The sequence below is a fragment of the Pseudomonas corrugata genome, assembly GCF_001269905.1.
GTDB lineage: Bacteria > Pseudomonadota > Gammaproteobacteria > Pseudomonadales > Pseudomonadaceae > Aquipseudomonas > Aquipseudomonas corrugata.
In genome coordinates this window covers 569,622-684,964 of the sequence record NZ_LHVK01000003.1, presented here as the reverse complement: position 1 = coordinate 684,964, position 115,343 = coordinate 569,622, and the positions used below count along the sequence as shown (strand labels likewise).

At 61.0% G+C, this 115,343-nt stretch carries 101 protein-coding genes and 2 pseudogenes (2 of these 103 cut by a window edge); 62 read left to right on the top strand and 41 right to left on the bottom strand.

Going from position 1 to position 115,343, the window contains the following annotated elements; translation table 11 throughout:
- Both AD665_RS03435 and AD665_RS03430 read right to left on the bottom strand, forming a co-directional pair.
- On the bottom strand, window positions 1-615 hold the 5' portion of the coding sequence (locus AD665_RS03435; protein WP_024779244.1) for a haloacid dehalogenase type II. The gene continues 54 nt to the left of window position 1, outside the view; only the first 615 of its 669 coding nucleotides appear in the window; its start codon is at window positions 613-615; its stop codon lies beyond the left edge, outside the window.
- Between the two features lie 472 nt (window positions 616-1,087).
- Complete coding sequence (locus AD665_RS03430; RefSeq protein ID WP_053190919.1) at window positions 1,088-1,972, bottom strand: LysR family transcriptional regulator; 885 nt, start codon at window positions 1,970-1,972, stop codon at window positions 1,088-1,090.
- A 94-nt stretch (window positions 1,973-2,066) separates the two neighbouring features.
- On the opposite strand from AD665_RS03430, the gene AD665_RS03425 reads away from it, so the two are divergent.
- From AD665_RS03425 to AD665_RS03415, 3 genes are all read left to right on the top strand, one after another.
- Window positions 2,067-3,203, top strand: coding sequence for a DSD1 family PLP-dependent enzyme (locus AD665_RS03425; protein WP_053190915.1), 1,137 nt, complete (start codon window positions 2,067-2,069; stop codon window positions 3,201-3,203).
- Window positions 3,193-3,579 (top strand): RidA family protein, encoded by a 387-nt coding sequence (locus AD665_RS03420; protein WP_053190912.1) that lies wholly within the window; start codon window positions 3,193-3,195, stop codon window positions 3,577-3,579. The genes AD665_RS03425 and AD665_RS03420 overlap by 11 nt, the downstream gene beginning before the upstream one ends.
- Before the next feature lie 190 nt (window positions 3,580-3,769).
- Entirely contained in the window at window positions 3,770-5,227 is a 1,458-nt protein-coding gene (locus tag AD665_RS03415; RefSeq protein WP_053190909.1) for an aldehyde dehydrogenase family protein, read from the top strand.
- A gap of 5 nt (window positions 5,228-5,232) precedes the next feature.
- Here the strand turns inward: AD665_RS03415 and AD665_RS03410 are convergent, their stop codons facing one another.
- From AD665_RS03410 to AD665_RS03375, 9 genes are all read right to left on the bottom strand, one after another.
- Entirely contained in the window at window positions 5,233-5,622 is a 390-nt protein-coding gene (locus tag AD665_RS03410; protein ID WP_053190906.1) for a GFA family protein, read from the bottom strand.
- A 158-nt stretch (window positions 5,623-5,780) separates the two neighbouring features.
- The gene (locus tag AD665_RS27985) at window positions 5,781-12,776 is read right to left on the bottom strand and encodes a S8 family serine peptidase (protein WP_080996553.1); all 6,996 of its coding nucleotides are present in this window, start codon (window positions 12,774-12,776) and stop codon (window positions 5,781-5,783) included.
- A 2-nt stretch (window positions 12,777-12,778) separates the two neighbouring features.
- On the bottom strand, window positions 12,779-13,549 hold the full coding sequence (locus tag AD665_RS27295; RefSeq protein WP_155514777.1) for a hypothetical protein: 771 nt from the start codon (window positions 13,547-13,549) through the stop codon (window positions 12,779-12,781).
- A gap of 37 nt (window positions 13,550-13,586) precedes the next feature.
- A complete protein-coding gene (locus tag AD665_RS26680) occupies window positions 13,587-13,979 on the bottom strand; it encodes a hypothetical protein (RefSeq protein ID WP_055136291.1) in 393 nt (130 codons plus the stop codon).
- Window positions 13,980-14,057: 78 nt separating this feature from the next.
- Window positions 14,058-15,482 (bottom strand): HlyD family type I secretion periplasmic adaptor subunit, encoded by a 1,425-nt coding sequence (locus AD665_RS03395; protein WP_053190898.1) that lies wholly within the window; start codon window positions 15,480-15,482, stop codon window positions 14,058-14,060.
- Window positions 15,483-15,487: 5 nt separating this feature from the next.
- Complete coding sequence (locus AD665_RS03390) at window positions 15,488-17,632, bottom strand: type I secretion system permease/ATPase (protein ID WP_053191301.1); 2,145 nt, start codon at window positions 17,630-17,632, stop codon at window positions 15,488-15,490.
- Between the two features lie 165 nt (window positions 17,633-17,797).
- Window positions 17,798-19,192 carry a TolC family outer membrane protein gene (locus AD665_RS03385; RefSeq protein WP_080996552.1) on the bottom strand — a complete coding sequence of 465 codons (1,395 nt, stop codon included), beginning with the start codon at window positions 19,190-19,192 and terminating at the stop codon, window positions 17,798-17,800.
- A gap of 118 nt (window positions 19,193-19,310) precedes the next feature.
- Window positions 19,311-20,051 carry a CPBP family intramembrane glutamic endopeptidase gene (locus AD665_RS03380; RefSeq protein WP_053190894.1) on the bottom strand — a complete coding sequence of 247 codons (741 nt, stop codon included), beginning with the start codon at window positions 20,049-20,051 and terminating at the stop codon, window positions 19,311-19,313.
- 57 nt (window positions 20,052-20,108) lie between these two features.
- Window positions 20,109-21,035, bottom strand: coding sequence for a LysR family transcriptional regulator (locus AD665_RS03375; protein WP_053190892.1), 927 nt, complete (start codon window positions 21,033-21,035; stop codon window positions 20,109-20,111).
- Window positions 21,036-21,169: 134 nt separating this feature from the next.
- Here AD665_RS03375 and AD665_RS03370 point away from each other — a divergent pair, with 134 nt between their 5' ends.
- Window positions 21,170-21,568 (top strand): RidA family protein, encoded by a 399-nt coding sequence (locus AD665_RS03370; RefSeq protein ID WP_024779257.1) that lies wholly within the window; start codon window positions 21,170-21,172, stop codon window positions 21,566-21,568.
- A 132-nt stretch (window positions 21,569-21,700) separates the two neighbouring features.
- Here AD665_RS03370 and AD665_RS03365 read toward each other — a convergent pair whose 3' ends face one another.
- Entirely contained in the window at window positions 21,701-22,180 is a 480-nt protein-coding gene (locus AD665_RS03365; protein ID WP_024779258.1) for a VOC family protein, read from the bottom strand.
- A 334-nt stretch (window positions 22,181-22,514) separates the two neighbouring features.
- On the opposite strand from AD665_RS03365, the gene kefF reads away from it, so the two are divergent.
- A complete protein-coding gene (kefF, locus tag AD665_RS03360; RefSeq protein ID WP_024779259.1) occupies window positions 22,515-23,036 on the top strand; it encodes a glutathione-regulated potassium-efflux system oxidoreductase KefF in 522 nt (173 codons plus the stop codon).
- A 1-nt stretch (window position 23,037) separates the two neighbouring features.
- Window positions 23,038-24,864: a glutathione-regulated potassium-efflux system protein KefC gene (kefC, locus tag AD665_RS03355; protein WP_053190889.1), complete on the top strand. Its 1,827-nt coding sequence runs from the start codon at window positions 23,038-23,040 to the stop codon at window positions 24,862-24,864.
- 33 nt (window positions 24,865-24,897) lie between these two features.
- Here kefC and AD665_RS03350 read toward each other — a convergent pair whose 3' ends face one another.
- Window positions 24,898-25,761: an aldo/keto reductase family oxidoreductase gene (locus AD665_RS03350; protein ID WP_053190886.1), complete on the bottom strand. Its 864-nt coding sequence runs from the start codon at window positions 25,759-25,761 to the stop codon at window positions 24,898-24,900.
- Window positions 25,762-25,861: 100 nt separating this feature from the next.
- On the opposite strand from AD665_RS03350, the gene AD665_RS03345 reads away from it, so the two are divergent.
- The 6 genes from AD665_RS03345 to AD665_RS03320 all read left to right on the top strand — a co-directional run bounded on the left by AD665_RS03345 (window position 25,862) and on the right by AD665_RS03320 (window position 31,758).
- Window positions 25,862-26,764: a LysR family transcriptional regulator gene (locus AD665_RS03345; RefSeq protein ID WP_053190883.1), complete on the top strand. Its 903-nt coding sequence runs from the start codon at window positions 25,862-25,864 to the stop codon at window positions 26,762-26,764.
- A 205-nt stretch (window positions 26,765-26,969) separates the two neighbouring features.
- Window positions 26,970-27,647, top strand: a complete 678-nt coding sequence (locus AD665_RS03340; protein WP_053190880.1) for an SOS response-associated peptidase family protein — start codon at window positions 26,970-26,972, stop codon at window positions 27,645-27,647.
- 25 nt (window positions 27,648-27,672) lie between these two features.
- Window positions 27,673-28,539 (top strand): NmrA family NAD(P)-binding protein, encoded by an 867-nt coding sequence (locus tag AD665_RS03335; protein ID WP_024779264.1) that lies wholly within the window; start codon window positions 27,673-27,675, stop codon window positions 28,537-28,539.
- A gap of 73 nt (window positions 28,540-28,612) precedes the next feature.
- Window positions 28,613-28,993, top strand: a complete 381-nt coding sequence (locus tag AD665_RS03330; RefSeq protein WP_053190878.1) for a RidA family protein — start codon at window positions 28,613-28,615, stop codon at window positions 28,991-28,993.
- A gap of 276 nt (window positions 28,994-29,269) precedes the next feature.
- On the top strand, window positions 29,270-29,827 hold the full coding sequence (locus tag AD665_RS03325; protein WP_024779266.1) for a thioesterase family protein: 558 nt from the start codon (window positions 29,270-29,272) through the stop codon (window positions 29,825-29,827).
- A 167-nt stretch (window positions 29,828-29,994) separates the two neighbouring features.
- On the top strand, window positions 29,995-31,758 hold the full coding sequence (locus AD665_RS03320; RefSeq protein ID WP_024779267.1) for an L-lactate permease: 1,764 nt from the start codon (window positions 29,995-29,997) through the stop codon (window positions 31,756-31,758).
- 137 nt (window positions 31,759-31,895) lie between these two features.
- Here the strand turns inward: AD665_RS03320 and AD665_RS03315 are convergent, their stop codons facing one another.
- A complete protein-coding gene (locus tag AD665_RS03315; protein WP_024779268.1) occupies window positions 31,896-32,231 on the bottom strand; it encodes a hypothetical protein in 336 nt (111 codons plus the stop codon).
- 262 nt (window positions 32,232-32,493) lie between these two features.
- Between AD665_RS03315 and AD665_RS03310 the strand changes: the two genes are divergently transcribed.
- Window positions 32,494-33,150 (top strand): polysaccharide lyase family 7 protein, encoded by a 657-nt coding sequence (locus tag AD665_RS03310; RefSeq protein ID WP_024779269.1) that lies wholly within the window; start codon window positions 32,494-32,496, stop codon window positions 33,148-33,150.
- A 25-nt stretch (window positions 33,151-33,175) separates the two neighbouring features.
- On the opposite strand, the gene AD665_RS03305 is transcribed toward AD665_RS03310, so the two are convergent.
- From AD665_RS03305 to AD665_RS03295, 3 genes are all read right to left on the bottom strand, one after another.
- On the bottom strand, window positions 33,176-34,405 hold the full coding sequence (locus AD665_RS03305) for a nucleoside permease (RefSeq protein ID WP_024779270.1): 1,230 nt from the start codon (window positions 34,403-34,405) through the stop codon (window positions 33,176-33,178).
- Between the two features lie 195 nt (window positions 34,406-34,600).
- Window positions 34,601-35,680, bottom strand: a complete 1,080-nt coding sequence (locus AD665_RS03300; protein WP_024779271.1) for a sugar phosphate isomerase/epimerase family protein — start codon at window positions 35,678-35,680, stop codon at window positions 34,601-34,603.
- A complete protein-coding gene (locus tag AD665_RS03295; protein WP_053190875.1) occupies window positions 35,677-36,852 on the bottom strand; it encodes a Gfo/Idh/MocA family protein in 1,176 nt (391 codons plus the stop codon). Before AD665_RS03295 ends, AD665_RS03300 begins: the two co-directional genes overlap by 4 nt.
- Window positions 36,853-37,031: 179 nt before the next feature.
- Between AD665_RS03295 and AD665_RS03290 the strand changes: the two genes are divergently transcribed.
- The 4 genes from AD665_RS03290 to AD665_RS03275 all read left to right on the top strand — a co-directional run bounded on the left by AD665_RS03290 (window position 37,032) and on the right by AD665_RS03275 (window position 41,602).
- Window positions 37,032-38,057 carry a LacI family DNA-binding transcriptional regulator gene (locus AD665_RS03290; RefSeq protein WP_024779273.1) on the top strand — a complete coding sequence of 342 codons (1,026 nt, stop codon included), beginning with the start codon at window positions 37,032-37,034 and terminating at the stop codon, window positions 38,055-38,057.
- Between the two features lie 103 nt (window positions 38,058-38,160).
- On the top strand, window positions 38,161-39,111 hold the full coding sequence (locus AD665_RS03285) for a TAXI family TRAP transporter solute-binding subunit (protein WP_024779274.1): 951 nt from the start codon (window positions 38,161-38,163) through the stop codon (window positions 39,109-39,111).
- A gap of 80 nt (window positions 39,112-39,191) precedes the next feature.
- Window positions 39,192-41,219, top strand: coding sequence for a TRAP transporter permease (locus tag AD665_RS03280; protein ID WP_024779275.1), 2,028 nt, complete (start codon window positions 39,192-39,194; stop codon window positions 41,217-41,219).
- Window positions 41,216-41,602, top strand: coding sequence for a DUF1850 domain-containing protein (locus tag AD665_RS03275; RefSeq protein ID WP_024779276.1), 387 nt, complete (start codon window positions 41,216-41,218; stop codon window positions 41,600-41,602). Before AD665_RS03280 ends, AD665_RS03275 begins: the two co-directional genes overlap by 4 nt.
- A 74-nt stretch (window positions 41,603-41,676) precedes the next feature.
- On the opposite strand, the gene AD665_RS03270 is transcribed toward AD665_RS03275, so the two are convergent.
- The gene (locus tag AD665_RS03270; RefSeq protein WP_024779277.1) at window positions 41,677-42,768 is read right to left on the bottom strand and encodes an SMP-30/gluconolactonase/LRE family protein; all 1,092 of its coding nucleotides are present in this window, start codon (window positions 42,766-42,768) and stop codon (window positions 41,677-41,679) included.
- Between the two features lie 278 nt (window positions 42,769-43,046).
- Here AD665_RS03270 and AD665_RS03265 point away from each other — a divergent pair, with 278 nt between their 5' ends.
- Together AD665_RS03265 and AD665_RS03260 are read left to right on the top strand one after the other, a co-directional pair.
- Window positions 43,047-44,018 (top strand): EamA family transporter, encoded by a 972-nt coding sequence (locus tag AD665_RS03265; RefSeq protein ID WP_053190871.1) that lies wholly within the window; start codon window positions 43,047-43,049, stop codon window positions 44,016-44,018.
- A gap of 157 nt (window positions 44,019-44,175) precedes the next feature.
- The gene (locus AD665_RS03260) at window positions 44,176-45,036 is read left to right on the top strand and encodes a CAP domain-containing protein (protein ID WP_024779279.1); all 861 of its coding nucleotides are present in this window, start codon (window positions 44,176-44,178) and stop codon (window positions 45,034-45,036) included.
- Between the two features lie 101 nt (window positions 45,037-45,137).
- On the opposite strand, the gene AD665_RS03255 is transcribed toward AD665_RS03260, so the two are convergent.
- The 3 genes from AD665_RS03255 to ggt all read right to left on the bottom strand — a co-directional run bounded on the left by AD665_RS03255 (window position 45,138) and on the right by ggt (window position 48,241).
- On the bottom strand, window positions 45,138-45,473 hold the full coding sequence (locus tag AD665_RS03255) for a DUF6124 family protein (protein ID WP_024779280.1): 336 nt from the start codon (window positions 45,471-45,473) through the stop codon (window positions 45,138-45,140).
- 444 nt (window positions 45,474-45,917) lie between these two features.
- A complete protein-coding gene (locus tag AD665_RS03250) occupies window positions 45,918-46,451 on the bottom strand; it encodes a cysteine hydrolase family protein (RefSeq protein WP_024779281.1) in 534 nt (177 codons plus the stop codon).
- A 62-nt stretch (window positions 46,452-46,513) separates the two neighbouring features.
- A complete protein-coding gene (ggt, locus tag AD665_RS03245) occupies window positions 46,514-48,241 on the bottom strand; it encodes a gamma-glutamyltransferase (protein WP_053190867.1) in 1,728 nt (575 codons plus the stop codon).
- A gap of 130 nt (window positions 48,242-48,371) precedes the next feature.
- Between ggt and AD665_RS03240 the strand changes: the two genes are divergently transcribed.
- Complete coding sequence (locus AD665_RS03240) at window positions 48,372-48,797, top strand: GNAT family N-acetyltransferase (protein WP_024779283.1); 426 nt, start codon at window positions 48,372-48,374, stop codon at window positions 48,795-48,797.
- Between the two features lie 180 nt (window positions 48,798-48,977).
- On the opposite strand, the gene AD665_RS03235 is transcribed toward AD665_RS03240, so the two are convergent.
- Window positions 48,978-49,328, bottom strand: a complete 351-nt coding sequence (locus tag AD665_RS03235) for a hypothetical protein (RefSeq protein WP_024779284.1) — start codon at window positions 49,326-49,328, stop codon at window positions 48,978-48,980.
- A 139-nt stretch (window positions 49,329-49,467) separates the two neighbouring features.
- Here AD665_RS03235 and AD665_RS03230 point away from each other — a divergent pair, with 139 nt between their 5' ends.
- From AD665_RS03230 to AD665_RS03200, 7 genes are all read left to right on the top strand, one after another.
- A complete protein-coding gene (locus AD665_RS03230; RefSeq protein WP_053190865.1) occupies window positions 49,468-49,803 on the top strand; it encodes a DUF6388 family protein in 336 nt (111 codons plus the stop codon).
- A 225-nt stretch (window positions 49,804-50,028) separates the two neighbouring features.
- Window positions 50,029-50,421: a sulfurtransferase complex subunit TusD gene (tusD, locus tag AD665_RS03225; protein ID WP_024779286.1), complete on the top strand. Its 393-nt coding sequence runs from the start codon at window positions 50,029-50,031 to the stop codon at window positions 50,419-50,421.
- A complete protein-coding gene (tusC, locus tag AD665_RS03220) occupies window positions 50,421-50,783 on the top strand; it encodes a sulfurtransferase complex subunit TusC (RefSeq protein WP_024779287.1) in 363 nt (120 codons plus the stop codon). Before tusD ends, tusC begins: the two co-directional genes overlap by 1 nt.
- Window positions 50,783-51,076, top strand: a complete 294-nt coding sequence (gene tusB / locus AD665_RS03215) for a sulfurtransferase complex subunit TusB (RefSeq protein ID WP_024779288.1) — start codon at window positions 50,783-50,785, stop codon at window positions 51,074-51,076. The genes tusC and tusB overlap by 1 nt, the downstream gene beginning before the upstream one ends.
- The gene (locus tag AD665_RS03210) at window positions 51,073-51,408 is read left to right on the top strand and encodes a TusE/DsrC/DsvC family sulfur relay protein (protein ID WP_024779289.1); all 336 of its coding nucleotides are present in this window, start codon (window positions 51,073-51,075) and stop codon (window positions 51,406-51,408) included. The genes tusB and AD665_RS03210 overlap by 4 nt, the downstream gene beginning before the upstream one ends.
- Complete coding sequence (locus AD665_RS03205; RefSeq protein ID WP_053190859.1) at window positions 51,405-52,406, top strand: glycosyl transferase family protein; 1,002 nt, start codon at window positions 51,405-51,407, stop codon at window positions 52,404-52,406. The genes AD665_RS03210 and AD665_RS03205 overlap by 4 nt, the downstream gene beginning before the upstream one ends.
- Before the next feature lie 88 nt (window positions 52,407-52,494).
- Window positions 52,495-53,493, top strand: coding sequence for a glutathione S-transferase family protein (locus tag AD665_RS03200; RefSeq protein ID WP_053190858.1), 999 nt, complete (start codon window positions 52,495-52,497; stop codon window positions 53,491-53,493).
- 254 nt (window positions 53,494-53,747) lie between these two features.
- Here the strand turns inward: AD665_RS03200 and cysG are convergent, their stop codons facing one another.
- The 6 genes from cysG to ftsK all read right to left on the bottom strand — a co-directional run bounded on the left by cysG (window position 53,748) and on the right by ftsK (window position 61,347).
- Entirely contained in the window at window positions 53,748-55,142 is a 1,395-nt protein-coding gene (gene cysG, locus AD665_RS03195; protein ID WP_024779292.1) for a siroheme synthase CysG, read from the bottom strand.
- Window positions 55,143-56,423: a serine--tRNA ligase gene (gene serS, locus AD665_RS03190; RefSeq protein WP_024779293.1), complete on the bottom strand. Its 1,281-nt coding sequence runs from the start codon at window positions 56,421-56,423 to the stop codon at window positions 55,143-55,145. It abuts the gene before it with no gap.
- Window positions 56,424-56,436: 13 nt separating this feature from the next.
- A complete protein-coding gene (crcB, locus tag AD665_RS03185; protein WP_024779294.1) occupies window positions 56,437-56,814 on the bottom strand; it encodes a fluoride efflux transporter CrcB in 378 nt (125 codons plus the stop codon).
- Window positions 56,811-58,136, bottom strand: a complete 1,326-nt coding sequence (locus AD665_RS03180) for a replication-associated recombination protein A (protein WP_024779295.1) — start codon at window positions 58,134-58,136, stop codon at window positions 56,811-56,813. Before AD665_RS03180 ends, crcB begins: the two co-directional genes overlap by 4 nt.
- 125 nt (window positions 58,137-58,261) lie before the next feature.
- Entirely contained in the window at window positions 58,262-58,885 is a 624-nt protein-coding gene (lolA, locus tag AD665_RS03175) for an outer membrane lipoprotein periplasmic chaperone LolA (RefSeq protein ID WP_024779296.1), read from the bottom strand.
- A 56-nt stretch (window positions 58,886-58,941) separates the two neighbouring features.
- On the bottom strand, window positions 58,942-61,347 hold the full coding sequence (gene ftsK, locus AD665_RS03170; protein WP_080996551.1) for a DNA translocase FtsK: 2,406 nt from the start codon (window positions 61,345-61,347) through the stop codon (window positions 58,942-58,944).
- 318 nt (window positions 61,348-61,665) lie between these two features.
- Here ftsK and trxB point away from each other — a divergent pair, with 318 nt between their 5' ends.
- The 4 genes from trxB (at window position 61,666) to infA (ending at window position 64,600) form a co-directional block, all read left to right on the top strand.
- On the top strand, window positions 61,666-62,625 hold the full coding sequence (trxB, locus tag AD665_RS03165) for a thioredoxin-disulfide reductase (RefSeq protein ID WP_053190854.1): 960 nt from the start codon (window positions 61,666-61,668) through the stop codon (window positions 62,623-62,625).
- A gap of 83 nt (window positions 62,626-62,708) precedes the next feature.
- A complete protein-coding gene (aat, locus tag AD665_RS03160) occupies window positions 62,709-63,389 on the top strand; it encodes a leucyl/phenylalanyl-tRNA--protein transferase (RefSeq protein WP_053190853.1) in 681 nt (226 codons plus the stop codon).
- Between the two features lie 56 nt (window positions 63,390-63,445).
- The gene (locus AD665_RS03155; protein WP_024779300.1) at window positions 63,446-64,153 is read left to right on the top strand and encodes an arginyltransferase; all 708 of its coding nucleotides are present in this window, start codon (window positions 63,446-63,448) and stop codon (window positions 64,151-64,153) included.
- Window positions 64,154-64,381: 228 nt separating this feature from the next.
- Entirely contained in the window at window positions 64,382-64,600 is a 219-nt protein-coding gene (infA, locus tag AD665_RS03150; protein WP_002553999.1) for a translation initiation factor IF-1, read from the top strand.
- A 241-nt stretch (window positions 64,601-64,841) separates the two neighbouring features.
- On the opposite strand, the gene clpA is transcribed toward infA, so the two are convergent.
- Window positions 64,842-67,112: an ATP-dependent Clp protease ATP-binding subunit ClpA gene (gene clpA, locus AD665_RS03145; RefSeq protein WP_024779301.1), complete on the bottom strand. Its 2,271-nt coding sequence runs from the start codon at window positions 67,110-67,112 to the stop codon at window positions 64,842-64,844.
- A 29-nt stretch (window positions 67,113-67,141) separates the two neighbouring features.
- Window positions 67,142-67,504, bottom strand: coding sequence for an ATP-dependent Clp protease adapter ClpS (gene clpS / locus AD665_RS03140; protein ID WP_015094394.1), 363 nt, complete (start codon window positions 67,502-67,504; stop codon window positions 67,142-67,144).
- 241 nt (window positions 67,505-67,745) lie between these two features.
- On the opposite strand from clpS, the gene cspD reads away from it, so the two are divergent.
- Window positions 67,746-68,009, top strand: a complete 264-nt coding sequence (cspD, locus tag AD665_RS03135; RefSeq protein WP_024779302.1) for a cold shock domain-containing protein CspD — start codon at window positions 67,746-67,748, stop codon at window positions 68,007-68,009.
- A gap of 77 nt (window positions 68,010-68,086) precedes the next feature.
- Here the strand turns inward: cspD and icd are convergent, their stop codons facing one another.
- Window positions 68,087-69,343: an NADP-dependent isocitrate dehydrogenase gene (gene icd / locus AD665_RS03130; protein WP_024779303.1), complete on the bottom strand. Its 1,257-nt coding sequence runs from the start codon at window positions 69,341-69,343 to the stop codon at window positions 68,087-68,089.
- Window positions 69,344-69,825: 482 nt separating this feature from the next.
- On the opposite strand from icd, the gene AD665_RS03125 reads away from it, so the two are divergent.
- The 24 genes and pseudogenes from AD665_RS03125 to AD665_RS28045 all read left to right on the top strand — a co-directional run.
- Window positions 69,826-72,051 (top strand): NADP-dependent isocitrate dehydrogenase, encoded by a 2,226-nt coding sequence (locus AD665_RS03125; RefSeq protein WP_024779304.1) that lies wholly within the window; start codon window positions 69,826-69,828, stop codon window positions 72,049-72,051.
- 233 nt (window positions 72,052-72,284) lie between these two features.
- Window positions 72,285-72,731 carry an NUDIX hydrolase gene (locus AD665_RS03120; protein WP_053190851.1) on the top strand — a complete coding sequence of 149 codons (447 nt, stop codon included), beginning with the start codon at window positions 72,285-72,287 and terminating at the stop codon, window positions 72,729-72,731.
- A gap of 59 nt (window positions 72,732-72,790) precedes the next feature.
- On the top strand, window positions 72,791-73,915 hold the full coding sequence (gene mnmA / locus AD665_RS03115; protein WP_024779306.1) for a tRNA 2-thiouridine(34) synthase MnmA: 1,125 nt from the start codon (window positions 72,791-72,793) through the stop codon (window positions 73,913-73,915).
- On the top strand, window positions 73,912-74,535 hold the full coding sequence (gene hflD / locus AD665_RS03110; RefSeq protein WP_024779307.1) for a high frequency lysogenization protein HflD: 624 nt from the start codon (window positions 73,912-73,914) through the stop codon (window positions 74,533-74,535). The genes mnmA and hflD overlap by 4 nt, the downstream gene beginning before the upstream one ends.
- A 123-nt stretch (window positions 74,536-74,658) precedes the next feature.
- Window positions 74,659-76,029 (top strand): adenylosuccinate lyase, encoded by a 1,371-nt coding sequence (gene purB / locus AD665_RS03105; protein ID WP_024779308.1) that lies wholly within the window; start codon window positions 74,659-74,661, stop codon window positions 76,027-76,029.
- An 84-nt stretch (window positions 76,030-76,113) separates the two neighbouring features.
- Window positions 76,114-77,280, top strand: coding sequence for a ribosomal protein uL16 3-hydroxylase (locus tag AD665_RS03100; RefSeq protein WP_024779309.1), 1,167 nt, complete (start codon window positions 76,114-76,116; stop codon window positions 77,278-77,280).
- Window positions 77,273-77,698 carry a GNAT family N-acetyltransferase gene (locus tag AD665_RS03095; protein ID WP_024779310.1) on the top strand — a complete coding sequence of 142 codons (426 nt, stop codon included), beginning with the start codon at window positions 77,273-77,275 and terminating at the stop codon, window positions 77,696-77,698. The genes AD665_RS03100 and AD665_RS03095 overlap by 8 nt, the downstream gene beginning before the upstream one ends.
- Before the next feature lie 289 nt (window positions 77,699-77,987).
- Window positions 77,988-78,749 carry a secretin N-terminal domain-containing protein gene (locus AD665_RS03090; RefSeq protein WP_024779311.1) on the top strand — a complete coding sequence of 254 codons (762 nt, stop codon included), beginning with the start codon at window positions 77,988-77,990 and terminating at the stop codon, window positions 78,747-78,749.
- Window positions 78,750-79,241: 492 nt separating this feature from the next.
- Complete coding sequence (gene aceA / locus AD665_RS03085; RefSeq protein WP_024779312.1) at window positions 79,242-80,567, top strand: isocitrate lyase; 1,326 nt, start codon at window positions 79,242-79,244, stop codon at window positions 80,565-80,567.
- Between the two features lie 663 nt (window positions 80,568-81,230).
- Window positions 81,231-81,644, top strand: a complete 414-nt coding sequence (locus tag AD665_RS03080) for an NADH-quinone oxidoreductase subunit A (protein ID WP_024779313.1) — start codon at window positions 81,231-81,233, stop codon at window positions 81,642-81,644.
- A gap of 10 nt (window positions 81,645-81,654) precedes the next feature.
- Entirely contained in the window at window positions 81,655-82,329 is a 675-nt protein-coding gene (locus AD665_RS03075; protein WP_024779314.1) for a NuoB/complex I 20 kDa subunit family protein, read from the top strand.
- A gap of 73 nt (window positions 82,330-82,402) precedes the next feature.
- Window positions 82,403-84,187 carry an NADH-quinone oxidoreductase subunit C/D gene (gene nuoC, locus AD665_RS03070; RefSeq protein ID WP_024779315.1) on the top strand — a complete coding sequence of 595 codons (1,785 nt, stop codon included), beginning with the start codon at window positions 82,403-82,405 and terminating at the stop codon, window positions 84,185-84,187.
- Window positions 84,188-84,189: 2 nt separating this feature from the next.
- The gene (gene nuoE, locus AD665_RS03065; RefSeq protein WP_024779316.1) at window positions 84,190-84,687 is read left to right on the top strand and encodes an NADH-quinone oxidoreductase subunit NuoE; all 498 of its coding nucleotides are present in this window, start codon (window positions 84,190-84,192) and stop codon (window positions 84,685-84,687) included.
- Window positions 84,684-86,042: an NADH-quinone oxidoreductase subunit NuoF gene (gene nuoF / locus AD665_RS03060; protein WP_024779317.1), complete on the top strand. Its 1,359-nt coding sequence runs from the start codon at window positions 84,684-84,686 to the stop codon at window positions 86,040-86,042. The genes nuoE and nuoF overlap by 4 nt, the downstream gene beginning before the upstream one ends.
- 137 nt (window positions 86,043-86,179) lie before the next feature.
- On the top strand, window positions 86,180-88,894 hold the full coding sequence (gene nuoG, locus AD665_RS03055) for an NADH-quinone oxidoreductase subunit NuoG (protein WP_024779318.1): 2,715 nt from the start codon (window positions 86,180-86,182) through the stop codon (window positions 88,892-88,894).
- The gene (gene nuoH / locus AD665_RS03050) at window positions 88,891-89,898 is read left to right on the top strand and encodes an NADH-quinone oxidoreductase subunit NuoH (protein WP_024779319.1); all 1,008 of its coding nucleotides are present in this window, start codon (window positions 88,891-88,893) and stop codon (window positions 89,896-89,898) included. Before nuoG ends, nuoH begins: the two co-directional genes overlap by 4 nt.
- Window positions 89,899-89,909: 11 nt before the next feature.
- Window positions 89,910-90,458, top strand: coding sequence for an NADH-quinone oxidoreductase subunit NuoI (gene nuoI, locus AD665_RS03045; RefSeq protein ID WP_024779320.1), 549 nt, complete (start codon window positions 89,910-89,912; stop codon window positions 90,456-90,458).
- A gap of 9 nt (window positions 90,459-90,467) precedes the next feature.
- Window positions 90,468-90,968 (top strand): NADH-quinone oxidoreductase subunit J, encoded by a 501-nt coding sequence (gene nuoJ, locus AD665_RS03040; RefSeq protein WP_024779321.1) that lies wholly within the window; start codon window positions 90,468-90,470, stop codon window positions 90,966-90,968.
- A 4-nt stretch (window positions 90,969-90,972) separates the two neighbouring features.
- Window positions 90,973-91,281 carry an NADH-quinone oxidoreductase subunit NuoK gene (nuoK, locus tag AD665_RS03035; protein WP_024779322.1) on the top strand — a complete coding sequence of 103 codons (309 nt, stop codon included), beginning with the start codon at window positions 90,973-90,975 and terminating at the stop codon, window positions 91,279-91,281.
- Window positions 91,278-93,131 carry an NADH-quinone oxidoreductase subunit L gene (nuoL, locus tag AD665_RS03030; protein ID WP_024779323.1) on the top strand — a complete coding sequence of 618 codons (1,854 nt, stop codon included), beginning with the start codon at window positions 91,278-91,280 and terminating at the stop codon, window positions 93,129-93,131. The genes nuoK and nuoL overlap by 4 nt, the downstream gene beginning before the upstream one ends.
- A 39-nt stretch (window positions 93,132-93,170) precedes the next feature.
- Window positions 93,171-94,703, top strand: coding sequence for an NADH-quinone oxidoreductase subunit M (gene nuoM / locus AD665_RS03025; protein ID WP_024779324.1), 1,533 nt, complete (start codon window positions 93,171-93,173; stop codon window positions 94,701-94,703).
- A 7-nt stretch (window positions 94,704-94,710) separates the two neighbouring features.
- On the top strand, window positions 94,711-96,174 hold the full coding sequence (nuoN, locus tag AD665_RS03020; protein WP_024779325.1) for an NADH-quinone oxidoreductase subunit NuoN: 1,464 nt from the start codon (window positions 94,711-94,713) through the stop codon (window positions 96,172-96,174).
- A gap of 585 nt (window positions 96,175-96,759) precedes the next feature.
- Window positions 96,760-97,092 (top strand): annotated as a pseudogene (locus AD665_RS28095) (DUF6124 family protein); the annotation flags it as partial.
- 1 nt (window position 97,093) lies between these two features.
- A pseudogene (locus AD665_RS28045) lies at window positions 97,094-97,486 on the top strand (DeoR/GlpR family DNA-binding transcription regulator); the annotation flags it as partial.
- A 252-nt stretch (window positions 97,487-97,738) separates the two neighbouring features.
- On the opposite strand, the gene otnI reads toward AD665_RS28045, so the two are convergent.
- Window positions 97,739-98,521: a 2-oxo-tetronate isomerase gene (otnI, locus tag AD665_RS03010; RefSeq protein WP_024779326.1), complete on the bottom strand. Its 783-nt coding sequence runs from the start codon at window positions 98,519-98,521 to the stop codon at window positions 97,739-97,741.
- Between the two features lie 240 nt (window positions 98,522-98,761).
- On the opposite strand from otnI, the gene AD665_RS03005 reads away from it, so the two are divergent.
- Together AD665_RS03005 and AD665_RS03000 are read left to right on the top strand one after the other, a co-directional pair.
- Window positions 98,762-99,868, top strand: a complete 1,107-nt coding sequence (locus tag AD665_RS03005) for an NAD(P)/FAD-dependent oxidoreductase (protein ID WP_053191300.1) — start codon at window positions 98,762-98,764, stop codon at window positions 99,866-99,868.
- 314 nt (window positions 99,869-100,182) lie between these two features.
- Window positions 100,183-100,659 (top strand): PA2171 family ribosome-binding persister protein, encoded by a 477-nt coding sequence (locus AD665_RS03000; protein WP_024779328.1) that lies wholly within the window; start codon window positions 100,183-100,185, stop codon window positions 100,657-100,659.
- Between the two features lie 50 nt (window positions 100,660-100,709).
- On the opposite strand, the gene AD665_RS02995 is transcribed toward AD665_RS03000, so the two are convergent.
- The 7 genes from AD665_RS02995 to AD665_RS02965 form a co-directional block, all read right to left on the bottom strand.
- Window positions 100,710-101,588: a LysR family transcriptional regulator gene (locus AD665_RS02995; protein WP_024779329.1), complete on the bottom strand. Its 879-nt coding sequence runs from the start codon at window positions 101,586-101,588 to the stop codon at window positions 100,710-100,712.
- 171 nt (window positions 101,589-101,759) lie between these two features.
- Window positions 101,760-102,389 (bottom strand): isochorismate family cysteine hydrolase YcaC, encoded by a 630-nt coding sequence (ycaC, locus tag AD665_RS02990; RefSeq protein ID WP_024779330.1) that lies wholly within the window; start codon window positions 102,387-102,389, stop codon window positions 101,760-101,762.
- Window positions 102,390-102,531: 142 nt separating this feature from the next.
- Window positions 102,532-104,370: an amidohydrolase gene (locus AD665_RS02985; protein WP_024779331.1), complete on the bottom strand. Its 1,839-nt coding sequence runs from the start codon at window positions 104,368-104,370 to the stop codon at window positions 102,532-102,534.
- Window positions 104,371-104,546: 176 nt separating this feature from the next.
- On the bottom strand, window positions 104,547-105,173 hold the full coding sequence (locus AD665_RS02980; protein ID WP_024779332.1) for an antibiotic biosynthesis monooxygenase: 627 nt from the start codon (window positions 105,171-105,173) through the stop codon (window positions 104,547-104,549).
- Window positions 105,166-105,579 (bottom strand): DoxX family protein, encoded by a 414-nt coding sequence (locus AD665_RS02975; RefSeq protein ID WP_053190847.1) that lies wholly within the window; start codon window positions 105,577-105,579, stop codon window positions 105,166-105,168. The genes AD665_RS02980 and AD665_RS02975 overlap by 8 nt, the downstream gene beginning before the upstream one ends.
- On the bottom strand, window positions 105,576-106,523 hold the full coding sequence (locus AD665_RS02970) for a LysR substrate-binding domain-containing protein (RefSeq protein WP_024779334.1): 948 nt from the start codon (window positions 106,521-106,523) through the stop codon (window positions 105,576-105,578). The genes AD665_RS02975 and AD665_RS02970 overlap by 4 nt, the downstream gene beginning before the upstream one ends.
- 130 nt (window positions 106,524-106,653) lie before the next feature.
- A complete protein-coding gene (locus AD665_RS02965) occupies window positions 106,654-107,475 on the bottom strand; it encodes an alpha/beta fold hydrolase (protein ID WP_024779335.1) in 822 nt (273 codons plus the stop codon).
- Between the two features lie 360 nt (window positions 107,476-107,835).
- Between AD665_RS02965 and AD665_RS02960 the strand changes: the two genes are divergently transcribed.
- The gene (locus tag AD665_RS02960; RefSeq protein WP_053190845.1) at window positions 107,836-110,640 is read left to right on the top strand and encodes an ATP-binding protein; all 2,805 of its coding nucleotides are present in this window, start codon (window positions 107,836-107,838) and stop codon (window positions 110,638-110,640) included.
- Here AD665_RS02960 and AD665_RS02955 read toward each other — a convergent pair.
- Together AD665_RS02955 and AD665_RS02950 are read right to left on the bottom strand one after the other, a co-directional pair.
- Entirely contained in the window at window positions 110,587-112,050 is a 1,464-nt protein-coding gene (locus tag AD665_RS02955; RefSeq protein ID WP_024779337.1) for an ATP-binding protein, read from the bottom strand. The two genes, AD665_RS02960 and AD665_RS02955, sit on opposite strands and share 54 nt — an antisense overlap.
- A 180-nt stretch (window positions 112,051-112,230) precedes the next feature.
- Window positions 112,231-113,181: a GlxA family transcriptional regulator gene (locus tag AD665_RS02950; protein ID WP_024779338.1), complete on the bottom strand. Its 951-nt coding sequence runs from the start codon at window positions 113,179-113,181 to the stop codon at window positions 112,231-112,233.
- Between the two features lie 351 nt (window positions 113,182-113,532).
- Between AD665_RS02950 and AD665_RS02945 the strand changes: the two genes are divergently transcribed.
- The 3 genes from AD665_RS02945 to AD665_RS02935 all read left to right on the top strand — a co-directional run.
- The gene (locus AD665_RS02945) at window positions 113,533-114,255 is read left to right on the top strand and encodes a pirin family protein (protein ID WP_024779339.1); all 723 of its coding nucleotides are present in this window, start codon (window positions 113,533-113,535) and stop codon (window positions 114,253-114,255) included.
- Between the two features lie 336 nt (window positions 114,256-114,591).
- On the top strand, window positions 114,592-114,993 hold the full coding sequence (locus tag AD665_RS02940; protein WP_053190842.1) for a hypothetical protein: 402 nt from the start codon (window positions 114,592-114,594) through the stop codon (window positions 114,991-114,993).
- Window positions 114,994-115,197: 204 nt separating this feature from the next.
- A protein-coding gene (locus AD665_RS02935) for a hypothetical protein (RefSeq protein ID WP_024779341.1) crosses the window boundary here: on the top strand, window positions 115,198-115,343 show its 5' portion. The gene runs 61 nt beyond the window's last position; 146 of the gene's 207 nt are visible here — the first part of the coding sequence; it begins with the start codon at window positions 115,198-115,200; its stop codon lies beyond the right edge, outside the window.

The following is a 115,343-nucleotide window of genomic DNA, read 5'->3' as shown; positions in this document are numbered from 1 at the left end:
GTAGATCGCGTTTCCTGGCTGTTCGTGACCACGGGCAACGAAGGCCTTGTTCTTGATCTTCATGTCGTGGGCCGACATCAGGTCGTAACGGAAACTCGACGATACATGCAGCACGTCTTCCGGCCCGCAGCCGAGGTTATCGAGCATGAACTCGAAGGCGGCCAGGCGCGGCTTGTAGGCTTGTGCCTGCTGGGCAGTGAAGACTTTATGGAAAGGCGCGCCGAGCTTGTCGACGTTGGACATGATCTGCTCGTCCATCGCGTTGGAGAAAATCACCAGGGGGATCTTGTCGGCGATTTTCGACAGACCTGCCGGCACATCGGCGTGAGGGCCCCAGGTAGGCACGGCATCGTAGTAGAGCTGGCCTTCGCCACGATACTCGACACCCCAGCGCTTGCAGACACGGGCCAGGGACGTCTTGATGATTTCATCATAGGGGCGCCAGTCACCCATCACTTGATCCAGGCGATAAGCGGCGAAATCCGTGACGAACTGATCCATCTGCCCGGCACCGACACGATCGGCGAACAGCTCGCGGGTCATGCTTCCCATCTGGAAGTTGGTCAACGTGCCGTAGCAATCGAAGGTGATGTACTTGGGTCGAAGAAAGCTCATGAGTGCGGTCCTGAATGGTTGTTGAAGGCATGGACGTGGCAAGCATCGGCGCCATTCGTTAAGCACCGGCACAACGCTGCATCACGTTTTCATTACAACACCATGAGACCGTGGATAATCCGTTAAAAATAGTGGCGGCTTGGTACAAACCACCGTTTTGCAGGGCTCCCTCAGCAGACTTTGCGGGATGCTCCAGACACGGGCGTCGCCCCCCTGTTTCAGAGGGTTTGCGGGCAGTTCTGGTGCGCCAAACGGCACCGCGGCGAGCTGTCTGCGGCAGAATCTGCGCAGGAACCGGGGGCGTTTCAGCATCTTTGTCGAACGGGCTGACGCCATCGCGAGCAGGCTCGCTCCCACAGGGATTTGGCTTGGATCACAAAGCGCGATGGCCCCAGGATTCCAAGTGGGAGCGAGCCTGCTCGCGATGGCGGTGGATCAGCGACGAAGAGGCTGACTGGCACGCCGCCTTCGATCAGGCTTTCAACTCAGCCTCCAGAAAGCTGACCAACGCCTGGACCCGCGCGTTGCGTACCGCGCGCGAAGGCACCAGCAGGTTGATCGGGGCGCTGTCGAATTGCCAATCGCCGAGCACCCGTACCAGGCGTCCATCGGCAATGGCTTTACTGACATCCCATTGCGAACGCAGCACCAACCCCAGCCCCTCTTCTGCCCAACGCCGCGCCACGCTGCCATCGTTACTCAATAAAGCAGGCTTGATCCGCAGCGTCTTTTGCCCCTTCTCATTACGCAGGCGCCACAAGGTAACGTCCTCGTCGTTTTCACGAATGCAGATGCAGCGGTGGTCAACAAGTTGCTCGGGCGCCGAAGGTGTGCCGTTCCGCGCCAGGTAAGCGGGGCTGGCGCACAACCATCGATCATTGTGCGTGAGGGGCCGGGCGACCCACTGGCTGTCGCTGAGGTTGCCGATGTGAATCACCGCGTCGCTGTCATGCCGATCCGGCCAAGGCGTTTCCCGCAGATCCAGGTGCAGGCACAGCTGCGGATGCAACCTGGCGAAACGCGCCAGCAACGGCGCGAGGCGCTGGCGCCCATAGCCGAACGGCGCCGCCAGCCTCAGGGTGCCGACCAGTTGATCATCCTGCCGCCTGAAGGACTCGGGGAGGGCCTCAAGCTGTTCCAGCAACAGCGCGCTCTGACGGGAAAAACGCTCGCCGTCGGCGGTCAGGCTCAGGCGCCGGGCATCGCGATTGGCCAAGGTCAGCCCGAGGACGCCTTCCAGCTTGCGCAGGCGCATGGACAGCGCCGGTGGCGAGACATCCAATGCCCTGGCGGCCGCGCTCAAGGAGTCGCAACGCGCCAGTGTCGCGGCCATTCGCAGGTCTTCGATGCTGATCATTCAGTTCAACTTAATGATTGATGACACCGCATTGAACCATGACTTCACGACGCCTGAGTAGAGTCGACTCCGTCTTCCACCACCGGACCCTGCCATGCCAGCCTCGACCGCTTCCCTCGACACCCCCGCCGCGCTCATCGATCGGCCCCGCATGCAACGCAATATCCAGCGCATGCAACAACGCATGGACGACTTGGGCGTGCGCTTGCGCCCCCACATCAAGACCAGCAAATGCCTGCCGGTGGTACAGGCCCAGATCGCCGCGGGTGCCAGCGGTGTCACGGTGTCCACCTTGAAGGAAGCCGAGCATTGCTTCGCCAACGGCATCCAGGACATTTTCTATGCCGTGGCCATCGTGCCCGGCAAACTGGACCAGGCCCTGGCGCTCAGGCGCAAAGGCTGCCAGCTGAGCATCCTGACGGACAGCCTGGTGGCAGCCCGGGCGATTGTCGATTTCGGCCAGCTTCACGACGAATCCTTCGATGTATGGATCGAGATCGATTGCGACGGCCATCGCTCCGGCGTGCGCATCGAAGACGCTGCACTCGTCGATATCGCACGAGCCCTCGGCGAAGGTGGACAGCGGCTTTGCGGCGTCATGACCCATGCCGGATCCAGCTACGAGCTGGATACCCCCGAGGCGCTGCAAGCCCTGGCCGAACAGGAGCGGCAGGTCTGCGTCAGCGCGGCCCAGCGCATCCGCGCCGCCGGACTGGCCTGTCCGCAGGTCAGCATCGGCTCGACGCCCACGGCCCTGTCGGCATTGAATCTGGAAGGCGTTACCGAGGTTCGGGCCGGTGTCTATGTCTTCTTCGATCTGGTGATGCACAACGTCGGCGTTTGTCGGCAGGATGAGTTGGCGCTGAGTGTGCTGACCAGCGTCATCGGTCATCAACCGGATAAAGGCTGGATCATCACCGATGCCGGTTGGATGGCAATGAGTCGCGACCGGGGTACCCAGCGCCAGCAGCATGACTTCGGCTATGGGCAGGTGTGCACCGACGCCGGCGACTGGATCGAAGGCGCACTGCTGACCGGCGCCAATCAGGAACACGGCATCGTCACCCTGTCAGGTGCCGAGCACGTCGATATCACCGCGCGCTATCCCATCGGCAGCCGCCTGCGCATCCTGCCCAACCACGCCTGTGCCACCGGCGCACAGTTCCCCCACTACTGCGCCTGTGATGCCACCGGCGAAGTCCAGATCTGGAGTCGCCTGCATGGCTGGTGAAATCGAGACAATCCGCACGACCGATGCCGCGTTGCCAGGCGGCCATTACGCCCAGGCAGTGGCGCACCAAGGCGTCTTGTACATATCCGGACAACTGCCGGTGCGAGCCGATGGCAGCCATAGTGTCGACCAACCGTTCGAAATACAGGTCGCCATCGCACTGGATAATCTATTGGCAATTCTTGCGGCGGCCGGCCGACAGCCAAGGGATCTGCTGAAGGTGACCGTCTACGTTGCGGGCATCGAACACTGGTCGGCTTTCGACCGTGTCTACGCCCGTTATCTCGGTGAGCACCGCCCCGCACGCGCCGTGGTGCCGGTTCCGGCCTTGCACCATGGCTACCTGATCGAAATCGAAGCGCTGGCCCGTATATGAAGCGCAGCAGGGGCTCAGGTGAGCGCAGTGCGCGTTTTGTCCGGTTAGCCCGGCAGATTCAGCAGATTCTCCTTTGCCAACCTCAAGAACGGCACATCCCGTCAGGGTCGCTTTGTTAGTTTATTTGAGCAGGCACAGCCTCACGATCTGCTGCTGGCAATGTCCTCACTGCTCTATGGGAGCCCGTTGCATGACAACCCGATCTTCTGACAGCTACCTCGACCCACAGACTTTGGGGCAGCTTTATATCAATGGCGCCTGGTCGTTGCCGGCGTATCCGACCACGCTGCCGGTGATCAACCCGGCCACCGAAGAGGTGGTCGCCGAAGTCGCCCAAGGCTCCTCCGCAGACGTGGACCGGGCGGTGGCAGCGGCACGAGCAGCGTTTCCCGGCTGGTCCTCGACCCCGGCCATAACCCGTGCCCAGGTCCTGGACAAGCTTCATGAACTGATCCTTGAACGAAAAGAACAACTGGCCCAGGTGATCTCCCTGGAGATGGGCGCAGCCAACGGTTTCGCACGGACGATGCAGGTGCCGCTGGCGGCCGAGCATGTTCGGGTCGCCCGTGACCTGCTGTCCACCTACAGTTTCCGCAAGGTAGAAAACGGTACGGCCATCGAGCGCGAACCCATTGGCGTCTGCGGGCTCATCACGCCTTGGAACTGGCCGCTTTACCAGATCACCGCCAAAGTCGCCCCGGCGATTGCCGCCGGCTGCACCGTGGTGCTCAAGCCCAGCGAACTGTCCCCCTTGAGCGCCCTGCTGTTCGCCCAGTTGCTGCATGACGCGGGTCTGCCGCCGGGCGTTTTCAACCTGGTGAATGGCAGCGGCGCGGACGTCGGCGCAGCCATGGCCGCACACCCCGATATCGACATGATTTCCATCACCGGCTCCAACCGCGCAGGCGCGCTGGTGGCCCAGGCCGCCGCCCCGACGGTCAAGCGTGTCACCCAGGAACTGGGCGGCAAATCACCGAACGTATTCTTGCCCGACGCCGATTTTGCCAAGGCCGTGCCGCCTGGGGTGATGTCGGCGTTCCGTAACGTCGGCCAGTCCTGCAGCGCGCCGACCCGGATGATCGTGCCGCGTAGCCGGCTGGCGGAAGTCGAAGCCCTGGTCACCGCCACCGTCGACGGAATCATCGTCGGCGATCCCCGGTCGGAAGAAACGCAACTCGGGCCCATCGCCAACGAAGCCCAGTTCAATCGTGTGCAGACGATGATCGAGGCGGGCCTGAGAGAGGGCGCCAAGCTCCTCTGCGGCGGCCCAGGACGGATGCCGGGTTTTGCGAAAGGCTTCTACGCCCGCCCAACGGTCTTCTCCGAGGTGGATAACGCCATGCGCATCGCCCAGGAAGAAATCTTTGGCCCGGTGCTGTGCCTCATCCCCTATGACACAGTGGAAGAAGCCATCGCCATCGCGAACGACACCGTCTACGGCCTCAGTGCCCATGTGCAAGGCCAGGACCTCGAAGCTGTTCGCGCCATGGCCTCGCGCATCCGCGCCGGGCAAGTACTCTTGAACTACCCGGCGTGGAACCCGTTGGCGCCGTTCGGCGGTTACAAGCGCTCAGGCAATGGCCGTGAATACGGAGTCCACGGGTTCGAGGAGTATCTGGAGATCAAGGCGATCATCGGGTTTGGCTGATCGCCCTACTCCTCGGACCGCCCTTTTCCGGCACGATCATGCTCGCAGCGTGTCAACGGAAACGCCGGCAGCCACGCCTCGCGACGCACGGTCCAGCATTCGTAGGTAGGCATCAATTGGTCAGGGGCATCCAGGCTTCCCAGGTTCACTTCGATCTCGTCACCGCTGCGGGCAAAGACCGGCGAGCCGCAGCGGGGGCAAAAGCAACGACCGGCGTAGTCTCGGGTTTCACCCTCGATCTTCACCGCGTCCTGGGGGAACATGGCTGCAGCGTAGAAAAGCGCGCCATGGTGCTTGCGGCAGTCGAGACAGTGGCAGAGGCCGACCCGGTAAGGACGGCCCGAAGCTTCGAAACGGACGTTGCCGCACAGGCAGCCGCCGGTGAATCGGTCCATGGTGCGTCTCCTCTATGATCGTGTAGTCGAAATGTTCACGACGAACTCCGAAAGGCGTCATCACTGATGACACCTGTATTGGCTGTAGATTTCATCACTGCACTCGAAGCGTGCAATCAACGAAACTGCCGCGCCTTAAGGCGCGGCAGCTTGGATCGCTATTGCCAATTGCTGGCAATCACCGCATTCAGTGAGGCTTGGTAGTTCTGGGGCAACGAAGTCTCACCCGGTGCCGGCGGCGCGAAAGCGGCCATGGCGCCCACCAGCTGATCGACCTGGTTTTCCAACAGTACCTTGCCATCGGCTGTGCGGAACTGCTCGATATGCTGAGCCTCTGCAACCCTCTGATCGGCGACCGCTGTCGACACGGTTGGCGCCCGGTTGGCCTGGGTCGACATTATCGCGGTGTTCCAGACCGTACCGTTGGCGAATTCGATGCGCTCGACGCTGTGACCGCGTGCGGCAGTCCAGCCGGAAATGATCTGCTGGCCGTCGTTCAGGCGCAGCACCATACCTTGCGCAGAGTGGTCCACAGCGACGTCGCTCTCCTGAATACCGGCTTCGAACACAATAGTGTCGGTGCCACCGCCGACGTCCAGATCTTCATTGATGCGATCCTGGCCATGGCCGACGCCGAACACATAGCGATCATCACCTTTTCCTCCCTGCAAGAAGTCATCGCCCGCACCACCGTACAAGCGGTTATTGAGCTCGTTGCCGATCAGTTCATTAGCCAATGCATTTCCGCTTCCATTCAAGGCAGGGCCAGACAGCGTCAGCATTTCGACGTTGTTTGTCAGGGTGTAGTCGATGGTGGAAATGACCTTGTCGTTGCCACGGTCAGCGTCCTCGACGACGATGTCACCGACGTTATCCACGAAGTAAGTGTCGTTCCCCATGCCGCCGACCATTCGGTCCGCGCCCTGGGCACCGTCGAGGCGGTTATCCGCAGTGTTGCCGCGCAAGATGTTGTTGGTCGCGTTACCCGTGGCATTGATTGCCGCATGCCCCGTCAGGCTCAGGTTTTCCAGGTGATTGCCCAACGTGAAGGAAACCGATGAGTTGACGGTATCCGTACCCTCGCCTTCGGACTCGACGATCCGGTCGAAACCATCATCCACCACATAGGTATCATCACCCAGGCCGCCGATCATCACATCGGAGCCGCCGGCGCCATCCAGAACATTATTTGCACTGTTGCCCACCAGACGGTTGGACAGCCCGTTGCCGGTGCCATTGATCGCGGCGCTGCCCTGCAACTGCAAGGACTCGACTTCGTCGGCCAGGACATGACTGACGCCGGACTTGACCAGGTCGTAACCTCCGCCCACGACTTCCTTCACCACGTCGCCGAGGTTATCGACAATGTAGGTGTCATCGCCCAATCGGCCCTCCATGACATCGGCACCGGCCCGACCATCCAGGGTATTGCCTCCGACATCCCCCACCAGCAGATCGTTTGCATCAGTCCCGCTCACGAGCACCTTGGGCTGGACGGACGCCTGGCCAAAAATGAAGTTGGCAGCGGACAACTGGCCGACACCCACACCTTTGAGCATCAGGTACTGAGTACCGCTGGCCATGACACCGAGCCAGACACGCAGATACTGCTCACCGTCGACCGTCACGGTGCTGAAATTCAAATCGGAGAATCCACGCACTGCACGAATCTGCGACAGGTCGATCTTCTCGTTGGTATTGGCGACTTCAAAGTCATCGATCAGGTTGGCCATCACCCCTTGCGAAGCGCTGGCCTGAATATCTTCAACCAGCACAAAACGGTCATTGCCGGCACCACCCGCAACGGAAGCCCCCGTGTGTGTGGCAGCCCCGCTCAGGTTGATGTTCGGCGAGAGCAACGTGGTGCTGGCATAGTCACTGACGGCCAGGTCGCCCTCCAGGTAAAGGACATCGTTACCAGCATCCCCGCCCAGGTAGTCCAGCCCGGCACCGCCACGGAGCACGTCATCACCGGCACTGCCGCGCACCACATCGTTGCCTTCACCGCCGTCGATAAAGTCATGACCGCCCACGGTCGCTGCCGTCGAAGACTCCCCTACCAGGACGTCGTCGCCCAGGCCACCCAAGATCGTATCGGCGCCGGTCCCGCCGAACACGCGTTCGCCGCCATCGTTGGTCCAGTACAGGAAGCCTTCGTCCAGGTTAGGCAAATTGCGCTCGGTCGCTACCCCGTTGAGTCCGAAACCGTAACCTGAAGCAGCCTCCAACTGGCTCATACGCACGCCATCCGGGATATGAACAAAGCTGCTCAGCGTCAAACCTTGGGACTGGACATTCTTCAACAGCAGAACCTGTCCATCCGCCAGACTCAACCGAGTATCGGCGCCTTGCTGGGTAATCGTCATCGTTGAATAGACTTCGGCATCAAAACCAGACAAGACGATTCGATCGGTACCGATCACAAAGTCAGTGAGGGTGTCGATGTCGCCCGCGGCCTTGTCGATCACGAAATAGTCCGTGTCCGCGCCGCCGGTCAAGGTGTCGCTGCCCTTGCCACCGATCAGCGTGTCGACGCCGGCCCCGCCCGACAACGTATCGTCACCACGACCACCGGAAAGATGGTTGTCCACCGCATTACCGGTCAGCGTGTCGGCGAACTCGCCGCCGATCAGATGCTCGATTTGCCCTGGGTTGGAAATCGCCAGACGAGCTCCAGCCAGCGTGGCTTCGCCTCTCGACAGGTCGATGACGCTGGCGCTGGAGATCGCCGCCGCGTTGATCGTATCCTCGCCTCCGTCGGTGTCGTTAAGCACATTGCGCCCACCCGAAGCGGCCAACTTCGCGTATTCGTTGGTGTACACATACTGGTCATCAGCCGTGCCACCCTTGCCGTAAACGTTCAGACTCCAGCTGTTCAACGTCCCGGTGTCTCCGGTGACGGTGTCGATCACTTGAAGTGTCCAGTCCCCCTGAGTGCTCTCGCCACGCAAGAGCGCTGTGTCAAACACGTAGTCCAGTGTGGACGCCTCATCAAAATCGCTATCGCCACGATCACTCGCTGCGCTACCAGGCACCTTGCCTGGACGACTCATCAAAATGGATTCGGTACCGGAGGGCGAGATCAGTTTTAGAATCAGATCGCCTGGCCGCGCATGAGTCAGGCTGACCTTGACTTCAACATGCTCGACGGAGATGTTGGCATTGCCCATGGTCAGGGAGTGACTGATGCCACCACTCTGCCCGTCGGTAATCGTCCGATTGAGCACACCCGACTCCAGCGGTTTGATCAGGCTGAACTCATTATGGAAGGTTTGCTGGAGACTCCAGGTTTCCGCCAGGCGAACCGCAGCGCGGGCATCGACTTCGCCATAACCGTAGTCATGGCTGATATGCATGCCACCGCCGTTCCAGTTCTGGCCGCCGTTGTCCTGCCAGGAAGTCGTGGGGTCGGCCACCTTGCGCGCAGAAAGCGCAAGGATCTGCTGGACATCGCGATACCCCAGTTCTGGATTGGCTTCCAGCATCAGGGCCACGATGCCGGAAACGATAGGTGCCGCGAAGCTGGTGCCTTGGGAAACGCTGGTGTCCCCGCCGAACGTGGAACCGTTGTCGTTCTGCACCAACCGCGAAGTCGAGGTTACGTTCGAGCCGGGCGCACTGACCAGGATACTTGCCCCTGGGCTGGAGAAAGGTTTTCCCCCAAACTGCAGGGCGCCTAAGTCAGTGGTGGCATTGATCGCACCGACAATGATGCTGCTGCGGCTGTTGGTAACGTTCGAATAGTTGGTGTTGCCGCCCTTCTCGCGGTCGTTGCCGCCCGCCGTGACGATCACCGTGCCCAATCCATCACGACCTTCTTCCAGGGCCTGATGATAGGCCGTTGGCAAAAGTCCCAACTCGGCCGGTGAGAACTTCAGGTCGAAGTGATTTTTGCTGCCCCAGCTATTGTTCACCACATCGTACTCATACATGTGGGACATGTTGCTGAAGTCGTCTTTGTTGACCCAGTAACCGGCAACCGTCGCATCGTAGGCGACACCGACGCTGCCCTCGCCATTACGAGCGGCAACCATCACCCCGGCCACCAGCGTCGCGTGATCGCTGAACTTGCCGCCACTGCCCTCGCCCGCCATCTGCCCAGGCGTGGCATTGGCCAACCAGTTCTGGTCGATATTGTCTTTCAGGTCGGCGTGGCGATAGTCGAGTACTTCTTTGGTCGTACCAAAGTCACTGTTGGTCTCGATCTCGACAATCCTGACACCTTTGCCGGTGTAGTCTTTCCAGACCGGCAGGATATTGGCCTGGGACAGATACCACTGATCAGTCACCAGCGGATCGTCGGGCAAGTCCGAGGTCTTGAGGTACACCGCGGCACGCATCGTCGCGCTTTCACCGGTGCCCATGTTGACAACCGTACCAGCCTCGTTGCCTTTGGCATCGGCTACGGTGTATTTGAAACCCATGATGCCGGTAAAGGTAGCGTCCGGTGTGAACAACACATCACCGGCCTGGGTCACGACAGCCGTTCCGCCCACCACATCGAACAAGCCCGTGATATGCAGTGCATCTTGTTGCCAATCGATGTCGTTCTGCAGCAGTTGTTCCTTGCCGATCAGGTGCGCGCTGGTGCGCTCGAAACCGACGCCGCTCTTGTCCTTGCTCAGGACGTCCTTGACCAACAGCGGGTTCTCAATCCCGTCACTGGTGGCCGTGGGAATTTCCACCAGTTTGAGATTCTTGAAGTTGGCTTTTTCGACGTTTTGCAGGAAGTCGGTGCCGTCACGTCCTGCTACGGTGTCACTGATCCACACGCCTTCGGCTGTTCGGGTGATGCGGTATTCGGAGAAGTCACCGGACAATTCGATGACGTCGAGGCCGTCACCGCCATCGACTTTATCATCGCCAGCCCCGCCGGTGAGAATGTCGTTACCAAGGCCGCCATTCAGGCTGTCATCATCCTGACCGCCGTCGATCAAATCATCGCCCGAACCACCCTGAATCTGGTCACTGCCACGGTGACCGCGTAACACATCATTACCCGCGCCGCCCAGAATGGTGTCGTTGCCGTTTTCACCTGATAACGCATCGTTGGCCGATCCGCCGACGAGCACATCGTCGCCATCACCACCACGCATATAAACTGTGCTGTTTCCGCCGCCAAGAAATACGTCATTGCCGCGACCGCCTTGGGCAATTTCTACACTCGCTTCGGCCAGGCTCAGATAGACGCCTTTGTCGCCGAGTACCTGCACGATATCAGTGCCGTCGCCGCCGTGAATATTCGCGGCCAGATCATCACCATCGATCAGCAGAACATCATCGCCCGCGCCACCATTGAACGTATCGCTGCCTTGACCACCGGCCAGCCAGTTGGTCTGGGCGTCGCCCTGCAACACATCATTACCGGAACCACCGGTAGCGTTATTGACGCCTTTCTGAGCGACATCGATAGTTTCGCCCATAGTCGACGAAGAAACATAACCTTTCACGGCCGAGACTTCTCCCGAACCCTGGGTCGAAACCACGGTACCCGTGCCACTTGCGGTAAAAACATGGCCGTTGGGGTTAGCCAGGAAGTTCGCGGCGATGGCTTCCTTGCTGATACCGTTCTGCACGAAAGTACCGCGTGCCAGCACTTCATTGCCGTCACGCACTTCGCCACTTTGGACCTGATTACTCAGGTTGATCTGGGTAATCCCCAGATCTGCGAGGGATTTGAGTTCACTGGTTTCACCGGCATCGATCGCACCATTCCCGCTGAGATCGTTCCAGCTCTTGCCATCGTGATTGGCATCTACCCAGACCTTGACATTCGACCAAGCGGCGTCCTGCTTGTCGAACACACCATCGGCATTACTGTCCAGGCTGGCCAGCGCGGCAAAACCATTGGCGAAACGCTTTTGTCCGGCTTCGCCATTGGCGCCCGCCGTCCCACCAAAATACTCCGAAAGTGTCTCACTGATATTGTCGATCTTGCCGTTGGCATTGGTGTCGACGACCACGATGCCATCCTCAGGGCTGACCCAACCGGTCTCCTCAAGACTGCCGCCATCGTTGTCGGCGTCGAAGAACACCGGCGACGTCAGGTAGTCGGTCAAACGCACGCCATCACCATTGAGATCCAACACCAATGGATCGGTGGGTAGCGTCACCCGCGCCCGCGCATCACCGGAGTTCAAGAGCGCTCCCAAGGTGCTGCCATAGGAAAGGCCCTGACTGGAATTGCGCAGGCTGAAATCAAAGACTTCCTTGACTGTATTGACGTTACCGGGACGATAACCGTCGGCCAGGATCTGAGTGGCTGCGGCGGCAAAGGTGTTGTTGATCCAGTTACCTTGGTATTGATTAAGGTTTAATTTATTTGAATCAAACCCTAACTTCCACCCCCCTCCACTAGCAATAAGCCCTTGCGAAACTTGATTAATATACTCATCGTGATCCGTTGGGCTTTTGTAGTTTAGACCCGCCTCACTATCAAAGCGGAGCGAAAAATCATTTCTAACGCTACCGGCTAAACTATTTATATAGTCGACCGTTGAATCCGCCCAAGAAAACACATCCGAAACGCCTCCAGCTGCAAAATCCCATGCCTGACTGAAAACGAAATCAGCAACTTCAAGGTTTGTCACCTTTTCCATCCAAACCGCTGCCGACTGGCTTGAGCCTGGAGTTAAAAGTTTCACTTCCATAAACATCATCGTAAGATACGATAACTTTGCCTCAGCTAGAGGATCACCCGCAGCCGCGAGCGTATCTTGCCAAAACGCCGCCCGCATATCTTCTGACATCATTAAGAACGGAGTGTTAAGGGTCCACGCATCGACAGTCAAGCCATGTTTCAAGAAAACGTCTTTATGAAATTCCCATGCCTCATCGTGGCTTATCTCCCGGGTTACCAATCCGCCGCTATTTTTCGCCTGAAATTTTAGAGAGTCGATGTAGTTTTGAGCCATGTCACGCCGTATGGCATCTACTTCTGCTTCCGCTATCGGCCGCCCTTGATCAGAAGCTGTTTCTTTCATGTAGCCGATGGCTGCTTCCCCGGCCAACGAATTGCCTTTAGCAACACCATTGGCCAGTTCTGCATACTTATAGCCTCGTGCTGCTAGATAATCATACATCGCCGCCGGACCATTACTACCGAGCAGAGACTGAGCATAATCCAAGTCCGCTTGTTTCAAAACTTCCGCCACACTCAAACTCCTTTTGATTTCGAGTTATTTTTGATAAACTCAAGCACATCACTCGTGATCTTTTTCCAACTACCCAATCTATCTGATTTATATCTAATAATTAGGGCAGCCTGCATATCCGGGATAAACCGCACTTGTTTGCAGGACTCTGCATGCCCACCTCTTATTGGGCTGCAATCAATAAACGTGGAAATCAGGCCATCATCATCCACCGCCCAATAGTAATCAGCCTCGCCCCCCCGATAATACTTACCCACGCCTCTAAAATGGAACAACCCGAGCCCTTCAAGATATTCGCCCGCCTGTATTTGGCTTCCATCATCGAGCGTGAGATGCAATATGAGATCCCATTTATCTCGATTGATTACAGACTCAACTACGATACTGATATGTTCAGGTCTTTGGTCTAGGTCTATAGGCCGTCCACCCGCTGGAGATAATCCCGGCCAATAAGCCTCCAGCGGCATTGAGCTCAATTTCGCATCGCAACCAATGGGGGGAGGCCCCTGATTTTTATCCCAGTCGCTTCGCCCCTCATAAGTAGGCCAGAAGAAAAAATAGCTCTTGTCAACCTTAAGCTCATACCCCCCTAAGCTACCGCACCTATAAGGAATATGCTCTTGTAACTTTAGCCACTCCGCCCAGGGACCATTATTTTTTTGAACCCAACGCATTCTTAGCGATTCAGAAAACAGCCAAAGGCCATAACCCGCCAGTACGGCCGCTAGCATGAAAAGCGCTATCAACCAATATATTTTCTTCGTCCCGTGCACATCACTCTCCTTCGAATAGAATGTTCACCCCAACTGTTTATGAAGAGCCATATCCAAAAACAAGAATCTGCGCCAAAAACAGACCATGACATGTCACAGAGACAATTGAGATCCACAGTGCCATTTTTCTCAAAATAACCGCTTTTACTTTAATCAGCACACTCGCAAAGGCCAGAGCACCTCCCACCCAACCTAGCTGCGCAAGCAAAAATATTGAAATAAGAAGCGTCGCAGCCCCCCACCAATCTCCCCCACTGGCATAAATCCAAACGGCATAACAAGTAACAGCAAGCGGAACGCTGCAACCCCATATAAATAGCAAGGTAGCGTTCACAACTTTTAACTTCAACGCTGCTAGGATCGCAAGTAGCAACCCCAGACAAACCAAGCAGATTTCCAGCATCAGAAAATATACTTTCAATTCAGTCATTGACATCCCGAACCACCCACCACAAATGGTTTCCCAGCAAATCTTCACGTAACACAAGCAACAAGCGCTGGCGCAAAATTATCTTTCCCGCAAACTCTCACCCGCATACTGCTGCAACGGGCTCAGGAAATAATCGATCACTCTACGTCGATCCGTCTTGACCTCAACCGTGACCGACATCCCCGGCGACAACGCCACCTTCTCATCGCGCACCATGATGAAGTCCTTCAACAGACGAACCCGGCTGCTATAGATCAACCCACGCTTCTCATCTTCGATCGCATCATTGGAAACGCTGATGATTTCCCCTTCGACCGTCCCGTACTTGGTAAACGTAAACGTCTCGACTTTCACCGTAGCCAGCTGCCCTTGCCGAACAAACCCTACATCCTTGTTCTCCAGCATGGCTTCGACTTCCATCGGCTGGTCATTGGGCACGATGACCATCAGCGGCTGGGCCGCCGTCACCACACCACCCACGGTATGAATCGCCAGTTGCTGAACGGTGCCGTCCACCGGTGCGGTCAGGCTCATCAGATGGTCGCGTTGCTCGGCTTTTTTGAGTTCCTGCGTCAAGGTTGCCGCTTTCTGTTCCGATTGCTGCTGCAGATCGAGCATGGCCCGGCGGGTCTGGGCGAGGATGCCCTGGCGGCGGCGTTCGGCTTCCTTGCGGCTGGCATTGAGTTCAATTACGCGGGCCTGTTGCACCGCCATGTCCCGTTCCTGATCGAGCAGGGCTTGCTGTTTTTCGAGGAATGCGTGTCGGGGGACATATTGCTGGGCCAGTAGCTCTCGATAATCATCGGCCAGGCGACGGGTGATCGGCAGCGTCTGTTGCAGGGATGCAACCATCGCCTTAGCCGACTGGATTTCCGCAAAGCGTTGTTCGATTTCGGCATCGACCTGATCCAGGGAGCTGCGCAACTCCAGGTATTGCCCTTGAAGCCAGCGCTGCGCAGCCATGACTTGTGGCGGATCTGCCTGGAGCAGGTGACTGGCGAGGGAGCCCGGCTCCTTGCCACTTTGAATCGACTCAAGCAACGCGGTGGCCCTGGCACTGTCGACCTCGGCCGCCAGCAGATCGATCCGGTAGCGATTGACATCGGCGGCGGTCGCACTGGCGTCCAGTTCCACAAGCACGTCTCCGGCCTTGACCGACTGGCCGTCGTAAACCCGGATAGTCTTCACCACCGCCACTTCGCTCGGTTGTATGGTTTTGCTCTTGCCGCTGGCGACAACCTTGCCTCGCGCCGTGGCGACCACCTCGATTTCACCGACACAGGCCCACAGCAGCGCCAATGCGGCAAAGCCCATGATGGTCCACTGGATGTAGCGCGGCGCCGGATGGGTCGGTTGATCCTGCAACGCGAGCGCAGCAGGCAGGAACTGGACTTCGTGGGCAAGACGCATGGGGGTGTCCAGCTGTTTGCGCTGACGCCACGCCTGACGCCAGGCACTGCGATAGCGTCGCAACAGTTGACGTGTCGCTGATGGTTCGCTCATGGCAACTATCCTTGTTGCAAACGGTGCAGGCGTGAGTAGTGTCCCGCTTGATGGGCCAAGAGCTCGTGATGAGTGCCCTGTTCGACGATCTGTCCGCGGTCCATGACCACAATCCGGTTGGCATCGCGTACAGCGGAGAGACGGTGGGCAATGATGATCACCGTTCGCCCCTTACAGATAGCCTGCATGTTCTGCTGGATGATCCGCTCTGACTCGTAATCCAGCGCACTGGTCGCTTCATCAAAAATCAGGATTCGCGGGTTGCCGATCAGGGCTCGGGCAATCGCCACTCGTTGACGTTGTCCGCCCGAGAGCGAAGCGCCATGTTCACCGACTATCGTGTCGTAGCCTTCGGGCAATTCAAGAATGAAATCATGCGCACCGGCCATTTTCGCGGCGTGCATGACCGCTTCCAGAGGCGCCCCCGGATCGGTCAATGCAATGTTTTCGCGGATGCTGCGGTTGAACAGCATGTTGTCCTGCAGCACCACGCCGATCTGTCGACGCAATGAAGAGACATCGGCCAGCGCCAGGTCCATCCCATCGACCAGTACGCGGCCACGCTCCGGGACGAAGAGCCGCTGCAAGAGACGAGTCAACGTGCTTTTGCCTGAACCGGAACGCCCGACGATACCGATCACCTCCCCGGCACCGATCGCCAGGCTGACACCGCGCAACACTTCGGAACCATCGGGGCGATAACGGAAATGTACTTGATCAAACTCCACGCGCCCCTTGAGTGCGGGTAATGCACTGCGGGTGGCCTGGGACATCTCGGTCCGGGTGTTGAGGATGTCACCGAGGCGCTGGACCGACACACCGGTCTGTTGAAAGTTGGTCCATAGCTGAGCCAGGCGCATGATGGGCTGGGCGACTCTGCCCGCCAGCATGTTGAATGCGATCAATTGACCCACCGACAGTTGACCGTCAATCACCAGCCGGGCGCCGAGCCACAGGGTTGCGACGGTCACCAGCTTGCCGATCAGCGAGACGCTTTCATTGGCGATAGTCGACAGGGTCTGGGTCTTGAAACCCGCACTGACATAGGCCGCCAGCTGGTTATCCCATTTGCGGGTGATCTGGGGCTCGACCGCCATGGACTTCAACGTGTCGATACCGTTGACCGTCTCTACCAGAAAGGCCTGGTTCTCGGCACCACGGGCAAAGCTCTCGTTCAAACGTGCTCGAAGCAGCGGCGTGATGAACAGCGAAACCACGACGTACAACGGCAGCGATAACAACACGACCAGGGTCAGCCAGCCGCTGTAGAAAAACATCACGGCAATGAAAACCACGGAGAACAGGACGTCCAGCAGCAAGGTGATGGTGTTGCCGGTGAGAAAGCTGCGGATATTTTCAAGTTCACGGACCCGAGCGACGGAGTCACCGACGCGCCGCGCCTGGAAGTATGGCAGTGGAAGTGTGACCAGATGGCGAAACAATCTGGAGCCCAGTTCCACATCGATGCGACTGGCCGTATGAGCGAACACATAGCTGCGTAATCCACTCAACACCGTCTCGAACAACATGATGCCCAGCAGACCTATGGCAATCACATCCAGGGTCGTGAGCCCGTGATGTACCAGCACTTTGTCCATGACCACTTGAAAGAACAGCGGAGTCAGCAGGGAAAATATCTGCAGGACAAAGGAAACCAGCAGTACTTCACCGAGCAACTTGCGATATTTGACGATGGCCGGGATAAACCAGGTGAAGTCGAACTTGGACAGGTCGGCCGTCAACGATGCTTGGGACCGTACGAGAATCAGCTCGCCGCTCCAGCGTGCCTGAAGTTGTTCCGCGCTGATCATCTCTGGGCGCTGAGCTCGAGGATCGTGGATCAGGATTTTTTCCTGATCCACGCGGGCGATGATAAAGAACCCGCCGTCGGTAGCGCAGGCAATCGCGGGCAAAGGGGTTTGTCCCAGCCGTTCGAATGCTGTGCGGATAGCTTTGGCTTTGAGGTCCAGTTGGCGAGTAGCCAGGAGTATCTCGGCTTTGCCGAATAGCTGCCCCTCAGCAACGTATTCGTGGGCGAGCTGTTCCGGGGAGACGGCAATGTTATGAAAACGCGCCAACATGGCCAGGCAGGCCAGTCCCGTATCCAGCGCAGTCGCAGACGGCCCTGGAGTAGTCCCTTGTTCTTGCATAAACGCTTCCATGCGAAAAAAACATTGTACGCCCTTGGCTTCCTTGGGCACCCGGTGTTCCGCTTGGCTCGAAGGCGTCAGGCGAGAATGATGGCGGCGTAACATTATTCGATTTCCCGAGCGATATCGACATCCAAATCCGCCCTGAAGACCTGCTTCAGAGCCTTACATCAACTCGGACGGAAGGAAATCATGCTTGGGTTCATAGTCCGCCTTGAGGTACTCGGCAAGCTTTTGAAGGTCGTTGGCGCTTAGCGTACCGGCGGCCTGCTTCAAGCGCAGATTGTTCAGGATGTAGTCGTAACGTGCGTCGTTATAGTCACGTACGGCTTTAAAGAGTTGGCGTTGTGCGTTAAGCACATCCACGGTGTTACGTGTCCCCACATCGGCGCCAACCTTGGATGCTTTCAACGATTGTTGACTCGACAGGATTGTTTGCCTGCGCGCCTTTATCTGTTGGATGTCCGAGTTGACGGCACGGAAATAATTGCGGGTATCCAGCACCACCTCTCGACGCTGACTTTCCCTCAGTTCCTCACTTTGAGCCAGTCTCTGATAAGCCTCGTGTGCCTGTGAACTGACACGGCCGCCACTGTAGATCGGAACGGTCAATTCCAGCGCTACGCTGCTTTGAGAGACGTACTTGCGGTATCCATCCTGACCAAAATCGCTAGGGTTGCTGTAGCCGAAACTGTCGTTATCGCCCTTGCGGTAAGAGGCCACGGCGTCGAGGGTTGGAGCATGTCCGGATTGACGCTGACTTAAACGTTCCCCAGCCGCTTCGACGGCATAGTTGCTCGCCAACAACTTGAGGTTCTGCTGCACAGCACCTTCTACCCACGATTTCGTATCATTTGGAATCGGCGCCAGCACCGGCAACTGATGTTGCATGCCTTCGATACTTGCGTACTGCTGGTTAGTCAGATTGACCAGCTGCTCGAAGGCGTCTTCAACCTTGCGCTCCGCGAGCTGCCGATTTGCTTGAGCGTTATCGTATGCGGACTGAGCGTCCAGCACATCGGTGATGCTCGACAGACCGCCCTTGAGACGTGCTTGCGCCTGATCCATTTGCTGTTTGAGGGCTGCCTCCTCAGCTTCGGATGCCGCCAGTGCATCGGTGGCGCGCAGTGTCTCGAAGTACGCCTCCGCTGTTTTCAGAATAAGCGCCTGCTCTTTTGCCGACAGTTCCAGCGCTGCTTGTGCAGTGCCGGCTTTAGCCGCCTTTAGTTCATACCAGAACGCAGCGTTGAATAAAGGTTGCTTCAGATTGGCCTGGAAGGTCGTACCACTGCGTCCACGTGCAAGCTCCGGCTCATCACGCGTAAGACGAGTAGCCTCAAACGTAGCCCCCGTGCTGATTACCGGTAACAGATTGGCCCGCGCCTGAGGCACCATTTCCTGCTGCGCGGCAAAATCGGCACGGGCGGCCGCCAGGTCGGAGTTATGAGCGACCGCTTGACGGTAGACGGCCATCAACTCAGCCCGCTCAGCTATTGGCGAACAAAACACAAAAGAAGGGAACAGACAGGCGAACAACAGCACGCCTTGAGCGCGACGCATGAACAAATCCTTTTGATGGCGCGAAAGCTGCGAGCAATTCACCCGCCTTTCCGATGAGGGCGCCGAAACTAAGGTAGATGGTGAGAGAGGTCAAGGCTCAAGTGTTTGGTTTAACTCACTAATGACCCACCATCGGCACTGCAATCAACAGGATCGCCGTCCCATGCGCGGCAGTCGACGCCACGACCCCATAACGCATGCGGATGAGCCCACACGCCAACCCTTCGATCAGGGTGAAGAGCAGAACGGGCTCACCGAGTTGGGTGACGCTCAGCGCCAGAAAGGTGTGGCATGCCGAAAATGCCACGGTACTGGTCAACGCCGCCCGCAGGGCGCTGACATGCCGCTCCAGATAGCCCTGCAGCAGGCCGCGGAACAACACTTCTTCCAGCGCGTTGGCGCCATAGGCCAGTACCGTCATGCCCGCCAGCCAACCCCAGTAGCCTGGAATAACGCCCGCTTCGATACCTTGGTAAAGCCGCAATGGCAGACCGATCAAGTACCCCGCGACGAGCCCCAGGCTCAATCCAGCCAGTCGGCTGCCCTTGAACACCACGACAAGCTGCCATAAATCTGGAGACACACGAGCGATCAGCGCGACCAACGCCAGCGACGCCCCTCCCAGCGAAGCCAGCACGAACGGATTGGCCAGGAAGCCGATCTGCATGTCGTCGTTGAGGAACCACATGCGCAACGGCGTCATTGCGTCGCGCATCAGCACGAACGCCAGGATCAGAATCGCGATGCGCAATCCGGTCTGGCTCTTCGGCGTCAAGCCGAACCAGAGCCCCAGGAGGACGAGGCCCGGTGACAGATAAAGTGAATAGTCCAGCAGTACGGCGAACCCTTCGGCGATCATTCGGCATTCCTTTGCATTGAAAGTCAGCGAGCAACGGTGATGGAGTGTCCTGGCAGTTTACAACCCACGACGATCCGCAACCGGCGCATGCTGCGCCATCAATTCCACCATCCATTCGATGAACACCCTCAACCTGGCACTGATATGCCGGTTCGGCGGGTAAGCCAGGTAGAGCGGCATCGGGTCGATGCGCCACGTATCGAAAAGCGGTACCAGCTCGCCGTTGGCTTCGTGGGGGCTGGACATGTACTTGGGTAGCCACAGCACCCCCAGCCCCGCCAGGCCCGCCGCGAGGTAGGCGTTGCCATCGTCGACGGCCAGGGCGTAGCGCCCGTTGATGTGCAGGTGTTCATTGGCGTTGTGCATGGCATAGGGCACGGCTTTGCCGGTGCGGGCCCAGAGGAAGCCGACGATACGATGCAGGGAGTCTTCGAGGTCTCGTGGATGCGCCGGGGTGCCAACGCGTGCCAGGTAGCTCGGCGCCGCGAAGACGCCCAGCTCGAGATCACCGATGCGCCGGGCGATCAGCGACTGGTCCGTCAGTTCGCCGCCGCGCACCACGCAATCGACGCTTTCATCGATGATGTCCACGATGCGATCGCTGACGCCCATGTCGATCTGGATATCCGGGTAGCGCGCATGGAACGTCGGCAGCGCCGGCACCAGGATCAAGGCGGCCAGCGGGCTCGGGACGTCTACCCGCAAGCGGCCCCTGGGCAATGCCTGGGCATCGGACAGGCTGGCTTCGGCATCGTCCATGTCGGCGAGCAAACGCAACACCCGTTGGTAATAGACGGCACCCTGGGCGGTGACGTTGACCTTACGTGTCGTGCGGTTGAGCAGCTTGACCCGCAGGCGTGCCTCCAACTGCTGCACCAGCTGGGTCACGGTGGTCTTGCTCATGTGCAGGGTCTCGGCGGCTTTGGTGAAACTGCCCGCCTCCACCACCCGGGCAAATGCCTGCATCGCATCGAAACGATCCATTGCTGCTCCGTAATCGATCAGATTGTTTGGATTTCACAAACAGTGATCGCCAAGGTTGCGCGTTTATCGCCCGGACACAAGCCCCTAGAGTGACTTCATCGTTGATTTCCCACTGATTCCCGATGGAGGTTCCCATGACGCGCGATGTAGTTTTCCCACCTGGACGCCAAGCGCTTTACGAGCGCAACCGTTATTCGCCGGCGATCCGGTCCAATGGTTTTCTTTTCGTATCGGGCCAGGTCGGCAGCACCGACGACGGTTCGCCGGAGCCGGACCTGGAGGTTCAGGTGCGGCGTGCGTTCACCAACCTGGAGGCGATTCTCACCGCCGCCGATTGCACCTTTGACGATGTGGTGGACGTCACCATTTTCATGGTCGATCCCGAATCGAAATTCGAGACGATCTGGAAAGTGGTGCCTGAATTCTGGGGCAGCGCGCCGCACCCGACACTGACGGCGGTTGGGGTGACGTGGCTGTATGGGTTTGAGTTCGAGATCAAGGTGATCGCCAGGTTGCCTGACGCTGGGCGGTGAGTCAGTGATGACGCCATCGCGAGCAGGCTCGCTCCCACAGGGGATTTGGGTGTGGTGCAGATATTGGGTTCACCGGAGATCCATTGTGGGAGCGAGCCTGCTCGCGATGGCGGTGGGTCAGTCGCCAGCCGACTAGCCTTTCAGCGCCGCTTCAATCGCTGCAACGTCGATCTTGGTCATCTGCATCATGGCCTCGAACGCGCGCTTGGCGGCGGCCTTGTCGGGGCCGGCGACGGCGTCGGTCAGGATGCGCGGGCTGATCTGCCACGACAGCCCCCACTTGTCCTTGCACCAGCCGCAGACACTTTCCTCACCGCCGTTCCCGACAATCGCATTCCAGAAACGGTCCGTTTCAGCCTGGTCATCGGTGGACACCTGGAACGAGAAGGACTCGTTATGCTTGAACACCGGGCCGCCGTTCAGCCCGATGCAGGGGATACCCATCACCGTGAACTCCACCGTCAACACATCGCCTTCCTTGCCCGACGGATAGTCGCCAGGCGCGTGATGGACGGCGTGTACCGCACTGTCCGGGAACGTCGCGGCGTAGAACTGCGCCGCCTCCACGGCATCGCCTTCGTACCAGAGACAGATCCTGTTCTTGTTATTCATCCGGCTTCTCCGAGAGGGATTGGTCGGTGCAGTCTAGCAGCGCACTTTTTTCGGGATCGATCAGGTGATAAACGGCCTTTCGCATCGGACGCCGCAGGCGAAAGGGCCACGTGGTCGCCAGGATGAACCATCTGTGCATCGGGGCGCGGTGCAACTCCTTGCCATCGCGTTCCTGGCACTCTGGCCACCTTACGAAATCCGCCAGGCTATCTCGCCTCCAACACCATCTGCCATTGAACCGGCCACTCCGTTGGCAAACAAAACCTGAACAACCGGGGCCATCCTCGGTAGGATGTCCGGCCTTTCGGCCTGGACCCGCCCTGGAATCGCCCCGATGATCCTGATCGTTTACGCCCACCCCTACCCCGACCAATCACGGGTCAACCAGCAGATGCTCGAACGGGCCTGCAGCCTTCCGGACGTGGTCGTACGGTCCCTCTATGATCTCTACCCGGATTTCGACATCGACGTCGAAGCCGAACAGCGCGCCATCGAACAGGCACAACTGGTCGTCCTCCAGCACCCGATGTACTGGTACAGCATGCCGCCCCTGCTGAAATTGTGGATCGACAAGGTATTCACCCACGGCTGGGCATACGGCAAAGGCTCCACGACCCTCAAGGACAAGAGCCTGCTGTGGGCCGTCAGCACGGGCGGCGGTCAGGACCATTTCGAGATCGGTGCGCACCCAGGCTTCTCCGTGTTGGCCCAGCCCCTCCACGCAACGGCTGTCTACTGTCGCATGCGCTGGCTGGATCCGGTCGTCGTCCACGGTGCCTATGCCGCCGAATCTCAGGCCCAACACGCACAAATCGAACACTACCGCGCCCGCCTGGCCTCTTGGAAGGAAGACTGAAATGGAGACTCACAGCCTGATCGAGATGCTCATCTACCTGGCCTCGGCGACATTGATCGTGCCGATTGCCGTCAGGTTGGGCCTGGGCCCGGTGCTGGGGTACTTGCTGGCCGGGTGCATCATCGGCCCCTGGGGCCTGAAGCTCATTACCGACGTCAAGGCCATCCTGGAATTCGCCGAAATCGGCGTCGTGCTGATGCTGTTCATCATCGGGCTTGAGCTCGACCCCAAACGGCTTTGGGCGCTGCGGCGCATGGTATTCGGTGGCGGCGCCTTGCAGATGCTGGCCTGTGGCGCTGCGATCGCGGTGTTCTGCGAAGCCCTGGGTCTGAACTGGACGGCCGCGTTGCTGGTCGGCCTGACCCTGAGCCTGTCCTCCACGGCGATTGCCATGCAGGCGATGAATGAGCGCAACCTGACGGCAACCGCCGTCGGCCGCAGCAGCTTTGCCGTGCTGTTGTTCCAGGACATCGCGGCCATTCCCCTGGTCGCCATGATTCCCTTGCTATCGGCCCACGGTGAAACACCGTCGGGCACCGCTCTGGCGCTGTCGATCGTCAAGATCGTTGCGGCCATCAGCGTCGTCGTGCTGCTGGGACGCTATGTGACGCGGCCATTGCTGCGCTTCGCCGCCCGCTCGGGCCTGCGGGAGATCTTCAGCGCCGTGGCACTGTTCCTGGTGTTCGGCTTCGGTTTTCTCCTGGAAGAAGCCGGCCTGTCGATGGCCATGGGCGCCTTCCTCGCCGGGGTGCTGCTGGCCAGTTCCGAATACCGGCATGCCCTGGAAAGCGACATTGAGCCATTCAAAGGCCTGCTGCTGGGACTGTTTTTCATCGGTGTCGGCATGTCGATCGACTTCGGCACCCTGATCAACACGCCGTTGAAGGTTGCCACCCTGACCCTGGGCTTCATCCTGATCAAGCTGCTGGTGATCAAGACGGTGAGCCGGTTTCTCAACGTACCCGCGGGTCAGCGTTCGTGGCAGGCGGTGTTGCTGGGCCAGGGCAGCGAATTCGCCTTCGTGGTGTTCGGTGCCGCGACGCTGGCCGACATCCTGACCGATCAATGGGGCAAGAGCCTGACGCTGGCGGTGGCCCTGTCCATGTGCCTGACCCCCTTGCTGATCCTGCTGTTGGGTCGACTAGAGTCCGTCACCCAGAAAAACCGCGAGGAATCCGACCTCGTCGATCAGCAGAACCCACGCATCATCATTGCCGGGTTCGGTCGTTTCGGGCAGATCGCCGGACGTTTGCTGATGTCCTGCGGCGTCGAGGTGGTGGTACTGGATCACGACCCCGACAACATCGAGACACTGCGTAAATTCGGCGTGAAAGTCTTCTACGGCGACGCCACGCGCCTCGACTTGCTGCATGCGGCCGGCGCGGCCCAGGCCGTTGTGCTGATCAATGCCATTGACGATCAGCAGGACAACCTGGCGCTGACCCGGCTGGTTCAGGAGCACTTCCCCACGCTGAAGCTGATCGTGCGGGCGCGGGACATGGGACACCTGATCACCCTGCGGCAGATGGGGGTGGAGGCGGCCGAACGGGAAACCTTCGAGAGCGCGCTGTCATTGGGCCGACGTGCGCTGATGCAGATGGGCGTCGGGGCTTACGAGGCGCGCGAACGGGCGGATCAGTTCCGTCGCCTGAACTTGCGAATGCTGGAGGAAATAGTCGCCCAGCCAGAGGATGACCTCAAGTTCCGCCACGACGCCTACCGCCGCGCCAACGCGCTGCTCACGGACATGTTCAACGAAGATCGCGCACGTCCCGCCGACCGCTGGCCTGAACATCACCTCAACGAGACGGATGAGGCGCGTAGCTGAGGTCACCCAACGGACGAAGACGTTCCGGGCGGCTCAGGCCAGCGCGTCCAGCTCGGCCAGCATCGGCACCGGGATCCGCAGTTCGCTGGCCGTGAGGTTTTCCCGCAAGTGCGCCACTGACGATGTACCAGGAATCAGTAGCAGGTTCGGCGCACGTTGCAGCAACCACGCCAGCGCCACGCACAGCGGTGATGCCTCCAGGCGTGCCGCGACGCTTGAAAGGGCCTGCGATTGCAACGGTGTGAAGCCACCCAGTGGAAAGAACGGTACGTAGGCGATGCCCTGTCGATTCAGGTCAGCGATAAGTTGCTCGTCACCTCGATGAGTCAAGTTGTAGTGGTTCTGCACACACACCACGTTGGCAATGCCCTGGGCTTGCTTGACCTGCGCAGCCGTGACGTTGCTCAGCCCCAAGTGGCGGATGAGACCCTGGCGCTGCAAGTCCGCCAGTGTGCAGAAGGACTCCTCGATGGAGCCCTCCGTGGGCGCTTGCATGTTGCCCCAGGCCCGCAGGTTGACCACGTCCAATGCATCCACGCCCAAGTTGCGCAAGTTGTCGTGAACGGCCCGGGTCAACTCGACGGGGCTCAGGGCGGGATTCCACGAGGCGTCAGCACCACGAACTGCACCCACCTTGGTAACGATCACCAGATCACTGGCGTAAGGGTGCAGTGCTTCGCGAAGCAGACGGTTGGTGACATGGGGGCCATAGAAGTCAGCGGTATCGATATGGTTGACCCCAGCGGCCAAAGCTTCACGCAGCACCGCGACAGCCGCTGCCGGGTCCTTCGGTGGCCCGAACACGTGGGGCCCCGCCAATTGCATCGCGCCGTAGCCCATGCGATTGACCTTGCGGTCGCCCAGAAAAAAACTCCCTGCCTTGTCTGCCCTGCTCATCACGTACCCCTTGGATTAATGCATGAGCCGACTATAGGCGTTGACCACTCCACTGATAATCAGGTGCAATCCGAACGGGTTGTACGGCACAGAGAACACTATGACGGATATTCAAGACCTCTTGTCCTTCGTGGCCGTGGTCAACGCAAAGGGGTTTCGGGAAGGCGCCCGGCTGAGCGGCAAATCCGCCTCCAGCCTCAGTGATGCGGTACGACGGATGGAAAGCCGGCTCGGTGTGCGCCTCCTCAACCGCACTACCCGCAGCGTGGTGCCGACCGAGGCCGGCGCTCGGCTGATGGAGCGTATCGTGCCAGCCCTGGGTGAAGTCGAATCCGCGTTGGACGTGGTCAACGAGTTCCGTGACCGTCCTTCGGGCACCCTCAGGCTGAATGTGCCGGTCAGTGCAGCGACGCTGGTGTTGCCCTCGATCATCACTCCGTTTCTGAGAAGCTACCCCGACATTCGCCTGGAGATCGTCACCGAAGAAAGTTTCGTCGACATGCTCGCGGCCGGTTGTGATGCCGGTATCCGCTACGATGATCGCCTTGAACAGGACATGATCGCCATTCCCATTGGTCCACGCTTGCAGCGTTTCGCAACGGCTGCCTCACCGGCCTACCTCCAGGCCAGGGGATGCCCCGAGCACCCTCGGGACCTGCTCCAGCATGCCTGCCTGCGGGGCAAGTTCCCCAGTGGCGCCATGCCGCTCTGGGAATACGAACGTGACGGCGAAACCATCAGCGTGGACCCGAGCGGTCCCTTGGTTTTCCGCGTGGCAGGCGCGGTGGATCTGGCCATAAAAGCCGCACTGGATGGGTTGGGGGTAATCTACCTGTTCGAGGATTGGCTCAAGCCCTACCTGGACAGTGGCGCATTGGTGCCGGTGCTGGAGCCCTGGTGGCAGGCTTTCAGTGGACCGTACCTCTATTACCCCGGTCGCCGCTACCTGCCCTCGCCGTTGCGGGCTTTTGTGGATTTCATCAACGAGAACCGGAGCCACTGACTCCTCGTTGCACCGCTCGTCTTGCCTCGTGGTAACGACTACAGCCGCTCGTCCCGCGCCCCGAAGATTTTTCGAACAAAGCCCCTGCACGTAGCTCGGACCTACATGACACCGCTGAAATCAGTGATGACGCGCTTGAGCAGTCGAGACTCGAACGGCTAGCGCCTCGACGGTCTGTTGCGTTTCGATTCCAGGAGTTTTCGCCATGTGTGAGGGTTTTGTTCAGCACGTTTCCTCAAAGGACGCCCTGGCGTATTTCGCCCAGCGAGACACCTCGGGCGGACGTTTCGATATAGCGGTGACGCACCTGGACTTGTACAGGACGGTGCCCGCCAGTCCCCAGGAGCGGCACAACCTGATCAAGCCGAACATGCAGGTCAGTGCCATCCGCCGTCGCGGCGGGCACCTGGAGTCCATCAAGGTTCGCTGGGGCTGGTCGCCCATCTGGTCGGTGGGAACGATGCCCCCACTGACGCATCTGCCGCTGCACCTGGTGATGCGTTCCAAGGTCTTTGACCCCATCAAGCGCGAAGGCCGTGTATTGGTGGCCGTGGAAGGCTGGTACGAAGCGCAGGGGCACTGCGACTCGGCCCAGGCGCAAGACTTCAGCTATACGACGTCCCGACAATCGGCCCCGATCTTTCTGGCGGCCCTGGCCCAGGCCAGCGAAACCGCCTTGGGCTGCGACGGCCTGGCCCTGGTGACTTATGGCGATATTGCCGGCCAACAGCAACGTGTACTGGCCTTGAGCACAGACGACGCGCTCGATTGGCTGGAGCCTGAGTTCGGTTGGGAACAGGCCTACCAACTGGCCGAGCGCCTGAACGGCGCGGAGCCGCACCTTGAAACGGCAATGACAGCCCAGGCCCAGGCCAACCTTTGATCCTGGGCCGGGAGGGAGGTGAATCATGTACGTGATCATGGGAGGCACAGGACATGTTGGTTCGGCCACCGTCCAGGCGCTGCTGGCCCAGGCAGCGCCGGTGACGCTCCTGACTCGCAACGCCGCCCATGGGGAGGAATGGCGCGGCAAAGGCGCTCGGATTGTCGAGGCGGATGCGCAGGATGTCGAGTCGCTGCGCGCCGCCTTCCGACTCGGGCGCCGGGCCTTCATCCTCAATCCACCGGCCGCTCCGAGTACTGATACCGATGCGGTGGAAAGACATACCGTGGGCAATATTCTCGCCGCGCTGGACGGTTCGGGCCTTGAGAAGATCGTCGCCCAGTCCACTGCCGGTGCCCAACCCGGCGAGCGTCTCGGTGACCTCAGTGTCTTGTGGGAGCTGGAAGAAGGCTTGCGCAATCAATCAATCCCGGCGGCGATCAATCGCGCCGTCTACTACATGAGCAATTGGGACAGCCTGCTCGACACCGTCCGCACGACAGGCAAGCTGCCAACCCTGCTTCCGGCAGACCTGGCCCTGCCCATGGTTGCCCCCCGGGACATGGGCGAAACAGCAGCAGCGAGACTGTTGTCGCCGGTAACCGACATCGGCGTTCGTTATGTGCAAGGGCCTCGCCTGTATTCACCCAACGATGTCGCGCAGGCTTTTTCCCAGGCGCTAGGCAGGCCGGTCGAGGTGCAGGTAATACCGAGGAACCGCTGGGAAGATGCGTTCCTGGACCTCGGTTTCAGCCCCGCCGCCGCGCAATCCTATACCCGGATGACAGAGATCAGCGTCGACAGCGGCTTCGAGGTTGCCGAGGATGGGCTGCGCGGCACCACCACGATTGAAACCTACATCCAGGCGCTGGTGCAAAGAGAGAATCGATGAAGGAAAGCCGGGAACGGCGCACCATTGGACGGTAAACTGCGGCGTCTTTTTCCTTTTCCCCATGAGGCGCCGCATGACCAACCCAGACATCACGTTCACTCCGGACCCGGATGCGGATTCCATTTCTTCGGACGTCGCCGGCTTCGGTGGCCTACTGGTCACCACCCAGATCCCGACCCGCGCCGACGGCAGCCTGGAGCTGGGCGACATCACCCTGCAGAGCGAATGCACCTTGCAAGCACTCAAGACTGCGCTGGAGCGTGCCGGTAGTTCCATGGACCGGGTCTTGCACCTGACCATCTACCTCACCGACATGACCGAACGCGCAGCCTTCAACGAAGTGTACAAACGCTTCTTCGCCAAACCCTGGCCGGTGCGCGCCGCGATCGGCGTGGCGGCACTGGGGGTCGAGGGCATGCGGGTGGAAGTCACGGCAATGGCAGCCAAGGGTTGAAGGGCTCGCAACACGCTTGCTCGCAGTGGGGTTGACTGTGCCGACGCCATCGCGAGCAGGCTCGCTCCCACATTAGTTTTCCCGACCACAGCTCCCACCGGTCTGGTGGCGTCCCGCCATTTCTACATCGGTGCCAGCGGCTCATAGCTGGGCATGAGCAATCAGGTATGCAGACATGTCCCAAATGCGCGTTTTGCGGGCAAACAGTCATTTGCGCACCTGGCCCAGGCCATTCCACCTGTCTAAAGTGGGCTTTTTTCCCTTTGCGGTATTTCCATGAATCTCTGGTTCCGACTGTTGCTGATGCTGTTTCGTCGCCCCTGGCGCAAGCCGATGGCTCCTCTGGAGACCACCGTGGTGCGCATGCGTGTATGGCCGCTGGATCTGGACTTCAACCGCCACGTCACCAACGGCCGCTATTTCACACTGGCAGATGTCGGACGCATGGATTACGTGCTGCGCAGCGGCGCCTACAAAGTGGCGTTGAGCAACCGGGCGGTGCCGATCGTAGGGGATGTCTGGGGCAAGTTCAGGCGCGAATTGAAGCTGTTCGAAGCATTCGAGGTGCACACCCGGATGCTCGGCTGGGACGAGAAGTGGTCGTTCATGGAACACCGTTTCATGAGTCGGGGGCGTGTGGTCGGGGTGGTTGTCATGCGTGGCCTGTTCCGCTCGGCCAAGGGCACGATTGCACCGGCTGAGTTCATTCGCGCCCTGGGCCTGGACGAACAGCCGCCGGCCATGCCCGACTGGCTCAGCGCCTGGTCGAGAAGTTGCGATGACTTGAGCCTGGAGCTTCGACTGGAAGAAGGCGCACGCACTGACACGCGTTAGCCGAACATCATCGCCTTTGTGGCAAGGGAGCTAGCTCCCGCTGGGTCGCGAAGCGGCCCCAGACAGGACGGGGGCATGCCCCCATGCCCTGCCGGATCCCCGCCTATACTCTTCTGCCAATCCCCCCTGGGGCCTGCACTTCCAACAATAAAAAGCAGAGGTGGAACATGGTCTGGCAACAAGTCTACGATCCCTTCGGTAATGCGGTGCTGTCGACGTTCCTGGCGGCGGTCCCGGTGGTGGTGATGCTGGCGTCCCTGGCGTTCTTTCATATCAAGGCGCACCTGGCGGCGTTGCTGGCCCTGGCCTCGGCCCTGCTGATCGCGATTTTCGCTTTCGGCATGCCAGCCGGCATGGCCGGTACGGCGGCGCTCTACGGGGCGGCCAACGGGTTGCTGCCCATTGGCTGGATTGTGCTCAACATTATCTTCCTGCACCGGCTGACCACCGAAAACGGCTCGTTCAAGGTCCTGCAGGATTCCCTGGCGCGAATCACCGACGACCGGCGCCTGCAATTGCTGCTCATCGCCTTCTGCTTCGGTGCGTTTTTCGAGGGGGCGGCGGGCTTCGGTACGCCGGTGGCGGTGACTGGGGCGATCCTCATCGGACTGGGCTTTTCACCGCTGGCCGCCTCCGGCCTGGCATTGATCGCCAACACGGCACCGGTGGCGTTCGGCGCCTTGGGCACCCCGGTCATCACGCTGGCCAAGGTCACCGGGCTGGATGAAATGGAACTGTCGATGATGGTCGGCCGGCAGTTGCCGTTCTTTTCGGTGATCGTACCGTTCTGGCTGATCTGGGCCTTCGCCGGATGGCGCAAGATGCTGGAGGTCTGGCCGGCGATCCTGGTGGCCGGCGTCAGCTTCGCCATCCCTCAGTTCGTGGTCTCAAACTACCATGGGCCGATGCTGGTGGATGTGATCGCCGCGCTGATTTCCATGGCCTGCCTCACCGGCTTTCTCAGAGTCTGGAAGCCGGCCACGGTACACACCTCCGCAGCGTTGTCGGGGCGACACGATGATTCAAAGATCGACGCCAGCGAAGAACAGCAGCCGGTGACCAGCACAGCGTTCTCGACTGATACCCGGCCAGCGGTGCTGCGGGCATGGATGCCGTGGATCATCCTCACGGTGTTCGTGTTTGCCTGGGGTACCCAGGGCTTCAAGAACCTGTTCGATACCCGCCCGGCCATCGATCCCCAGACTCAATCGGCGCGACTCGATCCCCAGGGCAAGCCGATGCGCGAGGCCAACCCCATCTTCTCACCCCTGCTGATCTTCGAAACCATCCACCAGCACATCGAAAAAGTGCCTCCGGTGGTGCCCCAGCCCAAAACCGAGGAAGCGGTCTACAAGTTCAACTGGTTCACCGCCACCGGCAGCGGCATCTTCCTGGCAGCTATTCTCGGCGGCTTGCTGATGGGCTATTCCATCCCGCAACTGGCGCACCAGTACCTGAGAACGCTATGGGTAGTGCGTTATTCGCTGATTACCATCGTGGCGATGCTGGCCCTGGGGTTTCTCACCCGTTATTCGGGACTGGACGCCACCATGGGCCTGGCGTTTGCCGCGACAGGCATTTTCTACCCGATGTTCGGCACCTTGCTGGGCTGGCTGGGCGTGGCGCTGACCGGCTCGGACACCGCCTCCAACGTGCTGTTCGGCGGCTTGCAACGGGTGACTTCAGAGCAACTGGGCCTGAGCCCGGTGTTGATGGCCGCCGCCAACAGTTCCGGCGGGGTGATGGGCAAGATGGTCGATGCCCAGTCGATCGTGGTCGCCTCCACCGCCACCCGTTGGTATGGCCATGAAGGGGAAATCCTGCGCTACGTGTTTTTCCACTCGGTGGTGCTGGCGATTCTGGTGGGCGGGCTGGTGACGTTGCAGGCGTATGTCGAGCCGTTCAGTCGCATGGTGGTCGGGGGGCATTGACCGGAACGTCTACCGATCATTCCCACGCTCTGCGTGGGAATGCATCCAGTGACGCTCCGCGTCACGCTTTAGAAGCGGAACGCGGAGCGTCCCGGGCGACGTACCCACGCAGAGCGTGGGCACGATCGAACTGACCTTTACTGAACGTTCTTCAGCTTGACCACATCCCCGGACACCGACGTGGTGTAACCGGTCAGGACCCAGGCCCAGAACCAGTCTTCCTGCACTTGGGTATTGATCATGGCGTCGCCGCCCTTGGCCAGGATCGCGGCGTTCTGGGCGCGTACGAAGCGGTTGTTCTGGCGGATCGGGATCACGCCGAACAGCAACAGGCCAGTGGCCTTCGCTTCACTGTGGCCGACAACGGTGTATTGGCTGCTGTCGTACTGCTGGGTCTTCATCGGGGTACCGGTGCAACCCGCCAGGACCAGGCCGAACAGGGCGGTGGCGACAACTTTGCTGAAACTTTTCATTGACTACTCCATGGGAAACGCCCGGGATCCATCTCTCGGGCGGCGCGTACTTTACCCGATTAACATCAAATTGACATTGTCTGCGCGCAAGTCGAAAAACCGTCCACAACGCTCAAGTTAGAGCCATTCGTCAGTTGCCCCGCCAACATCCTCCAGCGAATCAGCGCCATGTCGATAACCAGATGATTGCGCCACGGAAGGCAATTCTGCCCTTGCCGGCTGACACCGATCTGCACCGGCTACACCGTTGGAGCGCTTGACCATGATTGACCTGACTGTCTGGAACATCACCCTTCCGATACAAACCCCGGCCCTGACCGTTGCGACCAAGGCGGTGCCGACCCTGCGCAACCAGTATTTCACCCACACTGGCGACAAGATCGTGTTCTGGGCTCCGGTAACCGGTTCCCACACAGGTAAGAGCAAGTACCCGCGCTCCGAGCTGCGGGAAACCTCGAAAGACGGCAAGCTGCGCAACTGGCGATTTAACAGCGGGGTCAATACCCTCAAAGGCACCCTGGCTGTGAATCAGGTGCCCTCGGCCGGTCGCGTGGTCGTCGCGCAGATCCACGCCAAGGACGCACCCGCCCCATTGCTCAAGCTCGTCTACCGTTTCACCAAGGGTGTCGGCAACCTGGATGTCGAATACCGGGTCAAGCCCAAGGATGCAAAAAGCCCGGTGATGTTCACCGTGCCGAACGTTGCCTTGAACAAAGTCTTTACCTACACCCTGCAGATGGACAAACAGGGCAAGGTCACCGTACTGATCAACAACCTTGGCAAACAGGTGAAGCTGGATCCGTCCTGGTATGGCTACAACTTCTACTTCAAAGCGGGCGTCTACACCCTGGACAACGTCGGCTATGCCACCGAAGGCGGGAAAGTGACCTACTCCAAACTGGACGTCAGTCATAAATGACCGGCGTTCGGTGCCGTACTGCGCTTCAGGCCTTTGACGGTACGGCGACCGCCTGCCGGCCACTGAAGGCGACCAGGAAGCAGACGAACACCAGCAGCGCAAAACCGGCCGGGAACAACCAGATGCTGGTCCAGTCATGACCGCCCGCTTCGGCAAAATGATCAGTGACCTGTCCCGCTACCCGGAAGCCGATCAACATGCCCAGGCCATAGGTCGCCAGGGTGATCAGCCCTTGGGCTGAGCTGCGCAGATGCTCCGGCGCCTTGGCGTCGGTGTAGATCTGCCCCGAGACAAAAAAGAAGTCATAACAGATGCCATGCAAGGCAATGCCGGTGAAGAGCATGAACGCCAGGTCACCGTTGTTGCCGTAGGCGAACAGCAGGTAGCGCAACGCCCACGCCAGCATTCCCACCAACAACGCCAATTTGATACCGAAGCGCAGAATGAACAGCGGCAACAGCAGCATGAACAGCACCTCGGACACCTGCCCGATGGCCATCTTTGCCGTGGGATTGGTCATGCCGGTCTCGGCCAGGAACGGGTTGGCGTTCTGGTAATAGAACGCCAGCGGAATGCAGATCAGGATCGAGGCGATGAAGAACACCAGGTAACTGCGGTCCTTGAGCAGCCCCAGGGCGTCCAGGCCCAGCAGTTGCTTCATTCCGCCGCCGGCTTGAGCCTTGAGCGGGGCCGTGGCCGGCAGCGTGAAGCTATAGATGCCCAGGGCAAGCGAGGCAATCGCCGCCATCAGGAAGGTGTTGCGCAAGCCGCCCGCTGCAATGGCTTCCCGAGAATCCCAGGCGAACACGAAACTGATGACCACACCCGCGACAATCCAGCCAATGGTGCCCCACACCCGCACACGGGAAAACTCCAGCGCCGGATCGCGCATCTGACGGAACGCTACGGAATTGACCAGGGCCAGCGTCGGCATATAAACCACCATGTACGCCAGCACGAACGGGTAAAAATCACTGAAGTCCTGCGCCGCATACAGCTGATACAGCAGCACCGCGCCCAACAGGTGCAGCACCGCCAGGATACGTTCGGCATTGAAGTAGCGGTCGGCTATCAGGCCAATCACGAACGGCGCGATGATCGCGCCCCAGGACTGAGTGGAAAACGCCATGCCGATCTGCCCACCGCTGGCGCCCAGGGTGCTGGAAAGAAAGGTCCCTAGGGTGACGAACCAGCCGCCCCAGATAAAGAACTGCAGGAACATCATCACGCTCAAGCGTGCGTTCATCGTGGTCATGACAGTCACCGTCTATTTGTTGTTCTTGTAAGCCAGCCAGTTGGTAAAAGCTTGTGTGTGGCGAGGGGATTTACTGTGGGAGCAAGGCTTGCCCGCGACGCAGGCGCCTCATTCTTCCTAAGGACCTCGTCGGCTTTATCGCGGGCAAGCCTTGCTCCCACAATGAACTCCCTTGCCACAGTTTTTTGGTATCGGTTACCTCGGCAGCCCCAGCAGCTGCCGATTGGACGCTTCATCCGCCGTCACCCCGGCAAAATCATCGAACGCCTTGCGGCTCTTGTTGATCATGTGCCGCTGAATGAACGCAGCCCCTTCGGCGGCACCCTGTTGCGAGTCCTTCAGGCAGCACTCCCACTCCAGCACTGCCCAGCCGCTGAAATCGTACTGGGTCAACTTGCTGAAGATCGATTTGAAATCGATCTGCCCATCGCCCAGGGAACGGAACCGGCCAGGACGCTCCATCCAGCCCTGGTAGCCGCCGTACACACCGGACCGGGCATCGGGGCGGAACTCGGCATCCTTGACGTGGAACATACGGATGCGCGCGTGGTAGCGATCGATGAAACCCAGGTAATCCATCTGCTGCAGCAGCAAGTGACTGGGGTCGTAGAGGATGGCTGCCCGCGGATGGTGATCGACCGCTTCCAGGAAACGCTCGAACGAGGCCCCATCGTGAAGGTCCTCGCCGGGATGGATTTCGTAGCACAGGTCCACCCCGGCCGCCTCGAAGCAATCGAGAATCGGCAGCCAGCGCCGGGCCAGCTCGGCAAACCCTTGTTCGACAAGCCCGCTCGGGCGTTGTGGCCACGGGTACATGTAGGGCCACAACAGCGCGCCGGAAAACGTCGCATGGGCACTGAGCCCCAAGCGTTGACTGGCCCGGGCCGCCAGCTTGAGTTGCTCGATGGCCCACTCGGTCCGGGCCTGGGACTGGCCGCGCAGATGGGCCGGAGCGAAGTCGTCGAACAGCGCGTCGAACGCCGGGTGTACCGCGACCAGTTGGCCTTGCAGGTGCGTCGACAGTTCGCTGATCTCGACGCCGGCCTCTGCGCAGGTGGCCTTGATCTCATCGCAGTAGGCCTGGCTGTCGGCGGCCCGGGCCAGGTCGATGTAACGTGTGCCCAAGGTCGGCAACTGAATGGCTTTGTACCCTTGTGAAGCGGCCCACCGCGCAATGCTCGCCAAGGTGTCGAACGGCGGCTCGTCGGACATGAACTGGGCCAGAAAAATAGCCGGCCCTCGCAAGCCGCTCGGTGTCTGATCGGCGGTATTCACAACAGCGACTCTTCAGTCTGCAGCGCGGTCCACTTCGCCTCGCCACGATGATTGATGAGGGCGGCCTCGATGAACGCCATGCCGCGCAAGCCGGTTTCGATACCGGGTACGCCAGGCACATCGGGACCCTTGAGCCTTTCACGAATGGCATGGGCGAAATCGCCATAGAGGTTGGCCATGGCTTCCAGGTAACCCTCGGGGTGCCCGGCCGGCAGGCGCATGCGGCGTGTGGCGGCCTCGCACAACCATGGCTGGCCGACGCCGCAACGCAGGATGCTCAGGGGTTGGTCGAGGGCCCGATGGATCAGGCTCGACGGTTCCTCCTGGCGCCATTCCAGGGCGCCTTTATCGCCATAGACGCGGATCTTCAGCGGGTTCTCTTCACCGGCGCAGACCTGGCTGGCGATCAACACGCCGCTGGCGCCATCACTCATGCGCAACAGCATCGCGGCGTCGTCGTCCAACTGCCGGCCCGGAATGTGGGTACCCAATGCCGCACAGAGCTGTTCGACGTGCTGGCCGGTCACGAACTCTGCGAGGGAAAAGGCGTGGGTGCCGATGTCGCCGATGCAGCCGCCCAGGCCAGACTGCTGGGGATCGTCACGCCAGCCGGCCTGCTTGTTGCCCTGCCCGGCGACGTCCTGGCTGAGCCAGCCCTGGGGGTACTCCACCAGCACTTTGCGCACTGTGCCGATCACGCCGCTGCGCACCATCTCCCGGGCCTGCCAGACCATGGGATACCCCAGGTACGTGTGGGCCAGGCCGTACAGACGGTCGCTGCCTTTAAACACATCCTTGAGCCCGAGCAGCTCACACAGGTTCAACGCCGCGGGCTTTTCGCTGAACACATGGAAACCCGCCTTCAATGCTTGGCCAGCAATCGGTGCGTGCAGGTGATTGGGGGTCACGATAACCAGCAGCTCCATGCGCTGGTCCGCGGGCAATGCTGCTTCGGCGTCCAACAGTTGCTGCCAGTCGTTATAGCAGCGGGAAGCGGCCAGCCCCAGGGCTGTGCCGGTTTGTTGATTGTTGCGGGCATCGCGACTGAATGCCCCGCACACCAGCTCGAAGCCACCGTCCAGGCCCGCGGCCTGACGATGGGCCTGCCCGATGAAAGCGCCGTCTCCTCCGCCCACGAAACCCAGTCTTATTTTTGGTGCTACAGGACTCATCGCGATTCTCTCAGGTCAGGGCCGACAACGATGTAACCGGTTACATCACAGCGGAATCTAGGCGCAGTTTTGCGGCATGTCAAACCCCACGGTCTTCACGCAAGGACGTTTGTGAGGCGTCCAACCTGCGGTAAGCTCCCTCTCGTGCCGCTATTTTCCGGCGCTCGATCGAGGTGATTTTGTCCAATATCCGTGAAGTGGCCCGTCTGGCCGGCGTGTCGGTGGCTACAGTGTCCAGAACGCTGAAATCTCCCGAACGGGTCCTGCCCGAGACACGGGACAAGGTCAACGCGGCGGTGGAACAGGCCGGTTACCGGCCAAACCTGATGGCCGTGCAGTTCCGCTCCCGTCGCACCGGCAACCTGGTGATCCTCGTGCCGGCCATCGCCAATACGTTCTTTGCCAGAGTCATCAGCGGTGCCCAGCAGTCCGCCCAGGCGGCGGGTTATCGGTTGCTGTTGTGCGACACCCAGGGCCGGGCAGAAGTCGAGCGGGAATTCGCGGCGCTGGTCTATGCGCGCCAGGCCGATGGCGTGATCCAGTTGCGGGCAAGCGATCCTTTCGCGTCGCTCCCTCCAGGTGCCGAAGCCCTGCCGCTGGTCAACGCCTGCGAAGTGATCAAGGATGCCGGCTTTCCCACCATCAGCCTCGACAACCGCGCCGCCGCCCAAGCCATGACCGAGTACCTGATCGGTCTCGGTCACCGTCGCATCGGCATCATCAAGGGCCCCCGCAGCAGTCCCCTGACGCTGGACCGCGTGGCCGGTTACGAGGACGCCTTGCGCCAGGCCGGCCTGGCCGTCGACCCTGGCTTGATCTGTCACGGCGACTTCACCTTGAACGCCGGGTACGATGGAGCCGGTGCGATGCTGGCGCTGGCCGAGCGTCCCAGTGCGCTGTTCTGTGAAAACGACGAGATGGCCATCGGCGCCCTCAAGCGCATCAAGGAGTCGGGGTTGCGGGTACCTGAGGATATTTCGCTGGTGGGCTTCGATGACATCCCGTTCGCGGCATATTGCGATCCGCCCCTGACCACCATTGCGCAGCCTGCCGAAACCTTTGGCCGCAGGGCTGTAGAGATGCTGATCGCGTTGATCGAAAATAAGCCCGTTGCCGAACGGCATGTGGTGCTGCCGTTCGAGCTGACGGTGCGTGACAGCAGCGCCGTGCCAGGGTTGGCGCCCTCCAGGAATGCTCAGAAATGACTGCCGTCCTCCTTTGATGCGCTATTGATTCGCCACTTCGCGGCCCGTTTGGACTAAAGTGGGAGGACTCTGCATAAAGCCATAACAAGACGGAGAGTTTTCCATGCGAGTCAACAAGCGCTTCACCCTCCTGGCCGCCGCGGCAGCCTTGGCGGTCACGACCGCGGTCCAGGCCGCTCCGGTTTACATCAACATCCTGACGGGGGGCACCAGTGGGGTCTATTACCCGATCGGAGTCGGGCTGTCGCAGATCTACAGCACCGGCATCAAGGACGCCAAGACCTCGGTGCAAGCCACCAAGGCTTCGGTGGAAAATCTGAACCTGCTGCAGGCCGGGCGCGGAGAATTGGCCCTCGCGCTGGGCGATTCGGTGGCTGACGCCAAGAATGGCGTGGAAGATGCCGGCTTCAAGGCACCGCTGACCAAACTACGCGCCATCGCCGGCGCCTACCCCAATTACATTCAGATCGTTGCCAGCCAGGAGTCGGGCATCAAGACGTTGGCCGACCTCAAGGGCAAGTCCATCTCCGTGGGGGCGGCAAAATCCGGCACCGAGCTGAACGCGCGAGCCATTCTCAAGGCAGCGGGGCTTAGCTACACCGATATGAAGGTCCAATATCTGCCCTTCGCCGAATCGGTGGACCTGATCAAGAACCGTCAACTGGATGCCACGCTCCAGTCTTCGGGGTTGGGGATGGCGGCCATCCGTGACCTGGCCTCGACCATGGCGCTGAACTATGTGTCGATTCCGACTGACGTGGTGACAAAAATCGGCAACCCGGCCTACCAAAGTGCAACGATCCCGGCCAATACCTATGACGGCCAGGCCGAAGCCGTGCCCACCGTAGCCATCACCAACATCCTGGTCACCCGTGAAGACGTCCCGGACGAGGTGGCCTACCAGATGACCAAGTTGCTGTTCGAGAATCTCCCCCGCCTGGGCAGCGCCCACTCCGCGGCCAAAGACATCACACTGGATAAAGCCGCGAAAAACTTGCCTATCCCCCTCCATCCCGGTGCCGAGCGCTATTACAAGGAAGTCGGCGCCCTGTAAGCCGATCCGGCGCAGCGGCGATGACCGTCGCTGCGCCCTCCCGGTTCGCACCTTTGATGCAGGCAAGAGGACATCCCTTAATGAGTGAGATTCAGCCCGGCATTCCCGCCGACCCACGGGACTGGCCCAGGACACTGTTCTACGTGGCCCTGCTGTTTTCCGTATTCCAGATCGTCACCGCTGCGTTCGCCCCTGTCTCCAGCCAGGTCCTGCGTGCCGTGCACGTGGGTTTCCTGTTGTGGGTAGTGTTTTTGAGTTATCCCGCCCATGGCACGGGTCGGCCCTGGCAGCCACTGGCATGGGTGTTATCCCTGGCCGGTATCACCACGGCCCTGTACCAATGGATATTCGAAGCCGATCTGATCCAGCGCTCCGGTGACCTGACCGTCACGGACCTCGTGGTTGGTATCGTGCTGATCGTGTTGGTGTTCGAGGCAGCTCGACGCGTGATGGGTATCGCACTGCCGTTGATCTGCGGTCTGTTCCTGGCCTATGGACTGTTCGGCGAATACCTGCCGGGCGACCTGGCCCATCGCGGCTATGGCTTCGATCAGATCGTCAATCAATTATCCTTCGGCACCGAGGGGCTTTACGGTACGCCGACCTACGTGTCGGCCACCTACATTTTCCTGTTCATCCTGTTTGGCGCTTTCCTTGAGAAAGCCGGGATGATCAAGCTGTTCACCGACTTTGCCATGGGCCTGTTCGGCCACAAGCTCGGCGGCCCGGCCAAAGTCGCCGTTGCCTCCTCTGCCTTGATGGGGACCATTACCGGCTCTGGCATTGCCAACGTGGTGACCACAGGGCAATTCACCATCCCGCTGATGAAGCGCTTCGGCTACAGAGCCGCGTTCGCCGGTGGCGTGGAAGCCACTTCCAGCATGGGTAGTCAATTGATGCCGCCGATCATGGGTGCCGTGGCGTTCATCATGGCCGAGACCATCAACGTGCCGTTCGTTGAAGTCGCCAAGGCCGCCTTGATTCCCGCGTGCCTGTACTTCGGTTCAGTATTCTGGATGGTTCATCTCGAAGCCAGGCGCTCCAACCTCAAAGGCTTGCCCAAGGACCAGTGCCCAAGTGCGCTGGGCGCCGTGAAAGAAAACTGGTACCTGCTGATCCCGCTCGCGGTCCTGATCTATCTGCTGTTTTCCGGGCGCACGCCGCTTTTCTCCGGCATGGTGGGACTGGCGCTCACCGCCATCGTGATCCTTGGTTCAGCGATCATCCTGCGAGTGTCGAGCTTTGCCCTGCGCTGCGCCTTCTGGATCGCGCTGGGTATCCTGTGCGTAGGGTTCTTCCAGTTGGGCATCGGCGTCATCTTTGCGGTTATCGCGGTGCTGGTCATCCTCTGCTGGTTCATCAAAGGCGCGCGGGAAACCCTGACGATCTGCCTCCATGCACTGGTGGAAGGTGCGCGACATGCGGTGCCGGTCGGGATTGCCTGTGCTCTGGTGGGCATCATCATCGGCGTGGTGTCGCTGACCGGGGTGGCGTCGACCTTCGCCGGTTACATCCTGGCCATTGGCAAGGACAACCTGCTGCTGTCGTTGATCCTGACCATGCTCACCTGCCTGGTGCTCGGCATGGGCATTCCCACTATTCCCAACTACATCATCACCAGTTCGATCGCTGCGCCCGCGCTGCTGGAACTGGGTGTGCCGCTGATCGTGTCCCACATGTTCGTGTTCTATTTCGGCATTCTTGCCGACCTGACGCCGCCCGTGGCGCTGGCTTGCTTCGCGGCAGCGCCCATTGCCAGGGAGACCGGCCTGAAAATCAGCTTCTGGGCCGTACGCATCGCGCTTGCCGGCTTCGTCATTCCGTTCATGGCGGTCTATAACCCGGCGCTGATGCTTCAGGGTGGCAACCTGTGGATGACCGCTTACATGCTGATCAAGACGATGTTGGCCGTCGGGCTTTGGGGCATGGCGTCTACCGGTTATCTGCAACAGAAGATGCCGATCTGGGAGCGCACGATGTGTTTTGTCGCAGGCGCTTTACTGGTAGTCGCGTTGCCATTGACCGATGAGATTGGCTTCGTGCTGGCCGGTCTGTTGATCTTCCAGCACCTGTGGCGCTCGCGGCGCGTCGGACGGGCCCTGGCGTGATCGGTTTATGCCTGGGCCTAGCCGGTGTGGCCTGGGCCCAGCTTCCCCTCCGGGACTTCACACTGGCGTGGAATCACACCATCGAGAAAATCCGCTGGGAGGAGGACTACCGCGTTACCGGGCAGGGGCTGGTTCTGGGTGAAGCCCGGGTCAAAGGCAATGGCGCCGGCATGGAGATTCCCGACGGTGCCTGGCTGAAAGACGGCAGCTGGCACTACCTGCGCCAACTGCCGCCCCTGCAACCACTGAGACTGGGCCGCACACCCCAGGCTGGCGATTACCAGCTGTGTTTGAATGGACGTTGCCAGCCAATGAGTCATTGGCTGGGACCACCAACGGCAAATCAGCCCTTCGTGGAATTGTGGAGTTGCGACCCGACCTGAACCGATCCACTGCGACGAGGCGTTTGCGCCCCTCGCCACAGTGACCGGCGAGACTTGCTGTCCAAGCCGTTCAGTCAACTGAACGTGGCGCCTCGGGTATTCACGAACAGCGAATACAGCGAGTGACTGCCGGCCATGAACAAGCGATTACCTTCCCGCCCGCCAAAGCAGATGTTAGGGCAGCGTTCCGGCAGGGAAATGTGGCCGATGGCTTTGCCTTGCGGATTGAACACCCGTACGCCGTCGAGTTTCTCCAGGTCTGCCTTGGGGTCGCCGTTGCCGCCCCAACCGCACCAGAGGTTGCCGCTTTCGTCGCACTTGATGCCATCAATGGCGGCGTAATCCAGACCTTCAATGTGCTTGCGCCGCTCGCCCAACGTACCGTCTTCCTTGACCGTGATCGCCCAGATCAGACGGTTGGGCTTGGCCCTGCCCTCCACCACATAGAGGATCTTCTCGTCCGGGGAGAAACACAGGCCGTTCGGCCCCGCCAAGTCATCGATCACCCGACTGACCTTCCCGGTTTCGCCATCGATACGGTACACCGCGTGGGGCTGAGAAGGCGTGACCTTGTGTCCTTCGTAGTTGTTGCCGGTCTGGAATGGCGGGTCGGTAAACCAGACCGAACCATCGCGCTTGCACACGATATCGTTCGGCGAATTGAAAGGCTTGCCCTCGAAACTGTCCGCCAGCACGGTGATGGTGCCGTTGTGCTCGGTACGGGTGACGCGCCGCCCCTCGCTCGAGGTGGTGGAGCCTTCGCACACCAGCAATCGCCCCTGGCGATCACGGCACATGCCGTTGGAAAAATTGGAGTTCTCGCGATACACCGACAGACTGCCGGTAATCTCATCCCAGCGCACAATGCGGTTGTTGGGAATGTCGCTGACCAGCAGGTAGCGGCCATCGCCGACCCACACCGGCCCTTCGGCCCAGCGCAACCCGGTGGCGAGTTTTTCCACGCTGGCATTGAAGATGCGCAGGTCCATGAAGCTGGGATCGAGGATGTTGATCAGCGGGTCCGGGTAACGCTGGCTCAACGGCTCGGCCTGGGTGAGCCCGGGCAGATTCCCGAGGGTGGCGGCAGCTGCCGAGACCACCAGGGATTTTTTCAGGAATACCCGGCGGCCTTGGTCGGCGGGGCTTATCAGTTGCGAAGTCTCCATCGGGTGTCGCTCCGTTAATTATTATTGGACGGGATGACAGTTTTACTACGTGATAAGACATCGTACAAGACAACCATCTTCGCATCCGTTGAAGTACGGCTGCACTCACGCCCTCTCAAACCAGAATATTTACAAAGCCTCGTGGGGATTCCGAATTCTTCAGTACTTGTTCCCCTGGATGAGATAAGGTAAAAAACCGCACAGTTGTACGATGACAATAACTAAATTCATCGCCCGAAGCCTACGCTTCGGCGGTCGTTCTTTTGAGAAACCCTGCCATGGTCCGCCCCACCGCCACACTGGATTCCCCCACTCCGTTTCCACGCCACCTCGCGGTGCTCGTCCTGTTGTGCATGGGGTGCGCCTTCGCCGGCAACCATGTGGCGGCGCGGGTGGCATTCGATGACGGCGCCGGCGTGTTACTGGCGATCCTGATGCGCTCGGGCGGGACTCTGCTGGTGCTGGCCTTGATGGTGCTGTGGCAACGCCAGGGCTTGCGGCTTCCACCCGGCACCTGGCGCTGGCAGTTGCTGCTTGGGCTGTTGATCGCTACACAGAGCCTGTGCTTGTACTCGGCCGTGGCGAGGGTGCCGGTGGCCCTGGCACTGCTGGTGGGCAATGTGTTCCCGATCTTGCTCGCGCTACTGACCTGGGCACTGGGCGGACCACGCCCCACCCCCCGCACCGCCGCCCTGATGGGGTTGATACTGGTGGGCCTGGTGTTCGTGCTGGAGGTGCCGGCGCGGTTATCGTCCGAACAGAGCGTCGGTCCCCAATGGTTGCTGGGTGTCGGCCTGGCCTTCTGCGCGGCTTGTGCGTTCGCTTGCGCGCTGTGGATCACCGACCACAAGCTGTCCCAGGTGCGCGGCTCGGTGCGCAGCCTGCTGACGATCTTCATTGTGTTCAGCAGCGTCAATCTCGCCGGCCTGAGCGGTGCCCTCCCCGGCGGCTTCAACCTGCCGGCCACCAGCACCGGCTGGTTGGCCCTGGCTACCCTGGTAACGCTCTATGGCACCGGCTTTATTGTGCTGTTCATTTCCGTGCCGCGCCTGGACATGCCGCGCAATGCCCCAGTGATGAACGTCGAACCGTTGGCAACGCTGCTGATCGGCTGGCTGGTACTGGACCAGATGCTCAGCCCCGGCCAAGTGCTCGGCGGCGCTATCGTGGTAGCCGGGATCGTGCTGTTGACCTATCGCAAGGTCGAACGGGTCAAGGCGCCCGTGGCCGGGGCGGCTGGAAACAACTGAACTCGCCACAGGGGTTGGGTGCCCCTGCTGAAACTTGTCTTCAAACCCACAGTCCTACCCCAGCCGTGAAAGCCTCGCCGTCCTGTGCGAAGCGCTTGCGGCTGATGGGCGCCAGGCCTGGCGCTCGCGTAACTCTCCCTCTTGAGCCGTCCGCACCATGCGCCACCCTGTTCGCTCTTGCCGTTTCGTTTCGCTTTGCCTGCTCCCCCTGCTGCCCTTGCTCGCCAGCCCTGCCCACGCTCGGGGTGAGGGTCAACTGGTAAACGCCATCAACGACTACCGCAGCCAGTCCCGCCGCTGTGAATGGCGCACGGTCCGGGCCTCCCCACCCTTGGTGCTGCGCTCACGCCTGGCCTTGCCGATCGGCTTTCGTGACAGCTTGCGGGAAACCTTGAAAGACGCCGGTTATTCAGCCCGGGCCGTACGCAGCATCCGCCTGACGGATGCGCGGGATGCCGAAGAAGCCTTCGACATGCTGGCGGACGAGCACTGCGACGCCTTGCTGGACAACCAATACGCTGACATCGGCGTCAACCGGGTTGGTGATGATTGGCGAGTGGTGCTCGCGCAGCCCATGGGCGGTGCAGCGGTCAGCGACGCCTCATCGATCGGCAAGGCACTGCTGACCCAGGTCAACGCCGCAAGGGCCAAGTCGCGCGTGTGTGGTCGCCAGCGCTTCGCCGCCGCCCGGCCACTGAGCTGGAACGCCGCACTCGGATCAGCCGCCCAGGGACATAGCCAGGCAATGGCCCACGGCAACTATTTCGCCCACCGCGATCCCGACGGCCGCTCCGTCGCCGAGCGGGCCAAGGGCGCCGGCTATCGTGGCCGCAAGATCGGTGAGAACATCGCCGCCGGCCAAGGCTCTGCGAACCAGGCCATGCAAGACTGGCTCGCCAGCCCAGGGCATTGCGCCAACCTGATGAACCCGATGTTCACCCAAGTGGGCGCCGCCTCCGCCAGTGATTCACGCAGCGATGCGGGGGTGTACTGGACGATGGTGTTTGGGGCGCCTTGAAAAGCCTTTTCAATGTCGAGGCATGCACGGTTGTAGAGGAAGAATTGTGTCAGCTTCGCCACTTGGCGTGAGCAAGCTCCCTCCACGAAGGACGGAGGTGGCTAACGTGGGTCGACGTTATCCAGCGCCCGGTTCGCCAGCAATGCGCCCAGTTCAATCAGTTGCTGGATGCCCAGGGCCACATGCCGCCGTGAGCCATCCAATTCAAATGCCAGATCACTGGTCATGGCGTTGGCCGATGCCAATGTTTCGCTGAGGTTGGCAAGCAGGACTTCGGTGTCGATGCCGTTGACAACCGTAAAGAGTTGATCGGATGTCGGATCGGCCTCGGGTCCGGTTGTTTTGGCTTTCAGGTAATAATCGAGGGCTCGATCGGCGGCCTCGTCGTACGAGGCTGAGGTGTCGTCTTCTGGCGGGTTGGGAGTTACTTTGAACATAGATGAAGCTCCGATACATTTTGAAAAGGAGCCATCACTCTCACGCTACCAAACGAAGGGCGGTGGCCATACGAAGGTTGGTAGACCGGGTATCGGAACCGGCGCCTCCGAAGAAGCCCTGCGCATGGCCACCAAAAAGCGAAGCGCATGGTTGCACTTGCAAGAGGTGACGCTGTGCACCGAAAACCCGGGCTACCAAACCCGATCACTGATTCGTCAGTGATCGACAAACGATAGAGGCCGCTTCCCAAGCGCACAAGCCGGCGGATTCTGGCGTAGTTGTAGGCAGTGGCGCAAGACGATGTAGCTCGATCCAGCTGAGCCCGACAGCTCAATAAACACACTGATCGCCGCGCCCGGGCGCAGTAAACGGATGCAATCACATCAATCAAAAATGCGTTCGTTCAGCTAGAACGACCGTTAGCGTTCAGGGCCTCGGCCGGTTCAGAGACGTACGTCCTGCGCCGACAGCACATCGATCCGCGACACCGCGCTGCTCAGGCGTCCCAAGCGCTCATTGTGGTTGGCGATGATCTGCTCCGCCGCCAGGCTGCCGTTGTCCACCGTGGTATGGGCATCGGCAGCCAGGACCACTTCATACCCCAAGGTGTGGGCCTGGCGAACCGTGGCGTTGACACAGTAATCGGTCTGCATGCCGCAGATCACCAGGCGGTCGATGCTTCGGGCCTGCAGCAACGACAGCAGGTCCGTCTGGTAGAACGCATCAGGCGTGGTCTTGCGCACCCGCAGGTCATCCGCGGCGGTCAACAAGCCGTCGGCCAGTTGCCAGGCATCAGAACCATGCAACAGCGAACCTTGCAGTTCTTCGTGCTGGATCAGGATCACCGGCAGGCCTGAAGCCCTGGCCCGAGCGCTGAGGTCGTTAATGGTCCCGATGACGCGCTGGCTCTCGAAACATTCTTCTTCACCGGTGCACAGGGCGCTCTGGACATCGATGATCAGCAAAGCGGTACTCATGGTTTCCCTCTTCAAGACAATGATGAACGGCCATGGGGGTTGCCTCCGGCAGCCCCCTCTGCTCAATAGCCCAATGATAATCCCGTGTTGCGACGTGGATCGTTGGCCCCATAAAACCGATTCTTGCCCACCGGTTTTCCACCCAGCGACGGTGCACCCACCAGAATCGCAGCAACGTGGTTGGGGTCCTGGGGACCTGCGAACTTATGCCCCCAGCTTACCAGGATCTTTTGCGTGTCAGGGCTGGCGGCGAAGGTTTCCAGGTTGGTCTGCTCAGGCATCCACTGCTGGTGGAAGCGCGGCGCGTCGACGGCTTCCTGCAGGTTCATGCCGTAATCGATCACATTGAGGATCGTCAGCAATGTCGCGGTGATGATACGGCTGCCGCCCGGCGTCCCCACCACCATGACAGTCTTGCCGTCCTTGGTGACGATGGTCGGGCTCATGGACGACAACGGTGCCTTGCCCGGTGCGATGGCGTTGGCCTCCCCTTGCACCAGCCCATACATATTGGGGACGCCGATCTTGGCGGTGAAATCGTCCATTTCGTCGTTGAGGATCACCCCGGTCTTGCTCGCCATGACGCCGGCACCGAACCAGTTATTGAGGGTGTAGGTGACGGAAACGGCGTTGCCCCACTTGTCGACAATGGAGTAGTGAGTGGTGTTGCTGCCCTCGTGGGGCGCCACGCCGGGCTTGATCGAATGCGAGTCACCGGCCTTTTGCGGTTCGATGGCAGCCCGCAGTTTGGCGGCGTAGCTTTTATCCAGAAGATGATCGATGGGGTTCTGCACGAAGTCCGGGTCACCCAGGTAGCTGTTGCGATCCACATAGGCATGGCGCATGGCTTCGATCTGGTAGTGCATCCCCTGGGCCGAATGGAAACCCAGTTCCTTCATCGGATAGCCGTCGAGGATGTTCATGATCTGGCACAGCACCACGCCGCCGGAACTGGGCGGCGGTGCCGAGATGATGTGGTAGCCGCGATAGTCGCACTCTACCGGCGCCAGCTCGCGGGTCTTGTACTTGTCCAGGTCGGCCTGGGTGATGATGCCTTTGTTGGCCTGGCTGGAGGTGACAAGGGCGTCGGCGACCCAGCCCTTGTAGAAACCATCGGCTCCCTTGGCGGAGATTTCCCGCAGGGTCCTGGCGAGGTCTTTCTGCACCAGTTTCTGACCAACCTGCATCGGCTCGCCGTTGTGCAGGAAGATCGAACCCGAGTCACGCATGTCCTCCTTGAACACGTCGGTGGCGGTCTCCAGCAGGTCCACATCGCCCTGCTCCAGGGTGAAACCGTCCTCGGCGAAGCGAATGGCCGGGGCGATCAGTTCAGCCCGGGACTTGCTGCCGTACTTCTTCAGCGCCAGCTCCATGCCGGACACCGTGCCGGGCACACCCACCGCCAGGTGTCCGCGGGTGCTGAGATCCGGGACGACGTTACCGTCCTTGTCCAGGTACATGTCGGCCGTCGCAGCCAGCGGCGCTTTCTCGCGGAAATCCAGGAAGGTCTCGCGCCCATCGGCCAGTTGAAGGGTCATGAAACCACCGCCGCCCAGGTTCCCCGCCGCCGGGTACACCACCGCCAGCGCATACCCCACCGCCACCGCCGCATCCACGGCATTGCCGCCGCTCTTGAGCACATCGACGCCCACATGGGTCGCCAGGTGCTGGGCGGTGACCACCATGCCGTTCTCGGCGGCGACCGGGGCCTGGGAGGCAGCCTGCACGTAGAAACAACTGAGGGTCAGGGATGTCGCAACCAGGGTCCGGGTCAAGGATTCGAACTTCATGAGCCACTCTCTTCTTGTTTTGGAAACCCAGGAAGTATGGCCCGGTTTGAAAAATGCGCCCGTTCGCTGTCGGACGGTCTTTTGGGGTACGCTCATGCCGTTCATCCATCCCGCAATAAGGACATCGCCGATGACGCTGCGAATCGAACGCACCGACGCTCCCACCGACGAGGAGCGCCAGGCCATCCTGGCCCCGCTACGCGCCTACAACACCGCCAGGACCGGCGGCACCGTGCCGGAACTGGTCGCCTGGCTGGTTCGGGACGAACACAGCAGTGAAATAGTGGGCGGGCTCTACGGTCGGGTGTTCTTCCGCTGGTTCTATATCGAGTTGCTGGTGGTGCCGGAACAGGCCCGCGGCCAAGGCACGGGGTCGGCATTGATGCATAAGGCCGAAGAGCTGGCCAGGGAGAAGAACTGCGTCGGCATCTGGCTGGACACCTTCGACTTCCAGGCGCCGGAGTTCTACCGCAAACACGGTTTTACGGTAATCGGCCGGATCGACGATTACCCACCCGGTCACCAGCACTTCTTCCTCCAGAAGCGCCTGACTTGAAACACACATCCTGTGGGAACGGGCTTGCTCGCGAAAGTGGTCTACCCTTCAACACCATCGTCGGCTGACCCACCGCCATCGCGAGCAGGCTCGCTCCCACACGGTACCCGGCATGGCCGGAAGATTGGGGCCAACACAAATCCCCTGTGGGAGCGAGCCTGCTCGCGATGCTCTACTGGCCTACAGGCAAGTCGCCAACGCCGCCAACCGGCGCTTGGCCATGAAGTCGTCGTGCTTGGCGTAGTAATTCAACGTCGTGCCGGCGGCACCGGTTTCCAGATCGACAAAAGCTTCAGCAGAGCGGGTGTACACCGTCGAGCCGCCTTTCTTGCCCGGTTGCAGATAAGCCCCGGCGTCGACGCCGAATACCGCCTCGTCCTGCCAGGAAAACTGCACGCATTGGGCCACGACCTGTTCCGGCTTGTCCGAGGCCAGCGTCTTGTAAGGCGCCTGGGTGCGGGCCTGGTTCATCGCCGAACCCGCACAGCCGGCCAGCAAGGTGGCGGCCAGGGCCACCGTCAGCATTCGCATTGCGTTCACTCATCGAGAAAAAAACGGACTTTAGCACCACGCCCCCGATCTTCGTGCTGCTTTACTGAAATTTATACGCGACACCGGACGATGATTCGCGCACCCTGTGGCGCCTTTTTTCACTCACCAGAGAGTCAGCATGGCGGCCACCGAACAGCAACATGAGCGGGCATTGGAAAAGTTTCTCGACGAGCGTCCCGAACTGCGCGCCGAACTGGATCACCTCAACCCACTGCTGGCCCAGGCCAAGGGCGAGACGGCGGAACAATACCGCGCCGAGCGGTTGCATGAGGCCTTCGAAGCCGAGGCCGAGCGCCAGGGCCTGTTCGCCTGGGAGCTGACCCTGCAATTGACCGCAACCTCACCAGAGGACTATCAGTCCCAGCGGATGGACGTGCACAGGGAAGTGGCAGAGATGGCGGGAATGGATTGGGCGGAATATTGCGAGTTGCATGGCCTCACAGACGACCGCTGAACCAGTGTGGCGAGGGGATTTATCCCCGCTGGGCTGCGCAGCAGCCCCTCCTTCAAGGCACAGTAATTTGCCTGATGTACCTCGCGGCCTGGTTTTGGGGCTGCTACGCAGCCCAGCGGGGATAAATCCCCTCGCCACAAGGATGTCCCCACAATCCTGCAGTGCCAATCGCTCCCCTGTCCATAAAGCTTTATCATGGCCGCAGTTTTGCTGATCGGATGTGCCATGAAGTTCGCCATTGCGCTGTTTTCCGCCGCCCATGCGCCGTCCTCGCGCCGAGCCTTGCTGTTCGCCCAGGCCGCGCTGGCCGGCGGGCATGAAATCGTGCGGCTGTTTTTCTATCAGGACGGTGTCTATAACGCCGACAGCGGTGTGGTCACCCCCCAGGACGAACAGGACCTGCCCAAGCAGTGGCGCAACTTTGTCAGCGACCACCAGCTCGACGGCGTGGTCTGCATCGCAGCGGCGTTGCGCCGAGGGGTGTTGAACGCCGAGGAAGCCCAGCGCTACCAACGCTCGGCCGTGAGCGTCGAGGCCCCCTGGGCCCTGTCCGGGCTCGGCCAGTTGCACGACGCGATCCAGGATGCCGACCGCTTGATCTGTTTTGGAGGTCCATGATGGCCCAGTCCCTGTTGCTCATCAGCCGCCAGTCCCCATGGTCGGGTCCAGGCGCCCGGGAAGCGTTGGACATCGTCCTGGCCGGCGGGGCATTCGACCTGCCCATCGGCCTGCTGTTTCTCGACGACGGCGTACACCAGCTGCTCCCCGGCCAGAACGCCAAGGTCGTCCAGCAAAAAGACCTGAGCGCGAACTTGCAGGCGTTGCCCATGTTCGGCGTCGAAGACCTTTTTGTCTGCGCCGACAGTGCTGCCGAACGCGGCGTCGACACCGATGCCCTGGCCCTGGCTGAACTGAAGGTGCTGACCGCACCGGACATCACCGCCCTCATTGACCGTTACGACCAGGTGATTACCCTCTGATGTCGACTTTGCATGTGTTGTCCCATTCACCCTTTGGCGATAACCGCCTCGCCAGTTGCCTGCGGGTCCTGGGAGACAAGGATGCGCTGCTGCTGTGTGGCGATGCGACTTACGCCTTGCAATCCGGCACCGCACCGTTTGCACGATTGCAGGCCGCCGGCCTGAAGCTGTTCGCACTGGCCGAAGACCTCCAGGCCCGAGACTTGCCGGCCCCTGACTGGGCCAAGAGCATCGACTACCCGGCCTTCGTCGAACTGTCGATCCAGCATGACAAGGTCAACACTTGGCTATGAACGCGCTGAACGTGGGCGAACGCGCCATCGCGCTGGACAAGGACGGCTACCTTGCCGACCGGGAGGACTGGTCAGCAGAGGTGGCCACGGCCCTGGCCGCCGCCGAAGACATCGAGTTGAGCCCTGAACACTGGGAAATCCTCGAACTGCTGCGGGCATTCTACGACGAGTTCCAGCTCTCCCCCGCCACCCGGCCACTGATCAAGTACACCGCGCTGAAACTGGGTGCGGACAAGGGCAACAGCCTGCATCTGAACCGATTGTTCAAAGGCACTCCCGCCAAACTCGCCGCCAAGCTGGCGGGCCTGCCCAAACCGACGAATTGCTTATGACCGACTTTCCATCGCTGACTCTCGAGACCCCGGCCGAACATCCATTTGCCCAGTTCGTGCGCATCCTGGGCAAAGGCAAGCGCGGCGCCCGTGACCTCACCCGGGAAGAAGCCCGCGAGGCCATGGGCATGGTGCTCGACGAGCAGGTCGAGGACACCCAACTGGGTGCCTTCCTGATGCTGCTGCGGCACAAGGAAGAAAGCGCCGAGGAGATGGCCGGTTTCACTGAAGCCCTGCGCGCACGCCTGGATGCCCCGGCGCTGACGGTGGACCTCGACTGGCCAACCTACGCCGGCAAGAAACGCCATCTACCCTGGTACCTGCTGGCGGCCAAGTGTCTCGGCCAGAACGGCGTGCGCATCTTCATGCACGGCGGCGGTGCCCATACGGCGGGTCGGCTTTATACCGAACAGTTGCTGGGATTTCTGCACATCCCGCTATGCCGTGACTGGCAGCAGGTCGGCACGGCCCTGGATAACGGCGGCCTGGCCTTCATGCCGCTAGTGGACTGGGCACCCCAGATGCAACGCATGATCGACCTGCGCAACACCCTGGGCCTGCGCTCGCCGATCCATTCCCTGGCGCGGATCCTCAACCCGCTGAAGGCCCGGTGCGGACTGCAAAGCATCTTCCACCCCGGCTACCAGGCGGTGCATCGCGATGCCAGCGGCTTGTTGGGGGATACGACTGTCGTGATCAAGGGCGACGGCGGTGAAATCGAAATCAACCCGGATGCCGACAGTCACCTGTATGGCACCACCGGCGGCACGAACTGGGATGAAGAATGGCCACGGCTGTCCCCACAGCGCCACGTCAAGCCAGAGAGCCTCGACCCCGAACACCTGAAAGCCATCTGGCGCGGCGACGTGGAGGACAGCTACCCGCAATTGGCCCTCGTTGCCACCATGGCCCTGGCCTTGCGCGGCCTCGGTCTGGCGCATGAAGACGCGTTCGAGCGAGCCCGACAGTATTGGGAGGCCCGAGATCGATCGATTTAATCGATCATCAACGCCCAACCTTTGCGCTTTTAGTTCGAACCTATCGGAATAGACTCGCCTCCAACGTTTATTGGCAGAGGAGATCGAGATGGGTTTGTTAGTCGAAGGCCGCTGGCAAGATCAGTGGTATGAAAGCAAGGATGGCACCTTCCAGCGCGAACAGGCGCAACGCCGTCACTGGATCACCGCAGACGGCAGCGCCGGCCCCACGGGCGAGAGTGGCTTTGCCGCCGACGCCGGGCGCTACCATTTGTATGTGTCCCTGGCCTGCCCCTGGGCTCATCGCACCCTGATCTATCGCAAGCTCAAGGGCCTGGAAGCGCTGATTGATGTTTCGGTGGTCAGCTACCTGATGCTGGAAAACGGCTGGACCTTCGACAAGGCCCACGGCTCTACCGGCGACAAACTGGACAACCTGCGCTTCCTGCACCAGCGCTACACCGCCGATACACCGGATTATACCGGTCGCGTCACCGTCCCGGCGCTGTGGGACAAGCGGCAACAGCGCATCGTGAACAACGAATCGGCGGAAATCATCCGCATGTTCAACAGCGCCTTCAATGACCTGACCGGCAACCACCTGGACCTGTATCCCGAACACCTGCGCAGCAAGATCGATGCGCTGAACGAGCGGATCTATCCGGCGGTGAACAACGGCGTCTACCGCGCCGGGTTCGCCACCACCCAACAGGCTTACGAAGAAGCGTTCGACCAGTTGTTCGCCGAACTCGATCGGTTGGAGGCTCTCCTGGGACTGCAGCGCTACCTGGCCGGCGAATACCTGACCGAAGCGGATATCCGCCTGTTCACCACCATGATCCGTTTCGATGCGGTGTATTTCGGCCACTTCAAATGCAACCTGCGACGCATCGCCGACTACCCGAACCTGTCGAACTGGCTGCGGGAGCTGTACCAATGGCCGGGCATTGCCGAGACGGTGGATTTCACTCACATCCAGCGGCATTACTACGGCAGCCACAAGACCATCAATCCCAACGGGATCGTGCCCAAGGGGCCGGAGCAGGATTTCAGCGGCGCCCATGATCGCGCGCGGTTGCTGGGGAAAGGGATCTGGGGCGGGGACTGATCCGGGATTTGTCGTGGATGTAAAGGCCTCATCGCGAGCAGGCTCGCTCCCACATTGGACTGTGTGCAACCAGAAATTCATGGCTGTACCCAGATCCCCTGTGGGAGCGAGCCTGCTCGCGATTGAAGGCGAAACGGTCTATCGCTAGACCTGCCCCTCCCACACTGGACTGTGTGCAACCAGAAATTCATGGCTGTACCCAGATCCCCTGTGGGAGCGAGCCTGCTCGCGATTGAAGGCGACACGGTCTATCGCTAGACCTGCCCCTGAGCCCCTTCGAACCACGCCAGTTTCTCGCGCAGTTGCACCACTTCCCCCACGATCACCAGCGTCGGCGCATGGACCTCATGCTCGGCCACCAGCTTCGGCAAATCTGCCAGAGTGCCGGTGAACACCCGCTGGTTGGACGTCGTGCCTTGCTGGATCAGCGCCGCCGGCGTATCGGCCGCGCGACCGTGCTTGATCAGCTCGCTGCAGATGCTCGGCAGTCCCACCAGCCCCATGTAGAACACCAGGGTCTGGGCCGGAGCCACCAGGTCCGCCCACGGCAGATCGCTGGTACCGTCCTTGAGATGGCCGGTGATGAAACGCACCGACTGGGCATAGTCGCGATGGGTCAGCGGAATACCGGCGTACGCCGCGCAACCACTGGCAGCTGTGATCCCCGGGACGACCTGGAACGGGATACCTTGGGCCGCCAGCTCTTCGATCTCTTCCCCGCCGCGCCCGAAGATGAACGGGTCGCCGCCTTTCAAGCGCACCACACGCTTGCCTTGCCGGGCCAACTCGACCAACTGCTGGTTGATCTGGTCCTGAGGCACGGCATGCTCGGCGCGGCGCTTGCCGACATAGACCCGCTCGGCATCACGCCGGCATAGTTCAAGGATCGCCGGCGCGACGAGACGGTCGTACAGCACCACATCGGCCTGCTGCATCAAACGCAGGGCGCGGAAGGTCAGCAGGTCGGGATCACCCGGCCCGGCACCCACCAGATAGACTTCACCCGGTGCGTGCGGCGCCTGGCCGGCGATTTTCTCGCGCAGCAGGCGCTCGGCTTCAGTGCCCTGCCCGGCCAATTGGCGGTCAGCGATAGGGCCCTGGAACACATCCTCCCAAAACGCCCGGCGTTGTTGCACATCCGGGAACAGCCGTTTGACCTGGCTGCGAAACTGCGCCGCCAAACCCGCCAGTTGCCCGTAGGTCGAAGGAATCCAGGTTTCCAGTTTGGCCCGGATCAGCCTTGCCAGCACAGGGGCATCGCCGCCGCTGGACACCGCAATCACCAGTGGCGAGCGATCGACGATGGCCGGGAAGATCACGCTGCACAGGGCTGGTGCGTCCACCACGTTGACCGGTACACAACGTTTATGGGCGTCGGCCGACACTTGGGCATTGAGGGGTTCGTCGTCGGTGGCGGCGATGATCAGCCCGCAACCATCCAGGTCCGTTTCGAGGTAGCCGCGCAGGACGCATTCGCCCCCGTTGCCACTGGCCAGTTCCCGCAGTTGCGGCTCGATTTCGGGTGCGACCACCCGCAGCAGCGCGCCAGCATCGACCAGCAGGCGGGATTTGCGCAGGGCAATCTCCCCGCCGCCGACCACCAGCACGCGGCTGCCGCGCAGGTTATGGAACAGTGGCAGATAGTCCATTTAGCCGATGACCTCAATGCCACCCATGTACGGCTTCAACACCTCAGGCACGCGGATCGAACCGTCGGCCTGCTGGTAGTTCTCCAGCACCGCCACCAGGGTACGACCCACCGCCAGGCCGGAGCCATTGAGGGTGTGGACCAGTTCCGGCTTGCCGGTTTCAGGGTTGCGGAAACGCGCCTGCATGCGACGGGCCTGGAAATCGCCACAGTTGGAGCACGATGAAATCTCGCGGTATTTGTCCTGGCTCGGAATCCACACTTCCAGGTCGTAGGTCTTGACCGCGCTGAAACCCATGTCGCCGGTGCACAGGGCCAGGGCACGATACGGCAGCTCCAGCAACTGCAGGACCTTCTCGGCGTTGGCCGTCAGGCTTTCCAGGGCTTCCATGGACTTTGCCGGCTCGACGATCTGCACCATCTCGACCTTGTCGAACTGGTGCTGGCGGATCATACCGCGGGTATCTCGACCCGACGCCCCGGCTTCACTGCGGAAGCACGGTGTATGGGCAACAAACTTGATCGGCAGTTGCTTGGCGTCGACGATCTCGCCGGCCACGATGTTGGTCAGCGAAACTTCGGCAGTCGGGATCAGATAAAGGTCGGCTTCGCCGTCGCGGCCGATCTTGAACAGGTCTTCCTCGAACTTCGGCAACTGGCCGGTGCCTTGCAGGGCCGGCGCCTGGACCAGGTACGGGGTGTAGGCCTCTTCGTAACCGTGCTCAGTGACGTGCAGGTTGATCATGAACTGGGCCAGGGCCCGATGCAGGCGGGCAATTGGCCCGCGCAGCAAGGCAAAACGGGCGCCGGACAGCTTGGCGGCAGTCTCGAAGTCCAGCCAGCCGAACTTCTCACCTAGGGCTACATGGTCCTGCACCGGGAAATCGAACGTTTTTGGCGTGCCCCAGCGACGGACTTCAACGTTGCCCTCTTCGTCTTCACCGACCGGCACCGACTCGTGGGGCAGGTTCGGGATGCCCAGCAGGATCGAATCCAGTTCGGACTGGATCTTGTCCAGGGCCACCTTGCCGTTGTTGAGCTCGGTGCCCATGCTCTCGACGTTGGCCATCAACGGCGCGATGTCTTCGCCGCGCTGCTTGGCCTGGCCGATGCTCTTGGAGATCGCATTACGCTCGGCCTGCAGCTTTTCAGTCTGGGTCTGGACGGTCTTGCGCTGCTCTTCCAGCGCTTCGATGCGCGCGACGTCCAGGGCGAAGCCACGGGACGCCAGGCGGTCCGCTACGTCCTGAAGGTTGCTGCGTAACAGTTTGGAATCGAGCATGTCAGTCTCTCGTTTAGATAAGTTTGGTCAGGGACAGGCCGGCCCAGGTGGCGAGCAGCCCGCCGAATACGCTGGCAGCCGCATAGCCCAGGGCCAGCGGCACTTGCCCGCTTTCCAGCAGGCGCACCGTATCCAGTGAAAAGGACGAAAAGGTCGTCAGGCCGCCAAGGAAGCCGACGATCAGCCCCGCGCGCACTTCGACAGGCACTTCGGGGCGAATCAGGAACAGACCGTATAGAACGCCGATCAGCAGACAGCCCACGATATTAACGGTCAGCGTCGCGGTATAGAAGTGCCGGGGCCAATTTGCGTTGACCCAATTGCTGGCGGCGAAACGTGCCAGGGTACCGGCAACGGCGCCAGCGGAAACTGCAAGTATCAAGGGGATCAAGGCTTTCTCCGCCGCCGTGGGCTCAGGCGATCCAGCTGCGCCAGATGGTTCAGTTTCTCGCCGATCTTCAACTCCAGGCCACGGGGCACCGGTTGATAGAACGGCTGGGGGTCGAGTGCTTCGGGAAAATAGTCTTCGCCGGCGGCGTAGGCATCCGGCTCATCGTGAGCGTAACGGTATTCATCGCCGTAACCCAGCTGCTTCATGAGCTTGGTCGGCGCATTGCGCAAGTGCAGCGGTACCTCGAGGGAACCATGTTCGGTGGCGCTGCGCATGGCCGCCTTGAACCCCATGTACACCGCGTTGCTTTTCGGCGCACAGGCCAGGTACGTGATGGCCTGGGCTACGGCGAGCTCGCCTTCGGGGCTGCCCAGGCGCTCCTGCACATCCCAGGCCGCCAGGCACAGGCTCAGGGCCCGGGGATCGGCATTGCCGATGTCTTCGCTGGCCATGCGCACCACCCGTCGCGCGAGATACAACGGATCGCAGCCACCATCGATCATCCGCGCAAACCAGTACAGCGCGGCATCGGGATTGGAACCCCGTATGGATTTGTGCAACGCCGATATCTGGTCGTAGAACGCCTCGCCGCCCTTGTCGAAACGCCGCCGGGTATCGCCCAACAGGCTTTGCAGCAGCTCGACACCGATCTCGCTGTCATCCTCGGCCAGGTCCGAAGCGTTCTCCAGCAGGTTAAGCAAGCGTCGGCCATCGCCATCGGCAGCTGCACACAGGATCTGGAAACCTTCGTCGCTGAGGCTCAGCTTGCGCTTGCCCAGCCCGCGTTCTTCGGTCAACGCCCGAAGCACGAGTTTGCGCATCGCCGCTTCATCGAGACTCTTGAGCACATAGACCCGCGCTCGGGACAGCAAGGCATTGTTGAGCTCGAACGAAGGGTTTTCGGTGGTCGCGCCGATGAAGATCAGCGTACCGTCTTCGACATACGGCAGGAACGCGTCCTGCTGGGACTTGTTGAAGCGGTGCACCTCGTCGACGAACAGAATGGTGCGCTTGCCGTACTGCCCGGCCTGCTGCTTGGCGACTTCCACCGCCTGACGGATCTCCTTGACCCCGGCCAGAACCGCCGAAACCGTTTCGAAATGGGCATCCGAAACTTCCGCCAGCAGCCGGGCCAGGGTGGTCTTGCCCACGCCCGGCGGCCCCCAGAAAATCATCGAATGCAGCGCACCCTGCTCCAGGGCTTCGCGCAGGGGCTTGCCCCGCGCCAGCACATGCTCCTGGCCGACGTACTCATCCAGGTTGGTCGCGCGCAAGCGGGCGGCCAATGGCTGGGCAATCGGGGCGCTTCGAAACAGGTCCATCACTGCTTATGCAACCTCACTGGGTCCTGGTGCCGATACTGTCTGCCGGAGGGCAGCTCTGTGGGAGCAGCTCTGTAGGAGCAGCTTTGTGGGAGCAAGGCCATATCCCACAGGGGGGGCGGTGCTTATTCCTGGATGACGTCAGCACCCTTGGGAATGTCGAACTTGAACTTGGACGCCGCGATCGGCTCGTTGGCCTTGACCCCGGTGAACAGGATGTTGGTACGCTGGCCGACGCTGTCGATCAGTTGCATGTCATTGACCAGGCCGTTGCGGAACGACAGGCGCAGGCTGTCGAACAGACTGTCCTTGGTCTTGGGCTTGAGGGTGAAGTCGATCACGCCGCCCGCTTCCTTGGCGGTGATGTCGAAACTCTGGCTGATCTTGGAAATATCACCCGACAGCAACAACGCCGGCGTCTGGGTCAGGCGCTGGTCGAGATTCTTGATGGTGACCTGCTCCAGGTCCGGGTCCCACAGGGAGACTTTCTTGCCGTCGGACACCATCAACTGCTCGGCCGGTGCGTCGGTGTGCCAGTAGAACAGCCCCGGACGCTGGAGCGCCATGTCACCGGCGGTTTCCTGCAACTGAGTACCGCTGCCGTCGAGGGTCAGCTGGGAAAAGCGTGCGGTCAGGGTCTTGGATGTTTCCAACAGCTGGGTCAGGCGAGCCACGTCCTTTTCGTCGGCATGGGCCGACAAGGTGGTCAGGGCCAGTACGGGCAACAGCAGCATGCGAATCAGGCGCATGGGAGTCCTCATGAATTCGTGGGGGGCGAGCGGCGCCTACAGGGCCGCCCGAGTCATCAGTCGCGCATCGGGCCCGGCGCCAGCACTTCGCGCGAACCATTGGTGTTCATGGCCGTCACGACCCCGGCCATCTCCATGGCCTCGATCATGCGTGCGGCACGGTTATAGCCGATCTTGAGCTTGCGCTGGACGGCGGAGATCGATGCCCGACGGCTTTCCAGAACGAACTGCACCGCTTCGTCGTAGAGCGCATCGGTTTCCGCATCCTCGTCGCCACCGCCGCCACCGCCCTCGAAACCGCTACCGGCTTCTTCGACGCCATTGAGGATGTCGTCGTTGTATTCGGGAGCGCCGCGCAGTTTCCAGGCTTCCACCACGCGGTGCACTTCGTCGTCGGAGACGAACGCACCGTGCACCCGGATCGGCAGGCTGGTGCCAGGCGGCATGTAGAGCATGTCACCGTGACCGAGCAGTTGCTCGGCGCCGCCCTGGTCGATGATGGTCCGCGAGTCGATCTTGCTGGACACCTGGAACGCCATGCGGGTCGGAATGTTGGCCTTGATCAGGCCGGTGATCACGTCCACCGACGGCCGCTGCGTAGCGAGGATCAGGTGAATACCGGCCGCACGGGCCTTCTGGGCGATACGGGCGATCAGCTCTTCGACCTTCTTGCCGACGATCATCATCATGTCGGCGAATTCGTCCACCACCACCACGATGGTCGGCAACTTGTGCAGCAGCGGCGCTTCGTCGTGGATGTTTTCGCGGTGGTACAGCGGGTCGGTCAATGGCGTGCCCGCCTCTTCGGCCTCCTTGACCTTGGCGTTGAAGCCCGACAGGTTGCGCACCCCCAGCTTCGCCATCAGCTTGTAGCGGCGCTCCATCTCGGCGACGCTCCAGCGCAGGGCATTGGCGGCGTCCTTCATGTCGGTGACCACCGGGCACAAGAGGTGCGGGATACCTTCGTAGATCGACAATTCAAGCATTTTCGGGTCGATCATGATCAGTTTGGCGTCTTCAGGGCCAGACTTGAACAGGATCGACAGAATCATCGCGTTCACGCCCACCGACTTACCAGAACCGGTAGTACCGGCCACCAGCAGGTGGGGCATCTTCGCCAGGTCGGTGATAACCGGCTTGCCGCCGATGTCGTGGCCCAGGGCCAGGGTGACCGGAGACTTGTGGTTGTCGTATTCGGGCGTCGACAGCACTTCGGAGAAGCGCACGATCTGACGGTCCTCGTTGGGAATCTCGATACCCACAGTGGTTTTGCCGGGAATCACTTCCACCACCCGCACGCTGGTCACGGCCAGCGACCGCGCCAGGTCCTTGGCGAGGTTGGCGATGCGGCTGACCTTCACGCCGGCGGCCGGCTGGATTTCGTAACGGGTGATGACCGGGCCCGGGTGAATCGAATCCACCGACACCTCGACTCCGAACTCCTTGAGTTTGATCTCCAGCAGATGACCCACCGCCGCCAGGGATTCGGGAGAATAATTGAGCTGCTTCTTTTCCGCAGGGTCCAGGATCGAGATCGGCGGCAAGGTGCCCTCCACCGCGCTGTCGACGAACAGCGGCACCTGCTTCTCCTTCTGCACGCGCTTGCTTGGCTCGGGCGCCTTGGCCGGAGCCATGGTAATGACCGGTGGCACCTGCTTCTCGCGCTCGGACATGTGCTTGCTCAAGGCCTGCTCGCGCTCGATCAGGCGTTCCTTGACCTTGGCCTGCTCGCGCTTGTCGGGCACCGTCGGTGCCACCACGTCATGGACCCGGTCGTCCACTTCACGCAGTTGCGCCACCAGTTGCTTTCGCTCGGTGCGCGCCGCCCACCAGCGATTCAGGGCGCCCTGGATCAACTCGATCAGGTCGAGGGTGATCTTGCCGGTGACGTCCATGACCTTGAACCACGACAGGTCGGTGAACACCGTCAGGCCAAACAGGAACAGGGCGATGAACAACAACGTGCTGCCCTGGATGTTCAGGGCGTTCCGGGCCAGATCGCCGAGGCTTTCCCCCAGTGCGCCGCCCGCCCCGGCCGGCAAGCCGGTAGGGGCATGGAAATGGATATGGGCCAGTGCGGCCCCCGATAGCACCAGGAACACCAGGCCGATCAGACGCCAGGAAAACAACCAGCCGCTCCACTGCCATGGCTCGTGGCGCTGGCGAAATATCTGGTACGCCTTGATTGCCAGCAACAACGGGAAGATATAGGCGAAGTAACCCAGCACCATGAACAGGATGTCGGCGCTGTAGGAGCCGGCCGGACCGCCGAAGTTCTGCACGTCGTCGATCTTGCTGTTATGGCTCCAGCCCGGATCGTCCTTGCCGTAGGTCAGCAACGCCATCATCAGGAACAGACACAAGGCACCGATGGCGATCAATGCACCTTCCTTGAGCCGGTAGTGCAATTGCTGGCGCCAGAGCGGAACGACTGTTTTAGGTGCTGCGGTGGATTTCTTCAAAACGCTTCTTTTCCTGCGCCAACGGCGCGCCCATCTGTTGAATGACTATAAAAATTGCTCATTACAAGCAGGTAAAAAAGTGAATGTGCACAACCGGTACTACTTTTACCACTGAGAGATGCGTCCAGAAAACCGCAGGTGTTGCCGAAGATGTTGATCTTTAGCCCATCCTGCGTTCAAAACTCAAGCATTGTACGGGTTTGTCGACTCCAAGGCATTGCCCGCACGCAGGGTGACAGCGTAGTCGAAAACGGGCTGCACAAGCGCCAATTGGACCATGCATTGTCTTTTGTGACAAAGGCTTATGAGGTGTTTTTTATGAACGAAGTGAAGCATTCACGCCTGATCATTCTCGGCTCCGGCCCCGCAGGGTACAGCGCAGCGGTCTATGCTGCCCGAGCCAACCTCAAACCCGTTGTCATTACCGGCATGCAGGCCGGAGGCCAGCTCACCACCACTGTCGAAGTCGACAACTGGCCCGGCGACGTCGAAGGACTGACCGGCCCGGCCCTGATGGAACGCATGCAGCGACACGCCGAGCGCTTCGACACGCAGATCGTCTACGACCACATCCACACCGCCAAGTTGCAACAGCGACCGTTCGAGCTCATCGGCGACAGCGGCACCTACACCTGCGATGCCCTGATCATCGCCACCGGCGCGTCAGCCCAGTACCTGGGCCTGCCTTCGGAGGAGACCTTCGCCGGCAAAGGCGTTTCCGCCTGCGCAACCTGCGACGGATTCTTTTACCGCAACCAGGTGGTGGCCGTGGTCGGCGGCGGCAATACTGCGGTTGAAGAAGCCTTGTACCTGTCCAACATTGCCAGGGAGGTACATTTGATCCACCGCCGGGACAAGCTGCGTTCGGAAAAAATACTGCAGGACAAACTCTTCGAAAAGGCCGCCAACGGCAATATCAGGCTGCACTGGAACCAGAACCTCGACGAAGTGCTGGGGGACGCCAGTGGCGTGACCGGCGCCCGCCTGCGAAACAGCCAGAGCGGCGAAACCAGCACCTTGCAATTGGCCGGGGTATTCATCGCCATCGGCCACAAGCCCAATACCGATCTGTTCCAGGGCCAGTTGAGCATGCGCGACGGCTACCTGCTGGTGCGCGGCGGCAGCGAAGGCAATGCCACTGCCACCGATATCGAAGGCGTATTCGCAGCCGGCGACGTGGCCGATCATGTGTATCGACAGGCCATTACCTCGGCCGGTGCCGGCTGTATGGCCGCGCTGGATGCGGAGAAGTATCTCGATGACATCCCGGCCGCTTGACGGTTAATCTTCGAACCAGTGCTCATGGCGAGGGGCTTCCCCCCTCGCTACATCACCCTCCCCTTCTGCAAGTTCGGACAACAATGCTGACGTGGTTACAACGCAACACCTTCGATTTTCCACCCCTGGAAAAAGCCATGCGCGATCCCAACGGCTTGCTGGCCGCCGGCGGCGATCTGTCTGCGGACCGGCTGATCCAGGCCTATCGCCACGGCTGTTTCCCCTGGTTTTCCGAGGGACAACCGATCCTGTGGTGGTCTCCCGACCCTCGCACGGTGTTGTTTCCCGACGAACTGCATGTCTCGCGCAGCCTGGGCAAGCTCCTGCGCAAACAACGTTATGAAGTGACGTTCGACAAGGATTTCGCGGCGGTCATCCGGGCCTGCGCCGCGCCGCGGGCGTATGCGGACGGCACCTGGATCACCGAAGCCATGCAAACCGCCTACCTGGAATTGCATCGTCGCGGCCTTGCCCATTCCGTGGAGGTCTGGGACCAGGGCCTGCTGGTAGGCGGCCTGTACGGCTTGGCCATGGGCCAATTGTTTTTCGGCGAATCCATGTTCAGCCGGGCCGACAACGCGTCGAAATTCGGCTTTGCCACGTTGGTCCAACACCTCAAGACGGCCGGCTTTGTGCTGATAGACTGTCAAATGCCCACCGAGCACTTGCACAGCCTGGGCGCCCGATCGATTACTCGCTCGGCATTTGCCGGTTACCTCAAGGCGCACCTGGACCAGCCCAACCGTGCAACCTGGGTTTGCTGAGCGACATTCGCACCAGTGGCTTACACTTAATCCAAAGCTTATCCCGAGGGTTGATCATGACCGAGTTGGCGCGCTTGAAGTTCTATGCCACTCAACCTCACTCTTGCAGTTATCTGCCCGAAGAGCAGGCCACGACGCTGTTCCTCGACCCTAGCCAGCCCATGGATGTGCATGTCTACGCAGACCTGTCGGAAATGGGCTTTCGGCGCAGTGGCGATCATCTCTACCGGCCTCATTGCCAACATTGCAATGCGTGCGTACCGGCGCGCATCCCTGTGGCGCAATTTACACCTGATCGCCAGCAGAAACGCATTTTCAAGCGCAACGCCGATCTCCAGGTCCGGCCGGCCAAGCCACAGTTCAGCGAAGAGTATTTCGACCTGTACCAGCGCTACATCGAGCAACGTCATGCCGACGGCGACATGTACCCGCCCAGCCGCGATCAGTTTGCGACCTTCCTCGTGCGCGACCTGCCCTTTTCCCGCTTCTATGAATTCCGTCTCGAAGGGCAACTGGTAGCGATTGCCGTCACGGACTTGCTGCCCAATGGGCTTTCGGCGGTGTACACCTTCTATGAGCCGGAAGAAGAACGGCGCAGCCTGGGGCGCTTTGCCATTCTCTGGCAGATCAACGAAGCCCGACGCCTGGGCCTGGAAGCGGTGTACCTGGGCTACTGGATCAAGAACTGCAAGAAAATGAACTACAAGACCCAATATCGGCCGATTGAACTGCTGGTCAACCAGCGTTGGGTTGTCCTCAGCTAGCGTCCTGCCTCGGAAATAAGCTGTTCATTTTTGGCGGCGTCTTGGGTGCCTGGCCAGCGTTGCCGCGCCTTGGCCGAACACCCGAGCCACTCACCCAAAAAGAACGTATTTCCGAGACAGGACACTAGAACCCCTTGGCTTGCCCCCCTTTTTTCGGGCACAATGCACGCCGCTTTTGCCTGGCGCAGTTGCACCGGGCCATTCACTGGATACCGAGGGCTTTACTGCATGTCGAAAGAAGACAGCTTCGAAATGGAAGGCACTGTCGTCGACACCCTGCCCAACACCATGTTTCGCGTGGAGTTGGAAAATGGGCACGTCGTTACCGCGCACATCTCCGGCAAGATGCGCAAGAACTACATTCGTATTCTTACCGGCGACAAAGTGCGCGTCGAGCTGACGCCCTATGACTTGAGCAAAGGGCGCATCACTTACCGCGCTCGCTAACAGGTCAATACAAAACGCCCGGCTGATGCCGGGCGTTTTTGTTTGCCTGGGATTTGATAACCACGCAGACCCCATGTGGGAGCGAGCCTGCTCGCGATGGCGGCGCATCAGCTCGCATTGATGTTGAATCTGTCGGCGCTATCGCGAGCAGGCTCGCCCACAAGGGACTGCGGTGAACTCGATATCTTCAAGACAGCAAAAAGGCGCCTTCCGGCGCCTTTCTGCTTATTACAGGTTTCGATCAGGCCATTTCAGCCGTGGTTTCGAAGTCGAAGGTCAGCTCGCCATCCTTGATGTCGATGTGCACCACACCGCCATGCTCGGCCAGTTCACCAAAGAGGATTTCCTCGGCCAGCGGACGCTTGATCTTGTCCTGGATCAAGCGAGCCATCGGCCGCGCACCCATCGTCACATCGTAACCACCCTCTGCGAGCCAACTGCGGGCCGCATCGGTGACTTCCAGCAGCACACGCTTGTCCTCGAGCTGCGCCTGAAGTTCGGTGAGGAACTTGTCCACCACACTTTTGATGACCTCATGGCTGAGGCGACCAAACTGGATAATGGTGTCCAGGCGGTTGCGGAATTCAGGCGTGAAGCTCTTCTTGATCACTTCCATCGCATCGGACGAATGGTCCTGATGGGTGAAACCGATCGAAGCACGCGCAGCGGTTTCGGCGCCGGCGTTCGTGGTCATGATCACGATCACGTTGCGGAAGTCCGCCTTGCGCCCGTTGTTATCGGTGAGCGTACCGTGGTCCATGACCTGCAGGAGCAGGTTGAAGACTTCCGGATGCGCCTTCTCGATTTCATCGAGCAACAGCACGCAGTGAGGTTGCTTGGTGATGGCTTCGGTCAGCAGGCCGCCCTGGTCGAATCCGACATACCCCGGAGGCGCACCGATCAGACGCGATACGGTGTGGCGCTCCATGTACTCGGACATGTCGAAGCGCACCAGCTCGATCCCCATCGCCTTGGCCAGTTGCCGCGCAGCCTCGGTCTTGCCCACACCGGTAGGGCCGGCGAACAGAAAGGAACCAACCGGTTTGTCTGGCGACTTGAGGCCGGCACGGGACAGCTTGATAGCGGTCGACAGCGAATCGATGGCCGCATCCTGGCCGAATACCGTCAACTTCAGGTCACGCTCCAGGTTACGCAGCAACTCCTTGTCGGAACTGGTGACGTGCTTGGGCGGAATACGTGCGATCTTCGCCACGATATCCTCGACCTGAGGCACTTCGATGCGCTTGACGCGTTTCTCCACCGGCTGCAGACGCTGGTAAGCACCGGCCTCGTCGATCACGTCGATGGCCTTGTCCGGCATGTGCCGATCATTGATGTAGCGCGAGGCCAGTTCAGCCGCGGCCCGCAGGGCTTCATCGCTGTACTCGATACTGTGGTGCAGTTCGAACCGCCCCTTCAAGCCACGCAGAATACCGATGGTGTCTTCCACCGAAGGCTCCGAGACGTCGACTTTCTGGAAGCGCCGTGCCAGGGCTCGGTCCTTCTCGAAGATCCCGCGGAATTCCTGGAAGGTGGTCGACCCGATGCAACGGATATCACCCGACGACAGCAATGGCTTGAGCAGGTTCGAGGCGTCCATGACCCCACCGGACGCAGCGCCCGCACCGATGATGGTGTGGATTTCATCGATGAACAGGATCGCCTGGGGACGCTTCTTCAACTCGCCCAGCAATGCCTTGAAGCGCTTCTCGAAATCGCCGCGGTACTTGGTGCCGGCCAGCAGGGCGCCCAGATCGAGGGAGTACACCACGCTGTTGGCCAGCAGGTCCGGCACCTGGTTGTCGACAATGCGCTTGGCCAGGCCTTCGGCAATCGCGGTTTTACCCACGCCCGCCTCGCCCACCAGCAACGGGTTGTTCTTGCGACGCCGGGCCAGGATCTGCGCGACGCGCTCGACCTCGGCTTCGCGCCCGACCAACGGATCGATGCGACCCTGGCGCGCCAGTTCGTTCAGGTTGCTGGCATAGGCATCCAGCGGATTGCCCGAAGAAGAAGACTCACCGCCCTCCTCGTCCTGCATATCCTGTTCACCTTCGGAATGATCGCCATGCCCCGGCACCTTGGAAATGCCATGGGCGATGTAATTGACGACATCTATACGCGCAACGCTCTGCTGCTTGAGCAGGAAGACCGCCTGGCTTTCCTGTTCGCTGAAGATGGCGACCAGCACGTTGGCACCGGTGACTTCACGCTTGCCCGAGCTCTGTACATGAAAGACAGCACGTTGCAGTACACGCTGGAAGCCCAGGGTTGGCTGGGTTTCGCGATCCTCGTCATGAACGGGAATCAATGGCGTGGTGGAGTCAATGAACTCCTGCAGATCATGCTTGAGTTTATCGAGATTGGCGCCGCAGGCACGCAATACGGTGGCGGCAGCCTCGTTATCCAGTAGGGCCAGCAGCAGGTGCTCGACGGTCATGAATTCATGACGCTTCGAACGAGCCTCCTTGAAGGCAAGATTGAGGGTGACTTCGAGCTCGCGGTTTAACATGGCTTCACCTCATACCCAAGTGGTCGGCGTTAACCGTCCTTCTCGATTTCACAGAGTAGCGGATGCTGGCTTTCCCGGGCGTACTGGTTGACCTGCATGGCCTTTGTTTCGGCGATGTCGCGGGTAAACACTCCACACACTGCCCGTCCCTCTGTATGAACGGCCAGCATGACCTTGGTCGCCAGCTCGCGATTCAGGTTAAAAAACACCTCGAGCACTTCGACGACGAAATCCATCGGTGTGTAGTCATCGTTGAACAAAACCACCTTGTACATCGGTGGCGCCTGCAACGCAGGCTTTGCTTCCTGAACAGCAATGCCTGCGGAATCGTCGTCATGTAGATCCGGGCGATCCTGATTGAATGTTAGTCGAATCTGGCTGATTGCATGCATGGAAAGAAAGGTTCGTTTAGTTGGCAAATACAGTGATGGGGGCACTGGCGGGCGATTTCAACCGCCACTGCCGGGTCACCTTGACTATCGGCAAAACGGTGTTACAACCAATAGAGCCCATCGCGGGTTAAAAAGGTCCGCGGAATCGATCCTTGAAGCAAGATTAGATTGCGGATGAACTGGATGATACTCCAGTGATGGAGTGCGTTGCAGAGGGAAATGGTCTATGTCGGTCGTCAAGATGAGTGGCAAGGTGAAATGGTTCAACAACGCCAAGGGCTACGGCTTTATTCTGGCGTCTGGCAGGGATGAAGACCTTTTCGCGCATTTTTCGGCAATCAGGATGGACGGTTATAAAACCCTGAAGGCCGGGCAGCCCGTGACATTCGAAGTGATCCAGGGCCCCAAGGGCCTGCATGCGGTCAATATTTCGCCGGTCGAGGTTGAAAGCACCTCCATCCCCGAAAAAGTCAAAGTCAAAACCAGAGTCACCGAAACCCATTGACCTGCTGTCACCATCGGTCAAAAAGACGCCCGGTTCGATCACTCGAGCCGGGCGTCTTTTATTGCCCGTCGACCCGCTTACATGTGCGAGATCAAGGCATCGCCGAAGCCTGAGGACGACACCAGCTTGGCACCTTCCATCAGGCGTTCGAAATCATAGGTCACGGTCTTGGCCGAAATCGCGCCGTTGGTGCCCTTGATAATCAGGTCGGCCGCTTCGGTCCAGCCCATGTGGCGCAGCATCATTTCCGCCGACAGAATCAGCGATCCGGGGTTGACCTGATCCTTGCCCGCATACTTGGGCGCGGTACCGTGGGTGGCTTCGAACATCGCCACGGTGTCGGAGAGGTTGGCACCCGGTGCAATACCGATACCGCCCACCTCCGCCGCCAGAGCGTCGGAGAGGTAGTCACCGTTGAGGTTGAGGGTTGCAATCACGTCATACTCAGCCGGACGCAACAGGATCTGCTGGAGCATCGCATCGGCGATGGCGTCCTTGACGACCACGTTCTTACCGGTCTTCGGATTCTTGAATTGCATCCACGGCCCGCCATCGAGCAGCGTGGCACCAAACTCCTCGGCTGCCACTTCGTAGGCCCATTCCTTGAAGGCACCTTCGGTGAACTTCATGATGTTGCCTTTGTGGACGATGGTCAGCGAATCGCGATCGTTATCGACCACGTATTGCAAGGCCTTGCGCGCCAGGCGCTTGGTGCCCTGCTTGGAGACCGGCTTGACGCCGATGCCGCAATCTTCGTCGAAACGGATCTTGGTGACGCCCATTTCTTCTTTCAGGAACTTGATGACCTTGGTGGCTTCGGCCGAACCGGCCTTCCACTCGATGCCGGCGTAGATGTCTTCGGAGTTCTCACGGAAGATCGTCATGTCCACGTCGCCTGGTTTCTTCACCGGGCTCGGCACGCCTTCGAACCAGCGCACCGGGCGCAGGCAGACATACAGATCCAACTGCTGACGCAGGGCCACGTTCAACGAGCGGATGCCGCCGCCGACCGGTGTGGTCAGGGGGCCCTTGATGGAAACCACGTAATCCTTGACCGCATCCAGGGTTTCCTGGGGCAGCCAGGTGTCCTGGTCGTAGACCTGGGTGGCTTTTTCACCGGCATAGACTTCCATCCAGGAGATTTTCCGCTTGCCGCCGTAGGCCTTCTGCACCGCAGCGTCCACAACCTTGATCATGACCGGACTGATGTCGACGCCAATGCCGTCGCCTTCGATGAAGGGGATAATCGGGTTGTCGGGAACATTAAGAGAATGGTCTGCATTGACGGTAATTTTGTCACCGACGGCTGGAACCTGAATCTTTTGATACCCCATGCTGAACTCCATTGCTTGGATTGAACATCTGGCTGCGTTCGAGCGTACCCCAGTTGCATCGACGCGCAAACCCTACGTTAGACGCATCAGCGGGAAAGTCGCGCAGTTCGCCGTGTACAAGCCTGAAAAACAAGGGAAAAGCGCCAAATATGAGCATAGCCCACCACGCCGACCCTGCGACGTTTAGACCAATGGACGTGTACGAAGGTCTATGAACCATCGGCAGATTGCCAGCTACCTATGTATAATGCCGCCGCTGACCACAGGGTCACGACGGCTGACTGCTCTACCAAGGGCCTTCCCGCCAGTTATAAAGCCGGACCGTTACCGCGGCCCGACCGCTTGACGCTCGACTGATGCACCCAACATCACCGCGAAGAAACCTCGACATTCGGCTCACGGCTGACTTTGAACGAACGCGCTTACCCGGCGCCCCTCGAGTTTCTGCGCATGCTTTAGCAAAGAAGAGAGTTAATCCGAATATGCCCACCCGCTCGAAGATCATCTATACCTTCACCGACGAAGCGCCTGCCCTCGCCACCTATTCGCTGCTGCCGATCGTCGAAGCCTTTACCGCCTCGGCCGAGATCGCCGTGGAAACCCGCGACATCTCCCTCGCAGGGCGCATCCTGGCCAGCTTCCCCGAGCAACTGGGTGACAAAGCCGTAGCCGACCACCTCGCCGAACTGGGCGACCTGGCCGTAACGCCTGAAGCCAACATCATCAAGCTGCCGAACATCAGCGCCTCGGTGCCGCAACTGCAGGCCGCGATCAAGGAATTGCAGGCCCAGGGCTACGCACTGCCGGACTACCCGGAAACCGTGACCAGCGAAGCCGACAAAGAAGCCAAGGCCCGTTACGACAAGGTCAAGGGCAGCGCCGTGAACCCGGTTCTGCGTGAAGGCAACTCCGACCGCCGCGCACCGCTGTCGGTCAAGAACTATGCCCGCAAACACCCGCACAAGATGGGCGCCTGGGCTGCCGACTCCAAATCCCACGTGGCCCACATGAGCACCGGCGATTTCTACGGCAGCGAAAAAGCCGCCCTGATCGACGCCGCCGGCAGCGTGAAAATCGAGCTGATCGCCCAGGACGGCACTGCCACCGTCCTGAAGGAAAAGACCACCGTAGAAGCCGGTGAGATCCTCGACTGCGCCGTGATGAGCAAGAATGCCCTGCGCAACTTCATCGCCGCAGAAATCGAAGACGCCAAGCAAAAAGGCGTACTGTTGTCGGTTCACCTCAAGGCCACCATGATGAAGGTCTCCGACCCGATCATGTTCGGTCAGATCGTCGCCGAGTTCTATAAGGACGCCCTGGCCAAGCACGCCCAGGTGCTGGAGCAGATCGGCTTCAACCTGAACAACGGCATCGGCGACCTGTACGCCCGCATCAAAGCCCTGCCGGCCGAGCAGCAGGCGCAGATCGAAGCCGACATCCAGGCGGTCTACGCGGCGCGTCCATCCCTGGCGATGGTCAACTCCGACAAGGGCATCACCAACCTGCACGTGCCGAGCGACGTCATCGTCGACGCCTCGATGCCGGCCATGATCCGTGACTCCGGCAAGATGTGGGGCACCGACGGCCAACTGCACGACACCAAGGCCGTGATCCCGGATCGCTGCTACGCCACCATCTACCAGGCGGTGATCGAAGACTGCAAAGCCAATGGCGCCTTCGACCCAACCACCATGGGCAGCGTGCCGAACGTCGGCCTGATGGCCAAGAAAGCCGAAGAGTACGGTTCCCACGACAAGACCTTCCAGATCAAGGCCGACGGCGTGGTCCGGGTCTCGGACAACACCGGTCGCACCCTGCTGGAGCAGAACGTCGAAGCTGGCGACATCTTCCGCATGTGCCAGACCAAGGATGCGCCGATCCAGGACTGGGTCAAGCTGGCCGTCAACCGCGCCCGCGCCAGCAACACCCCGGCCATCTTCTGGCTGGACCCGATGCGCGCCCATGACGGCGTAGTGATCGAGAAGGTCCAGGCTTACCTGAAGAACCACGACACCACTGGCCTGGACCTGCGCATCATGTCGCCGGTCGACGCGATGAAGTTCACCCTGGCCCGCACCCGCGAAGGCAAGGACACCATTTCGGTGACCGGCAACGTGCTGCGCGACTACCTGACCGACCTGTTCCCGATCATGGAACTGGGCACCAGCGCCAAGATGCTGTCGATCGTGCCGCTGATGAACGGTGGCGGCCTGTTCGAAACCGGCGCTGGCGGTTCGGCACCCAAGCACGTTCAACAACTGCTGGAAGAAAACTTCCTGCGCTGGGATTCCCTGGGCGAGTTCCTGGCCCTGGCCGCCTCCCTGGAACACCTGGGCGTGACCTACAACAACCCGAAAGCCCTGGTGCTGGCCAAGACTCTCGACCAGGCGACTGGCGAGTTCCTGGACCGTAACAAGTCGCCTTCGCGCAAGGTCGGCGGTATCGACAACCGTGGCAGCCACTTCTACCTGACCCTGTTCTGGGCCCAGGCACTGGCCGCCCAGGATGACGACGCAGCCCTCAAGGCGCAGTTCACCACCCTGGCCAAGACGCTGACCGACAACGAAGAAAAAATCGTTGCCGAGCTCAACGCCGTTCAAGGCAAGCCGGTGGACATCGGCGGTTACTACTTCGCCAACCCGGAACTGACCAGCAAGGCCATGCGCCCGAGCGCAACCTTCAACGCGGCCATCGCTGCGCTGGTGTAAGGTTGTAAGGAAGCACCACAAACCCCGGCCTTGTGCCGGGGTTTGTGTTTCCAGCCCATTCCCTTCTGGCTGGGGATCAGCTGCAGTTTTTGAATTCACCGCCCCTGTGGGAGCGAGCCTGCTCGCGATAGCGGTTTATCATCCAACACTTGTATTGGCTGACCCACCGCTATCGCGAGCAGGCTCGCTCCCACAGGGCTTGTGTTTCACTATTCAAATTTCGAGGAAACCACATGGATTGGAAACCCCACATCACCGTCGCCACTATCGTCGAGGACAACGGCCGTTTCCTGATGGTGGAGGAATCCAAGGGCGGGCGCGCGGTGCTCAACCAGCCCGCCGGACACCTGGACCCGGATGAAACCCTGATTGAGGCCGCCGTGCGCGAAACCCTGGAAGAAACCGGCTGGGACGTCGAGCCCACCAGCGTGGTGGGCATCTACTTGTATACCGCTCCCAGCAATGGCGTGACCTATCAGCGGGTCTGTTTCGCCGCCAAAGCGCTCGAACACCACCCCGACTATCAGTTGGATGACGGCATCCTGGGCGCCCGATGGCTGACCCGCGACGAACTGCTTGAACAACACGACCATTGGCGCAGCGATCTGATCATCCGCTGCATCGACGATTATCTGGCCGGTCATCGCCACAGCCTGGCACTGATACGTCCTTCCCTTTAGCCTTGCGCGCCCGGGCCTGATAGAATCGCGTCCTTTTTCAAGACACTCATTGAATTCCTATGCGTGATCCAGATACTTCCGGCACCACCAAGAAGCGCGTCATTGTCGGCATGTCCGGCGGCGTGGACTCTTCCGTTTCCGCCCTCCTGCTGATCGAGCAGGGTTATGAGGTGGAAGGCCTGTTCATGAAGAACTGGGAGGAAGACGACGGGACCGAATACTGCACTGCCATGGACGACCTGGCGGACGCCCAGGCCGTGTGCGACAAGATCGGCATCAAGCTGCACACCGCCAACTTCGCCGCCGAGTACTGGGACAACGTGTTCGAACACTTCCTGGCCGAGTACAAGGCCGGTCGCACGCCGAACCCGGACATCCTCTGCAACCGCGAAATCAAGTTCAAGGCGTTCCTCGACTACGCCATGATGCTGGGCGCCGACCTGATCGCCACCGGTCACTACGTGCGCCGCCGCGACATCGACGGGCGCACCGAACTGCTCAAGGGCCTGGACCCGAACAAGGACCAGAGCTACTTCCTGCACGCCGTCGGCGGCGAACAGATTGCCAAGACCCTGTTCCCGGTGGGTGAACTGGAGAAGCCCGAAGTGCGGGCCATCGCCGAAAGACATGCCCTCGCCACCGCCAAGAAGAAAGACTCCACCGGGATCTGCTTCATTGGCGAGCGCCGCTTCAGCGATTTTCTCAAGCAGTACCTGCCGGCGCAGCCGGGCGAAATCAAGACCACCGAAGGCGAAGTCATCGGCCGTCATCATGGCCTGATGTACCACACCATCGGCCAGCGTCAGGGCCTGGGCATCGGCGGCTTGAAAGACGCCGGCGAAGAGCCGTGGTACGTACTGATCAAGGACCTGGAGCACAACGAGTTGATCGTCGGCCAGGGCAACGACCACCCTTGGCTGTTTTCCCGCGCCCTGCTCGCCTCCGACATCTATTGGGTCAACCCGATCGACCTGAGCGAACCGCGCCGCCTGACGGCCAAGGTGCGCTATCGCCAGAGCGACCAGCCCTGCACCCTGGAAAAGACCGCCACAGGCTACCGTGCCACCTTCGACGATCCGCAACGGGCGGTGACGCCCGGCCAGTCCGTGGTGTTCTACGACGGTGAAATCTGCCTGGGCGGCGGTGTGATCGAAGTCGCAGAGCCGTGGAGCAGCAAGGCATGAGCCCGACCCAGGAGCAACTGACGGCGCTGGGCGGTGTGTTTCTCGCCGCCGTGCTGGTGGACCGGATCGCCAAGACCGGCCAGACCTCCGAGGCCGGCCTGAGCTGCATGCTCGGCAGCCTGCTGGTACGCGACCCCAGGGACACCCTGGAAGTCTACGGCGGCGACGACTTGAACCTGCGCGAAGGCTACCGCGCACTGATCGGCGCCCTGGAGCGCGATCCCAGCGCCCTGCAACGCGAGCCGCTGCGCTATGCCCTGTCGATGCTGGGCCTTGAACGCCAGCTCGCCAAGCGCGACGACCTGCTGGACACCATCGGCAAGCGCCTGCCGCAGATCCAGTCCCAGGTCGAGCACTTCGGCCCGTCCCATGAAAACGTCGTCGCCGCCTGCGGCGCCCTGTATCAGGACACCTTGAGCACCCTGCGCCAGCGCATCCAGGTGCACGGCGACATGCGCAACCTGCAGCAACCGAGCAACGCCTCGAAAATTCGCGCCCTGTTACTGGCGGGCATCCGTTCGGCGCGGCTGTGGCGGCAACTGGGTGGGCATCGCTGGCAGTTGGTGATCAGCCGACGCAAACTGTTGAAAGAGCTTTACCCGTTGATGCGCAACGAATAAGTCGCCTCAACCCGTTTTTTACTTCATCACGCGTAATACGCCGGTCAGTTGGCGACGGACCGGCGCTTGTTTTCATGTATGATACGCGCCCCATTTCGTTGCCCGACTGTCCGAGAACACCCCATGCAGCTCTCTTCGCTCACTGCGGTTTCCCCTGTAGACGGCCGCTACGCCGGCAAAACCCAGGCCCTGCGCCCGATTTTCAGCGAGTACGGCCTGATCCGTGCCCGCGTCCTGGTTGAAGTGCGCTGGCTCCAGCGCCTGGCCGCCCACCCCGCCATCGGCGAAGTCCCGGCGTTTTCCGCCGAAGCCAACGCGGTGCTGAACACCCTGGCAGAGAATTTCGCGCTGGAGCACGCCGAGCGCGTCAAAGAGATCGAACGCACTACCAACCACGACGTCAAGGCGATCGAGTACCTGCTCAAGGAGCAGGCGGCCAAGCTGCCGGAATTGGCCAACGTCAGTGAGTTCATCCACTTCGCCTGCACCAGCGAGGACATCAACAACCTGTCCCACGCCCTGATGCTGCGTGAAGGTCGTGACGACGTGATGCTGCCGCTGATGCGCCAGATTGCCCAGGCCATCCGCGAACTGGCGATCCGTTTCGCCGACGTGCCGATGCTGTCGCGCACCCATGGTCAACCCGCATCGCCGACCACCCTGGGCAAAGAGCTGGCGAACGTGGTGTACCGCCTGGAGCGCCAGATCGCTCAAGTTGCCGCCGTGCCTCTGCTGGGCAAGATCAACGGCGCCGTGGGCAACTACAACGCCCACCTGTCGGCCTACCCGGAAATCGACTGGGAAGCCAACGCCCGCGCCTTCATCGAAGACGAGCTGGGCCTGAGTTTCAACCCATACACCACCCAGATCGAACCGCATGACTACATCGCCGAGCTGTTCGACGCGATCGCGCGCTTCAATACCATCCTGATCGACTTCGACCGCGACATCTGGGGGTATATCTCCCTGGGCTACTTCAAGCAGCGCACCATTGCCGGCGAAATCGGTTCCTCGACCATGCCGCACAAGGTCAACCCGATCGACTTCGAAAACTCCGAAGGCAACCTGGGCATCGCCAACGCACTGTTCCAGCACCTGGCGAGCAAACTGCCGATCTCCCGCTGGCAGCGTGACCTGACCGACTCCACCGTGCTGCGCAACCTGGGCGTGGGTTTCGCCCACAGCGTCATTGCCTACGAAGCCAGCCTCAAGGGCATCGGCAAGCTGGAGCTGAACGAGCAGAAGATCGCCGCCGACCTGGATGCCTGCTGGGAAGTCCTGGCTGAGCCGATCCAGACCGTCATGCGTCGCTACAACATCGAAAACCCGTACGAAAAACTGAAAGAACTGACCCGTGGCAAGGGCATCAGCCCCGAAGCGTTGCAGACTTTCATCGACGGCCTGGATATGCCTGCCGATGCCAAGTCGGAGCTGAAGAAGCTGACCCCGGCCAGCTACATCGGCAACGCCGCGGCACAAGCCAAGCGCATCTGAGACACGGCTACACCCTTGAGACGCCCGGCCGCGCCGGGCGTTTTTATTCGCGTCTGAAAAGTATATTTTTTCAATAGGTTACACATGAATCCTGATATTCCTCTGCAACTCCTGGGCGGCATCACGGCACGGGAGTTCCTGCGCGACTACTGGCAGAAGAAACCGTTGCTGATCCGCCAGGCGATTCCTGAATTCGAAAGCCCGATCGATGCCGACGAACTGGCCGGCCTGGCCCTGGAAGAAGAAGTCGAATCGCGCCTGGTGCTCGAACACGGCGAGCGCCCTTGGGAGCTGCGTCGCGGCCCGTTCGCCGAAGACGAGTTCAGCAAGCTGCCGGAGCGCGACTGGACCTTGCTGGTGCAAGCGGTAGATCAGTTCGTCCCGGAAGTCAGCGAGCTGCTGGAGCACTTCCGCTTCCTGCCGAGCTGGCGCATCGACGACGTGATGATCAGCTTCGCCGCCCCGGGTGGCAGCGTCGGCCCACACTTCGATAATTACGACGTGTTCCTGCTGCAGGGCCACGGTAAGCGCAACTGGAAAATCGGCCAGATGTGCGACTCCGACAGCCCGCTGCTGCCCCATGCCGACCTGCGCATTCTTGCCAACTTCGAGGCCACCGACGAGTGGGTCCTGGAGCCAGGTGACATGCTCTACCTGCCGCCGCGCCTGGCCCACTGCGGCGTAGCTGTGGATGACTGCTTGACCTACTCCGTAGGGTTCCGCGCACCAAGCGCCGCCGAAGTACTGACCCACTTCACCGACTTCCTCAGCCAGTTCCTGCCGGACGAGGAACGCTACACCGACGCCGACGCGCGCCCGGTGAGCGATCCACATCAGATCCAACACGACGCCCTCGACCGCCTCAAGGGTTTGCTGGCCGAGCACATGAGCGACGAACGCCTGCTACTGACCTGGTTCGGCCAGTTCATGACCGAGCCGCGCTACCCGGAACTGGTGGTAGGGCCGGAACTGGAAGAAGACGACCTGCTGGCCGGCCTGGAACAGGGTGCCGTGATCATCCGCAATCCGAGCGCGCGCCTGGCCTGGTCGGAAGTCGATGACGACCTGCTGCTGTTCGCCAGCGGTCAGAGCCGCTACCTGCCAGGCAAGCTGCGCGAACTGCTGAAAATGATCTGCGCGGCCGATGCCCTGCACATTGAAAACCTCAGCCCATGGCTGGCCGACGAAGACGGTCGCGGCCTGATCTGTGAGCTGGTCAAGCAAGGCAGCCTGGGGTTCGCCGATGAATAAAATCCACGTTCGTGTCGCAGACTGGCAGAAGGACAACGCCGAGATCCGGCGCATTCGTGAGAGCGTATTCATTGTCGAGCAGTCCGTCCCACCCGAGCTGGAATGGGATGCCGACGATCAGAGCGCGGTGCATTTCCTCGCCTTCGAAGGCGATTTCCCCATCGGCACCGCGCGCCTGCTGACCGACGGTCACATTGGCCGTGTCTCGGTGCTCAAGGACTGGCGCGGCCTGAAAGTGGGCGATGCGCTGATGCACGCGCTGATCGCCGAAGCCGAGAAACGCGGGCTCAAGCAACAGAAGCTCAGCGCCCAGGTGCATGCCACGCCGTTCTATGAGCGGCTGGGTTTTGCGGTGGTCAGCGAGGAGTTCCTGGAAGCAGGAATTCCCCATGTGGACATGGTCCGGCACTCAGCCTGACACGATCCTCTGAGGGGGATTTATCTGTGGCGAGGGGATTTATCCGCGCTGGGCTGCGTAGCAGCCCCAATGGGGTTGAATTACATTGACCTGATACACCGCGGCGATTGATTTAGAGGCTGCTTCGCTGCCCAGCGGGGATAAATCCCCTCGCCACAAGACCACCTTGCAACACCTGAAACGCCCCGCCATCCCCGATGCCGGGGCGTTTTGCCGTCTATCATTCAACTTGCCCCACCCTGGGCCGACAAACTGGCAATATCAAGCCTTTGTCCCGCGGAGAAATGGAATGTCCTTACGCACCCTCCTGGCCACCCTGCTGCTCGGCTGCAGCCTGTCGGTCATGGCCGACACGCAAGTCGTGCCGTTGAACTACCGCACCAGCGCCGATCTGCTCCCGGTAGCGCAGAATTTCATCGGCAAGGACGGCCAGGTCAGCGCCTACGGCAACCAGCTGATCGTCAATGCCGACCCCGGCAAGATTGAAGAACTCCGGCAATTCCTGGCCCAATTGGACACCGCTCCCAGACGCTTGCTGATCACGGTCGACACCAACGAAAACAACCTGCAGGGCGACCAGGGCTACTCCATCAACGGAGCCGCCCCCAGCCAGACCCGCATCATCAACCGCAGCACGGCCAGCCGTGACGGCGGCGTGCAACAGGTACAAGCCAGCGAAGGCCAGCCGGCGCTGATTCAGGTGGGTCAGAGCGTACCGTTCACCAGTAACCAGACGGACACCTACGGTCGCATGCAAAGCCAGACTGAATACCGCAACGTCACCCAAGGCTTCTACGTCACGGCGAGCGTCACCGGCGAGACCGTTCATCTGAGCATCAGTACCAACCGTGACCGCATGAGCCAGGAACGTCCCGATGTAGTGAACGTTCAGAGTACCGACACAACTGTCAGCGGACGGCTGGGCGAATGGATCACGCTGGCCGGCGTGAATCGCCAGACCCAGGCCGACAAACAGGGCCTGACCCGCAGCTACTCGACACAAGGCCGTGACGACATGATTCTGCGGGTCAAGGTCGACACCCTGAACTGAAGCACCAGAAACTGACTGACGAGTCGTATTAGACCAAAGATGTAGTGCTTGAAAAAAAGCACTACAAAACGTTTGACGAGCCAAAAAACCGAAGGCATGATGGCCTCGCTCCCGCTAATCAGGGGCCCTGGCAAGGGCCTTCGGGTCGCCGCTTGCATCTACCCCGCAAGCCGATTCGTGTCTGTACCGCCCACAAGGTGTGTTTGACGAGGTTGCGACTGGAACGAAGTTGTCCCGAGGGACGGAAGCGTAACTAGGTAACCCGGCATCACTCTGAGTTCGTACAAGGGCCCACGACGCCCGAATGCGCCCGCAGTCCGCCTCTACCTGCTCACTTTCCCCTCGAGCCCATCGTTCATCCCGTCGCCTCCCCGCCTGAACCGACTTGTATGCCCGGCCCCCTGGCCAGCGAGCAGCCTTCTTCGCCAATGACTGGCGGATCGGCAGGAGCAGGAATCTTCCACACCCGACGATGCGACGAGGTTTATTTCCATGGCACTGACACGCGAACAGCAAATTGCAGCCCTTGAAAAAGACTGGGCTGAAAACCCACGCTGGAAAGGCGTGAAGCGCAATTATTCCGCTGCTGACGTCGTCCGCCTGCGTGGCTCGGTTCAACCTGAGCACACCTTTGCGAAAATGGGCGCCGAGAAGCTGTGGAACCTGGTGACCCAGGGCGCCAAGCCATCCTTCCGTCCCGAAAAAGATTTCGTCAACTGCATGGGCGCCCTGACCGGCGGCCAGGCGGTACAGCAAGTCAAGGCCGGCATCCAGGCGATCTACCTGTCGGGCTGGCAAGTGGCTGCGGACAACAACTCCGCCGAGTCGATGTACCCCGACCAGTCGCTGTACCCGGTGGATTCGGTTCCGACTGTGGTCAAGCGCATCAACAACTCGTTCCGTCGCGCCGACCAGATCCAGTGGAAAGCCGGCAAGAACCCGGGCGACGAAGGCTATATCGATTACTTCGCACCGATCGTGGCTGACGCCGAAGCCGGTTTCGGCGGCGTCCTGAACGCCTACGAGCTGATGAAGAGCATGATCGAGGCAGGCGCCGCTGGCGTTCACTTCGAAGACCAACTGGCCTCGGTGAAAAAATGCGGCCACATGGGCGGCAAAGTACTGGTACCGACCCAGGAAGCCGTGCAGAAGCTGACCGCTGCCCGCCTGGCCGCCGACGTTGCCGGCGTACCGACCATCATCCTGGCCCGTACCGACGCCAACGCCGCCGACCTGCTGACCTCCGACTGCGATCCGTATGACCAGCCGTTCGTGACCGGTACCCGCACCCAGGAAGGTTTCTACAAAGTGCGCGCCGGCCTCGACCAGGCCATCGCCCGCGGCCTGGCCTACGCCCCATACGCCGACCTGATCTGGTGCGAAACCGCCAAGCCGGACCTGGATGAGGCCCGCCGCTTTGCCGAAGCGATCAAGAAGGAATACCCGGACCAGATCCTGTCGTACAACTGCTCGCCTTCCTTCAACTGGAAGAAAAACCTGGACGACGCGACCATCGCCAAGTTCCAGCGCGAACTGTCCGCCATGGGCTACAAGCACCAGTTCATCACCCTGGCCGGCATTCACAACATGTGGCACAGCATGTTCAACCTGGCGCACGACTACGCCCGCAACGACATGACCGCCTACGTGAAGCTGCAGGAGCAGGAATTTGCCGACGCCGCCAAGGGCTACACCTTCGTGGCTCATCAACAGGAAGTGGGCACCGGCTACTTCGACGACATGACCACCGTGATCCAGGGCGGCGCTTCGTCGGTGACCGCACTGACCGGTTCGACCGAAGAAGAGCAGTTCCACTGATCAATGGGTAACGGCCCTTGCGGACCGAATAAAAGCTAACCGCAAGGCCGACGATCTGACGCCCCGACTGGTTCGGGGCTTTTTTTTCGCCTGCATTTCAAGAACAGCATCGACCCTGTGGGAGCCGAGCTTGCTCGCGATAGCGGTAGGTCAGTCGACAACGATGCCGCCCGGTCGACCGCCATCGCGAGCAAGCTCGGCTCCCACAAGTCTTGCCGCCTGACTGACAGGCATTGGACACAAGAAATCGAAGAGTCTTCAGAAAAATTGATCGAACGCAGCAACAGACAGTCCGAAAAAGAGTAAAACGGCCAGCGCTGACAATTGCAGCAGCGAGCCTGTAAGAAAAGTTCTCAGCTACTGCACCGGGATATTGATGGAAAGTCCGCACAAACAACAATAATTATCATTTGCAAGGCATTATCATTGTTGTACCGCGCACGAAATATAATAGATGAATTATCGGCCAATGCCCGCTGGGCCTGGGCTGCGCAGCCTTGGAGGTGCGCTATGTCCTTATTCCAATAAATAATTTCGCTACAGGAATTTTACTTGCCCGGTGTTTAGCCATAAAATCACCGCGATTGATTGCTGCGACATATCGTCACTGCGTTATTTCTTTCAAGCTCAGAGGCCCTTTGCCCTCTGTTAAGGATTTCCAGCATGCCCGAAGCGACAGGACTCATGGCCCACAACTGGGGCTTTGCCATTTTCCTTCTGGGTGTCGTCGGCCTGTGTGCCTTCATGCTCGGGCTGTCGAGCCTGCTCGGGTCAAAAGCCTGGGGCCGCAGCAAAAACGAACCGTTCGAGTCCGGCATGCTGCCTACCGGCGGCGCCCGCTTGCGGCTCTCAGCCAAATTCTATCTGGTCGCGATGCTTTTCGTGATCTTCGATATCGAAGCCCTCTTTCTCTTTGCCTGGTCTGTGTCCGTCCGCGAAAGCGGCTGGACCGGATTTGTCGAAGCTCTCGTTTTCATAGCAATTCTGTTGGCAGGTCTTGTCTACCTTTTCCGGGTGGGGGCACTTGATTGGGCTCCGGAAGCTCGGCGCAAGCGGCAAGCGAAGCTGAAACAATGAGGCTTTGGCAATGCAATACAATCTCACCAGGATCGACCCCGATGCTCCTAACGAGCAGTATCCGATTGGCGAACGGGAAACCGTTTCCGATCCGTTAGAAGATCAAGTCCACAAAAACATCTTCATGGGCAAGCTCGAAGACGTGCTGAACAGCACGGTCAACTGGGGTCGCAAGAACTCCCTGTGGCCGTACAACTTCGGCCTTTCGTGCTGCTACGTGGAAATGACCACCGCCTTCACGGCGCCCCACGACATCGCGCGCTTTGGCGCCGAGGTGATCCGGGCATCGCCGCGCCAGGCGGATTTCATGGTTATCGCCGGTACCTGCTTCATCAAGATGGCGCCGATCATCCAGCGTCTCTATGAGCAAATGCTCGAACCGAAGTGGGTCATCTCCATGGGTTCGTGCGCCAACTCCGGTGGCATGTACGACATCTATTCCGTCGTTCAAGGGGTGGACAAGTTCCTGCCCGTGGACGTCTACGTGCCTGGCTGCCCGCCCCGCCCCGAAGCTTTCCTGCAAGGCCTGATGCTGTTGCAGGAATCGATTGGCCAGGAGCGTCGCCCACTGTCCTGGGTCGTTGGCGATCAAGGCGTCTATCGCGCCGAGATGCCGTCGCAAAAGGAACAGCGCCGCGAACAGCGTATCGCAGTCACCAACCTGCGCAGCCCCGACGAAGTCTGATCCAGCTCTGTTCCTGAACAAGAAACACGAACCTGGCTTCATTCTTTACGTTGACCGAAAGCGATAAATAACCATGACTACAGGCAGTGCTCTGTACATCCCGCCCTACAAGGCAGACGACCAGGATGTGGTCGTCGAACTGAACAACCGTTTTGGCCCCGAGGCGTTCACCGCCCAGCCGACCCGCACCGGCATGCCGGTGCTTTGGGTTGCCCGCGCCAGACTCGTCGAAGTCCTGACCTTCCTGCGCAACCTGCCCAAGCCGTACGTCATGCTCTATGACCTGCACGGCGTGGACGAGCGCCTGCGCACCAAGCGCCAGGGCCTGCCCGACGGCGTCGACTTCACCGTGTTCTATCACCTGATGTCGATCGAGCGTAATAGTGACGTAATGATCAAGGTCGCCTTGTCCGAGAGCGACCTCAGCGTGCCGACCGTGACCGGCATCTGGCCGAACGCCAACTGGTACGAACGTGAAGTGTGGGACATGTACGGGATCGATTTCCCCGGCCACCCGCACCTGACGCGCATCATGATGCCGCCGACCTGGGAAGGTCACCCGCTGCGCAAGGACTACCCGGCCCGTGCCACCGAGTTCGACCCGTTCAGCCTGTCCCTGGCCAAGCAACAGCTCGAGGAAGAGGCCGCGCGCTTCAAGCCTGAAGACTGGGGCATGAAGCGTTCGGGCGCCAACGAGGACTACATGTTCCTCAACCTGGGCCCGAACCACCCTTCGGCCCACGGTGCGTTCCGCATCATCCTGCAACTGGACGGCGAAGAGATCGTCGACTGCGTCCCGGACGTCGGCTACCACCACCGTGGCGCCGAGAAAATGGCCGAGCGCCAGTCCTGGCACAGCTACATTCCGTACACCGACCGGATCGACTACCTCGGCGGCGTGATGAACAACCTGCCGTATGTGCTTTCGGTCGAGAAACTGGCCGGGATCAAGGTTCCGGACCGGGTCGACGTCATCCGCATCATGATGGCCGAGTTCTTCCGTATCACCAGCCACCTGCTGTTCCTGGGCACCTACATCCAGGACGTCGGCGCCATGACGCCGGTGTTCTTCACCTTCACCGACCGCCAGAAGGCGTACACGGTGATCGAAGCCATCACCGGCTTCCGCCTGCACCCGGCCTGGTACCGCATCGGTGGCGTTGCCCACGATCTGCCACGTGGCTGGGAAAAGCTGGTCAAGGACTTCGTCGAGTGGATGCCCAAGCGCCTGGACGAATACACCAAGGCTGCCCTGCAGAACAGCATCCTCAAGGGTCGCACCATCGGCGTCGCGGCCTACAACACCAAGGAAGCCCTGGAATGGGGCGTCACCGGTGCAGGCCTGCGTTCCACCGGTTGCGACTTCGACCTGCGCAAGGCACGCCCCTACTCCGGCTACGAGAACTTCGAGTTCGAAGTACCGCTGGCGGCCAACGGCGATGCCTATGACCGCTGCATGGTTCGCGTCGAGGAGATGCGCCAGAGCGTCAAGATCATCGAGCAATGCATGCGCAACATGCCGGAAGGCCCGTACAAGGCGGATCACCCGCTGACCACGCCGCCGCCCAAGGAGCGCACGCTGCAGCACATCGAGACCCTGATCACGCACTTCCTGCAGGTTTCGTGGGGCCCGGTCATGCCGGCCAACGAGTCCTTCCAGATGATCGAAGCGACCAAGGGCATCAACAGTTATTACCTGACGAGCGACGGCGGCACCATGAGCTACCGTACCCGGATCCGCACCCCAAGCTACCCGCACCTGCAGCAGATCCCTTCGGTGATCAAAGGCAGCATGGTCGCGGACTTGATCGCGTACCTGGGTAGTATCGATTTCGTTATGGCCGACGTGGACCGCTAAGCATGAACAGCACGCTTATCCAGACAGACCGTTTCGCCCTGAGCGAAACCGAGCGCTCGGCCATCGAGCACGAGCTGCATCACTACGAAGACCCGCGCGCGGCGTCGATCGAAGCCCTGAAGATCGTCCAGAAGGAACGTGGCTGGGTGCCTGACGGCGCGCTCTACGCCATCGGCGAGATCCTCGGCATCCCGGCGAGCGACGTCGAAGGCGTCGCCACCTTCTACAGCCAGATCTTCCGCCAACCCGTAGGCCGCCACATCATTCGCGTCTGCGACAGCATGGTCTGCTACATCGGTGGCCACGAATCCGTGGTCAGCGAAATCCAGAGCAAGCTGGGCATCGGCCTCGGCCAGACCACCGCCGACGGCCGTTTCACGCTGCTGCCGGTGTGCTGCCTGGGCAACTGCGACAAGGCTCCGGCGCTGATGATCGACGACGACACCTTCGGTGACGTTGCACCCGCCGGCGTTGCCAAATTGCTGGAGGGCTACGTATGACCCTGACTTCCTTCGGGCCCGCCAACCGCATCAAGCGCTCGGCCGAAACCCATCCCCTGACCTGGCGCCTGCGTGACGACGGCGAAGCCGTGTGGCTGGACGAGTACCAGGCCAAGAACGGCTACGCCGCCGCGCGCAAGGCGTTCGCCGACATGGCCCAGGACGACATCGTCCAGACCGTGAAGGACTCCGGCCTCAAGGGTCGCGGCGGTGCGGGCTTCCCCACCGGCGTGAAGTGGGGCCTGATGCCCAAGGACGAATCCATCGACATCCGCTACCTGCTCTGCAACGCGGATGAAATGGAACCCAACACCTGGAAGGACCGCATGCTGATGGAGCAACTGCCCCATCTGCTGATCGAGGGCATGCTGATCAGCGCCCGTGCGCTGAAAACCTACCGTGGCTACATCTTCCTGCGCGGCGAATACACCACCGCCGCCAAGCACCTGAACCGTGCCGTGGAAGAAGCCAAGGCCGCAGGCCTCCTGGGCAAGAACATCCTGGGCAGCGGCTTCGATTTCGAGCTGTTCGTCCATACCGGCGCCGGGCGTTACATCTGCGGTGAAGAAACCGCACTGATCAACTCCCTGGAAGGCCGTCGTGCCAACCCGCGCTCCAAGCCGCCCTTCCCTGCCGCCGTGGGCGTGTGGGGCAAGCCGACCTGCGTGAACAACGTCGAGACCCTGTGCAACGTGCCGGCGATCATCGCCGACGGCGTGGACTGGTACAAATCCCTGGCCCGCGACGGCAGCGAAGACATGGGCACCAAGCTCATGGGCTTCTCCGGCAAGGTCAAGAATCCCGGCCTGTGGGAACTGCCTTTCGGCGTCACCGGCCGCGAGCTGTTCGAGGACTACGCCGGCGGCATGCGCGACGGCTACAAGCTCAAGTGCTGGCAGCCCGGTGGTGCCGGTACCGGTTTCCTGTTGCCGGAGCACCTGGACGCACAGATGTACGCCGGCGGCATCGCCAAGGTGGGCACCCGGATGGGTACCGGCCTGGCCATGGCGGTGGACGACAGCGTCAACATGGTGTCGCTGCTGCGCAACATGGAGCAGTTTTTCTCCCGTGAATCCTGCGGCTTCTGCACCCCTTGCCGCGATGGCCTGCCCTGGAGCGTCAAGCTGCTGATGGCCATCGAGAACGGCGAAGGTCAGCCCGGCGACATCGAGACCCTGCTGGGTCTGGTGGGTTTCCTCGGCCCAGGCAAGACCTTCTGTGCTCACGCACCGGGTGCCGTGGAGCCGTTGGGCAGCGCGATCAAATACTTCCGCTCTGAATTCGAGGCCGGCATCGCGCCTACCCGCGCAGGCGACCTCAATCAGGTGGTCACGCCGACCATGGTCGGCGCGTAACACGCTTAAGAAGGCGAAGGGTCCGTGCCCTTCGCCTTTCGTCCGATGACGCCTTTGCAGGCTGTTTGGATTCGGACGAACGACAAGATTCCATTAGCCACGCCCGCTGACACCGGGCCAACGAAGAACTTTGAACCATGGCCACTATCCACGTAGACGGCAAAGCGCTCGAAGTCGACGGGGCAGACAACCTGTTACAGGCATGTCTGTCGCTAGGCCTCGACATCCCTTATTTCTGCTGGCATCCCGCGCTTGGTAGCGTCGGGGCCTGCCGGCAGTGCGCGGTCAAGCAGTACACCGACGAAAACGACACCCGTGGTCGGATCGTCATGTCCTGCATGACCCCCGCCACCGACAACACCTGGATCTCCATCGACGATGAAGAATCCAAGGCGTTCCGCGCCAGTGTCGTCGAATGGCTGATGACCAACCACCCGCACGACTGCCCGGTCTGCGAGGAAGGCGGTCACTGCCACCTGCAAGACATGACCGTGATGACCGGCCACAACGAGCGCCGTTATCGCTTCAAGAAGCGCACCCACCAGAACCAGCAACTGGGCCCGTTCATCTCCCACGAGATGAACCGCTGCATCGCCTGCTACCGCTGCGTGCGCTATTACAAGGACTACGCCGGCGGCACCGACCTTGGCGTGTTCGGCGCCCACGACAACGTGTACTTCGGTCGCGTTGAAGACGGCACCCTGGAAAGCGAGTTCTCCGGCAACCTCACCGAGGTCTGCCCGACGGGTGTGTTCACCGACAAGACCCACTCCGAGCGCTACAACCGCAAGTGGGACATGCAGTTCTCGCCAAGCATCTGCCACGGCTGCTCCAGCGGTTGCAACATCAGTCCGGGCGAGCGCTACGGCGAACTGCGTCGCATCGAGAACCGCTACAACGGTTCGGTGAACCAGTATTTCCTGTGCGACCGCGGCCGCTTCGGCTACGGCTACGTCAACCGCACGGATCGTCCACGCCAGCCGCTGCTGGCCGACGGTACCAAGCTGAGCCTGGACGCTGCCCTGGACAAGGCCGCCGAACTGCTGCGCGGCCGCAACATCGTCGGCATCGGTTCGCCACGGGCCAGCCTGGAAAGCAACTACGCACTGCGTGAACTGGTCGGCGCCGAGCACTTCTACAGCGGCATCGAAGCCGCTGAACTGGAGCGCATCCGCCTGGTGCTGCAAGTGCTCAAGGACAGCCCGCTGCCCGTGCCGACGATGCGCGACATCGAAGACCACGACGCCGTGTTCGTCCTCGGCGAAGACCTGACCCAGACCGCCGCACGCATGGCCCTGGCCCTGCGCCAGTCGGTCAAGGGCAAGGCCGAGGACATGGCCGACGCCATGCGCGTCCAGCCGTGGCTCGACGCTGCCGTGAAGAACATCGGTCAGCACGAGCTGAACCCGCTGTTCATCGCCAGCCTGGCTGAAACCAAGCTCGACGACGTCGCCGAGGAATGCGTCCACGCCGCTCCTGACGACCTGGCGCGCATCGGCTTTGCCGTCGCCCACGCCCTGGACGCCAGCGCCCCGGCCGTCGAAGGCCTGGACAGCGAAGCGACCGCCCTGGTCCAGCGCATCGCCGATGCCCTGCTGGCCGCCAAGCGTCCGCTGGTGATCGCCGGTACCTCCCTGGGCTCTAAGGCCCTGATCGAGGCCGCCGCCAACATCGCCAAGGCCCTGAAGCTGCGCGAGAAGAACGGTTCCATCAGCCTGGTCGTGCCGGAAGCCAACAGCCTCGGCCTGGCCATGCTCGGTGGCGAATCGGTCGATGCCGCGCTGCAAAAGGTGATCGATGGCAACGCCGACGCCATCGTGGTGCTGGAAAACGATCTGTACACCCGCACCGACAAAGCCCGTGTGGACGCCGCGCTGAACGCCGCAAAAGTGGTGATCGTCGCCGACCACCAGAAGACCGCCACCACCGACCGCGCCCACCTGGTGCTGCCGGCGGCGAGCTTCGCCGAAGGCGACGGTACGCTGGTCAGCCAGGAAGGCCGCGCCCAACGCTTCTTCCAGGTCTTCGACCCGCAATACCTGGACGCCAGCATCCTGGTCCACGAAGGCTGGCGCTGGCTGCACGCCCTGCGCGCCACCCTGCTGAACCAGCCGATCGACTGGACGCAACTCGACCACGTCACCGCTGCCTGTGCCTCCAGCACCGAGCAACTGGCCGGCATCGTCGACGCCGCGCCGTCCGCCGCGTTCCGCATCAAGGGCCTGAAACTGGCCCGTGAACCGCTGCGTTACTCCGGCCGCACCGCCATGCGCGCCAACATCAGCGTTCATGAACCGCGCACCCCGCAGGACCAGGACACCGCGTTCGCCTTCTCCATGGAAGGTTACTCGGGCTCCGCCGAACCGCGCTCGCAAGTGCCGTTCGCCTGGTCTCCGGGCTGGAACTCGCCGCAGGCCTGGAACAAGTTCCAGGACGAAGTCGGTGGTCACCTGCGTGCCGGTGATCCGGGCACCCGCCTGATCGAAAGCCATGGCGACGGCCTGAGCTGGTTCGCCAACGTGCCGCGCGCCTTCAACCCGGCACCGGGCACCTGGCAGGTCGTGCCGTTCCATCACCTGTTCGGCAGCGAAGAGAACTCTTCCAAGGCCGCTCCGGTACAGGAACGCATCCCGGCCGCCTACGTGGCGCTGGCCAAGTCCGAAGCCGATCGTCTGGGTGTCAACGACGGCGCCCTGCTGAGCCTGAACGTGGCCGGCCAGACCCTGCGTCTGCCGCTGCGCATCAATGAAGAACTGGGCGTCGGCCTGGTGGCCCTGCCGGCCGGCCTGGCGGGAATCCCGCCGGCGGTGTTCGGTAAAACCGTCGACGGTCTGCAGGAGGCAGCGCAATGAGCTGGTTCACCCCTGAAGTGATCGATGTGATCCTGACGGTCCTCAAGGCCATCGTGATCCTGCTGGCCGTGGTGGTCACAGGCGCATTGCTGAGCTTTGTCGAACGTCGCCTGCTGGGCTGGTGGCAGGACCGCTACGGTCCGAACCGCGTCGGCCCGTTCGGCATGTTCCAGATCGCCGCCGACATGATCAAGATGTTCTTCAAGGAAGACTGGACGCCACCCTTTGTCGACAAGGTGATTTTCACCCTGGCGCCGGTGGTGGCCATGAGCGCCTTGCTGATCGCCTTTGCGATCATCCCGATCACCCCGACCTGGGGCGTGGCGGACCTGAACATCGGCCTGCTGTTCTTCTTCGCCATGGCCGGCCTGTCGGTGTACGCGGTGCTGTTCGCCGGCTGGTCGAGCAACAACAAGTACGCCCTGCTGGGCAGCCTGCGGGCGTCGGCCCAGACTGTGTCCTACGAGGTGTTCATGGGCCTGGCGCTGATGGGCGTGGTGGTCCAGGTCGGCTCGTTCAACATGCGCGACATCGTCGAGTACCAGGCCCAGAACCTGTGGTTCATCATTCCGCAGTTCTTCGGCTTCTGTACCTTCTTCATCGCTGGCGTAGCCGTGACCCACCGTCACCCGTTCGACCAGCCGGAAGCGGAACAGGAACTGGCCGACGGTTACCACATTGAATACGCCGGCATGAAATGGGGCATGTTCTTCGTGGGCGAGTACATCGGTATCGTCCTGATCTCGGCACTGCTGGTGACGCTGTTCTTCGGCGGCTGGCACGGTCCGTTCGACATCCTGCCGCAACTGTCCTTCGTGTGGTTCGCCCTGAAGACCGCGTTCTTCATCATGCTGTTCGTCCTGCTGCGCGCCGCCATCCCGCGCCCGCGCTACGACCAGGTGATGGACTTCAGCTGGAAATTCTGCCTGCCGCTGACCCTGATCAATTTGCTGGTGACCGCTGCGATCGTGTTGATGAACACGCCTGCGGCCGCGGTTCAGTGAGGATTTGACCCATGTTCAAATATATTGGCGACATCGTTAAGGGTACCGGTACCCAACTGCGAAGCCTGGTCATGATCTTCGGCCATGGCTTTCGCAAGCGCGACACCCTGCAATACCCGGAAGAGCCGGTCTACCTGGCACCGCGTTACCGCGGCCGCATCGTCCTGACCCGCGACCCCGACGGCGAGGAGCGCTGCGTGGCGTGCAACCTGTGCGCCGTGGCCTGCCCGGTGGGCTGCATCTCGCTGCAGAAAGCTGAAACCGAAGACGGTCGCTGGTACCCGGACTTCTTCCGTATCAACTTCTCGCGCTGCATTTTCTGCGGCCTCTGCGAGGAAGCATGCCCGACCACCGCGATCCAGCTCACGCCGGATTTCGAAATGGCGGATTTCAAACGTCAGGACCTGGTGTACGAGAAAGAAGATCTGCTGATTTCCGGTCCCGGTAAAAACCCTGATTACAACTTCTATCGTGTTGCAGGTATGGCCATTGCCGGTAAGCCGAAAGGCGCCGCGCAGAACGAAGCCGAACCGATCAACGTGAAGAGCTTGCTGCCTTAAGGAAGAAAGATGGAATTCGCTTTCTATTTCGCATCGGGTATCGCGGTGGTGTCCACGCTTCGTGTGGTCACCAACACCAACCCCATACATGCCCTGCTCTACCTGATCATTTCGCTCATCGCCGTGGCCATGACCTTCTTCGCTCTCGGCGCGCCGTTCGCCGGCGCCCTGGAAGTGATCGCCTACGCCGGCGCCATCATGGTGCTGTTCGTGTTCGTGGTGATGATGCTGAACCTCGGCCCGGCCTCGGTCCAGCAGGAGCGCAACTGGCTCAAGCCCGGCATCTGGGCGGGGCCGGTGATTCTCGCCGCCCTGTTGCTGGGTGAACTGCTGTATGTGCTGTTCGCTCACCAGAGCGGCCAGGCCATCGGTCATACCACCGTAGGCGCCAAGACCGTGGGCATCAGCCTGTTCGGTCCGTACCTGCTGGTGGTCGAACTCGCCTCGATGCTGCTGCTTGCCGCAGCCGTCACGGCGTTCCATTTGGGCCGTAACGAGGCGAAGGAGTAATCACATGCCTGCTATCCCTCTCGAACACGGTCTGGCGGTTGCCGGCATCCTGTTCTGTCTCGGTCTGGTCGGCCTGATGGTCCGCCGCAACATTCTGTTCGTGCTGATGAGCCTGGAGGTCATGATGAATGCCGCCGCCCTGGCCTTCATCGTCGCGGGCGCTCGCTGGGCGCAGCCCGATGGACAGATCATGTTCATCCTGGTGATCAGCCTGGCAGCCGCCGAGGCCAGTATCGGCCTGGCGATCCTGTTGCAGCTGTATCGCCGCTTCCACACGCTCGATATCGACGCTGCCAGTGAGATGCACGGATGAACATGATCTTTCTGACTTTCGTATTTCCCCTGATCGGCTTCCTGCTGCTGGCGTTCTCCCGTGGACGTCTCTCGGAAAATCTTTCGGCCCTGATCGGTGTCGGCTCCATCGGCCTGTCGGCGATCGTCGCCGCCTACGTGATCTGGCAATTCAACGTCGCACCGCCCGAAGGTGGTCACTACACCCTGGTGCTGTGGCAATGGATGGCGGTGGAAGGCTTCACGCCGAACTTCGCCCTGTACATCGACGGCCTGTCGATCACCATGCTGGGCGTCGTGGTCGGCGTGGGTTTCCTGATCCACCTGTTCGCGTCCTGGTACATGCGTGGTGAAGCCGGTTACTCGCGTTTCTTCGCCTACACCAACCTGTTCATCGCCAGCATGCTGTTCCTGGTGCTCGGCGATAACCTGTTGTTCCTGTACTTCGGCTGGGAAGGCGTGGGCCTGTGCTCGTACCTGTTGATCGGTTTCTACTACAGCAACCGCAACAACGGCAACGCGGCACTCAAGGCGTTCATCGTCACCCGCATCGGCGACGTGTTCATGGCCATCGGCCTGTTCATCCTGTTCCAGCAACTGGGCACGCTGAACATCCAGGAACTGCTGGTCAAGGCACCCGAGCACTTCAAGGTCGGCGACTTCTGGATCGTCCTGGCGACCCTGATGCTGCTGGGCGGCGCCGTCGGTAAATCCGCGCAACTGCCGCTGCAGACCTGGTTGGCGGACGCGATGGCCGGCCCTACCCCGGTATCGGCTCTGATCCACGCTGCCACCATGGTGACCGCGGGCGTCTACCTGATCGCCCGTACCCATGGCCTGTTCGCTCTGGCGCCGGACATCCTCCACCTGGTGGGCATCGTCGGTGGCGTGACCCTGGTACTGGCCGGCTTTGCCGCCCTGGTACAGACCGACATCAAGCGGATCCTCGCCTACTCGACCATGAGCCAGATCGGCTACATGTTCCTGGCCCTGGGCGTCGGCGCCTGGGAAGGCGCGATCTTTCACCTGATGACCCACGCCTTCTTCAAGGCCCTGCTGTTCCTTGCTTCCGGTGCGGTGATCGTCGCCTGCCACCACGAGCAGAACATCTTCAAGATGGGCGGCCTGTGGAAGAAGCTACCGTTGGCCTACTTAAGCTTCATCGTCGGCGGCGCGGCCCTGGCGGCCCTGCCACTGGTGACGGCCGGCTTCTACTCCAAGGACGAGATCCTCTGGGAAGCGTTCGCCAGCGGTAACCAGGGCTTGCTCTATGCCGGCCTGGTGGGTGCGTTCATGACCTCGCTGTACACCTTCCGCCTGATTTTCATCGCGTTCCATGGTGAAGCCAAGACCGAAGCCCACGCCGGCCACGGGATTGCCCATTGGCTGCCGCTGTCGGTGCTGATCGTGCTGTCGACCTTCGTCGGCGCCATGATCACCCCGCCGCTGCACGGTGTGCTGCCGGAAAGCGTCGGCCATGCCGGCGGCGAAGCCAAGCACAGCCTGGAAATCGCCTCCGGCGCCATCGCCCTGGCGGGTATCCTGCTGTCCGCCCTGCTGTTCCTGGGCAAGCGTCGCTTCGTCACGGCCATCGCCAACAGCGGCCTCGGCCGTGTCCTTTCGGCCTGGTGGTTCGCTGCCTGGGGCTTCGACTGGATCTACGACAAACTGTTCGTCAAGCCATACCTTGCGATCAGCCACATTCTGCGCAAAGACCCGCTCGACCAGACCATTGGCCTGATCCCGCGCATGGCCAAGGGCGGCCACACTGCCCTGAGCCGTACCGAGACCGGTCAACTGCGTTGGTATGCGGCTTCCATGGCGGCTGGCGCCGTGCTGGTTATCGGCGCCATCGTGCTGGTAGCGGTCTGATATGAACCTTGCGAACTTGCGAAAGGAAACGAGCCCGTCATGATTCTGCCCTGGCTAATCCTGATCCCCTTCATCGGCGGCCTGCTGTGCTGGATCGCGGAGCGCTCCAGCTCCACGCTCCCGCGCTGGATTGCGCTGCTGACCATGTCCCTGGAACTCGCGCTCGGCCTCTGGCTGTGGGCGACCGGTGACTATTCATTCGCCCCGGCCCCTGGTGCCAACCCGACCTGGGCGCTTGAATTCAAGCACCTCTGGATCGAACGCTTCGGCATCAGCGTGCACCTGGCCCTCGACGGCCTGTCGCTGCTGATGATCCTGCTGACCGGCCTGCTGGGTATCCTCTCGGTACTCTGCTCCTGGAAAGAGATCCAGCGTCATGTCGGCTTCTTCCACCTGAACCTGATGTGGATCCTGGGCGGTGTCGTCGGCGTGTTCCTGGCGCTGGACCTGTTCATGTTCTTCTTCTTCTGGGAAATGATGCTGGTGCCGATGTACTTCCTCATCGCGCTCTGGGGTCACAGTTCTTCGGACGGCAAGAAGACCCGGATCTACGCGGCGACCAAGTTCTTCATCTTCACCCAGGCGTCCGGCCTGATCATGTTGGTGGCGATCCTTGGCCTGGTGCTGGTCAACTTCAATAACACCGGCGTGATTACCTTCAACTACGCCGACCTGTTGAAAGTGCAGATGTCGCGCAGCACCGAGTACGTGCTGATGCTGGGCTTCTTCATCGCTTTCGCGGTGAAGCTGCCGGTGGTGCCGTTCCACTCCTGGCTGCCGGATGCCCACGCCCAGGCGCCGACCGCAGGTTCCGTGGACCTGGCCGGTATCTTGCTGAAGACAGCGGCCTACGGCCTGCTGCGTTTCGCCCTGCCGCTGTTCCCCAACGCCTCGGCCGAGTTCGCGCCGATTGCGATGACCCTGGGCCTGATCGGGATCTTCTACGGTGCGTTCCTGGCGTTCGCCCAGACCGACATCAAGCGCCTGATCGCCTTCTCCAGCGTCTCGCACATGGGCTTCGTGCTGATCGGGATCTACTCCGGCAGCCAGCTCGCCCTGCAAGGCGCGGTGATCCAGATGCTCGCCCACGGCCTGTCGGCGGCGGCGCTGTTTATCCTCAGCGGCCAGTTGTATGAGCGCCTGCACACCCGGGACATGCGTGAGATGGGTGGCCTGTGGTCGCGCATCGCCTACCTGCCGGCCATCAGCCTGTTCTTCGCGGCCGCCTCCCTGGGCCTGCCGGGAACCGGCAACTTCGTCGGCGAGTTCCTGATCCTGATCGGTACCTTCGTCAGCGCGCCGTGGATCATCGCCATCGCCACCTCCGGCCTGGTGTTCGGTTCGGTCTATTCGCTGATCATGATCCACCGCGCCTACTTCGGCCCGTCGAAGTCGGACGAAGTGCTGCGCGGCATGGACGGTCGCGAACTGATCATGGTGCTGGGCCTGGCGATGCTGCTGGTCTACCTCGGCGTCTACCCGCAGCCGTTCCTCGACACGTCTGCCGCCACCATGCATGGCGTGCAGCAGTGGCTCGGCACCGCCTTCTCTCAACTCGCTTCGGCCCGGTAAGAGCGCTATGGAATTCACGATTCAACACTTTATCGCGCTTGCACCGCTGCTGATCACCAGCGCCACGATCATCGTGGTGATGCTGGCGATCGCCTGGCGGCGCAATCACTCACAGACCTTCCTGCTGTCGGTGGCGGGGCTGAACCTGGCCTTGCTGTCGATCCTGCCGGCCCTGAAAGTCGCGCCACTGGCGGTCACGCCGTTGCTGCAGATCGACAGCTTCGCCTGCCTGTACATGGCGCTGATCCTGGTCGCCACGCTGGCCTGCGTCACCCTCGCCCACGCCTACCTGGGCGACGGCGGTTCGGGTTACCCGGGCAACCGTGAAGAACTGTACCTGCTGATCCTGATGGCCGCCGCCGGCGGCCTGGTCCTGGTCAGCGCGCAGCACCTGGCCAGCCTGTTCATCGGCCTGGAACTGCTGTCGGTGCCGGTCTACGGCCTGGTGGCCTACGCCTTCTTCAACAAGCGCTCCCTGGAAGCCGGCATCAAGTACATGGTGCTGTCGGCAGCCGGTTCGGCGTTCCTGTTGTTCGGCATGGCGCTGCTCTACGCGGAAGCCGGTACCCTGAGCTTCGTCGGTATCGGCCAGGCCCTGGCGGCCACCGGCCTGCCTAGCCCGATCGCGCAACTGGGCCTGGGCATGATGCTGATCGGCCTGGCGTTCAAGCTGTCGCTGGTACCGTTCCACCTCTGGACCCCGGACGTCTACGAGGGCGCCCCGGCGCCGGTGGCGGCGTTCCTGGCCACGGCCTCGAAAGTGGCGGTGTTCGCGGTGATGGTGCGTCTGTTCCAGATCTCGCCAGTGGCCAGCAGTGGCGTGCTGAGCAACGTGCTGACCATCATCGCCATCGTGTCGATCCTGTTCGGTAACCTGCTGGCGCTGACCCAGAGCAACCTCAAGCGTCTGCTGGGTTACTCATCCATCGCCCACTTCGGTTACCTGCTGATCGCCCTGATCGCCAGCAAAGGCCTGGCGGTGGAAGCCATCGGCGTGTACCTGGTCACCTACGTGATCACCAGCCTCGGCGCCTTCGGCGTGATCACCCTGATGTCCTCGCCGTACAACGGCCGCGACGCCGACGCCCTGTACGAATACCGCGGCCTGTTCTGGCGCCGTCCGTACCTGACCGCCGTGCTGACCGTGATGATGCTGTCCCTGGCCGGCATCCCGCTGACCGCCGGCTTCATCGGCAAGTTCTATATCGTCGCGACCGGCGTCGAGGCTCATCAATGGTGGCTGGTCGGCTCCCTGGTGCTGGGCAGCGCCATCGGCGTGTTCTACTACCTGCGCGTCATGGTCACCCTGTACCTGATGGAACCCAACCTGCGTCGCCACGACGCAGAGTTGCACTGGGAGCAGAAAGCTGGCGGCGTGATGCTGCTGGCCATCGCCATCCTGGCGTTCTTCCTCGGCGTGTACCCGCAGCCGTTGCTGACCCTGGTCCAGCAGGCGGGCCTGACAGGCTGATTGCCTGAGTCCCGTCGCTGTGAAAAACCCGTATCGCGAGATGCGGGTTTTTTTATGGCTGTGTTTCCCTGGGTGCAAACGGCCCCCTGTGGCAAGGGATTTGGCGAAACGTCGCACCGCCCCGCTGGGCTGCATGGCAGCCCCAATGCTGACCACTCAACTGATCTGACCCACCGATTGCAGTAGGGGGGCCGCTTCGCGCCCCAGCGGGGCGGTGCGACGTTTCGCTAAATCCCCTCGCCACAGGGACATAGTGTTCCTACAAAAAATTTGCTGAACAGGAATTTTCTGACGAGTCGCGGCGGTTGCCGGTTCGGAAGGCACGAAGATAGGCTTTGCGGGTCGCTGCAAATTCAGCGACCAGGTTTGGTCACCTGTCCAATGTCAGGCGCATACGCGCCAACCTCAGCATGGCGGCACTTTTGTCGGTATGCTTTGCGGTGGGCTGTGCGCGGGGCACTTTCGAGTGCGCCGGGTGCCTGACTTCCCGGTTGACCAACCTGCGTACCGCCCACCACCCTCGTTTGGTCACGTGGGGAATGAGCGCCACTTCCAAGTCAGGAGCTTCACCATGGTCAAGGTAACCCCAATCCCCCAAAGGCTGAAAACCTTTCCGCCTACACCTCTCTCGATACAAAAAAGCTTCGCGAAGCCGCCGATCGGGCGCTGAGTGTACATTTATCCCCATCTACCCCAAGTAAACCCGACACCCAGGACGGCCAGGTCTTTTCAGTGGTTCCGGGTATCAACACGGAATCGGTGTTGACCACGCTCAGCGAAACCCTCGCCTCGGCCAATGCAATGGTCAGTGACCTGGCGTTTGAACTCGAAGTTTCGAGACGACATGTGGCACTTGGCATTCAGCAACTGATCGAACTGGGCTCGCTGCTGGCCAATCGCGCGTTGGATGACTTGGACCTTCGATTGCTCGCACATGACCGTGTGTCGCGACATTGCCCTGCTGGAACAGGAAGGCCGGGCTTATTCGGTGACGGGTGGGGTGCGTATCGCCAGCCAGCTGCACAGCGAGCCGAGCCACCAATCCAAGGCCGTGGTGGAACTGCCGCAGAAGCAGGCCATGGCCAAACTGGCGGCCAGGCTGTTGAAGGATGACATGACGGTGTACCTGGATGCGGGCACCAGCACACTGGAGATCGTGCCCTACATCAAGGCGTTGTCGGGAATGACGGTGGTGACCAACGATTTCGGCGTGGTCCAGGCGCTGATGGAAGCGCCGCAGGTGACGGTGATTCATACCGGCGGGCAGTTGGATCACTCCAACCACTCTTGCGTCGGCGGGCTGGCACCGGCGGCGACCGACGGTATTCGCAAGCAGTGCGTCGAGTTGCTGCTGTCGGATGGACAGCCTGCCTGACCTCGTCGCAAGCCGGTCCATCGCTATCGCGAGCAGGCTCGCTCCCACCGGGGTATTGATGGCGAACGCGAATGTTGCGAACAGCCGAAATCTCTGTGGGAGCAGGGCTGGCCCGCGATGACGGCGGCACAAATAGCATCGATGCAAGCTGGTCCACCGCTTTCGCGAGCAAGCCCGCTCCCACAGTTCCTAGAGCGCTTTCCAGTCCCGCAGCCATTGCAGGCCGGCCGAGGTATCGCCACGGGGACGGTATTCGCAGCCGACCCAGCCGTCATAGCCCAGCTCGTCCAGCAATCCGAACAGGAACGGATAATGAACCTCCCCCAGGTCCGGCTCATGCCGATCCGGCACGCCGGCGATCTGGATATGCCCGATACCACCAAAGTCGCGCCGGAGTTTGCTCGCCAGGTCGCCCTCGACGATCTGGCAGTGGTAGCAATCGAACTGGACCTTGAGATTGTCTGCCCCCACCTCCCGACAAATGGCATGGGCCTGATCCTGGCGATTGAGGAAAAAGCCCGGCATGTCCCGGGTGTTGATCGGCTCCAGCAACACCGTGATCCCAGCCTTCGCCGCCTGGGTCGTGGCGTAGGCGAGGTTTTCCAGGTACACGGCGTGGTGCCGGGCACGCTCGGCTTCGGACGGGAGCAGCCCGGCCATCACGTGAATGTTCGAGTTGCCGAGCACTGCGGCATATTCCAAGGCACGTTCGAAACCTTGGCGAAACTCCTGTTCGCGCCCCGGCAGCGTCGCCAGCCCCCGCTCCCCCGCCGCCCAATCCCCAGGCGGTGCGTTGAACAGCACCTGGACGAGCCCGTTGGCATCCAGCCGCTGCTTGAGCACCCCTGGGCTGTACTCGTAAGGGAACAGGTATTCCACGGCATCGAAACCATCGGCCGCCGCGGCCGCGAAACGGTCGAGGAAATCGTGTTGCGGGTAGAGCATGCTGAGGTTGGCTGCGAAACGAGGCATACCGATATTCCTTAGTCAAAAGGCCAGATCAACAAGGTGATACCCAAATCGAGTGTACCGAGCAACGTGGTGATCACGGTCCAGGTGCGCAAGCCGTCCGCCATGTTGAGCCCTGCCAGTCTTGTGAAGTTTTCTTCAATCCAACTTTTTAACATTACCCTTTACTGGAACATCGTGCTTCACCTGCCTCCCAAGCAGGGCTACCCTGAATCGCCAAAAAGCCCTGAAGGAGCAATGAGCTTGAGCGTCGATATCGAGTGCGTAGTGGTGGGTGCGGGGGTCGTCGGTCTGGCCGTGGCCCGGGAGATGGCCCAGGCCGGCCATGAGGTGCTGTTGATCGAAGCCGGCGGCGCCATCGGCATGGGCACCAGTTCGCGTAACTCCGAAGTCATCCATGCCGGTATCTACTACCCACCGGGCAGCCTCAAGGCCCAGTTGTGCGTAGAGGGTCGGCGCAAGCTATATGCCTATTGCGAAAGCCATGGCGTGACAACTCGCCAGCTCGGCAAGTTGATCGTCGCCAAGGACCCGGCGCAGGTGGCCGGGCTCCAGGCGTTGCTGGAACGCGGCTTGACGAACGGCGTGGACGACCTGCGCCTGCTCGATCAGGAGCAGGCGTTGGCCCTGGAGCCGGCGCTGGCGTGTGCCGCCGCGTTGTATTCGCCTTCCACGGGCATTGTCGATTCCCATGCACTGATGCTGGCCCTGCAAGGCGATGCCGAAGCGGCCGGTGCGAACCTGGCCTTCCACACGCCGTTGCTGGGGGTTCGCATCGGCGCCGGGCAGTTTCTGCTGGAATTGGGTGGCACGGCCCAGATGAGCCTGTCCTGTCGCCGTCTGATCAACGCCGCCGGCCTCCAGGCGCCCGCCCTCGCCCGTCGCATGGAGGGCCTGCCGGCGCAAACGGTGCCCGAGGACTATCTGTGCAAGGGCAACTACTTCAGCCTTGCCGGACGTGCGCCCTTCCGGCATCTGGTCTACCCGGCCCCGGAAGCCGCCGGGCTGGGCATCCACATGACCCTGGACCTGGCAGGCCAGGCCCGTTTCGGTCCTGACATCGAGTGGGTCGAACACGAGGATTATCGGGTCGATCCGGCGCGCGCCGAAACCTTCTACCCGGCGATTCGCACTTACTGGCCAGACCTGCCCGATCACAGCCTGCAACCGGCCTACAGCGGCATCCGCCCGAAAATCTCCGCCCCCGGCGAACCCGCCCGTGACTTCCTTATCAGTAGCGCCGCCGACCACCAGGTACCTGGGCTGATCAACCTGTTCGGCATCGAATCGCCGGGGCTGACATCTTGCTTGGCGATTGCCGAGCGGGTGCGGCAACTACTCGACGACTGAGCTGCAAAATCCTCTGTGGGAGCGAGCCTGCTCGCGATGAGGCCAGGCCAGTCGACCTCATCATTGGCTGAACGACCGCTATCGCGAGCAGGCTCGCTCCCACAAGGGGTTCTCGGTCAGGCAGCGCAAAGTGCAAGGCGCTTTGGCCCCTCTTCATGCAGCCTGCACGATGATAAAAATGGCATCCCTCTCAATCCGTTGTTTTAAAAGGATTTAATAAAGCAACCTGGCTGGCACGGCCGATGCAATCCTTGGTTAACGCGACGTCGGCGCTTGAAGCCGGCTCGTAACCGTGAATTGCCGAGGAGCTGTATATGAACGCCATCGATCTGTTGAAAGCTGACCATGAACGCGTCAAAGGTATTCTGGCTCAACTGAGCGAATCCACCGAACGCGGCGTCAAGAAACGTACTGACCTGTTGGCGAAGCTGGAAATGGAAGTCACCATTCATACCCGGCTGGAAGAAGAGATCCTGTACCCGGCCTTCAAGCAAGCGGGGGGCAAGGACGAGGCCGAAATGTACTACGAAGCCAAGGAAGAACATCGCACGGTCGATTCGCTGGTGCTGCCGGACCTGAAGGCCACCGATCCTTCCCAACCAGAATTTGCCGGCCGGGTGAAAGTGGTCAAGGAACTGCTTGAGCACCACATCGAAGAAGAAGAAAAAGAGATGTTCCCCCAAGCCAAGAAAGTGCTGGGCAAAGCCAAGCTGGATGCCTTGGGTGAACAGATGGAAACCATGAAGGCGCAGTACAAGAAGGAACTGTCCGGCGCCAATATGGCCGCCTGATTGTATCGCGCGAGCTTTCAGCCGTCGGTGGCGGCTGAAAGCTCAGCCATTCATTGCATGTGCTCACGTAGAAATTCCACCAGCGCCTGCACCGGGCGCGCGCTCTGGCGATGTTGCGGGTAGACCGCCGACAGGGCCAGGGGCTCGGTTTCAAAACCTTCCAGTACCTTGATCAGCCGTCCGTCCTTCAGCGCATCGCCGAGGATAAAGGTGGGGAGATAGGTGATGCCCATGCCGGCGATGGCCGCATCCCGGAGCAGATCACCGTTGTTGGCGCGCATGCGTCCGGCGACTTCCAACACCAGCGGTTTACCCCCTCCTCCAAAACGCCATTGAACCTGACGGCTGTGACCATAGGGCAGGCAATCATGGTTGCGCAGGTCTTCGGGGCGCAAGGGTGTGCCGCGTTGCGCCAGGTACGACGGGCTGGCGCAGTAGACCCGGTCGATGGTCGCGATGCGGCGGGCGATCAAGGTCGAATCCTCCAGCACACCGATCCGTAGCGCCAGGTCGTAACCCTCCCCCAGCAAATCCACCGAGCGATCACTCAGGTCCACCTCGACGCTGACCTGCGGATAACGCTGCAAGAACAATGGCAGCAGGCAGCCCAGGTGTGCCACGGCAAAAGACAGCGGTGCGCTGAGCCGAAGGGTGCCACGAGGCTCGCTGGTCTGGCCGCTGATGCCCTGCTCCACCTGTTCGATTTCACTGAGCAGGCGCAAGGCGGCCTCGTAATAGCGCTGGCCCAACGGGGTGACATCCAGCCGCCGCGTCGAACGGTTGAGCAGACGAACCCCCAGCCGCTGTTCCAGCTCCATGAGCTTGCGGCTGACGAATTGCTTGGACAACCCCAACTGGTCCGCCGCCGCCGTGAAGCTGCCCGACTCCATGACCTGGGCAAAAATGCGCATTTCTTCGAAGGGGTTCATTGTCACTCCAGAGGTGGACAGTGAGGGATGTTATAGAGGGATTCAGGTTGAATTCAAACCGGTGGCAAGGGGATTTTCTGTGGCGAGGGGATAAATCCCCTCGGCACAGGTTCTCATCAGACACAAAAACGCCCGCACAAGGCGGGCGTCGTCCAGCTAGAACCGCTCAGCTTACTTGGCAGTCAGCGCCGCGTAGCTGTTCATCAGGTTGCGGTAGTTCGGAATGCGCTGGGACAGCAGGTTGCCCAGGCCTTCAATGTCGTTGCGCCAGTCGCGATGCAGCTCGCAAGCCACCGAGAACCAGTTCATCAATTGTGCGCCGGCGGCGCTCATCCGCGCCCAGGAAGCCTGTTGCACGGTTTCGTTGAAGGTACCCGAGGCATCGGTAACGACGAACACGTCAAAACCTTCGGCCAGCGCCGACAAGGTCGGGAACGCCACGCAGACATCGGTCACCACGCCAGCGATGATCAGTTGCTTGCGGCCGGTGGCCTTGATCGCCTTGACGAAGTCTTCGTTGTCCCAGGCATTGATCTGGCCTGGACGCGGGATGTACGGCGCGTCCGGGAACATTTCCTTGAGCTCCGGCACGAGCGGGCCGTTAGGGCCTTTCTCGAAGCTGGTGGTCAGGATGGTCGGCAGACCGAAGAACTTCGCCAGGTCGGCCAGGGCCAGGACGTTGTTCTTGAACTCGTTGGGCGAGAAGTCCTGGACCAGGGAGATCAGGCCGGTCTGGTGATCGACCAGCAGGACGACTGCATCATCTTTGTTCAGGCGGTTGTAGACAGGGGCATTGCTCATGGGATGACTCCTTATACATGGTTGTTACAAATCCTGTGGGAGCGAGCCTGCTCGCGAAGCGGTGTGCCTGTTGCGAAGGTGTCGGATGCGCCGACGTCTTCGCGAGCAGGCTCGCTCCCACAGGGGGGGATGTTGATGTCAGTCAGAACGCGAAGCAGGAACAGCCAAACGCGCCCCAGAAACCTTGGAAATCGCTGACCGGAACGTTCGACAGCCGCGCCCGCTCATGGCTATGGGAATGCACCGTGCAAGGGCCGCTGCACTGGTGAACCTGGGCCTGCAACGGCGAAGTCGGGCGCCAGTGACCTGGCACCTTGACCACCGGTGACCAGTCCGGCAGTACCGGGACGCTGGCAGGACCCAGCTTTTCGAAGTCGCCGGCGGCGTACACCACCTTGCCGTCGACCACCGTCAGCACGGACTCGATCCACTTGATGGCTTCTTCTTCGACGCTGAAGAAGTCGGCGCTCAGTGCCGCCAGGTCCGCCAGTTGACCGACCTTGATCTGGCCCTTCTTGCCCTGCTCCGAGGAGAACCAGGCGCTGCCATGGGTGAACAGCTCCAGTGCGGTCAAGCGCGGCAGACCCTCTTCGTGCAGCGCCAGGCCACCGACCGTACGACCGCTGACCATCCAGTACAGCGAGGTCCAAGGGTTGTAGCTCGACACCCGGGTGGCGTCGGTGCCTGCACCCACCGGCACGCCTTCGGCCAGCATGCGCTTGATTGGCGGCGTCGCTTCGGCGGCCTTGGCGCCGTAGCGGTCGACAAAGTATTCGCCCTGGAAGGCCATGCGGTCCTGGATAGCGATACCGCCACCCAGTGCGCGGACCCGTTCGATGTTCTTCGGGGTGATGGTTTCGGCGTGGTCGAAGAACCATGGCAGGCCGTTGAACGGGATGTCGCGGTTGACCTTCTCGAACACGTCGAGCATGCGGCTGATGGACTCGTCGTAGGTGGCATGCAGGCGGAACGGCCAGCGTTGCTCCACCAGGTGCCGGACCACCGGTTCCAGGTCCTGTTCCATACCGGGCGGCAGGTCCGGACGCGGCTCGAGGAAGTCTTCGAAATCCGCCGCCGAGAACACCAGCATTTCACCGGCGCCGTTGTGCCGCAGGAAATCATCGCCCTGGTGCAACTTGACGCTGCCGGTCCAGTTCTTGAAGTCGCTGAGTTCTTCCTTGGGCTTCTGGGTGAACAGGTTGTAGGCGATGCGCACCGTCAACTGTTCTTCCCGGGCCAATTGCTCGATCACCGCGTAATCGTCGGGGTAATTCTGGAAACCACCACCTGCGTCGATGGCGCTTGTCAGCCCCAGGCGATTGAGTTCACGCATGAACTGGCGAGTGGAGTTGACTTGATACTCCAGCGGCAACTTCGGCCCCTTGGCCAGCGTCGAGTAGAGGATCATCGCGTTGGGACGCGCCACCAGCATGCCGGTGGGTTCGCCCTTGCTGTCGCGCACGATCTCGCCGCCCGGCGGGTTCGGCGTGTCGCGGGTGTAGCCGGCCACCCGCAACGCAGCGCGGTTGAGCAAGGCGCGGTCATACAGGTGCAACACGAACACCGGGGTATCGGGGGCGGCCTGGTTGAGTTCTTCCAGGGTCGGCATGCGTTTTTCGGCGAACTGGAACTCGTTCCAGCCGCCCACCACACGAACCCATTGCGGCGTCGGCGTACGGTCGGCCTGATCCTTGAGCATGCGCAGGGCATCGGCCAGGGACGGCACGCCTTCCCAACGCAGTTCGAGGTTGTAGTTCAGGCCGCCGCGGATCAGGTGCAGGTGGGAGTCATTGAGTCCGGGGATGACGGTGCGGCCCTTGAGGTCGATGACCTGGGTTCCACCGCCACGCAGGGCCATGGCCTCGGCGTCGGTGCCCACGGCAACGAACTTGCCCTGGCTGATGGCCACGGCGCTGGCCCGGGGGTTTTCCCGGTCGACGGTGTGGAACTGGCCATTGAACAGAATCAGATCGGCGTTCATAGGGTTCTCCTTCAACTATCAAAAAATAAATGTGTGGCGAGTGCGCTTGCTGTGGCGAGGGGATTTAGCGAAACGTCGCACCGACCCGCTCGGTCGCGTAGCAGCCGCTCTTCTGGGGGCCGCTTCGCAGCCATCCCCTCGCCACAAGAGCGCTCGTCATCACAATGCAATAACGCTTACGGCTCCAAATGCTCGTGCGCTGTCGACGCCTCCATCCAGGGCGCAAACAGACGGGTCGCCAGTGGCATGCACACGTAGCAGACCGAGAGCACGATGGTCAGAGTGATCAGGAACGTGGCGACGACGTAGTTGGATAGAAATGCGTTAAGTTGCAGCACCGGCCCCCAGATCAATGGCACCAGCAAGGTGTGCGGCAGAATGACCAGCAAGGTCACCACAGCCTGCTTCCAGCGCGGCGGCGGTGTGGCGGCATCCGCCAGCGGGGTAAACCAGAACTCCTTGTGGGACGCGACCTCGGTCTGGTCACCGTCGGCCAGCAATGGCGCGGCCTCCTCCACCAGCTCGCGGCGCTGGGGCGAATCGAGCCAGCACTGCAGGGCCTCGGTGGAGCAGAAACGCAGCACGCAGGTGAACAGCGACAACCCGCCCTGCTTGCCCCGAACCACATCCACACCCAGATGTCCCGGCCAACTGCCGGCCACGGTCACGATGCGTCGCAACCAGGCCTCATAGGCCGCGTCCTGGCCGGCCTTGATCCGGTGCTTGACGATCAGGGTCACGATTTCATCGGAGCCAGGTGAGGCAGTCCCCATTGCGGACTCGACAGCTTGAGATTCAGACATGGCGTAACACTCCGGTAAAACGCGCATTCAGCGCCAGGCGACCCGGCCCGGCGATGAACACGCTGGTAAAGATGATCAGCAGCAGCCAGCCGAACTGCCCTTCCTCCAGACTCCATTGCGGGTGTACAACACACAGCGCAACGGCCAGCAGGAACAAAATGGGCAGGCACGCGAGGCGCACCATGACACCGGCTGCGATCAGCAGCGGGCACAATACTTCGGCGAAAATCGCCAACATCAGGGTGAGGCTCGCGCCGAGGTGAAACGGGTCTTCGATACGGGTCAGCTCGTCGCTGTAATGCAGCCACTTCGGCAGACCGTGGACCCACAGCAGAAACAGCGCGCCACTGAGGCGCAGGAACAACAGTCCCCAGTCCTGCAGCGTGCGTTCGTCGTCGACGTTCATCGGTGTGCTCCGTCCGGGTCCGCGTAGGCGGCGTCCGGCAATGATTGGGACATGTGGGTGGCAATCCGCGAGCGCAGCCAGCGCTCCGCCGGGTCGTTGTCATGCACGCCACTCCAGACCATCGACAGCTCGGCCGCGTTGATCTCGAACGGTGGATCCTCGGCCCGTAACGCGCAGCCTTCCACCAGCGCGCAGGCCGCGTAGTCGGGCACGGTGGCGATCAGTTCGGTGCCGGCCAACAACGCCCGCAAGCCACTGAACTGCGGGACGCCCAACACCACTTTGCGGGTCCGGCCAATACGCGCCAGGTCCAGGTCGATGTTGCCGCTCAGGTCCCCCGAGAACGACACCATGGCGTGGGGACGCGCGCAGTACTCGTCCAGGGTCAGCGGGCCCGGACGCTTGTCGCCGCGCAAGACCTTGCAGGGAATGTCACGCAGTTTCTTGCGCTTGGCGTTGGCCGGCAGATCGGTGGTGTAACTGACCCCGACGCTGATTTCCCCGCTGCCCAGCAACGACGACATCAGCAGGTAATTGGCCCGGCGCACCACCACGATGATGCCCGGCGCTTCTTCGCGCAGTTGGCTCAGCAACGGCGGAAACAGGCCGAATTCGGCGTCGTCCGACAGTCCGATGCGAAACACGTCGCAACTGGTGGAGGGATCGAAAGCCTTGGCCCGGCTGACCGCGCCGGAAATCGTGTCCATGGCCGGCTGCAGCTCACGCAGGATCGCCATGGCCCGAGGCGTCGGCTCCATGCCCCGACCGTGGCGGATCAGCAGCGGATCATCGAACAGATCCCGCAACCGCCCCAGCGCCGCGCTCACGGCAGGCTGGCCCATGAACAGCTTTTCAGCGACGCGGGTCAGGTTTTTCTCGAACATCAACGCCTCGAAGATCACCAGCAGGTTCATGTCGAGACGGCGTAAGTCGTTGCGATTCATCGATTAGGATCCTGTGGAATACCATCCTGTGGGAGCGAGCCTGCTCGCGAAGCGTCGACACATCCGACATCGTCACAAGCTGACCCACCGCTATCGCGAGCAGGCTCGCTCCCACAGGTTCTATGCTCGATCAGCCTCGGATGAATGCCAGCAGGTCCGCATTCAGGCGATCCTTGTGGGTATCGGTCAGGCCGTGAGGCGCGCCGGGGTAGACCAGCAACTGCGAGTGCTTGAGCAGTTTGGCGGCTGCGATGCCGGCGGTTTCGATGGGGACCACCTGGTCGTCATCGCCATGGACCACGAGGGTCGGCACGTCAATGTTGCGCAGGTCTTCGGAAAGATCAGTCTCCGAGAACGCCTTGATGCAGTCGTACGTGTTCTTGTGGCCGGCGAGCATGCCTTGCATCCAGAACCAGTCGATCAAGCCTTGGGACACCTTGGCGCCCGGACGGTTGGCGCCGAAGAACGCGCTGGCCACATCTTTATATAGCTGAGAACGGTCAACCAGGGAGGCCTGGCGGAAACCGTCGAACACTTCGATGGGCAGGCCACCGGGGTTAGCCGGGGTCCTGAGCATCAGCGGCGTTACTGCCGAGATCAGCCCGAGCTTGGCGACACGAGCGGCGCCATGACGGCCGATGTAGCGTGTCACTTCACCACCGCCGGTCGAGAAACCGAGCAACACGGCCTCCTTCAGGTCCAGCCGCTCGATCAGCTCGGCCAGATCATCAGCATAAGTGTCCATATCATTGCCATCCCAAGGCTGGCTGGAGCGCCCATGCCCACGGCGGTCGTGGGCGATCACCCGGTAACCGTTGGACGCCAGGAACATCATCTGCGCTTCCCAACTGTCCGAGTTCAACGGCCAGCCATGACTGAAGACAACCGGCTGACCACTGCCCCAATCCTTGTAGTAGATCTCGGTGCCGTCGCGGGTGATGAAGGTGCTCATGACATGACTTCCTTGAGAGGGATGGAGGTCTCCATGGTCCGGTCTGAGGGGGTGTATGCGTGAGTTAAACGTTGTTAATTTTTTTGATTGAGGGCAGGACGATGGTGCTTTTTGTGGCGAGGGGATTCATCCCCGCCGGGCTGCGAAGCAGTCCCAAGACTGGCGCCTCGGTGTGTCAGTTTTAATGGACATTAAGCGTTTGGGGCCGCTTCGCAGCCCAGCGGGGATGAATCCCCTCGCCACAGGATTCTCCATTGCAGCCCTGGAATGGCAAGGCAAGAAGGCTCTAACCGTTGCACCTGAAGCCAAACCTGAGGAACATACTCGGATATGCCTCCTGCACCAGACATTGAGAACACAATGAGCCACCCCAGCGCCCTGCCCGTCGAACAGACCGTGCATTTCGGCCCTTACCACGTCCATCCTCGCCAGCGCCTGGTGCTGGAGGGGGGGCAACCGTTGCGCCTGGGACGGCGGGCGGTGGAGATCCTGCTGGTGCTGCTCGAGCACGCCGGAGAGGTGGTAAGCAAGCAACAATTGATCGCCCGTGTCTGGCCCAGGAGTGTCGTGGAGGACACCAACCTGCGAGTGCATGTCGCGGCATTGCGCAAGGCGTTGGGGGATGGCCAGGCCGGGCAGCGCTACATCGTTACCGTAGCGCAGCGCGGCTACAGTTTTGTCGCGCCGGTGTCGGCCGAACCTCTCATCCCCATGGCGGATATTCCTCCTGCATCACTGGCCCACAATCTGCCGCCGCGTCGTACCCGGATGATCGGACGCCAGGCGGTAGTGGACAGCCTGGTAGCTCATCTGCCGCGCAAACGCTTCATTACCCTGGTCGGTACCGGTGGCATCGGCAAGACCACTGTGGCCCTGCGGGTCGCCGAGCGGCTGATCGATCGCTACCGCGACGGCACTTATCTGCTGGATCTGTCGTTGCTCAACGATCCGGTCATGATCGCCCCAGACCTGTGCGCCCTGCTGGACCTGCCGCAGCCGGACAGCGATCCACTGGCTACCATTGCCCGCCAGCTCAAGGAACGACATCTGTTGTTGGTGATCGATAATTGCGAGCATCTGATCGACGCCACGGCTCAGCTCTGCGAAACGCTGCTGCGCGGCGCCCCGCACTTGCATATCCTGGCGACCAGCCGTGAAGGCCTGCGAGCCGAAGGCGAACACGTGCAGCGCCTGGATGCCCTGGCCTTTCCCCCCCGGGAGACGCCCATCGAAGGCTACCCGGCCCTGGAGTACCCGGCCTTGCAGCTGTTCGCCGAGCGGGCGATGGCCAACCATGACGACTTCGAGCTGGCTGACCACGCGGTGCCCCTCGTGGCGGACATCTGCCAACGATTGGACGGGATTCCCCTGGCCATCGAACTGGCCGCCGCGCATGTGGGTCGCTTCGGGCTGGAGGCGCTTCACCGGCAATTGCAAGACAGCGTCGCTCTGCTTCACAACGACAGCGACGTTGCACCGCGCCAGCAAACCCTGCGCGCCACGCTGGATTGGAGCTTCGCACTGCTCACAGAATGCGAGCAGGTCTGCCTGCGACGGCTATCGATGTTCATGGGCAGCTTCAACCTGACCTCGGCCGCGGCGGTAATCATCGGCCCCCATGTCGCGCCCGACCAGGTGCTGGTGTCGATCAGCCAATTGGTTGCCAAATCCCTGCTCAACGTCGAGGTCGGCGATGAAGAGGTGCGCTATCGCTTGCTGGACACCACCCGCAGCTACGCCCTGGAGAAACTGGCCGAAGCCGGCGAACTGGCAGCCAGCCAGGAACGCCACGCCGAACGCTGCCTGGCTCTGATGGAGCAAGCCGAGCGGGATTGGGAAAGCACCGCCACGCCCCTGTGGATCGCTCGCTATGCCGCCTACCGCGATGACATCCGCGCGGCCCTCGACCGGGGGTTGGGGCCGCATGGCGCCCATCAGGTGGCCATCCGCTTGACCGCGAGCACCCTGCCCCTCTGGCAGGAACTCTCATTGCTCAAGGAGCACGGGCTTTACGTCAGCAAGGCGCTGCAACTACTGCGGGCCACTCCGTCGCCATGCCCCAGGCTGAGCCTCGCCCTGGAGCTGGCCAACGCCAGTTTCAACTACCACACCGAGGGCGGTACGCCGGCCACGATCCGCGCCTTCGTCACCGCCCGACAACTGGCGCAACAATGCCAGAGCCGTGCCGGCGAGCTCCGGGCGGTGTCGGGGCACATGGCGGTCAACCTCAGTTGCGGCCACTACCAGCAGGCACTGGAACAGAGCCAGGATTTCGACCGGCTGGGCACCCTGGGCGACCCGCTTCTGTCTTTGAGTGCACAACGCCTGCGAGTGTTGGCGCTGCATTTTGCCGGCGACCAGGGCGCGGCCCGACAAGACGCCGAGCAGGTCATCCAGCGCCTGGCCCAAAACGGCCACCTCAGTCGTTTCACCCACGGTTTTGGCGTGCAATACGACCAGAGCGTGGCGTCGCTGACCACGCTGGCGCGCATACTCTGGCTGCAAGGCTTTGCCGAAAAAGCCCGACGGGCCGCCAATCTCGCCCTGCAAATTGCCTTGCAAATCAACCACGGCACCTCGATCTGCTACACCCTCGCACTGGCCGGCTGCGTGATTGCGCGCTACAACGGCGATCACTCAGTCGCGGGCGAAAGGCTCGATATGTTGCGATACCAGGCCAAGAAACACTCGGTGATACTGTTTCATGACTGGGCTCGTCACTACGACTGCGCGATCAATGACGCCCCCCTCAAGACGAATCCGGTCAACGGGCTGATCCAGGACATTGTCGTGACCCTTCGTGCCGATCGGGTCAGTGCCTGGCAACTCGATCGCGCCCACAGCGGGGCCGCAGGCTGGTGCACGGCCGAGATCCTGCGGGCCGAGGCGCAGACCTTGCTGGCACGCAACGACCCGGCCCTTGACGACCGCGCCGAGGAACATCTGGTGACCGCCCTGGGCGTGGCTCGTGGTCAGGATGCCCTGGCCTGGGAGCTGCGCAGCGCCACGACCCTGGCGCGGCTATGGCAACGCCAGGGCCGGGAACAGGCTGCGCAAGAATTGCTCGAGCCGGTCTATCGACGCTTCACCGAAGGCTTTGATACCCCTGACCTAGTGGAGGCCGACGCGCTGCTCCACGTCCTGTCTCGGCAGCGCGGGGCTTGAATGGACGGGCTTCCAGGCGTCCTGGAGCACATAACGCCGGTGATACAAATGCCATTGGCCGCTGCGTCGCAATTTTTCCCGGGCATAGGCTCGCGTGGTCTGAAGCCAGTGGAAACGCACCCCACTGGCACAGTGTTCGACCCTCAACAGCGACTGCTGGGCCAGCCGTGACAGCAGCCAGGGCAACTGCCCGATACCCAGTTCCGGGCAACTGATCACCGCAATGGCCGCCTTGGCGGTAAAAGGCCGGTCGAACACCGCGAGGCGCTGGAACACCACCTGCTCCGGGGCACTCAAGCGCTCGAAACTCCAATCCAGCAAGGCTTCCAGACTCCGGTGGCGGGGCACGGCCGTGCGCCGGCCAAAGCTCAAGAGCGAAAGCCCAAAGTCCAGTTGCTCCAGTACTCCCACCACGCCCAAGGCACAGACCTGGGCCGCCGCCAGCTCCAGGGCCAGCGGCAAGCCGTCCAGGCGCTGGCAGATTTGCGCAATCGCCACCAGGTCGCGGTCGCTGGCTTTGAAACCTTGCTGCCCGGCGCAAACCCGGTCCACCAGCAACTGTACCGCCGGGCACGCCAGTAACTGATGCTCGGGCTCAAGGGGTGATGCCACCGTCAGGCCCGGCAGTTGCACGACACGCTCATCGTTGAGATCCAGCGGCTCGCGGCTACTCAACAACAGCGACACCCCCGGTGCCGATGCGCGTAACGCCAAGGCCAGCTCACGACAGGCATCGAGCAGGTGTTCGCAGCCGTCCAGCACCAGCAGCATCCGGCGCTGTCCAAGTTGCTGGCTCAGGGTCTCGGGCGCCAGACCCAGTGTGCAAGCAATCCGTGCCCGTACCTGGCAAGGCTCGGTGATGGCCGCCAGGTCGACGAACCACGCACCGTCATCAAAGTGTTCCAGCAAAAGCTCCGCGACCCGCAGCACCACGGTGGACTTGCCGACGCCACCCGGGCCGGTCACCGTGGTCAGGCCCTGGCGCGAGACCTCGACGAGCAACCGGCCCAACACTTTATCGCGGCCGATCACCGGGCTCAGCCGCACAGGCAAATTGTGTTTTTCGCGTATGAACGAAGCCACCGGCGCGGCAAAGCAATAGCCGCGCCGGGGATCATTGAGGATGTACCGGCATCCGTCCCGCCCGTCACCGAACGCCCGACGCAACGCCGCAATGTGTACCCGCAGGTTGGTGTCTTCCACGACACTGTCCGGCCAGACGCCAGCTATCAGCGCTTGCTTGCTGATATAGCTGCCGGCGTGATCGACCAATACCTGGAGAACGTCCAGTGCCCGCCCGCCCAAGCTGAGGGGTTCGCCGTCTCGGGTGACCAGTCGCTGCTGCCGGTAGAAGGCAAACGGGCCGAAGCCCACCGCCGGTTCGGTATCGGGTTTGACGAAACTGTTCATGGTGATTCAGCAGCAAAGAACCGGCGTGGGCATGGCGTCGCGATCATCGAACGCGTCTGCCCCGGCTCTTTGCATCCTTTCCAGAGGGTTCGCCGTTATCTTGGCAGCCCACGACCAGAGAACAATGCTGGCACAGGGTGCATGACGGACATCACGGTGCCCTGGACGGACACCATAGGCTCAACTGAACTGCTGGCGATACTGCACGGGGGTCAGGCCGAGTTTTTCGCTGAACAGGGAGCGCATGTGCCGGACGCTGCCGAACCCGCTACGGAACGCCACGGTCTTGAGGGGCAAGTCCGTGCTTTCCAGTAACTGACGGGCCCGGTCGATACGGGCACCTTGCAGGAACTCCATCGGTGTCATCGTCACTTCGCGGGCAAACATCCGAGCGAAATGCCGCGGACTCATGGAGGCTTGCGCGGCCATGCGCTCGACGGTAAACGGCTCTTCCAGGTGTTCCATCACATAATGCTGTACCCGGGTGATGGCCGACTCCTGCGCCGCCACCGCTGCCACCAGGGGGCTGAACTGGGCTTGGCCGCCTTGGCGCTTCATGACCACCAACAATACCTTGGCCACATCCAGCGCCACTTTGCGACCGTGATCCTGGGCGACGATGGCCAATGCCAGGTCGATGCCGGCGGTGACGCCGCCTGAGGTAAACAGGCGACGGTCCTGCAGGAATATCTTGTCGGTTTCCACCAGGGCCTTGGGGAAGCGCCGAATCAGGCGCTCGGTGTAATGCCAGTGTGTGGTGACGCGGTATCCGTCGAGCAGTCCTGCCTCACCGAGCACAAAGGCTCCGGTGCAAATGGAGCCGTAGCGCATGGCACGTTGCGTCGCGGCCCGCAGCCAGGTGTGCAAGCCCGGATGCCGGTCGTTGTAGGCCCCCGGCCCACCTGGTACCAGCAATACGTCATAGGCCGCCCAGGCCTGGTCGATGTGTATGTCGGCTTCTACTGCCACGCCGTTGGACGCCCGCAACGCGCCGCGCTCGGTACCCAGGGTCAGCAATTGATAGTGTTGGTCCGGCTCAATATAGCGGTTGGCGATGGAAAACACTTCCATTGGCCCGGCCATGTCGAGTAGCAAAAAATCCGGAAACAGCACCATTGCAACGGTTTTCATCAGTTAACACACCAAAAAGAAAATCCAGAGGAACGCAGCGAAATTTCAAGCTCGCCTGATGAACCCTGTGGGAGCGAGCCTGCTCGCGATGACGTTGATACGGTCAACATCCCGGTGAGCTGACTCACCGCCATCGCGAGCAGGCTCGCTCCCACAGGTCCGATGTCGCACCAGAGGCGGCTTCGACATCATGTTAACGCACCGCACCGGCTGGCAGGCCTGCTTATTGTCCACTTATAGGTGACAGTCTTTCGTTTTTCACCTACTTATTAAGCGATAGCATAACCATTAACCTTCTTCTGTCCCCGGCGAACGGCCAAAGCCGCCGCCTACTGAACCAGGAGAATTACCATGCTGACACTTCGCAAAGCTGCGGACCGCGGAATCGCCCGTCACGGCTGGCTGACCTCGTTCCACACCTTTTCCTTCGCCAACTACCGTGACCTCAATCAACAAGGCTTTTCCGACCTGTTGGTCATCAACGACGACCGAGTCGTCGCCGCCAAGGGTTTCGGCCAGCACCCGCATCGGGACATGGAGATTTTCTCCTATGTGCTCGAAGGCGCGCTGGAACACAAGGACACCCTGGGTACGGGCTCGGTCATCCGCCCAGGCGACGTGCAACTGATGAGCGCCGGCAGTGGCGTGGCCCACAGCGAGTTCAACCACAGCGCGGACGAGCCGGTGCACTTCCTGCAAATCTGGATCGTGCCGAATGTCAGCGGCGCCAAGCCACGCTACCAACAGGAGCATTTCAGCGCCGAGCAGAAACGCGGCCGTTTGCAACTGATCATCTCCCCGGACGGCGCCGACGGCTCCCTTGAGGTGCGCCAGGACGCACGGGTCTATGCCGGACTGTTCGATGGCAACGAAAGCGCCACCCTGACATTGGCGCCTGATCGCTATGCCTATGTGCATGTCGCCCGGGGCAGCGTCGAGCTCAATGGCGTGCCGTTACAGGAAGGTGACGGCGTGCGAGTGCGGGAGGAACAGGTACTGACGCTGAGCAACGGACAGGACGCCGAGGTGCTGGTATTCGACCTTCAACCCAGAGAGCTGCCACAAATGCCATGATTGCTCCGCGGGGTAACCCGCGGCGCCCTTCCCCCGGAACCCGAGGCCTGGTTGCCCCATCGAGCCGTTCGGCTAGCCTTCAACGATGATCAGGCCTCACGTTTCCATAGCCGTTGCCGATAAGACCTTCCGTGGATAGTCAACATCGAGAACAACGCTTACGCAGGATTTTTCCGTCAAACCCGGATAAGCTCTGAAAGTTCCCATAAAATGAGCCCGCACGACCAACGGTCGACTGCACGGTTTCCGGGAAATGTTGACTCAATGTTACAGGCCAAGCAAAATGATCTCACTTGGCCACCAACCTCTTGGCTTTGCTTATTCATGGAAGAATGCATGAAAACGGTTATCTCCCTCGTTGCTCTTTGCGTAGCGTGTCACGCGACAGCGGACGTGCAGAAAATCCAGTACAGCTACGATGATTCGGACGCCGAGTACTCCCTTGTTTCGTTTACCGAAAGCGGTTCAGCCATTCAGGCCATCGTGCAAAGGGTAGGTACGTATTTCACCAGCTATACAAAAGTGGAACTCGATTGTGCCAATCGCAGTGTTCGCCACATGGGGATGTACAACAGCCTGGAAGGGCTGGAAAAAGCCGAGTTCGACCAGATGCAAGGGCGAATAGTCGAGGGTTCCATCGCCGATGAAGTGGGAAAAGTGTTGTGCAATGGCACGACCCTGACCGCCTCGAAAACCGAGAACCCGCCTGCCGAAGAACAACCGGACGATAGAACCTGATCCCAACCGCGTCACCCCTTCGCCCCCGTGCGAATGTCACTGCTGAGTGAAGTTCTCGGACATGGAATGTCTGCCTAGTGGATAACGACGCCTTGCGGCGACTCGCCTTCCACTGCTGAACCCCTTTATTTCTGCGCAGACAGAAAAAGGTACCTGACCGATAACCTGAAGTACCCGCCCTCCACCGGCGGGTGGAAGACACTTATGCACGCAAGAAAGATATTTGAGTTTCTGATGACGCTGTTGGCTTTCGTCCTTATTACGCTGCTTTGGTTTGTCTATGCGGTTCCCGGCATGATTGATTACGACTCCGACCTCTCATTGATAGTCGCTGCCGTCGGTTCGATTAT

What these genes read in the sequence shown, in the direction of transcription:
- AD665_RS03430 (WP_053190919.1), bottom strand. Translation starts at nt 1,972, where the DNA reads ATGATCAGCATCGAAGACCTGCGAATGGCCGCGACACTGGCGCGTTGC.
- AD665_RS03425 (WP_053190915.1), top strand. Translation starts at nt 2,067, where the DNA reads ATGCCAGCCTCGACCGCTTCCCTCGACACCCCCGCCGCGCTCATCGAT.
- AD665_RS03420 (WP_053190912.1), top strand. Translation starts at nt 3,193, where the DNA reads ATGGCTGGTGAAATCGAGACAATCCGCACGACCGATGCCGCGTTGCCA.
- AD665_RS03415 (WP_053190909.1), top strand. Translation starts at nt 3,770, where the DNA reads ATGACAACCCGATCTTCTGACAGCTACCTCGACCCACAGACTTTGGGG.
- AD665_RS03410 (WP_053190906.1), bottom strand. Translation starts at nt 5,622, where the DNA reads ATGGACCGATTCACCGGCGGCTGCCTGTGCGGCAACGTCCGTTTCGAA.
- AD665_RS26680 (WP_055136291.1), bottom strand. Translation starts at nt 13,979, where the DNA reads ATGACTGAATTGAAAGTATATTTTCTGATGCTGGAAATCTGCTTGGTT.
- AD665_RS03395 (WP_053190898.1), bottom strand. Translation starts at nt 15,482, where the DNA reads ATGAGCGAACCATCAGCGACACGTCAACTGTTGCGACGCTATCGCAGT.
- AD665_RS03390 (WP_053191301.1), bottom strand. Translation starts at nt 17,632, where the DNA reads ATGCAAGAACAAGGGACTACTCCAGGGCCGTCTGCGACTGCGCTGGAT.
- AD665_RS03385 (WP_080996552.1), bottom strand. Translation starts at nt 19,192, where the DNA reads ATGCGTCGCGCTCAAGGCGTGCTGTTGTTCGCCTGTCTGTTCCCTTCT.
- AD665_RS03380 (WP_053190894.1), bottom strand. Translation starts at nt 20,051, where the DNA reads ATGATCGCCGAAGGGTTCGCCGTACTGCTGGACTATTCACTTTATCTG.
- AD665_RS03375 (WP_053190892.1), bottom strand. Translation starts at nt 21,035, where the DNA reads ATGGATCGTTTCGATGCGATGCAGGCATTTGCCCGGGTGGTGGAGGCG.
- AD665_RS03370 (WP_024779257.1), top strand. Translation starts at nt 21,170, where the DNA reads ATGACGCGCGATGTAGTTTTCCCACCTGGACGCCAAGCGCTTTACGAG.
- AD665_RS03365 (WP_024779258.1), bottom strand. Translation starts at nt 22,180, where the DNA reads ATGAATAACAAGAACAGGATCTGTCTCTGGTACGAAGGCGATGCCGTG.
- kefF (WP_024779259.1), top strand. Translation starts at nt 22,515, where the DNA reads ATGATCCTGATCGTTTACGCCCACCCCTACCCCGACCAATCACGGGTC.
- kefC (WP_053190889.1), top strand. Translation starts at nt 23,038, where the DNA reads ATGGAGACTCACAGCCTGATCGAGATGCTCATCTACCTGGCCTCGGCG.
- AD665_RS03350 (WP_053190886.1), bottom strand. Translation starts at nt 25,761, where the DNA reads ATGAGCAGGGCAGACAAGGCAGGGAGTTTTTTTCTGGGCGACCGCAAG.
- AD665_RS03345 (WP_053190883.1), top strand. Translation starts at nt 25,862, where the DNA reads ATGACGGATATTCAAGACCTCTTGTCCTTCGTGGCCGTGGTCAACGCA.
- AD665_RS03340 (WP_053190880.1), top strand. Translation starts at nt 26,970, where the DNA reads ATGTGTGAGGGTTTTGTTCAGCACGTTTCCTCAAAGGACGCCCTGGCG.
- AD665_RS03335 (WP_024779264.1), top strand. Translation starts at nt 27,673, where the DNA reads ATGTACGTGATCATGGGAGGCACAGGACATGTTGGTTCGGCCACCGTC.
- AD665_RS03330 (WP_053190878.1), top strand. Translation starts at nt 28,613, where the DNA reads ATGACCAACCCAGACATCACGTTCACTCCGGACCCGGATGCGGATTCC.
- AD665_RS03325 (WP_024779266.1), top strand. Translation starts at nt 29,270, where the DNA reads ATGAATCTCTGGTTCCGACTGTTGCTGATGCTGTTTCGTCGCCCCTGG.
- AD665_RS03320 (WP_024779267.1), top strand. Translation starts at nt 29,995, where the DNA reads ATGGTCTGGCAACAAGTCTACGATCCCTTCGGTAATGCGGTGCTGTCG.
- AD665_RS03315 (WP_024779268.1), bottom strand. Translation starts at nt 32,231, where the DNA reads ATGAAAAGTTTCAGCAAAGTTGTCGCCACCGCCCTGTTCGGCCTGGTC.
- AD665_RS03310 (WP_024779269.1), top strand. Translation starts at nt 32,494, where the DNA reads ATGATTGACCTGACTGTCTGGAACATCACCCTTCCGATACAAACCCCG.
- AD665_RS03305 (WP_024779270.1), bottom strand. Translation starts at nt 34,405, where the DNA reads ATGACCACGATGAACGCACGCTTGAGCGTGATGATGTTCCTGCAGTTC.
- AD665_RS03295 (WP_053190875.1), bottom strand. Translation starts at nt 36,852, where the DNA reads ATGAGTCCTGTAGCACCAAAAATAAGACTGGGTTTCGTGGGCGGAGGA.
- AD665_RS03285 (WP_024779274.1), top strand. Translation starts at nt 38,161, where the DNA reads ATGCGAGTCAACAAGCGCTTCACCCTCCTGGCCGCCGCGGCAGCCTTG.
- AD665_RS03280 (WP_024779275.1), top strand. Translation starts at nt 39,192, where the DNA reads ATGAGTGAGATTCAGCCCGGCATTCCCGCCGACCCACGGGACTGGCCC.
- AD665_RS03270 (WP_024779277.1), bottom strand. Translation starts at nt 42,768, where the DNA reads ATGGAGACTTCGCAACTGATAAGCCCCGCCGACCAAGGCCGCCGGGTA.
- AD665_RS03265 (WP_053190871.1), top strand. Translation starts at nt 43,047, where the DNA reads ATGGTCCGCCCCACCGCCACACTGGATTCCCCCACTCCGTTTCCACGC.
- AD665_RS03260 (WP_024779279.1), top strand. Translation starts at nt 44,176, where the DNA reads ATGCGCCACCCTGTTCGCTCTTGCCGTTTCGTTTCGCTTTGCCTGCTC.
- AD665_RS03255 (WP_024779280.1), bottom strand. Translation starts at nt 45,473, where the DNA reads ATGTTCAAAGTAACTCCCAACCCGCCAGAAGACGACACCTCAGCCTCG.
- AD665_RS03250 (WP_024779281.1), bottom strand. Translation starts at nt 46,451, where the DNA reads ATGAGTACCGCTTTGCTGATCATCGATGTCCAGAGCGCCCTGTGCACC.
- ggt (WP_053190867.1), bottom strand. Translation starts at nt 48,241, where the DNA reads ATGAAGTTCGAATCCTTGACCCGGACCCTGGTTGCGACATCCCTGACC.
- AD665_RS03240 (WP_024779283.1), top strand. Translation starts at nt 48,372, where the DNA reads ATGACGCTGCGAATCGAACGCACCGACGCTCCCACCGACGAGGAGCGC.
- AD665_RS03235 (WP_024779284.1), bottom strand. Translation starts at nt 49,328, where the DNA reads ATGCGAATGCTGACGGTGGCCCTGGCCGCCACCTTGCTGGCCGGCTGT.
- AD665_RS03230 (WP_053190865.1), top strand. Translation starts at nt 49,468, where the DNA reads ATGGCGGCCACCGAACAGCAACATGAGCGGGCATTGGAAAAGTTTCTC.
- tusD (WP_024779286.1), top strand. Translation starts at nt 50,029, where the DNA reads ATGAAGTTCGCCATTGCGCTGTTTTCCGCCGCCCATGCGCCGTCCTCG.
- tusC (WP_024779287.1), top strand. Translation starts at nt 50,421, where the DNA reads ATGGCCCAGTCCCTGTTGCTCATCAGCCGCCAGTCCCCATGGTCGGGT.
- tusB (WP_024779288.1), top strand. Translation starts at nt 50,783, where the DNA reads ATGTCGACTTTGCATGTGTTGTCCCATTCACCCTTTGGCGATAACCGC.
- AD665_RS03210 (WP_024779289.1), top strand. Translation starts at nt 51,073, where the DNA reads ATGAACGCGCTGAACGTGGGCGAACGCGCCATCGCGCTGGACAAGGAC.
- AD665_RS03205 (WP_053190859.1), top strand. Translation starts at nt 51,405, where the DNA reads ATGACCGACTTTCCATCGCTGACTCTCGAGACCCCGGCCGAACATCCA.
- AD665_RS03200 (WP_053190858.1), top strand. Translation starts at nt 52,495, where the DNA reads ATGGGTTTGTTAGTCGAAGGCCGCTGGCAAGATCAGTGGTATGAAAGC.
- cysG (WP_024779292.1), bottom strand. Translation starts at nt 55,142, where the DNA reads ATGGACTATCTGCCACTGTTCCATAACCTGCGCGGCAGCCGCGTGCTG.
- serS (WP_024779293.1), bottom strand. Translation starts at nt 56,423, where the DNA reads ATGCTCGATTCCAAACTGTTACGCAGCAACCTTCAGGACGTAGCGGAC.
- AD665_RS03180 (WP_024779295.1), bottom strand. Translation starts at nt 58,136, where the DNA reads ATGGACCTGTTTCGAAGCGCCCCGATTGCCCAGCCATTGGCCGCCCGC.
- lolA (WP_024779296.1), bottom strand. Translation starts at nt 58,885, where the DNA reads ATGCGCCTGATTCGCATGCTGCTGTTGCCCGTACTGGCCCTGACCACC.
- trxB (WP_053190854.1), top strand. Translation starts at nt 61,666, where the DNA reads ATGAACGAAGTGAAGCATTCACGCCTGATCATTCTCGGCTCCGGCCCC.
- aat (WP_053190853.1), top strand. Translation starts at nt 62,709, where the DNA reads ATGCTGACGTGGTTACAACGCAACACCTTCGATTTTCCACCCCTGGAA.
- AD665_RS03155 (WP_024779300.1), top strand. Translation starts at nt 63,446, where the DNA reads ATGACCGAGTTGGCGCGCTTGAAGTTCTATGCCACTCAACCTCACTCT.
- infA (WP_002553999.1), top strand. Translation starts at nt 64,382, where the DNA reads ATGTCGAAAGAAGACAGCTTCGAAATGGAAGGCACTGTCGTCGACACC.
- clpA (WP_024779301.1), bottom strand. Translation starts at nt 67,112, where the DNA reads ATGTTAAACCGCGAGCTCGAAGTCACCCTCAATCTTGCCTTCAAGGAG.
- clpS (WP_015094394.1), bottom strand. Translation starts at nt 67,504, where the DNA reads ATGCATGCAATCAGCCAGATTCGACTAACATTCAATCAGGATCGCCCG.
- cspD (WP_024779302.1), top strand. Translation starts at nt 67,746, where the DNA reads ATGAGTGGCAAGGTGAAATGGTTCAACAACGCCAAGGGCTACGGCTTT.
- icd (WP_024779303.1), bottom strand. Translation starts at nt 69,343, where the DNA reads ATGGGGTATCAAAAGATTCAGGTTCCAGCCGTCGGTGACAAAATTACC.
- AD665_RS03125 (WP_024779304.1), top strand. Translation starts at nt 69,826, where the DNA reads ATGCCCACCCGCTCGAAGATCATCTATACCTTCACCGACGAAGCGCCT.
- AD665_RS03120 (WP_053190851.1), top strand. Translation starts at nt 72,285, where the DNA reads ATGGATTGGAAACCCCACATCACCGTCGCCACTATCGTCGAGGACAAC.
- mnmA (WP_024779306.1), top strand. Translation starts at nt 72,791, where the DNA reads ATGCGTGATCCAGATACTTCCGGCACCACCAAGAAGCGCGTCATTGTC.
- hflD (WP_024779307.1), top strand. Translation starts at nt 73,912, where the DNA reads ATGAGCCCGACCCAGGAGCAACTGACGGCGCTGGGCGGTGTGTTTCTC.
- purB (WP_024779308.1), top strand. Translation starts at nt 74,659, where the DNA reads ATGCAGCTCTCTTCGCTCACTGCGGTTTCCCCTGTAGACGGCCGCTAC.
- AD665_RS03100 (WP_024779309.1), top strand. Translation starts at nt 76,114, where the DNA reads ATGAATCCTGATATTCCTCTGCAACTCCTGGGCGGCATCACGGCACGG.
- AD665_RS03095 (WP_024779310.1), top strand. Translation starts at nt 77,273, where the DNA reads ATGAATAAAATCCACGTTCGTGTCGCAGACTGGCAGAAGGACAACGCC.
- AD665_RS03090 (WP_024779311.1), top strand. Translation starts at nt 77,988, where the DNA reads ATGTCCTTACGCACCCTCCTGGCCACCCTGCTGCTCGGCTGCAGCCTG.
- aceA (WP_024779312.1), top strand. Translation starts at nt 79,242, where the DNA reads ATGGCACTGACACGCGAACAGCAAATTGCAGCCCTTGAAAAAGACTGG.
- AD665_RS03080 (WP_024779313.1), top strand. Translation starts at nt 81,231, where the DNA reads ATGCCCGAAGCGACAGGACTCATGGCCCACAACTGGGGCTTTGCCATT.
- AD665_RS03075 (WP_024779314.1), top strand. Translation starts at nt 81,655, where the DNA reads ATGCAATACAATCTCACCAGGATCGACCCCGATGCTCCTAACGAGCAG.
- nuoC (WP_024779315.1), top strand. Translation starts at nt 82,403, where the DNA reads ATGACTACAGGCAGTGCTCTGTACATCCCGCCCTACAAGGCAGACGAC.
- nuoE (WP_024779316.1), top strand. Translation starts at nt 84,190, where the DNA reads ATGAACAGCACGCTTATCCAGACAGACCGTTTCGCCCTGAGCGAAACC.
- nuoF (WP_024779317.1), top strand. Translation starts at nt 84,684, where the DNA reads ATGACCCTGACTTCCTTCGGGCCCGCCAACCGCATCAAGCGCTCGGCC.
- nuoG (WP_024779318.1), top strand. Translation starts at nt 86,180, where the DNA reads ATGGCCACTATCCACGTAGACGGCAAAGCGCTCGAAGTCGACGGGGCA.
- nuoH (WP_024779319.1), top strand. Translation starts at nt 88,891, where the DNA reads ATGAGCTGGTTCACCCCTGAAGTGATCGATGTGATCCTGACGGTCCTC.
- nuoI (WP_024779320.1), top strand. Translation starts at nt 89,910, where the DNA reads ATGTTCAAATATATTGGCGACATCGTTAAGGGTACCGGTACCCAACTG.
- nuoJ (WP_024779321.1), top strand. Translation starts at nt 90,468, where the DNA reads ATGGAATTCGCTTTCTATTTCGCATCGGGTATCGCGGTGGTGTCCACG.
- nuoK (WP_024779322.1), top strand. Translation starts at nt 90,973, where the DNA reads ATGCCTGCTATCCCTCTCGAACACGGTCTGGCGGTTGCCGGCATCCTG.
- nuoL (WP_024779323.1), top strand. Translation starts at nt 91,278, where the DNA reads ATGAACATGATCTTTCTGACTTTCGTATTTCCCCTGATCGGCTTCCTG.
- nuoM (WP_024779324.1), top strand. Translation starts at nt 93,171, where the DNA reads ATGATTCTGCCCTGGCTAATCCTGATCCCCTTCATCGGCGGCCTGCTG.
- nuoN (WP_024779325.1), top strand. Translation starts at nt 94,711, where the DNA reads ATGGAATTCACGATTCAACACTTTATCGCGCTTGCACCGCTGCTGATC.
- otnI (WP_024779326.1), bottom strand. Translation starts at nt 98,521, where the DNA reads ATGCCTCGTTTCGCAGCCAACCTCAGCATGCTCTACCCGCAACACGAT.
- AD665_RS03000 (WP_024779328.1), top strand. Translation starts at nt 100,183, where the DNA reads ATGAACGCCATCGATCTGTTGAAAGCTGACCATGAACGCGTCAAAGGT.
- AD665_RS02995 (WP_024779329.1), bottom strand. Translation starts at nt 101,588, where the DNA reads ATGAACCCCTTCGAAGAAATGCGCATTTTTGCCCAGGTCATGGAGTCG.
- ycaC (WP_024779330.1), bottom strand. Translation starts at nt 102,389, where the DNA reads ATGAGCAATGCCCCTGTCTACAACCGCCTGAACAAAGATGATGCAGTC.
- AD665_RS02985 (WP_024779331.1), bottom strand. Translation starts at nt 104,370, where the DNA reads ATGAACGCCGATCTGATTCTGTTCAATGGCCAGTTCCACACCGTCGAC.
- AD665_RS02980 (WP_024779332.1), bottom strand. Translation starts at nt 105,173, where the DNA reads ATGTCTGAATCTCAAGCTGTCGAGTCCGCAATGGGGACTGCCTCACCT.
- AD665_RS02975 (WP_053190847.1), bottom strand. Translation starts at nt 105,579, where the DNA reads ATGAACGTCGACGACGAACGCACGCTGCAGGACTGGGGACTGTTGTTC.
- AD665_RS02970 (WP_024779334.1), bottom strand. Translation starts at nt 106,523, where the DNA reads ATGAATCGCAACGACTTACGCCGTCTCGACATGAACCTGCTGGTGATC.
- AD665_RS02965 (WP_024779335.1), bottom strand. Translation starts at nt 107,475, where the DNA reads ATGAGCACCTTCATCACCCGCGACGGCACCGAGATCTACTACAAGGAT.
- AD665_RS02960 (WP_053190845.1), top strand. Translation starts at nt 107,836, where the DNA reads ATGAGCCACCCCAGCGCCCTGCCCGTCGAACAGACCGTGCATTTCGGC.
- AD665_RS02955 (WP_024779337.1), bottom strand. Translation starts at nt 112,050, where the DNA reads ATGAACAGTTTCGTCAAACCCGATACCGAACCGGCGGTGGGCTTCGGC.
- AD665_RS02950 (WP_024779338.1), bottom strand. Translation starts at nt 113,181, where the DNA reads ATGAAAACCGTTGCAATGGTGCTGTTTCCGGATTTTTTGCTACTCGAC.
- AD665_RS02945 (WP_024779339.1), top strand. Translation starts at nt 113,533, where the DNA reads ATGCTGACACTTCGCAAAGCTGCGGACCGCGGAATCGCCCGTCACGGC.
- AD665_RS02940 (WP_053190842.1), top strand. Translation starts at nt 114,592, where the DNA reads ATGAAAACGGTTATCTCCCTCGTTGCTCTTTGCGTAGCGTGTCACGCG.